Origin of the sequence: Streptomyces sp. FXJ1.172 (assembly GCF_001636945.3) — a bacterium.
Lineage (GTDB): Bacteria > Actinomycetota > Actinomycetes > Streptomycetales > Streptomycetaceae > Streptomyces.
Map to the genome: position 1 here is coordinate 4,865,839 of NZ_CP119133.2, position 114,547 is coordinate 4,980,385.

Sequence of the window (114,547 nt, forward strand, 5' to 3'; positions counted from 1 at the left end):
TGAACCGGGAGGATCCACAGACCACCGTCGCCCGTACACCGTCTGTGGAAATCTCCACCGGCCGGTTGGGCAGGGCGCGCGAGATGTCGGCGAGCAGACGGCCGGAGACGAGGACGGTGCCCTCCTCGTCGACCTCGGCGTCCACGGACACGCGCGCGGAGACCTCGTAGTCGAAGCTCGACAGGCTCAGCTGGCCGTCCTCGGCCTTGAGGAGGAGGCCGGCGAGGACAGGCGCCGGCGGACGGGCCGGGAGGCTGCGTGCCGCCCACGCCACTGCCTCCGCGAGTACGTCGCGTTCCACCCGGATCTTCACCGTAAGCCGCCTCCTGCTGCTGTTGCTTCTGAGTCCTCCGACTCGGTGTCACCGCCCACTGCGGAGGGAAGGACACCGGGGACCAGTCTGACGCACCGCACTGACAGTAGGTGCCCGTCGGGGTCAAGTCGGTCCGAGAGGCAGCCGGACGCGAGACAGCGAGTTGTGCACAGCCCCCGCTTCAAAGCGATTGCCGAACTCTCTCTAGTCGGGAGTAGTAGTAGGGCCTGTGGATACCGTGGATAACCGCGTTTGCCCAGCTCAGCGGGGAAATTTTGTCCACGGGGCCTGTGGGTGGAGCCGGTGGACAACCGGGGGTTTCTGTGGAGAACAGAAAGTTCTGCACACCTCGCCCACAGCCAGAGGGCAGTTCTCCCCAGCTGCGTCCCCAGGTTTACCCACGTTTCCCACACCCCAACCCGGCACCTTCGTGTGACGCCTTTCACTCGACGCGGTGACGGGGTGCGTCGCGTTGCCGAACAGTGGACAGCGATGTGGAGAAGCCGGGATTCGCTGGGGACAACAAGCCCCAGCCTGTGGGCTGCCGGTGGACAACTTCATGCACAGCCTGTGGATCTCCGTTTCGTCCACAGCCTGTGGAGATCGTTCGTCCACGATTCCACAGGCCACTGAGCTGCGCGAATCCCCTGGTGACAGGCTCCCTGTGGACACCGTTCGGGACAACTCCACAGTCCCCAGGATGTGGACGGAAGAAACTCAGCGAATCTGTGGAGAGTGGCCGTAACCCGGCACGTAATCGAACACCAGGTGCCAAACGGGAAACGCTCCACACCTCGTCCCGCCCCCGCTCCCGCCCTGCGAAAGGGCCGCCGGAATGCCGAAGGGCGCCCCCGGGACCGGATCCCGAAGGCGCCCTCAGCGTCGGTGTGCGAGCGGCGTGAGCCGTGTGCCGGCCGTACGTCAGCCGTTCTTGATGCGGTTCGTCAGCTCGGTGACCTGGTTGTAGATCGACCGCCGCTCGGCCATCAGCGCGCGGATCTTGCGGTCGGCGTGCATGACGGTGGTGTGGTCGCGCCCGCCGAACTGCGCACCGATCTTCGGCAGCGACAGATCCGTCAGCTCACGGCACAGATACATGGCGATCTGCCGGGCGGTGACCAGCGCGCGCCCGCGCGAGGTGCCGCACAGGTCCTCCACCGTCAGCCCGAAGTAGTCCGCGGTCGCCCCCATGATCGCCGTGGCCGTGATCTCCGGGGCGGAGTCCTCGCCGCCGGGGATCAGGTCCTTGAGGACGATCTCCGTCAGGCCCAGGTCCACCGGCTGCCGGTTGAGCGAGGCGAACGCCGTCACCCGGATCAGCGCACCCTCCAGCTCACGGATGTTCCGCGAGATCCGCGAGGCGATGAACTCCAGTACCTCCGGCGGGGCGTTGAGCTGCTCCTGCACCGCCTTCTTGCGCAGGATCGCGATCCGCGTCTCCAGCTCCGGCGGCTGGACATCGGTGATCAGACCCCACTCGAAACGGTTCCGCAGCCGGTCCTCCAGCGTGACCAACTGCTTGGGCGGCCGGTCGCTGGACAGCACGATCTGCTTGTTGGCGTTGTGGAGCGTGTTGAAGGTGTGGAAGAACTCCTCCTGCGTCGACTCCTTGTCCGCGAGGAACTGGATGTCGTCGACGAGCAGGATGTCCATCTCGCGGTAGCGCTTGCGGAAGCTGTCGCCCTTGCCGTCACGGATGGAGTTGATGAACTCGTTGGTGAACTCCTCCGAGCTGACGTACCGCACGCGCGTGCCCGGGTAGAGGCTGCGCGCGTAGTGCCCGATCGCGTGCAGCAGGTGCGTCTTGCCGAGCCCCGACTCCCCATAGATGAACAGGGGGTTGTACGCCTTCGCCGGCGCCTCGGCGACCGCCACCGCGGCCGCGTGCGCGAACCGGTTGGAGGCGCCGATGACGAACGTGTCGAAGAGGTACTTCGGGTTCAGCCGCGCCGTCGGCTCACCGGCACCGCTCGCCGGCGCCGGCTGCGCGGCCAGCGGGCCGGGGGCACCGGTGGCGGGCAGGTCCGGGCGGCCGGGGCCACCGCGGTGCGCGGGACCGCCGGCCGGCTGCTCGGGCAGCTCCCGGCGCACGGGGTCACGCTGGTCGTACTCGGCCCGGGAGGAGTCGTAGTCGGAACGTCCGGAGCCGTACTCGGAACGTCCGGAGCCGTACTCGGAGCGCCCGGAGTCGTAGTCGGAGCGCGGGGAGTCGTAGTCCGGGCGGGACGGTTCGTAGTCCCCGCGGGGGCCGTCGTAGTCGCCGCGCTCGCCGCGCTGCTGCTCGTACGACGGCCGGTCCATGCCCTGCGGGCGGTAGTCCGGGGACGGCGCGCCGTAGGAGTCCGGTCCGGAGCCGTAGGCGTCCTGGGACGACGGCGAGGCGTACGGGTCGCGCTCGGGGAAGCCGAGCCGCGGCTGCTGCCAGCTGTACTCGTCCTGCGCGGGCCGCGGCCAGGTGCCCGGCTCGCGGCGCTGGAACTCGGAGGGGTAGGCCGGGCGGACGACCGGGAGCTGGTCGGCGCGGGGCTGCGGCCCGTCGGCCGGCGGTTGCTCGGCGGCGCGGTGGCGGCCGTAGCCCTCGTACGGTCCGGACGGCAGCTCCGGCTCCTCGTAGCGCGGCTTGGGCGGCTGCTGCACGGGCGCGGGGGCCGGGGGCTCGCCCGCGGAGTCGTCCACGGTGATCGCGATGCGGATGGGCCGGCCGCACTCGCGGCTCAGCGTCTCGCTGACGATCGGCGCGAGACGGCCTTCCAGTACGCCCTTCGCGAATTCGTTCGGTACGGCGAGCAGAGCGGTGTCCGCCACCAGCGCGAGCGGCTGGCAGCGCCGGATCCAGTGCTCGTCCTTCGCCTCGACACCCTGTCCGCGGCCCTCCCCGAGGAGCTGCTCCAGTACTCGCGGCCACACTGCGGCAAGATCGGCAGGTACGTCAGCCACAGGGCACGCTCTCTCACAGGTCCCACGAACGTGTGACGCGGGACGGGTCGGGGTGTACTTCGGGTGTTCGGTGGGGCAAACCCGCCGGGGCGGGGGACAAAAGAACGAATGGGAGTTCAGCCACGGTAGTCAGCGCGGCGGGTGCGGTTCAAGTTGTTGTCCCCAGCCTGTGGATAGTGTCTCTCCGTGGCCCCCGGTTTGACCGGATGGCGCAGCCCCGCGTACCGTAACCAGGTCGAGTTGTCGATGGCTGCTGCCGCCTGCCTCCGATGGGCACAGATCACTCCAGGTGATCGGGAAGCGGTGCACTCGGGCGTGAAGCGAGCTACTCGTGGGCGCACGGTGACAGCCAGGACGGCACCCGCCACACCGATTTGATTTCTGGAGCCCCCGAGTGAGCAAGCGCACCTTCCAGCCGAACAACCGTCGTCGCGCGAAGACCCACGGCTTCCGGCTGCGTATGCGCACCCGTGCCGGCCGCGCGATTCTCGCGTCCCGCCGTAGCAAGGGTCGCGCCCGCCTGTCCGCCTGATCCCGGTCAGGTCATGACATCGTGCTGCCCACCGAGAACCGGCTGAGGCGGCGCGAGGACTTCGCGACCGCGGTCCGACGAGGACGCCGGGCAGGACGCCCGACTCTCGTCGTCCACCTTCGTAGCGGTGCCACGGACCCGCACGCGCCTGGGGAGAGCGCTCCCCCGACGCGTGCGGGTTTCGTCGTGAGCAAGGCCGTGGGTGGCGCGGTCGTGCGCAACAAAGTGAAGCGCAGACTGCGCCATCTGATGCGTGACCGAGTCGCCCTGTTTCCCCCCGGTAGCCTGGTAGTCGTACGAGCGCTGCCCGGAGCGGGCGACGCAGACCATGCACAGCTGGCCCGAGACCTGGACGCCGCCGTTCAGCGGCTGCTGGGAGGGGGCGCGCGATGAAGTACCCGCTGCTGGCTCTGATCAAGCTGTACCAGTGGACGATCAGTCCACTGCTGGGGCCGGTGTGCAAGTACTACCCGTCGTGCTCCCATTACGGCTACACGGCCATCGACCGGCACGGTGCGATCAAGGGAACGGCACTGACCGCCTGGCGCATCCTCCGGTGCAATCCGTGGTCGCTCGGCGGTGTGGACCATGTTCCGCCGCGCAAGCGTCCGCGGTGGCACGAAATGCTGCGCAACGCTTGGCGCGCACGCAAGGGCGGGCCCTCCGCCGCCGAACCGGCCACCGAAGTGGAGTCCTCTTCCGGGCTTCCTTCGAGCCCGGCCGCAGAGACCTCGTCCCATGCCCAAGGAGCATGATTAGTGGACACGATTGCCAGTCTGTTCAGCTTCATCACGACACCTGTTTCATGGGTCATCGTCCAGTTCCACAAGGTGTACGGCGCGATCTTCGGTGCTGACACCGGGTGGGCCTGGGGCCTGTCCATCGTGTCCCTGGTGATCCTGATCCGCATCTGCCTGATCCCGCTCTTCGTGAAGCAGATCAAGGCGACCCGGGCCATGCAGACGCTCCAGCCCGAGATGAAGAAGATCCAGGAGCGCTACAAGAACGACAAGCAGCGTCAGTCCGAAGAGATGATGAAGCTGTACAAGGAGTCGGGTACCAACCCGCTCTCCTCGTGCCTTCCCATCCTGGCGCAGTCCCCGTTCTTCTTCGCCCTGTACCACGTGCTCAACGGCATCGCGTCGGGCCACACCATCGGCGTCATCAACGAGTCGCTGCTGGCCAGCGCCCGTAAGGCGCACATCTTCGGTGCCCCGCTCGCCGCGAAGTTCAAGGACGGCTCCGCCACCGTCCACGCCCTGGGTGCCACGGTCACCGATGTGCGGGTCGTCACCGCGGTCATGATCATCCTGATGTCTGCGTCGCAGTTCTACACGCAGCGCCAGCTGATGACGAAGAACGTCGACACCACGGTGAAGACGCCGTTCATGCAGCAGCAGAAGATGCTGATGTACGTCTTCCCGGTGATGTTCGCCGTCTTCGGTATCAATTTCCCGGTCGGTGTCCTCGTCTACTGGCTGACCACCAACGTGTGGACCATGGGCCAGCAGATGTATGTCATCCGCAACAACCCGACCCCGGGTTCCAAGGCCCAGGCCGCTTACCTGGAGCGTCTGACCAAGCACGTCACGCACCACGGCAAGATCCGTCGCCGCAGCGAGAAGACCATCGTCAAGTCGATCGTCGCCAAGGGCCGCGACCGCAACGAGTTCGAGCGCAAGTTCATCAACGCCCTGAACAAGGCCGGTCTCGCCGCGCAGACCGACGGCACCGTGGTGAAGAGCGCGGCCCAGGCCGCGGCGCAGACCGAGGACGGCACGACCACCACGGCCGGAACTGCGACCGGCGCCGCCGCGCGGCGCCAGCAGCCCAAGCGCCAGTCCAAGGCCCAGCGTCAGTCCGGCGGGTCCAAGCAGGCCGATGACTCCACCTCGCCGGAGAAGTCCGACGAGCCGCAGGACGACAAGCCCTCCGCTGCTCAGCAGCCCTCGAAGCCCGGTTCCGGCACCCGCAGCAAGGCCCAGTCCGGCCAGCGCAAGGGTGGCCCGCAGCGGCCCAAGTCCCCGTCCAAGAAGTAAGAAGGAGCCCATCCCGTGACGGAAGGCACCACCTCCGCCGCTGCCGAGGGTGCAGACACCCTGACCCGCCTGGAGCAGGAGGGTGAGATCGCGGCGGACTACCTGGAGGGTCTGCTCGACATCGCCGACCTCGACGGCGACATCGACATGGACGTCGAGGCCGATCGCGCCTCCGTGTCGATCATCAGCGACGCCGGCGCCCGCGACCTGCAGAAGCTGGTCGGCCGGGACGGCGAGGTGCTGGAGGCGCTGCAGGAGCTGACGCGCCTGGCCGTGCACCGGGAGACCGGCGACCGCAGCCGACTCATGCTGGACATCGCGGGCTATCGGGCCAAGAAGCGGGCCGAGCTGTCCGAGCTGGGCGCCAAGGCCGCAGCCGAGGTGAAGAGCAGTGGCGAGCCCGTCAAGCTCAAGCCGATGACCCCGTTCGAGCGCAAGGTCGTGCACGACGCGGTCAAGGCCGCGGGACTGCGCAGCGAGTCCGAGGGCGAGGAGCCGCAGCGGTTCGTCGTCGTGCTGCCCGCCTGATCGGTCCCCACGTCTCACCGGCCCCGTCTGTAGAGCAGACGGGGCCGAACTTTGTCAGCCTGGTAGTTCTGGTGGCCGGTGCGTGAAGCGCCGGCGCTGTACGGAAGGACGGTCCCCGTGACGGAGGCAGCGGAGCTTCCCCCCGCGCCCGAGCAGGCGCGGGAAGTGTTTGGTGATCGCTTCGCCGATGCGGTCCGCTACGCGGAGCTGCTCGCCGAGGCGGGTGTGCAGCGTGGCCTGATCGGCCCGCGGGAAGTGCCCCGCCTGTGGGAGCGGCACATCCTCAACTGCGCGGTGCTCTCGGAGGCCGTGCCGGAGGGCGTGACGGTCTGCGACGTCGGCTCTGGTGCCGGGCTTCCGGGCATCCCCCTGGCCCTGGTCCGGGACGATCTGAACATCACCTTGTTGGAGCCGCTGCTGCGGCGCACCAACTTCCTCACCGAGGTCGTCGAGCTGCTCGGCCTGAACCATGTCACCGTCGTGCGGGGCCGCGCCGAAGAGGTCCTGGGCAAGCTCCCGCCGGTCCATGTGGTGACCGCCCGTGCCGTGGCTCCGCTGGACCGTCTGGCCGCCTGGGGCATTCCGCTGCTGCGACCCTACGGTGAGATGCTCGCGCTCAAGGGGGACACCGCTGAGGAGGAGCTGAAGGCCGCGGCCACAGCGCTCGGCAAGCTCGGTGCGGTGGCGACGTCGATCCTGCATGTGGGTGAGGGCGTGGTGGACCCGCTGTCCACCGTTGTGCGCGTCGAAGTCGGTGAGAGCCCCGGCGGTGTGAGGTTCGCGGCGAAGCGGGCGAAGGCGGCTCGGTCGGATCGGGCCCGTCGGCGCCGCTGATCCGTCCTGGCGAGGAGACGTACTCCACACAAGCTGCCAAACCTGTGCAGGACGGAGTGTCGCAGAGGTCCGGTCGCAGCCGCTGTGCATCGTGTTTCACGTGAAACGTCGCTCTCTGCTGCACGGCATCATCAGTCGTGGCCGCGCTGCGGCCGAACCCCGCGACCGCAAGCCTCTCGGTTCACTCGGAGGGGCAACGGAGTTGTCCACAGAGGTGGATTTCTCCACAGAACACCAGGCCTCACTGGTTCACGACCCCGAAGACATGGGAGGCTCTGTTCATTGCGAGCCTGAAGTCGAGGAGAGTGAATCCTTGCGGTCCGACGCCAACATCGCGGGACCGATGACCGATCCGGTCCCCGGTCCCCGTACCGAGTCGATGGGGGCGGATGTTTCACGTGAAACACCGCCTCCGATGGACGACACTCCGATCGGTCGTGCGGCCCAACTGGCGGTAGAGGCTCTGGGCCGCGCCGGCGAAGGTCTGCCGCGACCGGAGCAGACCCGAGTCATCGTGGTCGCCAACCAGAAGGGCGGCGTCGGCAAGACGACGACGACCGTCAATCTTGCTGCCTCGCTGGCACTGCATGGTGGCCGTGTCCTGGTCATCGATCTCGACCCCCAGGGCAATGCGTCTACCGCCCTCGGGATCGACCATCACGCCGAAGTTCCTTCCATCTACGACGTGTTGGTGGAGAGCAAGCCGCTCGCCGAGGTCGTCCAGCCGGTACCGGACGTCGAGGGCCTCTTCTGTGCTCCCGCCACCATCGATCTCGCCGGTGCGGAGATCGAATTGGTGTCCCTTGTGGCCCGGGAGAGCCGGCTTCAGCGGGCGATCCAGGCATACGAGCAGCCGCTGGACTACATCCTCATCGACTGCCCGCCCTCACTCGGTCTGTTGACGGTCAACGCGCTGGTGGCGGGCCAGGAGGTCCTGATCCCGATCCAGTGCGAGTACTACGCACTCGAGGGCCTGGGCCAGCTACTGCGCAACGTCGACCTGGTACGGGGGCACCTCAACCCCACCCTGCATGTGTCGACCATCCTGCTCACCATGTACGACGGCCGGACGCGTCTCGCCTCCCAGGTCGCGGAAGAGGTGCGCACCCACTTCGGCGACGAGGTGCTGCGGACGAGCATTCCCCGCTCGGTCCGTATCTCCGAGGCGCCGAGTTACGGACAGACGGTGCTGACCTACGATCCAGGATCGAGCGGCGCCCTCTCGTATCTTGAGGCGGCCCGAGAAATCGCGCTGAAGGGCATCGGCATCAGTTACGACGCGAGCCAGGCCCATATCGGCGTCCAGAACGACCCAAGCATGGTGGAGGGGATCCAGTGAGTGAGCGACGGAGGGGGTTGGGTCGTGGTCTCGGCGCACTGATCCCCGCTGCCCCGACCGAGAAGACCCCGGCCCCGGCCGCGCTGGGAGGCGGCTCCACCTCTCCCGCGGCCGTTCCGGTACTGACGACCGACCGCGGGGTGGCAGCGGCGAAGGTAGCCACGCTGCCGCCCGTGGCACAGGAAACCGAGGAACCCCCGGCCGCCCCGGCCGTGGAGACGCCGGCTCCTCCGATGGGCGCGCATTTCGCCGAGATCCCTCTCGACGCGATCTCGCCGAACCCGCGCCAGCCGCGTGATGTCTTCGACGAGGACGCGCTCCAGGAACTGGTGACCTCCATCAAGGAGGTCGGTCTCCTGCAGCCCGTCGTCGTGCGGCAGTTGGGACCGGCCCGCTATGAGCTGATCATGGGCGAGCGCCGCTGGCGAGCCTGCCGTGAGGCCGGCCTCGAGGCCATCCCGGCGATCGTCCGGGCCACGGAGGACGAGAAGCTCCTCCTGGACGCTCTGTTGGAGAACCTGCACCGTGCGCAGCTGAACCCGCTGGAAGAGGCAGCCGCTTACGACCAGTTGCTGAAGGACTTCAACTGCACGCACGACCAGCTGGCCGACCGGATCGGGCGTTCCCGTCCTCAGGTCTCCAACACGCTGCGTCTGCTGAAGCTCTCGCCGACGGTCCAGAAGCGGGTCGCAGCCGGGGTCCTTTCTGCCGGTCACGCCCGCGCGCTGCTGTCGGTGACGGACCCCGAGGAGCAGGACCGGCTGGCTCACCGCATCGTGGCCGAGGGACTGTCGGTGCGCGCCGTCGAGGAGATCGTGACCCTCATGGGTTCGCGGCCCCAGAAGCCTCAGCGGCCCAAGGGCCCGCGCGCCGGCTCCCGGCTCTCCCCGGCGCTGAACGAGCTGGCGACCCGCCTGTCGGACCGGTTCGAGACCCGGGTGAAGGTCGACCTCGGGCAGAAGAAGGGCAAGATCACCGTCGAGTTCGCCTCCGTGGACGACCTTCAGCGGATCCTCGGCACCCTCGCACCGGGCGAAGGGCCGGTGCTCCCGCATGAGCTGCAGGAGGACGCGGCCGAGGACCAGGACGACTGATCCTGTCCGACCCCTCGGTCGTAGAGGACAGCGGGCCGTGTCCGGTGTGTACCGGAACACGGCTCGCTCTTTGCTTTGAGGCAGTATCGAGTGAATCGCATCGTGGATACGATGCGAAAAGGTATGGCGCATCCACCGGACACCAGCTGCATCTCTGAATGGGGAGACGGGGGCCATGCGAACGATGAGCCGCACCGGACTGGTGAGCGCGGGTCTGGGCCTCGGAGTGGTCGGCGGCTTCGTCGGCAGCCTGCTCAGGGAACGGAGCGCTCTGACAGCCGCGCGCGATGCGGCGAGCCAAGGAAGCGAGGAACAGCCTTCATGGGGCGTCGGCTCGTGCCGCTCACGTTGGACAACCTTCAGGACCTTCCCCCACGCTGCCGCTCGTGTGTCTTCTGGGAACTCGACCCTGTCAGCGGAGAAGCGGCGGTAAAGGCGGGTACGTCCGCGCTGGAGAAGGAGTCCTGGATCTCCGCCGTCCTGCTGGACTGGGGGTCGTGCGGCCGGGTGGTGTATGTCGATGACGTGCCGGTGGGGTTTGTGCTCTACGCCCCTCCCGCTTATGTTCCGCGCTCGACGGCCTTTCCTACAAGCCCGGTCTCGCCGGACGCCGTGCAGTTGATGACGGCCTTCGTCATGCCCGGCTATCAGGGACAGGGGCTGGGCAGGGTGCTGGTGCAGACGGTCGCCAAGGATCTGCTGCGCCGGGGGTTCAAGGCCATAGAGGCCTTCGGCGACGCCCGCTGGAAGGAACCCGCCTGTCTGTTGCCGGCGGATCATCTTCTGGCCGTGGGCTTCAAGACGGTCCGGCAGCATCCGACACATCCCCGGCTGCGGCTGGAGCTGCGCTCAACGATCTCCTGGAAGGAAGACGTGGAGATGGCGCTCGACCGGCTGCTGGGAGCGGTCCAGAAGGAGCCGGCGCTACGGCCGCTGTAGCCACCGGGTCAGAGGCAGGACACAAACGAATGGGCCAACCCGCACGGGTTGGCCCATTCGTGTTTCACGTGAAACGTCACTCAGCGATGAAGTCCTCGAGGTCGCGCAGGATCGCGGCCTTGGGCTTGGCGCCGACGATCGTCTTGGCCACCTCGCCACTCTGGTAGACGTTCAGGGTCGGGATGGACATGACGCCGTACTTGGCGGCGGTAGCGGGGTTCTCGTCGATGTTGAGCTTGACGATCTCGATCTTGTCGCCGTGCTCCTTGGCGATCGCCTCCAGGGACGGGGCGATCTGGCGGCACGGACCGCACCAAGCGGCCCAGAAGTCCACCAGGACGGGCTTGTCGCTCTTGAGGACTTCCTCTTCGAAGGAAGCGTCGGTCACGTGCTTCAGGTCGGCCACAGCGGGCTCCTCAACTTGTTCGTGCGGTGGGGCGGGGGGAGGGAAAGGTCAGACGGTGGCGGGCTCGGACTCCGCGTCGTCCTCGTCCGCGAGGGCGGACAGGAAACGCTCGGCGTCCAGAGCGGCGGAACAGCCGGTGCCCGCTGCCGTGATCGCCTGGCGGTAGGTGTGGTCGACCACGTCACCGGCGGCGAAGACACCGGTCAGGTTGGTGCGGGTGGACGGCGAGGCCACCTTCAGGTAACCCTCCTCGTCCAGGTCCAGCTGGCCCTTGAACAGCTCGGTGCGCGGGTCGTGGCCGATCGCGATGAACAGACCGGTCACGGGCAGCTCGGACAGCTCGCCGGTCTTGACGTTGCGCAGCTTCAGACCGGAAAGCTTCTGCTCGCCCTGGACCTCGGCGACCTCACTGTCCCAGATGAACTTGATCTTCGGGTCGTTGAAGGCGCGCTCCTGCATCGCCTTGGAGGCGCGCAGGCTGTCCCTGCGGTGGACGATCGTCACGGACTTGGCGAAGCGCGAGAGGAAGGTGGCCTCCTCCATCGCGGTGTCGCCGCCACCGATCACGGCGATGTCGTGCTCCTTGAAGAAGAACCCGTCACAGGTGGCACACCAGGAGACACCACGGCCGGAGAGGGCGTCCTCGTTCGGCAGGCCGAGCTTGCGGTGCTGGGAGCCGGTGGTGACGATGACGGCCTTCGCCTTGTGGACCGTGCCCGCGGTGTCCGTGACGGTCTTGATCTCACCGGTCAGATCGACGGAGACGACGTCGTCGGGGATCAGCTCGGCGCCGAAGCGCTCGGCCTGCGCCCGCATGTTGTCCATCAGCTCGGGGCCCATGATGCCGTCGCGGAAGCCCGGGAAGTTCTCGACCTCGGTGGTGTTCATCAGCGCGCCACCGGCGGTGACGGCACCCTCGAACACCAGGGGCTTCAGCGACGCGCGCGCGGTGTAGAGCGCCGCCGTGTAGCCTGCCGGCCCGGAGCCGATGATGATCACGTTACGGACGTCGCTCACGGCTTGATTCCTCGTCTCTGGTCTGCGTCAGTCGACCGGTGGGAGTACCTTTCGGAACTCTCACCCCACCCAACGGATCCTACGGGGCGCGCATTCCCGGTGTGTCGGGGCACACGCATACCGGGAGGGGGTGGCTGACGGACCGCCCCAGCAGACTCAGTGCCGGGCGAAGGAGTGCTGCAGGAGCACGGTCCCGGCCGTGCCGGGCTGCCGACTGATGCAGGCCGCGTCGACGATGTAGGCCGTGACGCGTGTGCTGTCGTGAGGGTCCGGAAGAACGACCAGGTAGGCGCTCTTCCCGCCGTAGGTGCCGGTCTTCGCTGCCAGGGCCTGATCGCTCCGGGGGACCGCCCGCCTGACACAGTCGGGGACAGGGATCTCCGTCTGAAGCAGGGTGTTCGCGCTCTCGGTGCTCTTCGGGGTGCTCTGCTCGCCGGTGACCCCGGACTGCTGGTGCTGACTTTCGTAGCCCCGCTGCGGTGCCTTCCTCGAGGAGGCGAGCAGATCGTGCACCTGGTTCTGGACACTGGCGCCCGAGAAGGCGCTCATGGACGGGCTCGGCGTGCTGTGCGCTGTCGAGGAGGATGTTCCGCCGGTCAGCGACTGGATCACCAGGGAGCCCGCTCCCAGGACGGCGGCAGTCAGCACCGTCCCGAGGACCAAGGACCTGCGGCGCCGACCGCGCCCGCTCTTCTTCCGTCCCGGTCCGGTCGTCGCCTGCGGGCGTCCGGCAGGGCGATCGGCCGGGAGCGATGTTTCACGTGAAACATGCCCCTCGGTGTCTGCCCTGGAGGCGCTGAGCGTTCCGGGGGCGCTGAGGAGTGCCTCGGCGGCGAGGGCGGCGTCGATCCGGGCGGCCACATCGGCCGGCATGGGCTCCACTTCCGGCGTGGACTCCAGCAGCCCGCGGATCTCCTCCAGCGAGGCATGGACGTCCGCGCACGGCTCACACGTATCCAGATGGCGCCGTATGACGGCGCTGCGGTCCTGAGGGAGAAGGCCTTCGGTGAGGTCGGAGATCTCCGCGACGTCCGGGTGCCCGGCCGTGTCGGTCGTGGAAGTCACGCTCGCCCACCTCCGCCCTTCACTACGGCTGAATCGCTCGGTCCGGTGTCCGTGGGGCACTCGCTCTCAGGCCCCGTTGCCGGTGTGACGGATGTCCCCTGCACCCGGTTCCGTCCCGGCCCGGGTTCTTTCCCGCCCCTGTCCCCGCCTCCACCGCCTTCGGGCCGTAGATGGGTGAGCAACGGCAGGAGTCTTGCTCTGCCCCGGGCGCACCGGCTCTTCACGGTCCCCGTGGGCACGTCGAGGATCCGGGCGGCCTCGGCCACGGGATACCCCTGCATGTCCACCAGGACCAGGGCGGCCCGCTGATCATGCGGAAGGGTGCCGAGTGCCTCGAGCAACTGGCGGTGGACATCGTTCCGCTCGGCCGGCGCCGAGGCCGACTCGTGCGGCTCCAGCAGCTGCTCGAGCCGCTCGGTGTCGTCGACGGGAGCCGTCTTCCGGGAGGCGGCCTTGCGGGCACGGTCCAGGCAGGCGTTCACCGTGATCCGGTGCAGCCATGTCGTGACGGCCGACTGGCCCCGGAAGGTATGGGCAGCCCGGTAGGCCGACACCAAGGCGTCCTGAACCGCGTCGGCGGCCTCCTCGCGGTCCCCCAGCGTCCGCAGCGCGACCGCCCAGAGCCGATCCCGGTGCCGCCGCACGATCTCGCCGAAGGCCTCGTGGTCGCCTTCCACGTGGCGGGTGAGCAGGTCCTTGTCGCTCACCCCGTCGTATCCGGCGCCCTCCGCCATCTGCCCCCTCCGGTCCGAGTCAGGCGTCAGCCCGTGAACTGCACTTCGCCGATGGCCTGCTTGTAGCCGGCGCCCGAATACAGCTCGGAGTCATACCCCGAGTAGGGCACAGCCGTCAGCCAGACGAGGACGTAGCGCGTCTTCATCGACTTGGTGACCTTCACGGTAGCGGTCTTGTCCGTGGTGGTGACCTTGCCGATCTGCTGCAGGGAGTCCAGCGACCCCGGTGTCAGCGAGTCGGCCGCGTACAGCTCGACCGTCGTGTGGTCGCCGGCGTAGCGCATGTCGATGGTGGCCGTGCTGACACTCTTGGCCGAGCCGAGATCGTAGACGATCCCGACGCCCGGCTTGAACGGGGCGATCGGCGGGCCTTCGTTGAAGCTCTTGGTCCGCCAGTACGTGGAGGTGTTGCCGTCGTAGGTCTTGGGGACGTCGCCCGGGTGCTGGGCATCGCCCTTGGCGATGTACTCCTGGCCGCCCTGGATCTTTATCGGTGCCGACTTGGGCTTCGAGGCACCCTCGACGCCGTCGTCCGTCTGCTGGCTCTTGTTGGTGCCGCCGGACTTGCCGCCCTGGTCCATCAGAGCGTCCGCCAGCTGCCAGCTGCCCAGACCGAGGGCGGCGATGAGGAGTGCCGACACGCCCCACTTGAGGGCCTTGCCGGTGCGGCTCTGCAGCGGGGGCGGCGGGGGTGCGATCGGCTGGGTGGCGCCGGGACGCGGCGCCTGACGGCCGTAGGTGCCCTGCTGGTAGGTCGTGCGCTGGTACTCCGGCGGGGCCGTGAACGCCGGCTCCGGCGGGCGGATGCGAGGCATCTCGCCGATCGCCTTCACCAGCTCCTCGGGCGTGGTGCACGCAGACTCGTGACGGGACGCGGTGGCCCCGTCGTTGGCGAGCGCGCGCATGGCCAGCTCGGACAGGCCCCGGTGGACACCGGCGCGCACCTGGTCGGGCGCGATGAGGCCGACACCCTTGGGGAGGCCGGACAGGCCGTACGCGTCGCTCTCGTACGGCCAGCGCTGGGTCAGCGCCGCGTACAGCAGTGCTCCGATCGCCTCGGTGTCGGTGCGCTGCGGGGTGTCTGAGCTGATGCCGCGCAGCGCGGCGTTCACGGCGAGGCCCCGGATGCGCCACTGGCCGGTCGAGGTACGCAGGACGGCGTTGGGGTTCAGCCGCAGATGGGCGAGGCCTTCGCGGTGCGCGGCAGCCATGGCGGAGGCGACCTGACTGACCATCTGGTAGGCGTCGTGCGGCTCCAGCGGTGTGGCCGCGAGGAGCGCGGTCAGCTCGGTGGCGTCGGGCAGCCATTCGTGCACGACGTAGACGAGGTCGTTCTCCTCGACGGCGTCCAGCACCTGGACGAAGCGCGGGTCGCCGAGCAGTGCGGAGGAGCGGGCGGCAGCCAGTACGGATCGGGCGCGCGTATGGTCCGCGGGCAGGATGTGGACGCCGACAGCGCGGCGGAGTTTCTCGTCGACCGCACGCCAACTGCTGAATCCGTCCAGACGGGTGACGCACTCCTCCAGTCGGTAGCGTCTGGCGAGCTTGTGACCGCTGTGCAGTTCGGGAGGCGAGGTCTTCTCTCCGGGACCGTCGATTCCGCTGCTCCCCTGCGCCTTGTCGCTGTCCTTGTCCCGCTCCGGGTTCTTGGCCACCCCGTCGGCCGTGGACTGGTCCGCCTTGGCGGTCAGCGGCTGTTCACCGCTGTTGTCTGCCACGTCGACGGCAGCCGTGCTCCGTTCCGCCACCGTCGTCCCTGCCTCCCCATCTGTTGCACGCTGTCCGACGCCGAAACCAATTGTGCCCACAGTCCGGCGCTATGCACGACACACAGCGGCGGACGATGGTTGTGCGCCTACCCCCGCCTCAGCGGCCCAGACGTCCGCGGACCATGCCCACGAGCGAGTTGAGTTCCTCGATGCGCATCCGCCGGGCGGCGACGAAGAAAATGCCGAGCAGAACGGCACCACCGACGAGCAGCGCGGCGAAGGAGCCGATGACGCCCTGACCGAGACTGTGCCCGATGCCGTAGCAGGCCGCGCCGCTGAGCAGGGCCGCCGGTACGGAGGCGATGCACAGCCGCGCGTACGTCCGCAGCACCCGGGCACCGTCCAGGTCGCCGCCCAGGCGCTTGCGCAGCCTGCGCCAGGCGACGCCCACACCGATCGCGTAGGCGAGCCCGTACGCGGCGGCCATGCCGGCGACCGCCCAGCGGGCGGGCAGCGCGAAGTAGCAGAGCGCCGAGGCGCCCGCGTTGACGACGGCCACGATGACCGTGTTGTAGAAGGGGGTGCGGGTGTCCTCGTAGGCGTAGAAGGCGCGCAGGACGACGTACTGCACCGAGTACGGGATCAGGCCGAGGCCGAAGGCCATCAGCATGTAGCCCATGTTGGTGGCCTCGCCGGTGCCCGAGGAGCCGAAGATCAGCGTGCACATCGGGATGCCGAGCGAGAGGAAGCCGAAGGCGATCGGGACGATGGCGACGGCGGTGGTCCGCAGGCCCTGGGAGATGTCGTCGCGGACCGCGCCCACGTCGCCCTCGGCGGCCGAGCGCGAGATGCGCGGCAGCAGGGCGGCCATCAGGGACACCGTGATGATGGCCTGCGGCAGACCCCAGATCAGCTGCGCGTTGGCATAGGCGGCGAAACCGGTGCCGGCGACGTCGGAGTCCTTGCCGGCCGCCGTGGACAGCTGGGTGACGATCATGGCGCCGGCCTGGTTGGCCAGGACGAACAGGACCGTCCACTTGGCGAGCATCGCCGCCTTGCCGAGGCCGTGGCCCCGCCAGTCGAACCGCAGCCGGATCCGGAAACCCGTCTCGCGCAGGTACGGGATCATCGCCAGCGCCTGGACGACCAGACCGAGCAGCACGCCGATCCCGAGCAGGCGCTGACCCGCGGGCGGGATGTTCGTGACGGTCATGTGGGAGTTCGCGGCGGTGCCGTAGACCCAGATGAACATGCCGAGCGTCACGATGATGACGATGTTGTTCAGCACCGGGGTCCACATCATCGCGCCGAACTTGCCGCGCGCGTTGAGGATCTGGCCCATCACCACATGGATGCCCATGAAGAAGATCGAGGGCAGGAAGTAGCGGGTGAAGGTGACGGCGACGTCGTTGGCCGCCGGGTTGGAGGCGACCGGGTTGGACAGCAGGCGCACCAGCAGCGGTGCCGCGAACATCGCGAGTCCGGTCAGCGCGGCAAGCGCCACCATCACCAGGGTCAGCAGCCGGTTGGCGAAGGACTCGCCGCCGTCGTCGTCCTCCTTCATCGCCCGCACCAGCTGCGGCACGAAGACGGAGTTCAGACCGCCGCCGACGGTGAGGATGTAGATCATTGTCGGCAGCTGGTAGGCGACCTGGAAGGAGTCGCCGAGGAAGCCGAGGCCGAGCGCCGAGACGATCAGCGCGGAGCGGACGAAGCCGGTGAGGCGGGAGACCATCGTGCCCGCCGCCATCACGGCGCTGGACTGGAGCAGGTTGGCCGCCTTGCCGCCCTTCTTCGCGGGCGCGGCGGAGGGCGCGGCGGAGGTGGCGGGCGTGGCGGAAGCAGCGGGCGCGACAGGGGCTGCTGCTGCTTCGGGCCCCGCGGAGCCGTGCGGCACGGCGGGATCCGGCGCCACGGCCGGGGTGGGCACCGGCGACTGTGCCGGGTTGCCGGGCGCGCCCGGATACGCCCCGGGGTACGGGGTGCCCTGCTGCGGGCCCTGGCCGTATGCCGGCGGGTACTGCCCTGCCGGACCGTAGCCGCCCTGAGCGGCGGCCGGCCCGGGGAAGGACGAGGGATCCGCCGGAGCGTGCCCGCCGCCCTGCTGCTGGTCCTTGAAGAGGTGCGCGAAGGCGTCCGGCTCGTGGTACTCCTCGCCGGAGTGCGTGACCAGGTCGTCCACGCCCACGAACTGGGTCGTGCGCGGGTTGTCGCCGTAGGGCAGGTACGGGTTCGCGCCCTCCGGCTCCGGTGCCGGTGTCTGCGCCCACACCCGCGGGTCGGGGGCGTAGGGGGACTGGGCGGGCGGCGCGTACAGCGGCTGCTGCTGGTCGTAGCTGCCGGGAGGGGGCGGCGGGTGCGCGGCACGGTCGTAGAGCGCCTCGGCGACCGGGTCCTGGGCGGCGAGGTCGTGTGCCCGGTAGGGGTCCTGGTCGTAGGCGTCCTGGAGGTACATGTCCGCCGCGGGCTGCGGCGGTACCTGACCGGGCTCCGGCGGCGTCTCGGGGTAGCCCGAGCCGGCCGCGCCCTGGCCGCGATCACCGTCGTACGGCGCGTTCATGCTTACCCCACCTCATCGTCCCTGGCCCACCGGCCATGACATCGCTCAACGGTCCACTCTCTCACCCGTCCCGGACGGGTCGGCGTTTTCCGGTGCGGTGTCCGGCGCAGGGTCACTCGGCTGCTGCGGGTCGTCTGCCCCGGTGCGGGAATCGGATTCCTCCGGTTCCCGCGGGAGACGATCCGCGGGTGCGTCGGGGTTCCCGGGCTCGTCGGCGCCGTCCTCCCCCGCCGTGTCCGGGCCGTTCCCCTCGGCCTGACGGGCGGCCGCGCGCTTGCGCTGGGTGTACATCCGGAAGCCGGCGAGGACGAGGAGGAGCACGCCGCCGCCGATGACCAGCATCACGGTGGGCGTGACCTCGGTGACCTTCACATCGAAGCTGACGGCGTCGCCGTACTCCTGGCCGTCCTCGGTGTACAGCTGGGCGACGACCGTGACCCGGCCGTTGGCGTTGGCCGAGGTGGCGAACTTCACGGACTGGCTGTGCCCGCCGGAGACGGACACGGGCTGCTCGGAGTAGGCCTTGCCGCCGATCTTCAGACGGGTCGGCATGGTCGAGGTCAGGCGCAGGATCAGGTGGCCGGCGGGCTGGACGAGATTGTTCTGGACGGTCACCGGGATCGTGGCGCTGCGGCCGGAGAGCTTGGTCTCCGACTTGTCGATCAGCTTGACCTGGGCGGACAGCTCGTCGAGCCATGCCTCCACGCCGTTGCGATAGCTCTCCGCATCCCCGCTCCTGCCGCGCCAGGACGTGGACATCTCGCGGTTTATGGCCCGCCCGAACGGCGTGACCACACGGGAGCGGTCGGTGAGGATGACCTGGAAGTTGTCGAGCTTGTCCTGGGTGCGCGCGATCTGCTCGAACGCCGTCGTCGGCAGTTCCTGCCGGCGCAGCGAGGAGGGGTAAGCCTGCGACGACGGGATCTGCGTGGTGGCGTTCGGGTCGGGCTTGTCCTTGGCCGCCGAGGTGAGGTCCTGGGACTGGGACCAGTTCGCACCCTCGAGCGCCTTCAGCGCCGCGGCCATCGCCTGGGCCTGGCTCGCGGTGGGCATGCGCTGGGGGGCGATGACGATGCTGCGCTGCTTGTCCGTCTGCGCGTTCACCTCGAGGCTCTGCGCCAGGAACTCCTGCACGGCCAGCGTCGTCGAGTCCGCCTTGGTCAGATCGCCTTCGAAGGCCGTGGAGAGCCGGGCGTCGGAGACCACCGCCGTGGTGCCGCCGCCGACCGGCCGGGCGGCGGAGGGCGTGTACGGCAGCCCGGCGGTCTCCTGGAGGCTGTCGCTGCCGGCGATCACACGGTCGGCTCCGGCGGAGGTCGCGACCTTCATGATCGACGGGTCCACGGCGCCGTCCACCGGCCAGGCGAAGTCCGTGCTCGGTGTGACATGGAGCACGGTCTTGACGGTGGTGGCGGCGACGTCGGTGGCGTCCTTGAGGTGGCTGAGCGAGCCGGTGACGCTGGTGCCGTTGTGCGCGAGGGACGCCAGGTCCGGGTCGCCGAAGGGCAGCGCGACGACCTCCTTGCCCGCCACCGCGTCCTGCAGGTCCGCCAGCCACTGCTTGGCGATCGCCTGATGATCCTTGGGGCCGGGCGTGGTGGTGCCGTTGTCTCCCGGGAGCCGGTAGTTGCCGGTGGCCATCGCGTCCACCGAGGCCAGCAGGTCCGGGTCGATCACCCAGGTGACGTCCAGGTCCTTGCCCAGATCGACCATCTGCGCCAGCCGCCCGCCCGGCGCCAGCTCCTTGGCCAGGTCGTCGTTGTGGAACACCGGCGTCTGCAGCTCACCGGCTCCCGTCTTGGCCGTCATGTGGACCGTGGAGATCAGCGGCCACAGGAACGTCGTCTTCGTCTTGGTGTCGGCGTCCGACGGCTGATACGGCAGGAACGTCCGCTGGATGCCGAGCACCTGGTCCCAGGGCTGGGCCGAGGTCTGGCCGGACAGCGCGACCCCGAACTCGTAGACGCCTGCATCGCCGAGGTCGAGCTTGTCCATGGGGACCGAGATGCTGAAGTGCTCCGCGACGCCCGGGGCCAGCGTGGCGAACTTCTCGACGTACTTGCCGCCGACCTCGGTGCCGGAGTCGCCCTGCACATCGTCGGAGTGCTGGGCCACGGCGTCGATCGCCGAGCGGGTGTCCAGCGGGGGGCCCACTCGCAGGCCCACGTGGGCGCCGGTGACGGCCTGCTTGCCGTTGTTGGTCACCGTGCCGGACACGGTCAGCGTGTCGCCGTCAGTGGGGGCATTGGGGGTGAGGGAGTCCAGGGCCACGGACACCGGGTCGGAGGAGTCGGCCTGGGCGGGCGCCGCGGCGGGCAGCTGCAGCAGAGCAGCCAGCAGGGGCGCCCCGGCGAGCAGCGCTCCGGTGCGCCGCAGCCAGCGGCGGGCAGGGGAGGCACTGGTTGCCTGGAAGTCAGCCGCCTCGGCCACGCGCTCGCCCGTCCCTCGTCGTCAGTGGTCGTCGGAATGTGCGTCCACGCATGGTAACGAGGCGCGCTGAGGGTAAGTGCCGCGGTCTCCGTCACAAGATCGAAGAACTGCGGCGACCTGTCCTCTATATCCAGTATCGAGGGGAGAGCTCCGTACGCCGCAAGAGCAGTTCTTGCGTGGGTATGCCGATACCTGTCCACGACCTCTTTCACCGGCCCACCCGCGACCTTCACCGGGCCGCCCCTCGATGAAATGAAGGACACCCTGGCCGCCGGGGCACGTACCCTCTTCTGTTGTGCCGAACCCCAACGAAGACACTCCCTCTGCCCTGAGCCAGGCGCAGCAGCGCGCGGTCGCCGAGCTGCTGCGGGTGGCCCCGGTCGCCGACGATCTCGCCCGCCGATTCCAGGAGGCCGGGTTCTCCCTCGCCCTGGTCGGCGGATCGGTGCGCGACGCGCTGCTCGGCCGGCTCGGCAACGACCTGGACTTCACCACCGACGCTCGCCCCGAGGACGTACTGAAGATCGTCCGGACCTGGGCGGACGCGGTCTGGGAAGTGGGGATCGCCTTCGGCACCGTCGGCGCGCACAAGGATGGCTACCAGATCGAGATCACCACCTACCGGTCGGAGGCGTACGACCGCACCTCGCGCAAGCCCGAGGTGTCGTACGGCGACTCCATCGAGGAGGACCTGGTCCGCCGGGACTTCACGGTCAACGCGATGGCCGTGGCGCTGCCTCAGAAGGAGTTCATCGACCCGCACGGTGGTCTGGAGGACCTCGCGGCCCGGGTGCTGCGGACCCCGGGCACGCCGGAGGAGTCGTTCTCGGACGATCCGCTGCGGATGATGCGGGCCGCCCGGTTCGCGGCCCAGCTGGACTTCGTGGTCGCCCCCGAGGTCGTCACCGCGATGACGGACATGGCCGGGCGTATCGAGATCGTCTCGGCCGAGCGGGTCCGGGACGAGCTGAACAAGCTGATCCTCTCCGCGCACCCGCGCAAGGGGCTGTCCTTGCTCGTCGATACCGGGCTCGCCGACCATGTGCTGCCCGAGCTGCCGGCGCTGCGTCTGGAGCGGGACGAGCACCACCGGCACAAGGATGTCTACGAGCACACACTGATCGTCCTGGAGCAGGCGATCATGCTGGAGCAGGACGGTCCCGACCTCACGCTCCGGCTCGCCGCGCTGCTGCATGACATCGGCAAGCCGCGCACGCGCCGCTTCGAGAAGGACGGCCGGGTCTCGTTCCACCACCACGAGGTGGTCGGCGCCAAGATGACCAAGAAGCGCATGACCGCCCTGAAGTACTCCAATGAGCTGGTGAAGGACGTCTCGCGGCTGGTCGAGCTGCACTTGCGCTTCCACGGCTACGGCACCGGGGAGTGGACGGACTCAGCGGTCCGCCGCTACGTCCGTGATGGAGGTCCGCTGCTGGACCGCCTTCACAAGCTGACCCGCTCGGACTGCACCACCCGCAATAAGCGGAAGGCGGCCGCGCTGTCCCGGACCTATGACGGCCTGGAGCAGCGCATCGCCGAGCTTCAGAAGCAGGAGGAGCTGGACGCCATCCGCCCGGACCTGGACGGCAACCAGATCATGGAGATCCTGGGCCTCGGTCCCGGTCCGGCCGTCGGCAAGGCGTACAAGCACTTGCTGGAGCTGCGTCTGGACAACGGCCCGATGGAGCACGACGCGGCGGTGGCGGCGCTCAAGGAGTGGTGGGCCGAGCAGAGCTGATCTCTGGGGCGCCGGAACGGTGATGTTTCACGTGAAACATCCCGTCCAGGCCGTGGACGCCGAGGGGCGGTGTTTCACGTGAAACACCGCCCCGCCGCACATTCGAGTGCTACTTGTTGTCTCCCAGGCAGAGGACGAAGGAGTCGCTGCCTTCCTTCCACTCGATGGCCGCGGTCGTTCCCTGGACCGACTGGCAGGCGAGCTGGGACAGGCTGGTGCCGCCGTCCTTCTTGAGCACCTTGTAGTCCGCCTTCGGGTTGCTGCAGTCCAGCTGCTGGATGTCCGGGGAACTGCTACTCCCCTTGTTCGTCAGGCAGTCGCCGACAGCCAGCTTCGTGGTGTCGTCGCTGTTGTGGAAGTACCAGCCGCCCGCTATGACGATGAGGCCGACGACGATGCCGGCCTTGCGCAGGTGCTGCCTGAAGCCGCGCTTCGGCTGCTGAGGAGGCACCGGTGCATACGGTGCCGCGCCCGGCTGGGGGAACCCGGGCTGACCCGGCTGCTGCGGGTAGCCGCCCTGCGGAGGGTACGGGGCCTGGGGCTGGCCGTACGCCTGCTGGCCCTGTGCAAATGGGTTCTGGCCCTGGGGCGGCGGAGTCGTCACTTGAGGGTCCCCCTAGGAGAGTTGGTGAGCAGCGCACATAAGTGGCGCGTAAGACGCACGTAAGTTACCGGGCTCCACTGACACTCCTGTAGTCCAGGGGGACTCTGTGGCTCTGATGTGACACTCAGCGGAGTTCAAAGCGGCCCATAGCGCCAGCAACCGCTCCGTAGATCACAGCGACCGTGATGACCAGCGTCGCCGAGCGGCCGTCCGGTGGCAGCATCAGGGCGGCCACCGCGGCGGCACCGACGAAGGCGACGTTGAACAGGACGTCGTAGACGGAGAAGACGCGCCCGCGGAAGCCGTCGTCCACCGAGGACTGCACGACCGTGTCGGTCGCGATCTTCGCGCCCTGTGTGGTCAGGCCCAGCACGAAGGTCGCGACCAGCATGGGGCCGACGGCGAATGGGAGGCCGAGGGAGAGTTCCAGGACCGCGGCCGCCGCGGCGCACACGGCGATCCAGCGTCCTGGGCCGAGCCGTCCCGCAGCCCAGGGCGTCACCACGGCCGCCGCGAAGAAGCCGGCGGCCGACGTGCCCAATGCCAGCCCCAGCAGCCGCAGTCCGGCATCCGGGGTCGAGGCGAAGGCGTAGCGGCACAGCATCAGCAGCATGACCAGCAGGGCGCCGTAGCAGAACCGCAGCAGCGTCATCGCGGCGAGCGCCCAGGCTGCCTCCCGGCGTGGCGGTGCGGCGAGGTGACGTGCGGCCGCCACCAGGTCGCGGGCGGTGCCGGCGAGCGCCGTCGCCAGATGGGGCTGGACCAACTCGGGGTCCGGCCCCAGCTGCCCGGGCGCGAGGCTCAGGGACGCGAGCGCCGCGCACAGGTACAGCAGGGCTCCCAGCAGCACCACCGCGGCGTCGGAGTCCGCAACCACCAGTCGCACGACGAAGGCGAGGCCGCCGCCCGCCGTCGCGGCGAGCGTACCGGCGGTCGGCGAGAGGGAGTTGGCCATCACGAGGCGCTCATGGTCGACAACGCGCGGCAACGCGGCGGACAGGCCCGCGAGGACGAAACGGTTGACGGCGGTCACGCACAGCGCCGAGACGTAGAAGAGCCAGTCCGGGACGTGGGCGATGATCAGCACGGCCGTCGCCGACGCCATCAGAGCGCGCAGCAGGTTGCCGTAGAGGAAGACCTGCCGGCGCCGCCAGCGGTCCAGCAGGACGCCCGCGAAGGGGCCGACCACAGAGTAGGGGAGCAGCAGCACAGCCATCGCCGAGGCGATCGCCGTGGCCGAGGTCTGTTTCTCCGGGGAGAACACGACGTACGCGGCGAGCGCGATCTGGTAGACGCCGTCGGCGCCCTGGGACAACAGGCGGACGTACAGCAGACGTCGGAAGTACCGAAAACGCAGCAGGACGCGCAGGTCACGCACGACGGGCATGCTGCACAGCCTCACATATGCGGAAGGTCCCCGGGTCGGGAAACCCGGGGACCTTCACAGCCCTGGCAGGAGCGCTTGCGTGCGAGCCGGCGCGCCGCGCTGTGTCGAGCTAGCGCGCCGCGCTGTGTCGAGCTAGCGCTCGACCTCACCGCGGATGAACTTCTCGACGTTCTCGCGGGCCTCGTCGTCGAAGTACTGGACCGGCGGGGACTTCATGAAGTACGAGGACGCCGACAGGATCGGGCCGCCGATGCCGCGGTCCTTGGCGATCTTCGCGGCGCGCAGGGCGTCGATGATGACACCCGCGGAGTTCGGGGAGTCCCAGACCTCGAGCTTGTACTCCAGGTTCAGCGGGACGTCACCGAAGGCGCGGCCCTCGAGGCGGACGTAGGCCCACTTGCGGTCGTCCAGCCAGGCGACGTAGTCGGACGGGCCGATGTGGACGTTCTTCTCGCCGAGGTCCCGGTCGGGGATCTGGGAGGTGACGGCCTGCGTCTTCGAGATCTTCTTGGACTCCAGGCGCTCGCGCTCGAGCATGTTCTTGAAGTCCATGTTGCCGCCGACGTTCAGCTGCATCGTGCGGTCCAGGATGACACCGCGGTCCTCGAACAGCTTCGCCATGACGCGGTGCGTGATGGTGGCGCCGACCTGGGACTTGATGTCGTCACCGACGATCGGGACGCCCGCCTCGGTGAACTTGTCCGCCCACTCCTTGGTGCCGGCGATGAAGACCGGGAGGGCGTTGACGAAGGCGACCTTGGCGTCGATGGCGCACTGGGCGTAGAACTTCGCCGCGTCCTCGGAGCCCACGGGCAGGTAGCAGACCAGGACGTCGACCTGCTTGTCCTTCAGGACCTGGACGACGTCGACCGGCTCGGCCTCGGACTCCTCGATGGTCTGGCGGTAGTACTTGCCGAGGCCGTCGAGGGTGTGGCCGCGCTGGACGGTGACACCGGAGGTGGGCACGTCGCAGATCTTGATGGTGTTGTTCTCGGAGGCGCCGATCGCGTCCGCGAGGTCGAGGCCGACCTTCTTGGCGTCGACGTCGAAGGCGGCGACGAACTCGATGTCGCGCACGTGGTAGTCACCGAACTGCACGTGCATCAAGCCGGGGACCTTGGACGCCGCGTCGGCGTCCTTGTAGTACTCGACTCCCTGCACCAGCGACGCGGCGCAGTTGCCCACGCCGACGACGGCTACGCGAACCGAACCCATTCCGGTTGCTCCCTGTGTGTACGAGTGAGGCCCCGAGTGGGACTCACGTGGCGGTGTCGCCGGGCGTATCCGTCCGGGGGGTCTCCCCGGGACGGGGCAGGCCGCCCGTCGATCCAGTGGTGGTGTCCTGCTGAGCGGACTCCCCGGATGCGGTACCCCTCAGGTCCCGCCCGGCCCGCTCGCTCTCGATGAGCTCGTTCAGCCAGCGCACTTCGCGCTCCACGGACTCCATCCCGTGGCGCTGGAGCTCGAGTGTGTAGTCGTCGAGGCGCTCTCGCGTGCGCCCCAGAGAGGTGCGCATCTTCTCCAGGCGCTCCTCCAGGCGGCTGCGCCGGCCCTCCAGCACGCGCATACGTACATCGCGTGACGTCTGCCCGAAAAAGGCGAACCGCGCGGCGAAGTGCTCGTCCTCGTAGGCGTCGGGCCCGGTCTGCGAGAGCAGCTCCTCGAAGTGCTCCTTCCCCTCCGCCGTCAACCGATAGACGATCTTGGCGCGGCGGCCGGCGAGCGGAGCGGCGAGGGCGTCCTCATGGGTGTTGCCCGGTTCCTCGATCAACCAGCCGTTGGCGACCAGCGTCTTGAGGCAGGGATACAGGGTCCCGTAGCTGAACGCACGGAACACCCCCAGGGACGTGTTGAGGCGTTTGCGCAGCTCATAGCCGTGCATCGGGGACTCGCGCAGCAGGCCGAGCACGGCGAACTCGAGGATGCCGGAACGTCGGCTCATCGTCGCCTCCTCTCGGTCCCGCAGATGCTCCCGCGGGTCTCTACAGTGCCTCTCAGCGTATTTATCTCGCGCTGATGTATCGACTCGATACATCTCGACGATAGAACGGCCTACCCCTGGCGACAAGGGGGACGACGGTGAACGGGATCACATCGACGATTCGTACGATGCAAGTTGCCTGTTTTGGGGTGAACTTCAGGGCTCGGCGGGTTTTGGCGATGCGTAGTCTGTGCGGCATGCACATCACCGGGAACCGCGTGACGTCTGGGGAGCGTCATCGTCCCCGGTGCAGTACGGGTGAATGCAGGACCGACCACATCCGTACTCCGGGGGGACCGGAAACCAGCCGCCGTTCCAGGCGCGCACGGGTGCGCCTGCCCGAGGAGTAATCGTTCGATGAGCGAGCACCGTCGCAAACCGCCGCAGCCGCAGGAAGGCGGACGTGCCGCGGCCCGACGTGGTCAGTCCGGCTCGTCCTCCGGCCGCCGAGCGACACCGCGAGGCGACACCGGGTCCCCTGCCGACTCCTATGGGTCCAGTTCCTATGGGTCGGACAACGGTCCGGGAGGTGAGGAGCGCCCCTACGGCGGCCGTGCCGAGGCCCGCCGGGCGGCGCAGAGAGGCAGCCGCCGCAGAGGCGCCGACAACACAGGTCCGGGTGGCCGGCGCGGCGGCCCGGGTGGTCCGAGCGGTCCCGGGCGCGGCAGAGGCCGCGCGACGACCGCGCCTGGCAAGAAGAGGTTCATCGACTACCCCCGGTCCGGCAAATACGGCTGGCGCCGCTGGATGCCCTCCTGGAAGCTCGTCACCGGGCTGTTCCTCGGCTTCGTCGGCAGCCTGGTCGCGCTGGTCGGCGTCGGCTACGCGATGGTCTCGATCCCCAGCGAGAACGACGCGGCCAAGTCCCAGAACAACGTCTACTACTGGGCCGACGGCAGCCAGATGGTGGCCACGGGCACCGGCGTCAACCGCCAGAACGTCAGCATCGACCAGATCCCCGAGGCGATGCAGTGGGCCGTGATCTCGGCCGAGAACAAGAGCTTCTACCAGGACTCGGGTGTCGACCCCCAGGGGCTCCTGCGCGCCGTGGTCAACATGGCGCGGGGCGGCCAGACGCAGGGTGGTTCGACGATCACCCAGCAGTTCGTGAAGAACACCTACCTGAGCCAGCAGCAGACCCTCACCCGTAAGTTCAAGGAGATGTTCATCTCCATCAAGGTGGGGACGAAGCTCGACAAGAAGCAGATCCTCCAGGGTTACCTGAACACCTCGTACTTCGGTCGCGGTGCCTATGGCATCCAGGCGGCGGCGCAGACGTACTACGGCAAGAACGCGGTGGACCTCCAGCCGAGCCAGTGCGCGGTTCTCGCGGCGCTGCTCAAGGGCCCGACGTACTTCGACCCGGCCGGCAACGCGGACCTCGACCCGTCGGCGACCCAGAAGGCGAACACGGCACGGTCGCAGGCGCGGTGGAAGTGGATCCTCGGGCAGATGCACGACGACCATCACCTCACCGACGACCAGTACCGGACCGCCATCGCGAAGTACCCCGTGCCAGACGGCCGCAAGGCGACCCGGGGCATGACCGGCCAGATCAGCTACCTGGTGGACACGGCGAAGAAGTACGTCCTCGCGCACTCCGACATCACCGAGGCGCAGTTCGACCAGGGCGGCTACCAGATCAGGACGACCTTCAAGAAGGACAAGGTCAACGAGCTGGCCGCGGCCGTGAAGAAGGTCCAGAAGGAACGCCTCGATCCGAAACACCGTGAGCTGGACAAGTACGTCCAGTTCGGTGCGGCCTCGGTGGTGCCCAAGGACGGCGCGATCGTCGCTCTGTACGGCGGTGACGGATACGAGAACGGCCACTTCACGAACAACGCCGACACCTCTGGTGTCCCGGTCGGTTCGACGTGGAAGCCGTTCGTCCTCGCCGCGGCGATGGAGTACGGGACCTACAAGACCGAGCCGCAGGGCATCTCCCCGCTGAGCAAGTACAACGGCAACGATCACCTCAAGGTGACCAAGCCTGACGGGTCGTACTATCTCAACAAGGACAACTCGTACTTCTTCCAGAACAACGAGAGCAACTACAAGTGGGGCTACATCACCCTGCGCAAGGCGATGGAGCAGTCCATCAACACACCGTTCGTGCAGCTCGGTGTGGATGTGGGGCTGACGAAGGTCCGGGACGTCGCCAAGGCGTCCGGGATCCTCGACGACAGCTTCTCGACCCTGAACCCGTCCTTCGCCATCGGTACCTCGACCCCGAGCGCGATCCGTATGGCCGACGCGTACTCGACCTTCGCCGCGTCCGGTCAGCACACGGACCCGTACTCGGTGACCTCGGTGAAGAAGGACGGTCAGGAGCTGCCCGGCTTCACCAAGCCGAAGATCAGCTCGGCGATGCCCGACAACGTGGCGAACAACGTCACGGACGTGCTGCAGAACGTGATCCAGAACGGTACGGGTCAGAACGCCAAGGCCCTGGGCCGTACGGCGGCGGGCAAGACCGGTACCACCGACAGCAACAAGTCGGCCTGGTTCGTCGGCTACACCCAGCAGCTGTCCACCTCGGTGGCGATGTTCCGTGAGAACCCCAAGGACCACGAGCTGCTGTCCATGAACGGCACGGCCGGCGTGGAGTCGATCCACGGTGGTGACATCCCGACGTCGGTGTGGACCGAGTACATGAAGGCCGCACTGAAGAACGCCAACGACCCCGGCTTCCCGAGCGCCACAGAGATCGGCAAGATCCAGGACGAGGCGGGTGCTCCCACCCCCACCCCGACCCCGACCATCACGCCGAGCCAGACGGCGACCCAGTCGCCGAGCCCGACGCCGAGCGCGACGAACACGTCCCCGTCCCCGACGGCGAGCGACACCTGCCAGTGGAGCTGGGGCAACAACTGCAACGGCAACGGCAATGGCAACGGTGGTACGGACACGGGTGGCACCACCGGAGGAACCTCTCCGACACCGACTCCCACGGATACGACCGGTAACGGCAATTCGCGAGGGAACGGCAACGGAGGCATCTTCGCCGGGCCGACCGGCTAGCAGCCGGGCCTGCCGGTTGGTGGTCCTATCACCCACCGCGGGTGTTTCACGTGAAACATGGGCCGCCGCACCCAGGAGGTGTGGCGGCCCTCGGCTTTTTCCTAGACAGGTACGGCAGGATGTGCCCCATGCCCAGTGCAGAGAAGACGCCCGCGAGCGTGCACGAGCCCGAGCCCGTGCGGTCCGCGGTGGCAGAGCCGGTGCAGCCGACCAGGGAGGACGAGGTCGCCGCGGCCGGCAGTGAGCTGATCGGCGGTCCCCTGGGGCGGCGTGCCCTGCTCGGGACCTCCTGGTGGACCCCCGTACGGATCGTCGTGCTCGTGACGATCGGCATGTTCGCCCTCGGCCTGGTCCAGAAGGCGCCGTGCTACCACAGCGCCTGGTTCTTCGGCGCCAGCTCCCAGTACACCAAGGCCTGCTACTCGGACATCCCGCACCTCTACCAGGGGCGCGGTTTCGCCGACCATCTCGTGCCGTACTTCGACAAGCTCCCGGACGACATGTCCGGCGGCATGGGCTACCTCGAATACCCGGTGCTGACTGGCGTGTTCATGGAGGTGGCCTCCTGGCTGACTCCGCACAGCGGCACGATCCAGTACCAGGAGCAGTGGTACTGGTTCGTCAACGCGGCCATGCTGCTCGTGTGCGCGGTCATCATCGCCGTCTGCGTGGCCCGCACCCACCGCCGGCGCCCCTGGGACGGCCTACTCGTCGCTCTGGCGCCCGCCGTCATGCTGACCGCGACCGTCAACTGGGACCTGCTGGCCGTGGCGCTCATGGCGGCCGCCATGCTGATGTGGGCCCGGAGCCGTCCCATCGCCTTCGGTGTCCTCCTGGGCCTCGCCACGGCCGCCAAGCTCTATCCCGTGTTCCTGCTCGGCCCCCTGCTGGTGCTGTGCTGGCGGGCCGGAAAGTGGCGGGAGTTCGTCCAGGCCACGATCAGTACGGTGCTGGCCTGGGTCGTGGTCAACCTGCCGGTGATGATGTTCGCCTTCCAGGGCTGGTCGAAGTTCTATACGTTCAGCCACGACCGGGGCGTCGACTTCGGCTCCTTCTGGCTGATCTGGGCGCAGAACTCCAGCAACCCGCCGTCGACCGGCTTCGTGAACACCGCCGCCACGGTGCTGGTCCTGCTGTGCTGCCTCGGCATCGCCGCGCTGACGTTCATCGCCCCGCGCCGGCCCCGCTTCGCCCAACTGGCCTTCCTGGTGGTGGCGGCCTTCATCCTCACCAACAAGGTCTACTCCCCGCAGTACGTCCTGTGGCTGGTGCCGCTTGCGGTCCTCGCCCGGCCCAAGTGGCGCGACTTCCTGATCTGGCAGGCGTGCGAGCTGGCCTACTTCATGGGCATCTGGATGTACCTCGCGTACACGACCAGCGGAGACGCCCACAAGGGGCTGCCGACGACCGGCTATCACTGGTCGATCGTGATGCACCTGGCGGGCACGCTGTACCTGTGTGCCGTCGTCGTACGCGACATCCTCATGCCGGAGCGGGATGTGGTGCGCCGGTCCGGTGACGACGACCCCTCGGGCGGGGTGCTCGACGGCGCGGAGGACGTTTTCGTACTCGGTGCGGCGGCTCATCCGCCCCGGCACGCGGCCCACTTCGAGGGGCCTCAGGTGGACTGGGGCAGGCAGCTGCCGCCCTCCTCGGAGAGCCGTTCGCTCTGAGCGAACGACCGACCGCCCCTGGCGAAAGAGCAGGAAGAAGGCCGTACACGCACCTCGCGTGTACGGCCCTTTCGTTGTTCCGGGTCAGGCTCAGCGGTCCACGATCCGGTCGAACTGGGTGGTGGTGTGCCGCAGATGGGCCACCAGCTCGTCGCCGACCTTCGGCTCCGGGGCGTCCGAAGGCACGAACAGGATCGACACCTGCATGTGCGGCGGCTCGGCGAACCAGCGCTGCTTGCCGCCCCAGACGAACGGAGAAAGGTTCCGGTTGACCGTGGCGAGGCCGGCCCGTGCGACGCCCTTGGCACGCGGCATGACGCCGTGCAGGGCCTTCGGGGCCTCCAGGCCCACCCCGTGCGACGTTCCGCCCGCCACGACCACCAGGAAGCCGTCCGAGGCCGCCTTCTGCTGCCGGTAGCCGAACCGGTCGCCCTTGGCCACGCGCGTGACGTCCAGGACGGCACCGCGGTACTCGGTGGAGTCATGGTCCCCCAGCCACAGTCGCGTGCCGATGCGGGCGCGGAACCGGGTCTGCGGGAACTGCTGCTGGAGCCGGACGAGATCGTCGGCCTTGAGATGGCTGACGAACATCGTGTGCAGCGGCAGCCGGGCCGCGCGCAGCCGGTCCATCCAGCCGATGACCTCCTCGACGGCGTCCGAGCCGTCGGTGCGGTCCAGCGGCAGATGGATGGCGAAGCCCTCCAGCCGGACGTTCTCTATGGCCTGGTGCAGCTGCGGCAGGTCCTGCTCGCTGATGCCGTGCCGCTTCATCGACGACATCACCTCGATGACGACACGGGCGCCGACGAGGCCGTACACACCGTCGATCGACGACACCGAGCGCACCACCCGGTCGGGCAGCGGCACGGGCTCCTCACCCCGCCGGTACGGCGTCAGCACCAGCAGGTCGCCGCTGAAGAAGTCCTTGATGCGGGCGGCCTCGTAGGTCGTGCCGACGGCGAGCAGGTCCGAGCCCAGCCGCGTGGCCTCCTCGGAGAGCCGTTCGTGCCCGAAGCCGTAGCCGTTGCCCTTGCAGACCGGGACGAGTCCCGGGAACTGCTCCTGCACGTGCTTGTGGTGCGCCCGCCAGCGCGCGGTGTCGACGTAGAGCGTGAGCGCCATGGCCGGACCCGGAACCTTTCTCGTGGCTGCGGTGCAGCGGGGGTGTCAGAGCTGTGAAGGCTATGGAATCAAACGGCCATGGCTCAACGGCGGGACATGTAGATGTCGAGTGCCTTGTGGAGCAGCTTGTTCAGCGGGAAGTCCCACTCGCCGAGGTACTCGGCGGCCTGCCCGCCCGTGCCGACCTTGAACTGGATCAGGCCGAACAGGTGGTCCGTCTCGTCCAGCGAGTCGGAGATGCCGCGCAGGTCGTAGACAGTCGCGCCGAGCGCGTACGCGTCGCGCAGCATCCGCCACTGCATCGCGTTCGAGGGCCGGACCTCGCGGCCGATGTTGTCCGAGGCGCCGTAGGAGTACCAGACGTGCCCGCCGACGATCAGCATCGTCGCGGCCGAGAGGTTCACGCCGTTGTGCCGGGCGAAGTACAGCCGCATCCGGTTCGGGTCCTCGGTGTTGAGGGCCGTCCACATGCGCTGGAAGTACGACAGCGGGCGGGGCCGGAAGTGGTCGCGCACGGCCGTGATCTCGTACAGCCGCTGCCACTCGGCCAGGTCCTGGTAGCCACCCTGGACGACCTCGACGCCGGCCTTCTCGGCCTTCTTGATGTTGCGCCGCCACAGCTGGTTGAAGTTCTTGTGCACCTCTTCCAGGGAACGGTTCGCCAGCGGCACCTGGAAGACGTAGCGCGGCTGGACGTCGCCGAAGCCGGCGCCGCCGTCCTCGCCCTGCTGCCAGCCCATGCGACGCAGCTTGTCGGCCACCTCGAAGGCGCGCGGCTCGATGAAGTCGGCCTCCATGTCGCGCAGTCGCTTGACGTCCTGGTCCTGGATGCCCTTCTTGATGGTCTCCGCGTTCCAGCGGCGGATGATCACCGGCGGACCCATCTTCACCGAGAAGGCACCCTGCTGCTTCAGGTGCGCCAGCATCGGCTGGATCCAGTCGTCCAGATTCGGCGCGAACCAGTTGATGACCGGGCCCTCGGGCAGGTAGGCGAGGTAGCGCTTGATCTTGGGCAGCTGGCGGTAGAGGACCAGGCCCGCGCCGACCATTTCGCCGGTGCGGTCGTCGAACCAGCCCAGGTGCTCCGAACGCCACTCCGCCTTGACATCGGCCCAGGCCGGGACCTGCATGTGGCTCGCCGCCGGCAGGCTCTGGATGTAGGCCAGATGCTGCTCGCGGCTGATGGTCCTCAGGGTCAGGCTCATTCGGGGCGCTCCTCGGGCTGGTGTGTCCCCATGGGTACAGGGGCTCCGGCTCTCGCGCCGAAGCCTACTGCGCCTTGCGAGCGCCCCGACTGGGCGTACGGGCCTTAATCCCGGCCGGACGGGCGAGCGGGGTGGTTCGTGGGGCGGGAAAAGGTGCCGGACGGGCGTCCGTCCGACGGTCACCTGCCGATGAGTCCGCCGAACAGTCCGCCGTGTGCCATGCCGATCAGGAAACCGACCCCCGCGGCGCCGAGACCCAGGATCAGACCGAAGCGTTCCCGCGTGGTCACGGAGATCCACTGGCCGTAGATGCCGACGAGCAGGCCCACCAGGCCCGTCCACGACGTCAGCAGATGCAGGCTGTGGAAGAAGGACGTGACGAAGGACAGCACGCCGAGGACGAGCGTGACCCCCGTCAGAGCGTCCTGGAGCGGACGGCGCTTGCCGTCCGTGGCGAAGAGGGAACCGGCGACGTTGGGATGCATTACCTGTGCCATGGGCACCTCCTGCGGAAGGCGGCGCATAGTAGCGCCGCAGACACCCGACGTGTACAGGGTGACGGTCCACACGCCCGGATTTCAACCGGAAGCGGGTGTGCGGGTAGTCTGTACCGTCTGCACCGGTGTCTGCCCACCCCTGCCCAGGTCACACTGCGGGAGCCCTCACCGGCCCCCGATTGTCGGTGGTGGCCGATACCGTTGCGTACGCATCACAACCCTCCTGCCACGGAACGACCGTGGCCGCTGAGTCCAAAGGAGGTGGGTTCCACATGCGTCACTACGAGGTGATGGTCATCCTCGACCCCGATCTGGAGGAGCGCGCTGTCGCCCCTCTGATCGAGAACTTCCTCTCCGTCGTCCGTGAGGGCAACGGCAAGGTGGAGAAGGTCGACACCTGGGGCCGTCGTCGTCTCGCGTACGAGATCAAGAAGAAGCCCGAGGGCATCTACTCGGTCATCGACCTGCAGGCCGAGCCTGCGGTCGTCAAGGAGCTCGACCGCCAGATGAACCTGAACGAGTCGGTCCTCCGGACCAAGGTCCTCCGCCCCGAGACCCACTGAGCTTTTCCGCTCAGCTGATCTCGGGATTCGAGTAGCAGCAAGCAGCCAGAGCAGCAAACCCGCCGAGAGGTTCCCCCATGGCAGGCGAGACCGTCATCACGGTCATCGGCAATCTTGTCGACGACCCCGAGCTGCGCTTCACCCCGTCCGGTGCGGCGGTCGCGAAGTTCCGCGTCGCGTCCACTCCCCGCACCTTCGACCGCCAGACGAACGAGTGGAAGGACGGCGAGAGCCTCTTCCTCACCTGCTCGGTCTGGCGTCAGGCGGCGGAGAACGTCGCCGAGTCGCTCCAGCGAGGCATGCGCGTGATCGTGCAGGGCCGGCTGAAGCAGCGGTCCTACGAGGACCGTGAGGGCGTCAAGCGCACGGTCTACGAGCTGGACGTCGAGGAAGTCGGCCCCAGCCTGCGCAACGCCACGGCCAAGGTCACCAAGACCGCCGGTGGCGGCCGCGGTGGCCAGGGCGGTTACGGCGGCGGTGGCGGCCAGGGTGGCGGCGGCTGGGGCGGAGCCCCCGGCGGCGGCCAGCAGGGCGGCGGCGCTCCGGCCGACGACCCGTGGGCGACCGGCGCTCCCGCCGGCGGCCAGCAGGGCGGTGGCGGTGGCTGGGGTGGAAACTCCGGCGGTGGCGGCGGCTACTCGGACGAGCCCCCCTTCTAAGGGCTCGCATTCCCACTTCTTGATCACACAGGAGAATCACCATGGCGAAGCCGCCTGTGCGCAAGCCGAAGAAGAAGGTCTGCGCTTTCTGCAAGGACAAGGTCACGTACGTGGACTACAAGGACACGAACATGCTGCGGAAGTTCATTTCCGACCGCGGCAAGATCCGTGCCCGCCGCGTGACCGGCAACTGCACGCAGCACCAGCGTGACGTCGCCACGGCCGTCAAGAACAGCCGTGAGATGGCGCTGCTGCCCTACACGTCCACCGCGCGCTAAGGGAAGGGTGACCGACTCATGAAGATCATCCTCACCCACGAGGTCTCCGGCCTCGGTGCCGCCGGCGACGTTGTCGACGTCAAGGACGGTTACGCTCGCAACTACCTGATCCCGCGGAAGTTCGCTATCCGCTGGACCAAGGGTGGCGAGAAGGACGTCGAGCAGATCCGTCGCGCTCGCAAGATCCACGAGATCCAGACCATCGAGCAGGCCAACCAGGTCAAGGCCCAGCTCGAGGGCGTCAGGGTCCGCCTGGCCGTCCGCTCCGGCGACGCCGGTCGTCTCTTCGGTTCCGTTACCCCGGCCGACATCGCGTCCGCGATCAAGGCTTCCGGTGGCCCCGAGGTCGACAAGCGCCGCATCGAGCTGTCCGCTCCGATCAAGACCCTGGGCGCCCACGAGACGTCCGTGCGTCTGCACCCCGAGGTTGCCGCCAAGGTCAACATCGAGGTCGTCGCGGCCTGACGCTGCGTGATCGCTGCGCTCGCTTGAGCCAGTGAGAGGGGCCGCACCCTTGCGAGGGTGCGGCCCCTCTCTGCTGTCGGGAGTGGCCGCACCGAGCCATGTTTCACGTGAAACGGTGAACGGTCCGAGGCAGGGGCCGAGATCAGCGGACAGAGGACGCCGTCGGAGGTCAGCGGGTGGCGCCTGTCACGATCCAGCGTCCCGAACGGGTGCGCAGCCACAAGGTCAGCACGCGGACCGCCATCATCAGCGTCATCGCCGCCCACAACGCGGTGAGTCCACCGCCGAGCGTGGGGACCAGCAGGGCCGCCGGGACGAACACGACCAGGGTGATCACCATGGCCCCGGCCAGATACGGTCCGTCGCCCGCGCCCATCAGGACTCCGTCCAGGACGAAGACGATTCCGCAGACCGGCTGCGACAGCGCGACCATCAGCAGCGCGGGCAGCGCCGTGTCCTTGACGACGGAGTCGCTGGTGAACAGCGGGAGGAAGAGCGGACGGGCGGCCACTACGAGCAGACCGAGTACGACGCCGGTGGCGATGCCCCACTGCACCATGCGGCGGCAGGCCTCACGTGCGCCTTCGGTGTCGTCCGCGCCCAGATAACGGCCGATGATGGCCTGGCCAGCGATCGCGATCGCGTCGAGAGCGAAGGCCAGCAGGCTCCACAGGGACAGAATGATCTGGTGCGCGGCGATGTCGGCGTCGCCAAGGTGCGCCGCGACCGCTGTGGCGATCATGAGGATCGCACGCAGTGACAACGTGCGGACCAGGAGCGGAACGCCTGCCTGAGCCGAGGCCCGGATTCCGGCGGCATCCGGGCGGAGGGGGGCGCCGTGCCGGTGGGCCCCGCGGACGACAACGGTCAGATAGACGGCCGCCATCCCATACTGGGCGATGACCGTGCCCCAGGCCGAACCGGCTATGCCGAGTCCGGCGCCGTAGACGAGCCCTGCATTGAGGGCGCCGTTGGCGGCGAAGCCCGCGACGGCGACGTAGAGCGGGGTCCTGGTGTTCTGCAGCCCGCGAAGCACCCCCGTGGCGGCGAGGACGATGAGCATGGCCGGGATGCCCAGGGAGGAGATGCGCAGATAGGTCGTGGCGTAGGGGGACGCGGTCGTGGAGGCGCCGAAGAGGTCCACGATGCCCGGGGCGAGGGGAAGGACGACGGCGATGACGCCGGTGCCGAGCAGCAGCGCCAGCCAGATGCCGTCCATCCCCTGCCGGATGGCCGCCGGCAGATCTCCCGCGCCGACGCGCCGGGCCACGGCGGCCGTGGTGGCGTAGGCGAGGAAGACGAAGACGCTCACGGCGGTGGTGAGGAGAGCGGAGGCGACGCCGAGACCGGCGAGCTGCGCGGTTCCGAGATGGCCGACGATCGCGCTGTCCGCCATGACGAATAGAGGCTCGGCGACAAGTGCGCCGAAGGCCGGGACGGCCAGCGCGACGATCTCTCGGTCGTGCCGCCGGTGGGTGGCCCTGGGTATCGCGGGAGCCTGTGTCATGCGCGCTAATCTAATCGTCCACAGGTAAGTGATGCAACTGAATAGTGCCCCTTACCTCTGTGCGTGCGGCGTGTCCTTTCGTGCGGCGTTCGACGGGATCTTGGTCCGACCGGGGAAGTTTTTCTTCTGCACAGCCAGTGGACGGTAAACGTGCAGGTCAGCGGCTTCTGTGGGGTGAGATGGAGGGCTTGTTCACATGGCTGTCCACCGGGTCGTGCACAGGTTTCGGGGAGTTCTCCACAGCATCGGGGCTGTCGTCCACATGGCCTGTGGATAACCAGATTGGCTGACGGTGCCGGGGGGCCTACCGTGGTCCGGCGCCCGCTCCTTCCCTCGGCCCGGGGAACGTCCTTCCCTCGGGCCCTGGAATCGTCACAAATCCGACGCACCAGAACCGGAGTTGGGCCTCTCATTTGTCAGTGTCGTGCCGTACAAAAGAGGCCACGGCGAGGTCCGCCGTGCGGACGGAAGGGGGTGGCTCGGTGAGCATTTCCGAGCCCTTGGACGATCCATGGGCCGACAGCGGACCCAGTGATCGTCTGCCCGCCTCCCGTCGGCGTGACGACGGCGGCAGGGGTCGTGGCGAACAGCACGACCGGGGCCGGGAGAACGGCGAGTGGGACGGCGGCGGGTCCTCCTTCGAGCGGGTGCCGCCGCAGGACCTGGACGCCGAGCAGTCGGTGCTCGGCGGCATGCTGCTGTCCAAGGACGCCATCGCCGACGTCGTCGAGATCCTCAAGGGCCACGACTTCTACAAGCCCGCGCACGAGACGATCTACCAGGCGATCCTGGACGTCTATGCCAAGGGCGAGCCGGCCGACCCGATCACCATCGCCGCCGAACTCACCAAACGCGGTGAGATCAACAAGGTCGGCGGTGCCTCATATCTGCACACCCTGGTCCAGACCGTCCCGACGGCGGCGAACGCCGAGTACTACGCGGAGATCGTCCACGAGCGGGCAGTCCTGCGGCGCCTGGTCGAGGCCGGCACCCGCATCACCCAGATGGGATACGCGGCCGACGACGACGTCGACGAGATCGTCAACCGCGCCCAGGCCGAGATCTACGCCGTCACCGAGCAGCGCACCAGCGAGGACTACCTGCCGCTCGGCGACATCATGGAGGGTGCGCTCGACGAGATCGAGGCGATCGGCTCGCGCAGCGGCGAGATGACCGGTGTGCCGACCGGGTTCACCGACTTCGACTCGCTGACGAACGGCCTGCACCCCGGCCAGATGATCGTCATCGCGGCCCGGCCCGCCATGGGTAAGTCGACGCTCGCGCTGGACTTCGCGCGGGCCGCCTCGATCAAGCACAATCTGCCGAGCGTCATCTTCTCGCTGGAAATGGGCCGCAACGAGATCGCGATGCGTCTGCTGTCCGCCGAGGCACGGGTCGCGCTGCACCACATGCGGTCCGGCACGATGACCGACGAGGACTGGACCCGGCTCGCCCGGCGCATGCCGGACGTCTCGGCCGCCCCGCTCTACATCGACGACTCCCCGAACCTGTCGATGATGGAGATCCGCGCCAAATGCCGGCGTCTGAAGCAGCGCAACGACCTGAAGCTCGTCGTCATCGACTACCTCCAGCTGATGCAGTCCGGCGGTTCCAAGCGCGCCGAAAGCCGTCAGCAGGAGGTCTCGGACATGTCCCGAAACCTCAAGCTGCTCGCGAAGGAGCTGGAGATCCCGGTCATCGCGCTGTCGCAGCTGAACCGTGGCCCCGAGCAGCGCACCGACAAGAAGCCGATGGTCTCCGACCTGCGTGAGTCGGGCTCCATCGAGCAGGACGCCGACATGGTCATTCTGCTGCACCGTGAGGATGCGTACGAGAAGGAGTCCCCTCGCGCGGGCGAGGCCGACCTGATCGTGGCCAAGCACCGAAACGGCCCGACGGCGACGATCACGGTCGCCTTCCAGGGTCACTACTCGCGCTTCGTGGACATGGCCCAGACCTGATCCCGGAATGGGGAAATGGATTCGACGCCCGCTGTTCCAGCGAGTGGACTGGGCCCATGACGACATCTCAGGAAGAGCTGCTCCCCGCAACCCGACGGGCCCTGTTGCACCGCATCGCCGTGGGGCAGGCCGAAGGACGGTCACCGTCACTGGTCGCGGCCGTCGTGCGGGGCGGGCAGGCCGTGTGGCACGGGGCGAGGACCTCCGTGGACGGGCACGCTCCGGACGAGACCGTGCAGTACCGGATCGGGTCCATCACCAAGACCTTCACCGCCGTCCTGGTGATGCGGCTGCGCGACGAGGGCCGGCTCGACCTCGGTGATCCACTGGAGAAGCATCTGCCAGGCACCGGCGCGGGGGAGTCGACGATCGCCGAACTCCTCGCGCATACCGCCGGTCTGGCGGCCGAATCCCCCGCGCCCTGGTGGGAGCGGACGCCCGGCTCGCTGCGCCCCGAACTGAGCGATGTGCTCGGCGAGCAGCCCTTCCTGCACCCCGTCGGCCGCCGGCACCACTACTCGAACCCCGGCTACACCCTGCTCGGCGCGCTGGTGGAGGAGCTGCGCCGCGCCCCCTGGGAGGAAGTGCTGCGTCACGAGATCTTGGAGCCGCTCGGCCTGCACCGCACGAGCGCGCAGCCGCAGGCTCCGCACGCGGGCGGATGGGCCGTGCATCCGTGGGCGGATGCGCTGTTGCCCGAGCCGCTGGAGGACCTGGGCCGGATGGCCCCGGCCGGCCAGCTGTGGTCGACCACGGGGGACCTCGCGCGGTTCGCCGCGTTTCTGGCCGCGGGAGACGACCGGGTACTGAGCGCGGAGTCGGTGCGAGAGATGCGCGCCCCGGCGGCGCCCGCCGAGGCGGCCGACGTGCTGGACGGGGTCACGTACGGCCTCGGGATGCAGATCCAGCGCCGCGACGGCCGACTCCTTGTCGGGCACAGCGGCTCGCTCCCGGGATTCCTGGCGAATCTCGTCATCAGCGTGGAGGACGACGTGGCCGCAGTTGTCCTCGCGAACTGCACGAGTGGACCACTGGTGGGAGCGGTGGCCGCCGATCTCGTCGGCATCGTCGCCGAGGCGGAGCCGCGGATCCCGGAGCCCTGGCGACCGCTGCGGGAGGTCGATCCGACGGTCCTGGACCTGGCGGGGCAGTGGTACTGGGGAACCAACTCCTTCGGCCTGCGGGTGACCGCCGACGGCCTGCTCGCACTGGGCCCGCTGACCGGCCGCGGCCGACGATCCCGCTTCCGCTCCAACGGCGACGGCACCTGGACCGGCCTGGAGGGCTACTTCGCCGGCGAGCTGCTGCGTCCCGTACGACACCCCGACGGGGCCGTGAGCCACCTCGACCTCGGCTCGTTCGTGTTCACACGGCAGCCGTACGACACCGAGGCACCGGTGCCCGGCGGAGTTGACCCCGATGGGTGGCGAGGCATCGGCTAAGCCACAGACGACCGGGGGTGTGTTTCACGTGAAACACACCTCCGGTTCCGTTCCGGTCCTGTCGTGCCGTCAAAGCTTCAGCTTGAAACCCTCGTGCGATGCGGTGAAGCCCAGCCGCGTGTAGAAGCGGTGGGCGTCGGTGCGTGTCTTGTCCGACGTCAGCTGCACCATCGCGCACCCGAGCCGGCGGGAGGTGTCGATCGCCCACTGGATCAGCGTGCCGCCGAGCCCGCTGCCACGCTCGTCGGTGTGGATGCGCACGGCCTCGATGAGCCCACGGGTCGCTCCCTTGTGGGAGAGCCCCGGAATGATCGTGAGCTGGAGTGTTCCGATCACGCGGCCTTCGCGCACGGCGACGACAAGATGCTGGTTCGGATCGGCATCGAGGCGTTCCAGTGCGACCCGGTACGGGGTCAGCTCGTCGGGTGACTCACGCTGGGCGCCCAGCGGGTCGTCGGCGAGCATCGCGACGATCGCCGGAAGGTCGCCGGCCGTCGCGGGCCGTATCTCAAGATCTCCCATGCCCGCAGCCTACGCAGGGACCTTCAGGGACTCCACGACCCGTACCAGCGGCGCCAGTTCGGGGTTCCTGGAGGCCTCGTCCAGGGCCTCGCGCAGAGCGGCGTCGTTGGTGGGCCGTGCCTCTTCCAGCAGGCGCAGGCCCGCCGGGGTGACGTTCGTGTAGATGCCGCGCCGGTCGGTGGGGCACAGATAGCGCTCCAGCAGGCCGCGGTCCTCCAGGCGGGTCACCAGGCGGGTGGTGGCGCTCTGGCTGAGGACGACCGCATCGGCAACCTGCTTCATCTGCAGATGGCCGCCGTCACCGTCGTGTTGTCGGCTGAGCACGTCCAGCAGGGAGTACTCGCGCACGCTCAGATCGTGCTGCGCCTGCAGAGCACGCTCGATGTGCGCCTCGATCCTCCCGTGCAGTGCAGAGAGGGCACACCAGCCCTGGGCGAGGGCAGTGAGCGCGGGGTCCGTCGCTGTCATTGGCGTTTTTCCTCCGTCCCGGGGCGGCTGTTCCAGGGTAGAGCACCTCCGCAATAGCCCGCTGTTGCATATAGTCCGCGTCTGCAATTATTGTGAACGCATCCAAAGCGCTCCTGCAATCGTCTGGGAAGGTTCACCCCCTCATGCCTCTCGCGCTTCTGGCCCTCGCGATCGGGGCCTTCGGAATCGGAACGACCGAGTTCGTGATCATGGGCCTGCTGCCCGAGGTCGCGAACGATTTCGGGGTCTCCATCCCCGCGGCGGGCCTGCTCGTGACCGGCTACGCCCTCGACGTGGTCATCGGCGCCCCGCTGATGACCGTGCTCGGCACCAAGGTCCCGCGCAAGCGGATGCTGATGTTGCTGATGGGCCTGTTCATCGCCGGAAACCTGCTGTCCGCGGTGGCCCCTGCCTTCGTGGTCATGCTGATCGGGCGGGTGATCGCATCCCTCGCCCACGGTGCCTTCTTCGGCATCGGCTCGGTCGTCGCGGCCGAGCTGGTGGCACCCCACAAGAAGGCCGGCGCCATCGCCATGATGTTCACCGGCCTGACCGTCGCCAATGTCATCGGCGTCCCACTGGGGACCCTCATCGGCCAGCACGTCGGCTGGCGTGTCACGTTCGCCATCGTCGCCGCTCTTGGGGTTGTCGGCCTCGTCGGCATCGCCAAGCTGGTGCCCGAGCTGCCGAAGCCCGAAGGAGTGCACCTGCGGCACGAACTGGCCGCCTTCAAGAACGCCCAGGTCCTGCTCGCCATGGCGATGACCGTCCTCGGCTTCGGCGGAGTGTTCGCGGCCATCACTTACATTGCGCCGATGATGACCCACATCGCCGGCTTCGCCGACGGCTCGGTCACCTGGCTGCTCGTCCTGTTCGGTCTCGGCATGGTCGGCGGCAACCTCATCGGCGGAAAGTTCGCCGACCGCGCCCTGATGCTCATGCTGTACATCTCTCTGGGCGCCCTGGCGGTCGTTCTGGCCCTGTTCACGCTCACCGCCCACAACAAGATCGCGGCGGCCGTGACCATCACCCTGATCGGCGCCCTCGGATTCGCGACCGTCCCGCCGCTGCAGAAGCGCGTCCTCGACCAGGCACACGGCGCACCGACGCTCGCGTCGGCGGTGAACATCGGCGCCTTCAACCTGGGCAACGCCCTGTCCGCCTGGCTCGGCGGCGTGGTGATCTCGGCCGGCTTCGGCTACACGGCACCCAACTGGGTCGGCGCGGCCCTCGCCGTGGCTGCCCTGGTCCTCGCCGTCCTTTCGGCGGCCCTGGAGCGCCGCGGTGGCACACACAGCACGGTGATCGCCTCCAGCGCGCCCGCCGGACAGCAGACCCCGGCCCACCACTGAACCCTCGGACCACGGTTGCAGCGGCCCAGGCCCCTGCAACCCCCAGACCCAACAGCAACCCGGACCCCAGCACCACCCAAGACCTCGACGAACCCCCAGGTCTCAGTCTTAGCACCACCCAAGGAGAACGCTCCATGAGCACCACCGCCGTCGCCCCGCTGTCCATTGAGGACGCCGAACTGCTCGTCGACACGGCTCGCAGGGCGGCCGAGGACGCCGGAGTCACCATCAGCGTCACCGTCCTGGACGCAGGCGGCCACCTGCTCGCCTTCCGCCGTGACGACCGGGCCGTGCTGATCTCCGGCGAGACCAGCACCCGCAAGGCCTACACGGCGCTCCAGCTGAACGCGCCCACCGCCGACCTGGTCGACGCCGTCCAGCCGGGTGGACTCTTCCACACCCTGCCCACGGCCCTCGATCGCCCCCTGCTGTTCATCGCAGGCGGTGTGCCCGTCCACCGCGACGGCCGGCTGATCGGCGCCATCGGCGTCGGCGGCGGCGCACCGGAGCAGGACCACGGCTTCGCCACCGCGGCCGTCCGGGTACTCGTCTGACGACACGGTCCCGACGGACCGACGCCGGCCCCGCCACGTTCAGCGGCGGGGCCGGCGTTCTGCGTACGAGGGCTCAGCCCGCCGCCACCGTCAGCGGGGCGAACCGCCGGGTCCAGTCCCCCGGGAGGTCCGGGATGCCGTACGTCATCACGGAGTTGAAGGCCACGGAGGCCAGCCCCCGCGCCTTGGCCCAGGCCAGCAGTTCCTCGTGGCGCACGTCGATATCGGTGCGCAGCGGGCGGTCCGTATGGGCGGCCAGCGAGGCGATGAGTGCCTTGGCGGTGTCCGTGTCGCGGGCGATCAATGGGCCGACGACATGAGTGTCCATGTTGGGCCAGGCGGCCGTGTAGCCGGTGATCCGGCCGCCCTCCTCGGCTACCCGCAGCTGGTCGGCGAAGGCGGGCAGCCGGGTGATGACAGAGGTGCGGTCGGTGCCGAACACCTCCTCGTCGAGACGCAGAAGAGAAGGCAGGTCCTCCGCGGTGGCGGCACGGGTGCGTACGCCGGATTCCGGCCCGCCGGGAGTGAAGTGACCTGTCAGCATCTCCGCCCGGCCCGTCACCTTGAAGCCGAGTTCCTCGTACAGGGGGCGGCCGTTCTCCGTGGCGTGCAGGGTCAGCGGGGTGGTCCCCAAGAGCGACACGACATGACGCATCAGACGGCGCCCGACACCCTGGCGGGCATGGCGTCCTGCCACCAGAACCATGCCGATGGCGCCGAGATCCGGACGCCCCCATGAGCCGTACTCCGTGACGACGCAGGCAGCGACGAGACCACCCTGCGGGTCGTCGATGCCGTAGCCCTTTCCCGCCGTGAGAAGGAAACCCCACTTGTGTTCCTCGCGTGGCCACCCCCGGTCCTCGGACAAGTCGGCGCAGGCGGTGAGGTCGCGGAGCGTCAGACGGCGAATGGGCAGAGCGGCGAGGGAAGGAGTCGGCACGCAGGTCAGGCTGTCCGACGGGCACCCCTGGCGTCCACCCGTTTCGGAGGAGACGTACGTGCTTTTGGCCATGGCGTGAGCAAAAGCACTGCCCGTGGACGGCCCAGAAGTGTTTCACGTGAAACATCGGCGGCCCATTAGCCTCGGGCCATGGCGAGACTTCATCTCTTCGACCTCGACGGCACGTTGCTGCACGGCACCACTGCCCCGGTGGAGATCTCCCGCCAGCTGGGGCTGGAGGCGGAGACCGTGGCACTGGACCGGGCGATCGCCGAGGGGCGGATCGGTCCGCCCCAGTACGCGGCGCAGGTGTACGAGCTGTGGGCCGATCTGACCGAGGCGCATGTCAGTGCCGCGTTCGAGGCGGCGCCCTGGCTGGCCCGGATCCGTGAGGTCTGGGCGGAGATCAGAAACGCGGGCGAGTACTGCGCGGTGGTGTCGCTCTCGCCCTCCTTCTTCGTCGAACGCCTTCTCGACTGGGGCGCTCATGCGGCCCATGGGTCGCGCTTCCCTGCCGTTCCGTTCACCGAGCCGGTCGATCCGGCCGGGGTGCTCAGCGCGGCGGCCAAGGTCACCGTCGCGGACCGGCTCTGTGCGCAGTTCGGGGTGGCCCGGGCGGACTGCGTGGCGTACGGCGATTCGTCGTCGGACAAGGATCTGTTCGCCGCCGTGCCGGTCTCCGTGGCGGTCAACGCGGACGCTCACCTGGCCGGCCTTGCGACCCACTCCTACACAGGACGCGATCTGTGGGACGCCTATGAACTGGCCACCGCCCGGTAGTTGACGGACCTCTCGGCTCGTCCGCCGACCCGCTGTGTGCGCGGGGTGGGCGGGACTTGTGTGGACGGCCACGGCCGATAGGGTCGGGGAGGGTGCTACGGCTGGCCGCCCGCCGGGGGAAAGCACGCATCTTCCCTGGGGAGGTGCGCAGACCGACCGCAAGACGTTCGAGGCGAGGGCACACCATGGACGCTCCGACCACCACGCCGGGGGAGAACGGCATGCCGGACGGGGACGGCTGGTTCATGCCCCGCACGGTGCCATCGGTTCCGCTGCCGGACGGTGACCCGGAGCGGGCCACCGGCGGTGCCGGGGACGCACCCGTTTGGCGCTCAGTGGACACGACCGCCTCGTCTTCGACGGACGTACACCGTGTTCCGGTGCAGCGGCCGGCGGTGGCCCTCGGGCAGGGCTCCGCGGATGCCATGCTCATCCGCCGCACGATGGCCGAGATAGCCCCGATCGCCGACAAGGTCACCTCCTACTTCTACGCGCTGCTCTTCGTCCGTCATCCCGAACTGCGCGCGCTGTTCCCTGCCGCGATGGACATCCAGCGGGAGCGCCTGCTGAAGGCCCTGCTCACGGCGGCCGAGCATATGGACGACACCGCGGTCCTCGTCGGCTACCTGCAGGACCTGGGCCGGGGACACCGCAAGTACGGGACGCGTGCCGAGCACTACCCGGCTGTGGGGGAATGCCTGATTGGTGCATTGAGCGAGTACGCTGCCGCCGTCTGGAGCCCGGAGACCGAGGCCGCGTGGGTGCGGACGTACACGTTGATGTCCCAGACCATGATCGACGCCGCCGCGTTGGACGAACTGCGCTCGCCGACCTGGTGGCACGCCGAGGTGGTCACACATGAACTCAGGACCCCCGATGTAGCGGTCCTCACCGTCCGCCCGGACCAGCCCTATCCCTTTCTGGCAGGCCAGTACACAAGTGTGGAGACACCCTGGTGGCCGCGGGTGTGGCGGTACTACTCCTTCGCCTCGGCGCCCCGCTCGGACGGGCTGCTCACGTTCCATGTGAAGGCCGTTCCGGCCGGCTGGGTCTCCCGCGCGCTGGTGCATCGCGCCCGGCCCGGAGACGTCGTACGTCTCGGCCCGCCGGCCGGCTCGATGACCATCGACCACACGTCCGACAGCGGACTGCTGTGCCTCGGCGGCGGCACCGGCATAGCGCCCATCAAGGCTCTGGTCGAGGACGTCGCCGAACGCGGGGTGCGTCGGCCGGTCGAGGTGTTCTACGGCGCCCGCACCGAACCGGACCTGTACGACATCGACAGCATGCTCGGCCTTCGGCACGCCCACCCGTGGCTCTCGGTCCGTACGGTCGTCGACCAGCAGGCTCTTCGCCGGCTTCCCGATGCCGTGCGGGAGTACGGCCCCTGGGCCGGGTACGACGCCTATCTCTCGGGCCCGCCCGGATTGATCCGCAGCGGTGTCGACGCGCTGCGGGGCATCGGCATCCCGTCGCACCGCATACGTCATGACGCGGTGGAGGAAGCGCTTGTGGCGGACTGAGCGCGCTATCCGAGGTCGGGGGCGTGCATGGCCCGTACGCCTTCGATGTTGCCGTCCAGGTAGTGGCGCAGCGACAGCGGGACGAGGTGGACGGAGGCGATGCCGACGCGGGTGAACGGGACGCGCACGATCTCGTACTCACCGGCCGGCTCGTCCACTTCGGGCCCGTGGCGCAGGGACGGGTCCATGGACTCCAGGTGGCAGACGAAGAAGTGCTGCACTTTTACGCCGGTCGCGCCGCCGTCGTCACCGATGTGCTCCACCGTGTCCACGAAGCAGGGCACGACATCGGTGATCTTGGCGCCGAGTTCCTCGTACACCTCCCGGTGGAGGGCGTCCACGACGGTCGGATCCCCGGGCTCGACCCCGCCACCGGGAGTGACCCAGTAGGGATCGACACCGGGCTTGGTGCGCTTGATCAGGATCAGGTCGTCACCGTCCAGCAGAACGGCACGGGCGGTGCGCTTGACCACGGGTCGGACGGTCATGGGAGAAATGTGGCCCGGCTGGTTCCACGTGAAACATCACAGAGCGCCATCGTCCGGCGGCACCACGTGCACCCCCTGGAACGGGCAGGTCAGGCCCAGGCCGCGGCTGCCTGCTGGAGCCACTCATGAGCCCGTGCCACATGGGGCATGGCCAGGGTGCCGGTGCGCACCACCAGGTAATACGTGCGCAGTGGCGGAACCGCCGGTTCGTGCAGCGTCACGATCGTGCCGTGGCCCAGTGCCGAGGCGCACAGATAGCGGGGCAGCACCGCCAGTCCGGCACCGGCGATCGCACAGGCGAGCACGGCCCGTAGATCAGGGACGACGACGGTGCCCGAGGCGGCCGGGCGGGAGTCGAAGACGGAGGCCCAGTAGTGCGAGACCAGGGGCAGCGACTCGTGGACCTCGACGACGGGGAGGTTCTCGAGCGCAGGCGCCCCCTTCAGACGCAGCTCCTCCGCGCCGATCCGTTCCGCCCAGCGGGGGGCGGCGACGAGCACGTGTTCCTCGTCGCAGAGCGGGGTCGCGGTGAGCAGAGCACCGCGCGGCCGGGCCGTACTGATGGCCAGATCATGGTGGCCCGCGGCCAGGCCTTCCAGGGTCTCCTCCGCCGTGCCGAAGGAGGCGCGCAGGGCGAATCCCTGGCCGTCGTCGCCGGTCAGCTCCGTGAGGGCAGGCAGGGCGCGTTCGGCGGTGAACTCGGGCGGACCGGCCAGGTGCAGGGTTCTCAGCGAGCTGTCGTCGTCCAGGCCGCTTTCGGCTATCTCCACCAGGGCGTCGAGGTGGGGCGCGGCCTTGTGCGCGAGTTCGTCGCCGATGGTCGTCGGGGTCACCCCTCGTGCCTGCCGCAGGAAGAGCGGCTTGCCCAGCTGGCGTTCCAGTGTCCGGATCTGCGAGGTGACGGCAGGCTGGGAGAGGCCCAGCAGGGCGGCGGCGCGGGTGAAGGAGCCGGCCCGGTGCACGGTGACGAAGGTGCGCAGCAAGGCCAGATCCACGGTTCTTCCTCCCCTGTCCCTGCCTTCCTCCCGCGCCCAGGCAGGCACCAACTATAAATATGTCGATAGGTCGCTGTCGCTAGCGTGATTGGACACTGACAGAGAGTCAACTAGCCTTGTTCGCGCGGTTCTCAGCGCGCGGAACCGAAGACGGTCCGAGCCACGAGGGGGGAGGCTCGGACCGTCGCGCGAGGTCGGGGGACTGGCCGCGGGCGACTCAGTCGGCGGACTCGTCCAGGGCGCGCAGCACGTCCGCGATCAGGTCCTCGGGGTCCTCGGCACCGACGGACATCCGGATGAAGCCCTCCGGGACGGCGTCCCCGCCCCAGCGCCGGCGACGTTCGGCCGTCGAGCGCACTCCGCCGAAGCTCGTCGCGTCCTCCACCAGCCGCAGGGCCCCGAGAAAACGCTCGGCACGCGTGCGCGTGGGCAGCGTGAAGGAGACGACGGAGCCATAGCGGCGCATCTGCTGGGCGGCGATCCCGTGCGCGGGGTCGTCGGGCAGCCCGGGGTAGCGCAGGCCGGACACCTCGGGCCGCCGGCGCAGGGCCTCGGCGATCGCGAGCGCGGTGGCGTTCTGCCGGTCGACGCGGAGCTGGAGCGTGGCGATGGACCGGTGCGCGAGCCAGGCCTCCATGGGCCCGGAGATCGCCCCGACGATCTTGCGCCAGCGGCGTACGGCGGCCATCGCCTCGGCGTCGCGGCCGGCTACGTAGCCGAGAAGCACGTCTCCGTGCCCCGTGAGCTGCTTGGTGCCGCTGGCCACGGAGAAGTCGGCGCCCAGCTCCAGCGGACGCTGGCCGAGCGGGGTGGCGAGGGTGTTGTCGACGGCCACCAGGGCGCCCCGCTCGTGGGCCGCCGCCACCAGCCGCCGGATGTCGCACACGTCCAGCCCCGGATTCGACGGGGACTCGAGCCACAGCAGCCGGGCGCCGTCGAGGACCGCCAGCTGGCCGTCACCGCCGGTGGGCGCCGTACGCACCTCGATGCCGTACGCCTCCAGCTGGGCGCCGACCAGCGGCAGTACCTGGTAGCCGTCGGCGGGCAGTACGACCGCGTCCCCGGCGCGCAGCTGGGAGAACAGCACGGAGGAGATCGCCGCCATGCCGGAGGCGAAGACCAGCGTCTCGACGTCGTTCCGCCCGGGCGCCTCCAGCTCGCCGATGGCCCGCTCCAGCAGCGTCCAGGTCGGGTTCTCGTCACGGCCGTACAGATATGGACCGGCCGCCTCGCCGGGCAGGTGGAAGTGCGCGGCGAACACCGGTCCGGGCAGGGTCGGTTCGTGCTTGACCGGCTCGGGCAGTCCCGCGCGCACCGCGCGCGTGCCCTCGCCGGGCCGCCCCGCGTCCTTCGTGGCGTCGCTCATGCGGCCCGTCCTTCCAGGTGCTCCCGCACGGCGGCGAGCAGCCCCGTGCTCGCCGCCTCCACCATCTTCAGGCACTCCTCGAAGCCGTCGCGGTGTCCGTAGTACGGATCCGGTACGTCGAGGCCGTCGCCGGCGGATTCAGCAGGGCTGTGCGACGCACTTGCCGAGGAGCGGTGGCCGGGCGACGGGTGGGCGTAGGAGCGCAGCAGGTGCACCTTGCGGACGTCCTCCTCGGTGGGTGCGAGGCGGCGCAGGGCCTTGAGGTGGCCGGTGTCGAGGGCGATCACGAGGTCGAGGCGGGCGAACCACGACGGCTGGAACTGCCGCGCGACGTGCCCGCTGTCGTAACCGTGTTCCTCGAGCACCGAGACGGTGCGCGGGTCGGCGGGCTCGCCCTCGTGCCAGCCGCCGGTACCGGCGCTGTCGACCTCCACCCGGTCCTCGAGCCCAGCCTCCGCCACGCGCGCGCGGAAGACGGATTCGGCCATCGGGGAGCGGCAGATGTTGCCGGTGCACACGAAGCAGACGCGGTAGGTCATGGTGTGCTCAGTCCTCGTCCGGAAGGATCATGTGCAGGGCCCAGGAGACGACGGAGATGATCAGGCCGCCGACGACGGCCGTCCAGAAGCCGTGCACGTGGAAGCTCAAGGAGAGCTTGCCGCACACCCAGGAGGTCAACAGCAGCATCAGCGCGTTCACGACCAGGGTGATCAGGCCGAGGGTCAGAATGAACAGCGGGAAGGTGAGCACCTTCACGATCGGCTTGACCAGCCAGTTGACCAGACCGAAGATCAGCGCGACCACGATCAGAGTGCCGGCCTTCTTGGCCGTGTTGCCCCCGGTCAGGGTGATCTTGTCGAGCAGCCATACGGCGACGGCGAGGGCGCCCGCGTTGGCGATCGTCTTGACTACGAAATTCTTCATGTGTCTGATCGTGGCAGACCGGATCGGAACCGAGCAGTGAGGCGAGGGCGACAGCGACGATGAAGGCATTCCGGCTGGACGAACTGGAGGCGGAGCGCGCCGCCAACGAGGGGGCCTACCTTCAGTTCCTGCGGGAGCGGAACATGTCGGTCGGCCTGTACGCGCTCAACGCGGGTGAGCACGATCCGCAGAAGCCGCACAACCAGGACGAGGTGTACTTCGTGGTGAGCGGCCGGGCGTCGATCACGGTCGGCTCGGAGACGACCGAGGTGGGACGGGGCAGCGTCGTGTACGTACCGGCCGGGGTCGCCCACAAGTTCCACCACATCAGCGAGGATCTGAGGGTTCTCGTCGTCTTCTCTCCGCCCGAGGCGTGAGGCCGGACCCCGGGGTTCCCTAGGGGACGGGTCAGGGGAGGACAAGGGACGACGGGCCCCCGCGAGGCACCCTCGCGGCTCTAGCATCGAATGCGGAACATGAACGACGTACGAGAACGCAGACGTACGACTACGCATACGACAACGCAAAGGACAAAGGCGATGCGAGAGATCTTCGCGGGACTGCCGTGGTGGGTGAAGTGGGTCGCGGTGCCGGTCATCGCCCTGGCCGTGTTCGGCGGGCTGATAACGACCGTCGTCGGATTCGTGATCTGGGTGCTGTTCAAGGCGCTGATCTTCGTCGCGCTGGTCGGCGGACTGATTTACATCGTGCGCAAGTTCATGTCGAACTCCTCGTCGCGCAGCGACTGGTGACGGACGCGGGGACTGGTGAGCGAACAGCTCGGTCGCCGGTCCCGGCCAGGGATGCACCGGTTCCCTCGGGGGAGGGAAGTTTCCCCGCGAGGCGGTCTGCGTGCGGTGGCGGGCGGTTAGAGTCCGGAACTCCCCGCGGGATCCTGCCCCGTGGGCTGCGCAGACGCCTCCGTGCTCTTCCCCGGCACGGGCTGCCCTTCGCTCTCCGGGAGTGACCCTTGGCCACGGTTGACACCGCACCGGCAGAACCCCACGCACCCCCCACCCCGCCGCGCTGCTGCGCACCCCCCGCCCAGCGTCCGCCCGCCGTGGCGGTTCCCGGCCAACCGCAGCCGGCGGACCTGCCCGCGCACCCCCACGCCACGGACCTCTCCGGACATCCGCGCTCCATGGACGCCTCGGGCCGGCCGCATTCCCCGTCCGTGCCCGTCCAGCCACACCCTGCGGGCGCCCCGGAGCCACCGGCCGCAGCGACGCTCATCGGATCCGTCCAGCGCGCCATGCGCCTGCTGGAGACTGTCGCCGAGCATGCCTACGGCGCCCCCGCCAAGCAACTGGCCCGCGAGACCGGCCTCGCCCTGCCCACGACGTACCACCTGCTGCGCACCCTGGTCCACGAGGGCTACCTGCGCCGCGACAAAGGGCTGTTCTTCCTCGGAGACGCGGCCGAGCGGCTGGGCAGCAGCGGGGCGCAGCAGAAACGTCGCAGCGCCGTGGCGGACACGCTCGCGCACTGGCGCGATTCCATCGGTGTGCCGGTGTACTACGCCATGTACCGGAACGGCGAGATCGAGGTCATGTGCGTCTCCGACAGCCCCGAGGCCCCGGCGGTCGAGGAATGGGCCGACTTCCGGGCGACCGGCCACGCGCACGCCATCGGGCAGTGCCTGCTCTCCCAACTGGACGAGGACGCCCGCCGCGACCATCTCGCCCGCTATCCGGTGCAGTCCATCACGCCGTACACGGTGCGTGACAACGATGCCCTGCTGCGGCGGCTGGCCCGGATGCCGCGTATGGAGCCGGTGGTGGAGCGCCAGGAGTACGCGCTCGGGACGGTCTGTGCGGCGGTTCCGATCACGGTCGGCACCACCGTGGCCACGATGGCGATGTCGCTCCCCGTCCAGCAGGCCGACCGGCTGCTGCCCGCGGCCCGTCGGCTGCAGGCGGAGATCGGGCGCCACCTGGGAACCCTCACCCTCTCTATCAGTATCTGAAAACTTACTCCTTGTGATCTGCTGTGTACGTTCAGCAAGATTTGACCCACGCCGAGAAGGAACAAACCCAGCCAGTCGATGTCATATGACGGGGTAAAAATGCGCGAGTCCGTACAAGCAGAAGTCATGATGAGCTTTCTCGTGTCGGAGGAACTCTCCTTCCGCATTCCGGTGGAGTTGCGCTACGAGACCAGTGATCCCTATGCCGTGCGGCTCACTTTTCATCTGCCCGGAGATGCGCCGGTGACCTGGGCCTTCGGGCGGGAGCTGCTGATCGATGGCGTCGGCCGGCCGTGCGGGGAAGGGGATGTGCATATCGCCCCCGCCGATTCCGAGATGCTCGGTGAAGTGCTGATCCGGCTTCAGGTCGGCAGCGACCAGGCGCTGTTCCGCTCGTCGGCGCCGCCGCTCGTGGCCTTCCTGGACCGTACGGACAAGCTGGTGCCGCTCGGTCAGGAGGGCGCGCTGGCCGACTTCGACGCACATCTGGAAGAGGCCCTGGACCGCATCCTGGCCGAGGAACAGAGCGCCGGCTGAAGCGTTACGGCACGGGGCGCCAGGTGCCCACCACGCGGCGTGGGGTCATGCAGGAACGCTTCTGCCTCTGGCGGCGGGGCCGCTCCCACGCGTCAGCCGGACCCCGCCGGCCGGCGTCGGGCAGTCGGCGTGAGACGGCGGACAGTGGCCGCCCTCGGCTCCGCTCCCGTCCGTTGCCGGAGCCCTCGGCTCCCCCCGTCCGCTGCAGGCGGCGTCGGACTACCGCTTCCGGCGTCGGCCCCGGCCGCCGCGTCCCGGGACGGTCTGGGCGCCGGCGCGGGGCGGGGTGTCCGGTGCGGACCGGTCGGCCGAGACCACCAGCGCGGCGAGCGCGGTGGTGACCGGGACCGAGGCGACCAGACCGATCGAGCCCACCAGTGTGCGCACGATCTCCTCGGCCACCAGTTCGCTGTTGGCCACCGTCCCGACGCTGCTCTGCGCGATGGAGAACAGCAGCAGCAACGGCAGCGCCGCGCCGGCATAGGCGAGGACGAGGGTGTTGACCACGGATGCGATGTGGTCGCGGCCGATACGAATGCCCGCCCGGTACAGCTCGCGCCAGCCCATCGAGGGGCTGGCCTCGTGCAGTTCCCAGACGGCCGAAGTCTGCGTCACGGTCACGTCGTCCAGGACGCCGAGCGAGCCGATGATGACGCCGGCGAGCAGCAGACCGCTCATGTCGATCGACGGATACAGGCCGTGGATCAGGCCGGTGTTGTCATCCGTGTTGCCGGTCAGGGCGGCCCAGCCGATGAAGAGTGAACCGAGCACGCCGATCAGCGACAGCGAGACCAGCGTGCCGAGCACCGCCACCGAGGTGCGGGCCGACAGACCGTGGCACATGTACAGGGCGATCAGCATGATGGCGCTCGCCCCGACCACCGCCACGAGCAGCGGGTTCGAGCCCTGCAGGACGGCGGGCAGGATGAACAGGGTCAGCACCAGGAAGCTCACGGCCAGTGCGACGAGCGCCATGACCCCGCGCAGTCGGCCCACGACCACGACGGCGAGCGCGAAGATCCCGGCGAGCAGCGACATGGGGAACTGCCGGTTCACATCGGTCACCGAGTACTGCAGGTCCTTGGGCGCCGAGGGCTCGTAGGCGGCCACGACCTTCTCGCCCTGGTGCAGCTGCCGAGGCTGGTCCGGCTGCACGATCTCGGTGAACGTACGGCCCTTGTCCTTGCCGGTGTCGACCCGGACGGTCGCCTTCTTGCACGCCCCGTCCGCCTGCTGCTGTGCCGAGGTGCCCTCGGCGGTGGAGGTGTCGCCGGTGGGGGTCTCGCCGGAGGCGTTCACCGACTTGCAGCTCACCTCGAGGACCTGGGTGACCGTGGCCTGCTGCGTCTGCCGGTCGAAGCCGACACCGGTGCGCTTGTGGGGCGGGGCTCCCCCGGGCCACAGCACCACCAGACCGACCACGACCGCCGCCGTGAACGGGACCAGGATCGCGGCGATGACCTTGCGCAGGTGCTTGGAGACGGGGGCGGCGGGCCCGTGGCTGTGGCTGTGGCCGTGTGAGTGGCCGCTCCCATGGCCGTGCGTGTCTCCGCGCCCGTGTGCGTGTTCGTGGCCGTGCGAGTGTCCGGGCTCGCTGCCGTGAGGGTGGTCGCCGTCCCCGTCGGTGCCCCGCTCAGGGGCATGCCCGGGCCTCGGCACGGCGCCGGTGCGGCCGTAGCCGTAGCCCCGTTCCGAGCCGTCCCGGTGGCCCGGCTCGGGCGGCTGGTACGGGTACTGCTCCATCCTGGTCACCGCCAGATCATTGCAAGAACAGCCGGGGGCCCACTGTTCACTGCGCCACATATGACGCTAGCGTGGAGGCACCTTTGCACACGCGGGAGCTCGGAGCACCGGGCTGAGAGGGCGCTGACCTCCGTAGACGCGATGTTTCACGTGGAACGAAGAATGTTTCACAGGAGGCACCGGCAGACGGAAACCGCTGCGTCGACCGCCGAACCTGTTACCGGGTAATGCCGGCGTAGGGAGTAGGTCACATGACCAACAAGGACGTACGCACGCCTGTCTCCGTCCAGGACGAGAAGTCCCAGGAGGCCGGGAAGTCCATCGGCTGGCACAAGGCGTATGTCGAGGGTTCGCGCCCCGACCTGCAGGTGCCGGTCCGCCAGGTGCACCTCACCAACGGGCAGTCGGTCACGCTGTACGACACATCGGGCCCGTACACCGATCCACTCGTCGACACCGATGTCCGCAGGGGCCTGCCGCCGCTGCGGGAGAACTGGATCATCGCCCGCGGCGACACCGAGGAGTACGCGGGCCGACCCGTTCGTCCCGAGGACGACGGGATCAAGCACACCTCTCCCCGTGGTGGTCTGCGCAATCTGGACGCGGTCTTCCCCGGGCGGCCGCGCCAGCCGCGCCGGGGCCGCGGCGGCCAGGCGGTCACGCAGCTCGCGTATGCGCGCCGGGGTGAGATCACGCCGGAGATGGAGTACGTGGCTATCCGGGAGAACGTCTCCCCCGAGGTGGTCCGCGAGGAGATCGCGGCAGGTCGCGCGGTGCTGCCGGCCAACGTCAACCACCCGGAGATCGAGCCGATGATCATCGGCAAGCGGTTCCTGGTGAAGGTCAACGCCAACATCGGCAACTCCGCGGTGACCTCCTCCATCGAGGAGGAGGTGGAGAAGATGACCTGGGCGACCCGTTGGGGCGCCGACACGGTCATGGACCTGTCCACCGGCCGCAACATCCACACGACCCGCGAGTGGGTGCTGCGCAACTCCCCCGTCCCCATCGGCACGGTGCCGCTCTACCAGGCCCTGGAGAAGGTCGACGGCAGGGCCGAGGAGCTGACCTGGGAGATCTACAAGGACACGGTCATCGAGCAGGCCGAGCAGGGCGTGGACTACATGACCGTCCACGCGGGCGTCCGGCTGCCGTACGTGCCGCTCACCGCCAACCGCAAGACCGGCATCGTCTCGCGCGGCGGCTCGATCATGGCCGCGTGGTGCCTGGCGCACCACAAGGAGTCGTTCCTGTATGAGAACTTCGAGGAGCTGTGCGAGATCCTCGCCGCCTACGACGTCACGTACTCGCTGGGCGACGGCCTGCGGCCCGGTTCGATCGCGGACGCCAACGACGAGGCACAGTTCGCGGAATTGCGAACCCTTGGGGAACTCAACCAGATCGCCAAGCGTTTCAACGTACAGACCATGATCGAGGGCCCGGGACACGTCCCGATGCACAAGATCAAGGAGAACATCGACCTTCAGCAGGAGATCTGCGATGAAGCTCCGTTCTATACGCTCGGCCCGCTGACCACGGACATCGCGCCGGCGTACGACCACATCACCTCCGGCATCGGCGCCGCGATGATCGCCTGGTGGGGCACGGCGATGCTCTGCTACGTCACGCCCAAGGAGCATCTGGGCCTGCCCAACCGGGACGACGTCAAGACCGGCGTCATCACCTACAAGATCGCCGCCCACGCGGCCGATCTCGCCAAGGGACACCCGGGCGCGCAGGAGTGGGACGACGCGCTGTCCGACGCCCGTTTCGAGTTCCGCTGGGAGGACCAGTTCAACCTCGCCCTGGACCCGGACACGGCACGGGAGTTCCATGACGAGACGCTGCCCGCCGAGCCCGCCAAGACGGCCCACTTCTGCTCCATGTGCGGGCCGAAGTTCTGCAGCATGAAGATCAGCCAAAGCATCACAGAGCGGTTCGGTGGTGCGGCGGCTGAGGGGGCGTCACCCGAGGAGGTCGCCGAGGGGATGCTCCAGAAGTCGAAGGAGTTCGCCGAGGCGGGGAACCGGGTGTACCTGCCGATCGCGGACTGACGCCTCACCCCTGGGCGGTGCTCGCACGTGGGGAGGCATGAGCACTGCCCGGGGCCCCGCTCACAGGTGTTCCGACGCCTGTCGCCCAAAGCCCCGGCCCGTTGTCAGAGGGGGCCGTTACGGTTCGCCCCGGCGCAGCAATCTGTCAGGCGTGGAGGGGGACGGAGATGGTGGACGACGGACGCACCGCGCTGGTGTCGTACGCGAAGGGGTGGGACCTGTCCTCGTGCGACGCGCGGGAACCGCTCTCGCGTGCCGAGGCCGAGACACGGGACCTGGCGGAAGAGCCGTATGTGATGGTGCACCGGCTGCCGGGACGGGCCGTACCGGTCGAGGTGCACCTGGTGGCCTGGGCCGAGCACTACGTGGGCGTGTGGGCGTACGACGAGCAGGGCCGCCGTACGCAGGAGCTGGACTGGCGGCTGATCGAACCGGGGCGCCTGTTCCTGCGCCACCGGGCAGAGTGGCGTTACGGCTCGCCGGAGCAGACCGAGTTCGCGAAGGACGTCTGGCGCACGAAGACGTACCTCGAGCCCGACGGCAGGGGCACCACGGCGCTCGAGCCGCAGGGCGCCCTGGGTCCGTCGCGGCACAGGCGCGCGGACGTCCCTGAGGCGCACCGCTGGCGGGACCTGGCGGAGTTCGGCGTACGAGGCGTCTGAAGCCCGCTCCTTTCCGAGCTGTCGCTGCGCGGCCGGCACGGGAGCGACCCGGAGGCCACCGAGGCGGGAGCCGTCCCCGCGGCCGTGTCCCCCTGGCTGCCGCCGCGTCCGGCCGCGCCGCCGCATCTGAGCGAGTTGTTCCGGCCCGGCACGCGCGTGGCGACGGACGACGAGCCGGAGATGACGGTCGGCTCTGTGCGTGAGATCGGCGTGCTGCGGGTGCCCAGCGGCAGACTCGCCGTCGACTGTCCTGTGACGACGGACGACGGCAGTCGACGCGAGCTGCTGGAGCGGATTCCGCCGGGCGGGTATCCGCTGCAGGAGGCCGTCCTCAGCTACGAGTTGGAGTACGACGGCGAGGTCTTCCCGACGGAGGATTGTGCTGCTGTTCGGCTCCTGATCGACGTCGAGCCGGCGGTCACCTGGGAGCTGGCGCTCGCCGAGGGCGAGGACCCCAGGCTGCTGCGGGACCAGGAGTACTACGGCTTCACCACCGATGCCGCCCTGGGCAGCTTCGCCGACTCCGCCGCCTGGGGCGTACTCGCGGACAAGTACCGGCGTTACAGCACGGAGGGGGAGGAAGACGTCGCAGAGAGGATCGCCGACGGCAACTACGTACGCACCTCCGACAGTGCCACCGGCAGTGATCTCATTCACTTCGCCACCGGTGGAGACGGGACCTGGGACGTCTGGCTGGGCCGTTCTGCCTCCGGAAAGCTGGTCTCCGTCGCGGCCGTGTGCATGTATCTCCCCGGCTTGAGGATCCTGTGAGCCGGCGATGAGTCCGACGGGTGTGTGGGTGGTCGGTGCCGTACCCGACCGGACCGCGGAGTCACTGCCGGGGGCGTCGCCGCGTTCAGCCGCTGGTACTGACCGGCAGCGCGCCGGCCGGTCCGGCCGCCGTGAACGGCCGCGCCGGGCAGCCTGTTGAGGGCGCCGGTGCGGCGGTACACGGTGAGACCGCGGCCGACCGGGGTGGTGATACGAGGCCGGTGGCCGCCCGGTCGGGTCCGTGCCGCCCGGGGCGCGAGCCGTGTCCGGGCCGGCATGGGGTCACTCGGGCGACCGTTGCCGTGGGGTCACTCGGGCCGGTGATCCGGGCCGCCGAAGTCCGGGCTCGTGTAGTCCGGGCTGGTGAAGCTCGGGCGGCCGGACCCGGTGCCGTCGTCGGGGCTGCTGAAGCCGGGGCGGCCGTAGCCCAGGCGGGGCATACGGCCGGTCGGGGCGGTCGGGGTCGTGGGGAGCCGCGTCGGGGCGGATCCGGGCTCGGCGAGTGCCTCCCGCAGAAACGGCAGGATGCCGCGCTCCAGCAGGGCGTCCCGCCAGGCCTCTCTGGCCCTGTCCAGCTCCTGGTGCGCCGCGTCCAGCGCCTGGGCCTGTCCCGAGCCGCTGTTGCGCAGGGCGGTGAGGAGCAGTCCGACGGCGGCGACGAGGATCGCGGCCGCTGTCATGGCGCCGAACACCCAGCCGGCGGTGAGCATGGTCTGGGCGAAGGTCTGTCCGGGGTTCAGCGTCTTCAGGATGTAGCCGATGAGCAGGAAGATCACCGCAGCGGTGCCGGAGAGGACGGGCGCCAGCACGGCGACGACCGCGATGGCGCCCGCGCCGGTGTTCTCCGGTGCCTCGCCGAGGGCGGCGGTGAGCCCGGCCACCTCCGGATTCTGTTCCGGGTCCGCGGAGCCGGCGCCACCGCCGGCCGCAGGGGTCATCGCCGGGTGGCGCAGCTCCTCGCGGACCGTCACATAGTGCTGGTATTCGGCCGTCGCGGCCTCCGTGATCAGGGCGGTGGCGTTGAGCGCCATGGTGCGCAGTTGTTCGGAGTTGAGCCGCTGTCCGACAGCGGCCAGTTCCGGTCGGTGTGGTGCGGAGCGCAGCGCCTCATCGAGGAGCCGCTCGAATTCCTGGCGGTCCTCGCTCAGCAGGTGCTGCGGAACGCTGTTCATGTGCATCCCCCGATGCTCCGTAGGGCTTGGGGCTCGCACGCCGGCGAGCCGTCGGGCAGAAACGGAGGGGAGCCTGCTACGGATAAGCCGATGGTAGAGCCGTGACGGCGCGCGGTGACAGGGGGTTGCGGAAATTGCGTTCCGGCCTGCGCGTACGTCTCCGGGGGGACGTCTTCCCGGGGAACGTTCAGTTATCCAGGGGAAGTTGCCGGACCAGCAGCTTTCCGGCCATGGTCACCCCACCGTCCATGGCAATGGCGAGCCCGTCGGCATACACATGCGGTCCCTCCACGACCGGGCCGCTGCCCTCCTCGTCGTCCTCGGAGCCGACCTCGCCGAGGAGATAGGGAATGGGGCTGTGGCCGTGAACGATGCGGGTGCCGCCGTACGTATCGAGAAGCGAACGGACGGCGTCTGCACCACCCTCGTCACGGAAGGAGAAGCGCTTGGTGAACTTGCGGAACAGATCCCAGCACTCGTCCGCGTCGTTGCGGGTGAGGGTTTCGCGGACGGTGTCATTGACTGCCTCGATGGAGTCGCCGTAGTCGAGATAGGCGGTGGTGTCCGAGTGCACGAGCAGATAGCCGTCGACCTGCTCGACGGCGTCGAGGCGGGCCATCCACTGCAGGTGGTGGTCCTGGAGGCGGTCCATGTCGGTCTTCTGACCGCCGTTGAGCAGCCAGGCCGCCTGGAAGGTGGCGGTGCCCGCGCCGGAGTTGACGGGAGTGTCGCCGAACCGCTTGGCGCCGAGCAGCAGCAGTTCGTGGTTGCCCATGAGGGCCTTGCAGTACCCGCCGGCCGCGGCGGCCTCGGCGGACAGCCGCATCACCAGGTCGATGACGCCGATGCCGTCGGGCCCGCGGTCGGTGAAGTCGCCGAGGAACCACAGCCGGGCGGTGCCCGCGCACCACTGGCCCGAGGCGTCGATCAGTCCCTGCTCCTGCAGGGCGGTCACCAGTTCGTCGAGGTACCCGTGGACGTCTCCGACGACGAACAGCGGCCCGGGGCCGGTCGTGGGCTGCGGCAGCGGCGTCGCGGGCACCGGTTGGACCTGTACCTGGACCGTCTCGGTCCGGTCGGTGCGGCTGATGACCGGGAGGTCGCGCTGGGTGGGCGTGTAGCCCTCGGGATACGCCTCGTCGACGGGCGGCACGGTGTCGCCCGGGTGGGCGCTGTCGACGTACGGACCGGTCTCGTGGACGTACGCCGGTACCCGGAAATCGCGCAGCGTCGCCGTCCGCTCCGCCTCGGGTCCCTGACCGGCCCCCTGAGTCATCAGACCCCTCCACCATCGCGCCGCAGCTGCACCGCTTCGGACTGCCTGGTCGCAGCGGTCCGCGGTGTCGTGGGCCCATCATAGGAATGCGCGTCGCGCCGTGTGATGACCCAGGGGTGGTGAATCGGAACAGGACTCCAGTTCACCGCGGCTTTCGCCCCGTTTGTGCAGGTGTTCGGCCTGCTTCGGACCGGCCGGACCCCCAGCCGACCGGTCGCCGTCCCGCCGGGCCCCCGCCATCGGCCCCCGGGAGCACGGGGTGAGCACCCCGCTCTCTTCTCCGTTTGCGGCTTCCTCCTGCGGGGCTATGCCTCGTCCGGTGACCGCGGCGGGCTCACCGTCGTGCGCGGGGAGCGCCGCTGGGAGGAGGTGCGCACGATCAGCTCGGTCGGTATCACCTGCTCGACCGGAAGGTCCGCCTCGAGGCCCTCGATGGCGTCGATCAGCAGCTGGATCACCGCGGTGCCGATACGGCGGGGCTTCAGCGAGAGCGTGGTGATGGGCGGCTCGGTGCTGGCGTACACCGTGGACTCGCTGCAGCACACCAGCAGCAGGTCGTCGGGGACGCGCAGTCCGTAGCGGCGGGCGGCGGCGAGCAGGTCGGTGCCGTTGGGGTCGAACAGGCCGTAGACCGCGTCGGGCCGGTCGGGGCGGGCGAGCAGCCGGTCGGCGGCGACGGCGCCCGCGCACGGGTCGTGCGCCGGGTAGGCCTCGTAGACGGGGTCCTGGCCGACCCGCTCGCACCAGCGGAGGTAGGCGGTGGTCGACAGGTGGGTGTACGTGTCCGTCGTGGTGCCGGTGAGCAGGCCGATGCGGCGGGCGCCGGCGTCGGCGAGGTGGTCGAGGATGCCGAGGACGGCGGCCTCGTGGTCGTTGTCGACCCAGGCGGTGACGGGCAGCGCGCCGGCCGGGCGGCCGTCGGAGACGACCGGCAGCCCTTGCCGGACCAGCTCGCTGACCACCGGGTCCTGGTCGGAGGGGTCGATGACGACCGTGCCGTCCAGGGCGACGTTGGACCACACGTCGTGGCGGGAGGTCGCGGGCAGGATGACAAGGGCGTAGCCACGGGCGAGCGCGGCCGAGGTGGCGGCCCGTGCCATCTCCGCGAAGTACGCGAACTCCGTGAAGGTGAAAGGTTCATCCCCGTACGTCGTCACGGTCAGGCCGATCAGACCCGACTTGCCGGTACGGAGGGTGCGGGCGGCGGCCGAGGGGCGGTATCCCAGCCGGTCGGCGACCTCGCGGACATGGCGCCGGGTGGCATCCGGGAGCCGGCCCTTGCCGTTGAGGGCGTCGGAGACGGTCGTGATGGAGACCCCGGCGGCGGCGGCCACGTCTCTGATGCCCGCCCGGCCCGGCCGACTGCCTCGACGTGAGGTTTCCGCGCGGCTCACCTGGTGCTTCCCTGCTGCTGTCATGGCGAGCCGATAGTAGGGCTCATGCGGTGGGGTAGTGCGGACGCATATGCACGCGTTGACAGGCACGTTTCTGCATGGTCATGCAGGGTCAACTGCCTTAGAAAGAAAGACAGTTGAACGATCCAGTGGCAGGACGTGGCGTAGCGACGGGGATGGGCCTGCCAAGTGCCCGATGTTTCGAAGAGGTCTCAACTCACCTGCACGAGGGATGCGCGCCACGGCGCAAGCCACCGGCGCGTAGATATATGTACGGCGCGCCCCCTGAAACGTACGCCTTCGTGCGGGGATGCCCTTGATGCGGCGGGCCACCGTGTGGTGATGCCCACAATGCCGGTGGGGCTTCGTACGGTGATGGTCCTGATGGCGGCGGGATCGGCGAGGTTCTCGAGGTTCTCCTCCCGCCGTCCCGCACCTGTACGCACCGGGGCCGAATCCTCATAAGGTGAGGAGTATTGGAAGCCGGCGGCGTCGACGGTCCGCCGGTGGTCGCGAGGAGGACTGCGGTGAGCGAGACGAGCCCGAAGCTGCGCGCCGAGCTGGAGGGTATCCCCACCTACAAGCCGGGCAAGCCCGCCGCGGCGGGCGGGCCGGTTGCCTACAAACTGTCCTCCAACGAGAACCCGTACCCGCCGCTGCCCGGGGTGATGGAGAGCGTGACGGCGGCCGCCGGTGCCTTCAACCGTTACCCGGACATGGCCTGCACCGGGCTGATGGACGAGCTGGCCGAGCGCTTCGGTGTCCCGCACGCCCACCTGGCCACCGGCACCGGCTCCGTCGGTGTCGCTCAGCAGCTCATCCAGGCCACCAGCGGACCCGGCGACGAGGTGATCTATGCCTGGCGGTCCTTCGAGGCGTACCCGATCATCACGCAGATCAGCGGGGCCCGGTCGGTGCAGGTGCCGCTCACGCCCGGCGATGTGCACGACCTGGACGCGATGGCGGCCGCGATCACCGACCGGACGCGGCTGATCTTCGTCTGCAACCCCAACAACCCCACCGGCACGGTGGTACGGCGGGCCGAGCTGGAGCGGTTCCTCGACCGGGTGCCCGGTGATGTACTGGTGGTGCTGGACGAGGCCTACCGGGAGTTCATCCGCGACCCCGAGGTGCCCGACGGCGTCGAGCTGTACCGGAACCGGCCCAATGTCTGCGTCCTGCGTACGTTCTCGAAGGCCTACGGGCTCGCCGGGTTGCGCGTCGGTTTCGCGATCGCCCATGAGCCGGTCGCGGCGGCGCTGCGCAAGACGGCGGTGCCCTTCGGCGTCACCCAGCTCGCGCAGGATGCGGCGATCGCCTCGCTGCGGGCCGAGGACGAGCTGCTGGGCCGGGTCGGCTCGCTGGTCTGCGAGCGCACGCGCGTGGTCGACGCGCTGCGCGCCCAGGGCTGGACCGTGCCGGAGACGCAGGCCAACTTCGTCTGGCTGCGGCTGGGGGAGCAGACGGTCGCGTTCGCTCAGGCCTGTGAGCAGCACGGGGTGGTGGTCCGGCCGTTCCCGGGCGAGGGTGTGCGGGTGACGGTCGGCGAGACCGAGGCGAACGACATCTTCCTGAAGGTGGCGGAAGCGTTCCACAAGGAGCTGTAGCCCCTGGTGAAGGGGGTTCTGCAGCCCTGGTGCGAGCAGTCCCCTGGTAAGAGGGGTCAGTCCTGGTCGTCGGCCGGTTCCACGCGTTCCACGCGGACGGGGTCGCCGTCCCGTACGGTCGCCAGGGCCCGGGCGTCCGAGTCGAGGCGCCCCAGGATGTTGCACGGACTCGCGAGGCGGCACTCTCCCCCGAACTCCGTTCGGGGGAGCCCCCAGCCTCGCGAGATCGGTGTGGGGCCGTAGGGGAGGGCGAGCGCGTCGCCGTCCGTCCAGAAGGCCACGGTGCCCGGCTCCACGACCTGCCGGGCGTCCGTTTCACGTGAAACAGAGACACCTGTGTCGAAATAGACCTCCTCGCCCCAGGTGCGGGCGCTGGAGATGAGCGGCAGCGCCTTGGCGAGGGCCTGTGTGGTCGGTGTGTCGTCGAGGGTCGCGGTGATGTTGCCCGCGGGCCAGGAAATCCGTATCTGCATGAAACGCAATTCAACAAGATGTTGAAGTCGCCGCCAAGGTCTTGACTTCCTGACGCTAGGCCCACCCCGCCTCACCGGGCTGACAATCAGTGCGTCATAATGGCTTGTGAATGTGAACGCGTTCACAAGCGTGCCCGGTTGCTCCCATGATGTACGCGACAAACGGGACAAACTGTCGCTTGCCACGCCGAGGTAAGGAGCTGACGACGTGGAATTGGCTTTGGCGCCGGAGACACTGGCGCGCTGGCAGTTCGGCATCACCACCGTCTACCACTTCCTGTTCGTCCCGCTGACGATCTCCCTGGCCGCGCTCACGGCTGGGCTGCAGACCGCCTGGGTGCGCACGGAGAAGGAGAAGTACCTCAGGGCGACCAAGTTCTGGGGGAAGCTCTTCCTGATCAACATCGCCATGGGTGTGGTCACCGGCATCGTGCAGGAGTTCCAGTTCGGCATGAACTGGTCCGACTACTCGCGCTTCGTCGGTGACATCTTCGGTGCCCCGCTCGCCTTCGAGGCGTTGATCGCGTTCTTCTTCGAGTCCACCTTCATAGGCCTGTGGATCTTCGGCTGGGACAAACTGCCCAAGAAGATCCACCTGGCCTGCATCTGGATGGTCTCGATCGGCACGATCCTGTCGGCGTACTTCATCCTCGCCGCCAACTCCTGGATGCAGCACCCGGTCGGTTACAAGATCGACAAGGCCAGGCACCGCGCCGAACTGACCGACTTCTGGGCCGTGCTCACCCAGAACACCGCGGTCAGCCAGGCCTTCCACACTCTGTCGGCGGCCTTCCTGACAGGTGGCGCCTTCATGGTCGGTATCGCCGCCTACCACCTGGCCCGCAAGAAGCACATCCGTGAGATGAAGACCTCGCTGCGGCTTGGCCTGATCACCGTGGTCATCGCCGGTCTGCTCACCGCGATCAGCGGCGACACCCTCGGCAAGGTGATGTACAAGCAGCAGCCGATGAAGATGGCGTCGGCCGAGGCGCTGTGGGACGGCCAGAGGCCGGCTCCCTTCTCGATCTTCGCCTACGGCGATGTGGAGAAGGGACACAACACCGTCGCGATAGAGGTCCCGGGGCTGCTGTCCTTCCTGGCGAACGACAACTTCACCTCGTACGTCCCCGGCATCAACGACGTCAACAAGGCCGAGCAGAAGAAGTTCGGCCCGGGCGACTACCGGCCCAACATCCCGGTGGCCTTCTGGGGCTTCCGCTGGATGATCGGCTTCGGTATGAGTTCCTTCGCGATCGGTCTGGCCGGACTGTGGCTGACCCGCAAGAAGTTCATGCTGCCGGCGCACCTGCGGGTCGGCGAGGACGAGGTGCCGCATCTGGTGCTGTTCAAGAACAAGGCGCTCAGCCCGAAGCTCACCCCCTGGTACTGGCGCATCGCGACCTGGACCCTTGCCTTCCCGCTGATCGCCAATTCCTGGGGGTGGATCTTCACCGAGACGGGCCGTCAGCCGTGGGTCGTCTACGGCGTCCTCCAGACCCGCGACGCGGTCTCCCCCGGGGTCTCCCAGGCCGAGGTCCTCACCTCGATGATCGTCTTCACGTCGCTGTACGCGATCCTCGCCGTGGTCGAGGTCAAGCTGCTCGCGAAGTACATCAAGGCCGGCCCGCCCGAGCTGACCGAGGCCGACCTCCACCCGCCCACGAAGATCGGCGGCGACACCCGTGACGCCGACAAGCCGATGGCCTTCTCTTACTAGGCCGGGGGAACAGTCATGCATCTTCACGACGTCTGGTTCGTCCTGATCGCCGTCCTGTGGACCGGCTACTTCTTCCTGGAGGGCTTCGACTTCGGGGTCGGCATCCTCACCAAGCTGCTGGCCCGCAACCGGCCGGAGCGGCGGGTCCTGATCAACACCATCGGACCCGTCTGGGACGGCAACGAGGTGTGGCTGCTCACGGCCGGCGGCGCCACGTTCGCCGCCTTCCCGGAGTGGTACGCCACCCTCTTCTCCGGCTTCTATCTGCCCCTGCTGGTCATCCTGGTCTGCCTGATCGTCCGAGGTGTCGCCTTCGAGTACCGGGCGAAGCGGCCCGAGGAGAACTGGCAGCGCAACTGGGAGCACGCGATCTTCTGGACTTCGCTCATCCCGGCGTTCCTGTGGGGTGTGGCCTTCGGGAACATCGCGTGGGGCGTGAAGCTCGATCAGCACTTCGAGTACGTCGGCACCGTCTGGGACCTGCTCAACCCCTACGCCCTGCTCGGCGGTCTGGTCACGCTCACGCTCTTCACCTTCCACGGGGCGGTGTTCACCGCGCTCAAGACCATGGGAGACATCCGGGTGCGGGCACGGCAGCTGGCCCTGCGGGTCGGTCTCGTCGCGGCCGTCGTGGCGTTCGGCTTCCTGCTGTGGACGCAGGCCCACAGCGGCAACGGCAAGAGCCTGGTGGCCCTGATCGTGGCGGTCGCCGCCTTGGCCGCCGCGCTGGTGGCCAATCAGGCAGGCCGTGAGGGATGGTCGTTCGCCCTGTCCGGCATCACCATCGTGGCCGCCGTGGCGATGCTCTTCCTGTCGCTCTTCCCGAACGTCATGCCGTCCACCCTCAACGGCGACTGGAGCCTGACGGTCACCAACGCCTCGTCGAGTCCGTACACCCTGAGGATCATGACCTGGTGTGCGGCGATCGCCACCCCGCTCGTCATGCTCTACCAGGGCTGGACCTACTGGGTGTTCCGCAAGCGGATCGGTACGCAGCACATCGCCGCCGATATCGCGCACTGAGTCCGTCGAGGGTGTGTTTCACGTGAAACACACCCTCTGGACCGAAGGGCACGTTTCACGTGAAACCAATCGATCCACGTCTGCTGCGCTACGCCCACGCCACTCGGCTCTTCCTCGTGGCGGCCGTCGGCCTGGGAGCCGTCGGCGCGGGGCTCGTCATCGCCCAGGCGATGCTTGTCGCCGAGGTCGTCGTCGGCGCGTTCCAGCACGGGCAGTCCGTCGCTGAACTGCGCACTCCCCTGCTGCTGTTGGCGGCCGTCGCCGCCGGCCGGGCCCTGGTCTCCTGGCTCACGGAACTCGCCGCACACCGGGCGAGCGCCGCCGTGAAGTCCGAACTGCGCGGACGGCTCCTGGACCGGGCGGCAGCGCTTGGTCCCGGGTGGCTGAGCGGTCAGCGGACCGGCTCGCTGGTCACGCTGGCCACGCGCGGTGTGGACGCCCTGGACGACTACTTCTCGCGCTATCTGCCGCAGTTGGGGCTCGCCGTGGTCGTGCCGGTGGCGGTGCTGGCGCGGATCGTCACCGAGGACTGGGTGTCGGCGGCGATCATTGTCGGCACCCTGCCGCTCATCCCGCTCTTCATGGTGCTGATCGGCTGGGCCACCCAGTCCAGGACGGACCGCCAGTGGCGGCTGCTGTCCCGGCTGTCGGGCCACTTCCTGGACGTGGTCGCGGGCCTGCCCACGCTGAAGGTGTTCGGCCGGGCCAAGGCGCAGGCCGAGTCCATCCGCCGGATCACCGACGAGTACCGGCAGGCGACCATGCGGACCCTGCGGATCGCCTTCCTGTCCTCCTTCGCGCTGGAGCTGCTCGCCACACTGTCGGTGGCACTGGTCGCAGTGACGATCGGCATGCGGCTCGTCCACGGCGACATGGACCTGGACACCGGCTTGGTGATCCTGGTGCTGGCGCCCGAGGCCTACCTTCCGCTGCGCCAGGTCGGGGCGCAGTACCACGCGGCGGCCGAGGGGCTCGCTGCCGCGGAGGAGATCTTCGCGGTACTGGAGACGCCCGTCCCGGCGCCCGGCAGCGGTGCGGTGCCCGCGGGCGCGGTGGACTTCGACGGGGTCGCCGTCCGCTACCCCGGGCGTTCGGCGGATGCGGTGACCGATGTGTCGTTCACCGTCGAACCCGGCGAGACCGTGGCGCTGGTCGGGCCGAGCGGTGTGGGCAAGACGACACTGCTCAACGTGCTGCTGGGCTTTGTGGAGCCCGCCGCCGGCCGGGTGCGGATCGGCGGCGCGGATCTCGCCGGCCTCGATCTGCAGGAGTGGCGCTCGCGGATCGCCTGGGTGCCGCAGCGGCCGCATCTGTACGCCGGGACCATCGCGGAGAACGTACGGCTGGCGCGGCCCGACGCGGACGACGGCGCTGTACGGCAGGCCCTGCGGGACGCGGGCGCGCTGGAGTTCGTGGATGCGCTGCCCGAGGGTGCTGAGACCGTGCTCGGCGAGGACGGCGTCGGGCTGTCGGCGGGGCAGCGGCAGCGGCTCGCGTTGGCCCGGGCGTTTCTCGCCGACCGGCCTGTGCTGTTGCTGGACGAGCCGACGGCTGCACTGGACGGGGCGACCGAGGCGGAGGTGGTTGCGGCGGTGCGGCGGCTTGCTGTCGGCCGTACGGTGCTGCTCGTTGTGCATCGGCCGGCGCTGCTGGACGTGGCTGACCGGGTCGTGCGGCTGCCCGGCCGTGGTCCTGCCGAGGGGCCTCGCCCCCTGGACCCCCGCCTTGGCGCGCCCTCCTCCACGCCCGGCTTCCCTCGCGAGGGGGAATCCCCGTCCCGACTCGGTGGGCCGGAAGGCGGTCGCGTCGAGACCGTGACCGGCCCGGCAGAGCGGGCCTCGGCGCGGTCCCGGCGGGTGCTGGCCCGGGTCCGTGGGCTTGCCGGGCCCCGGCGGGGGCGGCTTGTGCTCGCGTTGCTGCTCGGCACGCTGGCCCTCGGCAGTGCCGTCGGGCTGATGGCGACGTCCGGTTGGCTCATCTCGCGAGCCTCGCAGCAGCCACCGGTGCTGTATCTGATGGTGGCCGTGACCGCGACGCGGGCCTTCGGGATCGGGCGGGCCGTCTTCCGATACGCCGAGCGGCTGGTGTCGCACGATGCCGTGCTGCGGATGCTGGCGGACACGCGGGTTGCCGTCTACCGGCGCCTGGAGCGCCTCGCCCCCGCCGGGCTGCGCACCGCGCGCAGTGGCGATCTGCTCACCCGGATGGTCGCGGACGTGGACGCCTTCCAGGACTACTGGCTGCGCTGGCTGCTGCCCGCGTCCGTCGCCGTCGCCGTCTCCGCCGCCTCCGTCGGTTTCACCGCCTGGCTGCTGCCGGAGGCCGGGGCCGCCCTCGCGGTGGGCCTGGTGGCGGCCGGTGCCGGTGTTCCGCTCGTCACCGCGGCCGTGGCCCGGCGTGCCGAGCGGCGGCTGGCGCCCGCGCGGGGCGTGCTCGCCACCCGCGTCGCCGATCTGCTGACCGGCACCGCGGAGCTGACCGTCGCCGGTGCGCTGCCCGCCCGTACGGAGGCGGCCCGGCGCGCCGACGGCACGCTCACCCGGATCGCCTCGCGGGCCGCCACGGCCACCGCGCTCGGCGACGGGCTCACGGCGCTGATCTGCGGCCTGACGGTCGCGGCCACCGCGCTGTTCGGCGCCCAGGCGGTGGCCGCGGGCCGGCTCGGCGGCGTGGCGATGGCCGTGGTCGTCCTCACCCCGCTGGCCGTGTTCGAGGCCGTCCTGGGCATGCCGCTGGCGGTGCGCCACCGGCAGCGGGTGCGGCAGAGCGCGGAGCGGGTGTACGAGGTCCTGGACGCCCCGGAGCCCGTACGCGAGCCGGAGCGGCCGCGGCAGGCGCCCGCCTCGCCGTTCCCATTGGTGGTCAAGGGGCTGACAGCGCGGTACGACGGGCAGCAGCGGGAGGCGCTGGCAGGGTTCGACCTCACGCTGGACGAGGGCCGCAGAATCGCCGTGGTCGGGGCCTCCGGTTCCGGCAAGACGACCCTCGCCCAGGTTCTGCTGCGCTTCCTCGACCCGGAAGAGGGCACGTACACGCTCGCCGGTGTGGATGCCTACGCGTCGGCCGGTGACGACGTACGGCGGCTCGTCGGGCTGTGTGCGCAGGATGCGCATCTCTTCGACAGCTCGGTGCGTGAGAACCTGCTGCTGGCCAGGAAGGACGCCGACGAGGCCGATCTGCGCCGGGCGCTTGCCCGGGCCCGGCTGCTGGACTGGGTGGACTCGCTGCCCGACGGCCTGGACACGCTCGTCGGTGAGCACGGGGCGCGGCTGTCCGGCGGTCAGCGGCAGCGGCTGGCCCTGGCCCGCGCGCTGCTGGCCGACTTTCCCGTCCTGGTCCTCGACGAGCCCGCCGAGCATCTGGACCTCCCGACGGCCGACGCGCTGACCGCCGATCTGCTGGCCGCCACCGAGGGCCGTACGACGCTGCTGATCACGCACCGGCTGGCCGGGCTGGACGCGGTGGACGAGGTGATCGTGCTCGACGCGGGCCGGGTGGTGCAGCGGGGTGCATACGCGCAACTCGTCGCGGTGAACGGGCCGCTGCGGGCGATGGCACAGCGGGAGGAGGAGGCGGAGTCGCTGGTGGCGGCCGGGTGAGGATCAGGGGCGCCGCATCCTCCCTTGATCCTTTGCGGTCCGTCGAACCTGCCGTGTGTGCCGCAGTTGCTGGAGGCGACTGGACCGACGGCTCCGCGGCGTCGGCCCCGTCGGCCGGCATGCCGGGGGCGATCGTCCCGTCGGAGAGCGGGATCGTGGCGAACTCCTCGTCGACCAGAAGCCCTCGTACTGGACGTACTTGGGCTTCCGGGCGGTGCGGCGAGTGGGGGTGCCCCCTCTGGGGGAGCGTGCCGGGCGTCGCGACGGGGCGAACGTTGCCTGTTGGGGCGCTAGAAACGTTCCGTCAGCAGTTGCTCGATCACGACCGCCACTCCGTCCTCGTTGTTGGCGACCGTGCGGCCCGACGCGGCGGCGAGGACGTCCGGGTGGGCGTTGCCCATCGCGTAGGACCGGCCGGCCCAGGTCAGCATCTCGAGGTCGTTGGGCATGTCACCGAAGGCGACGACCTCTTCGTGCGAGATGCCGCGCTCGGCGCAGCACAGGGCGAGCGTGCTGGCCTTGGACACGTCGGGGCCGCTCAGCTCCAGCAGGGCGCTGGGGCTGGAGCGGGTGACGTTGGCGCGGCCGCCGACCGCGATCCGGGCGAGGGTGAGGAAGGCGTCGGGGTCCAGGTCCGGGTGGTAGGCCAGGATCTTGAGCACGGGTTGGCCGGCGTCCGGGCCGTCAGGGGCGAGGAGTTGGTCGGCGGGCAGGAGATTGTCCGGTATCTCCATGTGCAGCTGGGGGTAGTCCGGCTCCTGGTGGAAGCCGTAGGTCTGCTCGACCGCGAACACGGTGCCGGGTGCCGCTTCGCGCAGCAGCCGTACGGCGTCCAGGGCGTTGGCCCGCGCCAGCTCGCGCACCTTCACGAACCGGTGGGTGCCCGGGCCGCCGTGCAGATCGACCACGGCGGCGCCGTTTCCGCAGATCGCCAGGCCGTGGCCGTGGACGTGGTCGCTGACGACATCCATCCAGCGGGCCGGGCGGCCGGTGACGAAGAAGACCTCGATGCCCGCCTCCTCGGCGGCGGCGAGCGCGGCGACGGTCCGTGGGGAGACCGACTTGTCGTCACGCAGCAGCGTGCCGTCGAGGTCGGTGGCGATCAGCCGCGGGGGCGTGGCGGCGGCAGGGGTCCCGGGCTGTCTGGTCGCTGAGGTCACCCGGCCATTCTCGCGCATATGCCCGCACGGCCGTGCGGCACTCCGCACAGATGAGACGCAGATGACGCTCAGCGGTACAGACGGTGTCCGGCGGGCCGGACGGTCTTCCGGGTCAGTCCAGTTGGGCGAGCGCCTCCATGGCGATCCGCTCGAAGACCTTCTCGTCCGCGGCGAAGTCGGAGTCCGGGATGGGCCAGTGGATCACGATCTCGGTGAAGCCCAGCTCACGGTGCCGGCCGGCGAAGTCCACGAAGGCGTCCACGGACTGCAGCGGCCGGGAGCGGTCCGGGGTGAAGCCGGTGAGCAGGATCTTGTCCAGCTCGGCCACGTCCCGTCCGGCGGCCGCGCAGGCCTCGGACAGCTTGCCGATCTGCCCGCGCAGCGCCTCGACGGACTGCTCCGGGGTGCCGGTCTCATACAGCTTCGGGTCGCCCGTGGTCACCCACGCCTGCCCGTGCCGGGCGGCGAGCTTGAGGCCGCGCGGGCCGGTGGCCGCCACTGCGAAGGGCAGCCGGGGTCGCTGGACACAGCCCGGTATGTTCCGCGCCTCGTCCGCCGAGTAGAACCTGCCCTCGTACGTCACCGTGTCCTCGGTGAGCAGCCTGTCGAGCAGCGGCACGAACTCGGCGAGCCGGTCGGCACGCTCGCGCGGGCTCCACGGCTCCTGGCCGAGCGCGGTGGCGTCGAAGCCGGTGCCGCCGGCGCCGATGCCGAGGGTGATCCGGCCGCCGGAGATGTCGTCGAGGGTGATCAGTTCCTTGGCGAGGGTCACCGGATGCCGGAAGTTCGGTGAGGTCACCAGCGTGCCGAGGCGCAGCCGCTCGGTCACGCCCGCGGCGGCGGTCAGCGTCGGTATCGCGCCGAACCACGGGCCGTCGCGGAAGCTGCGCCAGGACAGGTGGTCGTAGGTGTACGCGGTGTGGAAGCCGAGCTGCTCGGCCCGCATCCAGGCCGAGCGGGCGCCTTCGCTCCAGCGGCGGTAGGGCAGGATCACGGTGCTCAGACGCAGACTCATGCGTTCGAGAGTAAGCGGCCTCACTGACAACGGAAGTAAGCGGCCCCACTGACAACGGACGAAACGCTCACCGAACGTTCCTGCTCAGCCACGGACTGAGCAGGATCATCGGGACATACTCCGTGTGCGCGCGGTCACCGGGCAGTGGGACGACCAGGCGGTAGCCGGGCGGGAAGCGGCGCGCCCTGACGTGGGCGAGGCCCTCGAAGACGGAGCGCAGGAAGGCGGGCACGTCGTCGCGCGCGATGTCGGGGCACTCGATGCCCTCGACGGTGATCAGCGCGTCGTCGTCGGGGTGGAGCCGCACGCTCACCCGGGGCACGCCGCCGAACTCCACGTACGCCTCGTGCGGCAGCGAGCCGTCCGGATCCGTGGTCACCCCGAAGCCCGCGGAGCTGCGGCGGGAGGTCTGGTCGGCGCCGATGTCGTCGCTCACCTCGATCTCGCGCGCGTAGCGGGCGGCGAGGGCGGTGAGGGCCGTGACGGCGGCCTGGGTGGTCGGCAGATGCTCGGGCAAGTGGTCCATACCACTGATGACGGCCGCACGCGCGTGAAGGTTCACAGCTGCGGAACGCGCAGGTCAAGAAGGTTCAGCGGGGGCCGGGGAACCGCAGATAGCGCGGCGGTACGGCCTTCGTCAGCCAGACCCCGTTGGCGCTGACGCGGAAGACATGGCCGTCGCGGTGCATGGCACCCGCGTCCACGGCGAGCACGACAGGGCGGCCGCGGCGGGCGCCGACCCGGGTGGCGGTCTCGCGGTCGGCGGACAGGTGGACGTCGTGCCGGTTCATGGGTCTGAGCCCCTGCGCGCGGATCGCGTCCAGCGTGCGGGCGACGGTCCCGTGGTAGAGGTACGGCGGCGGGGCCACCGGGGGCAGGCCGAGGTCGACCTCGATGCTGTGGCCCTGGCTGGCGCGGATCCTCGTGCCCTCGATCGCGAAGCGCCGCTTGTCGTTGGCGGCCACCACGTGATCCAGCTCCGCGCGCGTGAACGGGAACCCGTGGGCGGCGGCCGCGGCGAGCAGTACGTCGGTCTCCACCCAGCCGGCGGGGTCCGGGGCGAGCCCGATCCGCTCCGGCTGGTGGCGCAGGTGCCTGGAGAGGTACTTCGACACCTTCACCGTGCGTCGTTCGTCGGGGGGTATCGCGTCATGTCTTTCGTTCATGTGTCCAGCGTGCGGGAGAGACGCGGATCACGCAGGTTTTTTTGTCCCCAGGTTTGATCCACAACCAACTGTGGTTATCCACAGGCGAATTGGCGAAGCTGTGGATAACTTGCGTACCGATTAGGGTGATTCGCGAAGTTCACTGTCCTCGGCGGAAACTGACGCCAGCCGGTCCAAGTTCCTTGCCCTCACCTCACGTTCGGCAGCGAGCGCGATGAACGCGGACACGTGGTTCGTCCCAACGAGCTTTTCCACGGCGGAGATCGTGCCGGCGGGCAGGTCCACGGCCCGGGTGGCGCAAGGCTGCTCCACCGGACTCTCGGCCACCAGGTGTCTGCGCAGGTGTCTGCTCGCCAAGGTGCGCATGGCGCGGGCCAGTTCGGCCTCCACCGTCTGCTGGGCCAGCGGGCGCAGGCGGCGTACGAGTGAGGCCGCCTGAGCCGCGTGGGCGTCCGTGCGGCGCCCGGGATCCTCCAGGTAGTCCACGAAGACGTGCTCGATGGTGAACTCCAGAAAACGGGCGGCGATGTGCTCGACCTGCCCCCTCAACTCCCGCAGGTGACCGGAGATCGCCGACAGCGGCACCCCGGCCGCGTACAACTCGACGGCCACGGACAGTTCTTGGGGGCTGGGCACCAGGAACGTGCCGGGGTCGCCGTCGATCCGCTCCAGCACGCCCAGCTCGACCGCCTCCGCCACGGCGTCGTCGTCGGGGGTGCCGCCGAAGCGGGCGTCCAGTTCGGCACGGGTGACGCGGTCGGGGCGCTCGTCCGTCCAGGGTCCCTCCACCTCGGTGACCAGACCGAGCACCCCGCCGAGGCCCCGGCCGCTGTCCCAGGCCTCCAGCAACTCCTTGATGGAGGCCAGGGTGTAGCCGCGGTCGAGGAGGTGGGCGATCTGGTGGAGCCGGGTGACGTGCGCCTCGGAGTAGAGGTTGGCGCGGCCCCGGCGCTCGGGCCGGGGGAGCAGACCGCGGTCCTGGTAGGCGCGGATGGTCCGGACCGTCGTGGCGGTGTGGTGCGCGAGGTCCTCGATGCGGTACGTCCGCGCGGGCGCCGGTCCGGTCATCTCACAGCCTCGGCTCCACGCGCGCGAGGCGCCGCAACGCCCCCGGCAGGAAGCGGGACATGAGGTGGGCGCCGCGGGCCTCCGGGGTCACCGGAACCACCGCCTTGTCGCGGGCCACCGCGTCCAGGATCGCCTCGGCCACCTTGTCCGGCGGGTAGTTGCGCATGCCGTACAGCCGGGCCGAGTTCCTCCGGCGTCGGCGCTCCTCCGCCTCGTCGACCCCGGTGAAACGGGTCGTGGAGGTGATGTTGGTGTTCACGAAGCCGGGACAGATTGCGCTCACCCCGATGCCCTGCCCGGCGAGTTCGGCACGCAGGCACTCGGAGAGCATCAGCACCGCCGCCTTGGAGGTGCTGTAGGCGGGCAGGGCGCGAGAGGGCTGATAGGCCGCCGCCGAGGCGACGTTGACGATGTGCCCGCCCTGACCGCGTTCGCTCATCCGGGCGCCGAAGAGCCGGCAGCCGTGGATCACGCCCCACAGGTTCACGTCCAGGACCTTGCGCCAGTCGTCGGCCGTCGTGGCGAAGAAGGAGCCCGACAGGCCGATGCCCGCGTTGTTGACCAGCACGTCCAGCACGCCGTACTCGCGGTGCACCTTCTCGGCGAGCTTCTCCATCGCCTGCTCGTCGGAGACGTCGGCGGTCTCCGCCCAGGCCTCGGGCGCGCCGATCAGCCGGGACAGCTCGGCGGTGCGGGCCGCGGCCTCGGCGTCGCGGTCGACGGCGACCACGCGCGCGCCGGCCTCCGCGAAGGCGAACGCCGTGGCCCGCCCAATGCCGCTGCCCGCCCCGGTGACCAGCACCAGCTGTCCGCCGAACCGGTCGGCGTGGCGGCCGGTGGCCTTCGGCTCGGGGCGGCCGCCGTCCACGGACATGATGAACTCCTCGATCCAGGAGGCGAGTTGGTCGGGCCGGGTGCGCGGGACCCAGTGCCGGGCCGGGAGCGTACGGCGGGTCAGCTGCGGTACCCACTGCTCCAGGTCGTCGTAGAGCCGCTCGGACAGGAACGCGTCCTGCTGGGGCGTGATCAGCTGCACGGGTGCGTGTGCGCGGGCGTCCGGGCGGGGCCTGGTCAGCCGGGCGCGGACATTGTCCCGGTACAGCCAGGCACCGTGCGCCGCGTCCGAGGGCAGGGAGGCCGTCGGGTAGCCCCCGCCGGGGACTTGCTCGACCCGCTCCAGGATCTTCGGCCAGCGCTTGCCGAGCGGTCCGCGCCAGGCCAGCTCGGGCAGGGCGGGTGTGTGCAGCAGATAGACGTACCAGGACTTGGCGCCCTGGCCGAGGAGCTGGCCCACGCGGCGGGGCGTCGGACGCTTCACGCGCGCGTTGATCCAGTGCCCGAAGTGGTCCAGGGACGGTCCGGAGATCGAGGTGAAGGAGGCGATACGGCCCTGCGTGCGGCCCACCGTGACGAACTCCCACGACTGGACCGAGCCCCAGTCGTGCCCGACCAGGTGCACCGGCCGGTCCGGGCTGACCGCGTCCACCACCGCCAGGAAGTCGTCGGTGAGCTTGGCCAGCGTGAAACCGCCGCGCAGCGGCTGGGGTGCCGTGGAGCGGCCGTGGCCCCGGACGTCGTACAGCACCACGTGGAAGCGGCCGGCGAGGCGGCCTGCCACCTCCGACCAGACCTCCTTGCTGTCCGGATAGCCGTGCACCAGCACCACCGTCGGCCGCTGCGGATCGCCCAGCTCGGCCACGCACAGCTCGACCCCGCCGGTCGCCACCCGGCGCTCCCGCGCACCTTTCAGCGTCACTTCTCCTCCGCCCAGCGCCGCACGTGCGGCAGATCGTCGTCCAGCCAGAACGCGCTCTGTCCGGGGTCCTTGGAGTCGGTGACCACGAGGATCTCCTCGAACTTCGCGCCCGTACCCCTGAAGCCGAGGTGCGGTTCGACCGCCCACAGGCCCGGCTGCGGCGGGTGGTCGGAGAAGCGGTACGGCGACCACAGGGGCGACCAGCCCTCGCGGTGGCCGTGCAGCGCGTCGGCGGCCAGGCCCTTCAGGGACTGGGTGCCGAACCCGAAGAGGTGGGGCGAGAAGCGGCGCTGCCTCACCCGGTCCACCTTGTGGGCGATCACACCGAACGGGTACGCGCGATGCCGGTTGGCGTAGCCCTGGCGGACCATGAGCCGGTCCACGTCCTCGTAGATCTCGCGCAGCGGGCGCCGCTCGCGCACCTCGCGCAGGATCAGCTCCCGGTGCGCCTCCAGGTCGGCCATCAGCCGGTCCTGCACCGGGTTGGCGCCCAGCGAGCCCGAGTAGCCGATGTCCGCCGTGTATCCCTCGTAGACCGGCGCCATGTCCAGGATGAACGGCATCCCGGGCTCCAGGGCACGGTCGGTCGGGAAGAACTGCAGGGGGATGCGGAAGTTCACGAACGCCGTGCGGTCGCCGAACCAGGCGAACGGCAGATGGAACCAGTCCCGCACCCCGCGCTCGCGCAGCCACTCGCGCTGCATCCGGGCCGCCTCACGCTCGGTCACGCCCGGCTCGAGGCGTGCCGCGACCGCCTCCGCGCACTCGTAGGCGAGGCGCTGCACCCGCCTGAACCCCCGCAGCTCCACGGAGAGTTCGCTGCTCACTGCCGTCGTCATGCCGCCTCGTCCCGTCGTGCCGCCGACCCGCCCGCCGGCTGCGGTACTCGTCCGTAACTTGACACTGGTGAATGTGACAGTTGTTAGAGGTGGCGTCAATAGGAGGCGCGGCAGGCTGTGGAAAACCCGCGGTAACCCTTAGGCAGGGCATCCCTTAGGGACCCGTAATACCTGGGTCTGACGCCAAGACGGCTCTGAGGTCTGACGACCGGCGTGGCCCGCATCACTACGGTCGTATGCGTGACTGTGATCGCGACCGAAAGCCTGAGCAAGCGGTTCCCCCGGGTGACCGCTCTCGACCGGCTGTCCATGGACATCGGACCCGGTGTGACCGGACTCGTCGGAGCCAACGGCGCCGGCAAGTCCACCCTGATCAAGATCCTGCTGGGTCTGTCCCCCGCCACGGAGGGCCGTGCCGAGGTGCTCGGCCTCGACGTCGCCACCAAGGGCGGCGCCATCCGCGAGCGCGTCGGATACATGCCGGAGCACGACTGCCTGCCGCCCGACGTCTCGGCCACCGAGTTCGTCGTCCACATGGCGCGCATGTCCGGCCTGCCGCCGACCGCCGCCCGCGAGCGCACCGCGGACACCCTGCGCCACGTAGGCCTGTACGAGGAGCGCTACCGCCCCATCGGCGGCTACTCCACGGGCATGAAGCAGCGGGTGAAGCTCGCCCAGGCGCTGGTGCACGACCCGCAGCTGGTGTTCCTGGACGAGCCGACCAACGGCCTCGACCCGGTCGGCCGGGACGAGATGCTCGGCCTGATCCGCCGTATCCACACCGACTTCGGCATCTCGGTCCTGGTCACCTCCCACCTGCTGGGCGAGCTGGAGCGCACCTGCGACCACGTCGTCGTCATCGACGGCGGCAAGCTCCTGCGCTCCAGCTCCACCACCGACTTCACGCAGACCACGACCACCCTCGCGATCGAGGTCACCGACAGCGAGAGGCACCCCGACGGTACCCGCGCGGTCCGCGAGGCGCTCCACGCGCGCGGGGTCGACACGCAGAACGAAGGCGCCGGACTGCCCGGCGCGGGACACATCCTGCTGCTGACCGCCGAGGGCGAGGAGACCTACGACCTCGTCCGGGACGTCGTCGCCGACCTCGGCCTCGGCCTGGTCCGCATGGAGCAGCGCCGCCACCACATCTCCGAGGTGTTCACCGGCGACGACGGGCACAGCAGCGGCGAGCAGCGGAAGGAGGCCGTCGGACATGGCGGTTGAGCACCCCCCGGCGGCCCCGGCCGGCGACCAGACCCGCATCCACGACATCGGCTACCGCGGCTACGACGGCCCCCGCCTCGGCCGCGCCTACGCCCGCCGCTCGCTGTACGCGCAGTCCCTGCGCGGCTCCTACGGCCTCGGCCGCTCGGCCAAGTCCAAGGTGCTGCCGATGCTGCTGTTCGCGGTGATGTGCGTGCCCGCCGCCATCATGGTGGCCGTCGCGGTCTTCACGAAGGCGCACGAACTGCCGGTGGCCTACACCCGCTACGCGATCATGCTGCAGGCCGTGATCAGCCTGTACGTCGCCGCGCAGGCACCCCAGTCCGTCTCGCGCGACCTGCGCTTCAAGACCGTACCGCTGTACTTCTCGCGGCCCATCGAGACCGCCGACTACGTCCGCGCCAAGTTCGCGGCGCTCGCGTCGGCGATCTTCATCCTGACCGCCGCTCCCCTGCTCGTGATGTACGTGGGCGCGCTGCTGGCCAAGCTGGGCTTCGCCCACCAGACGAAGGAATTCGCCGAGGGACTGGTCTCCGTGGCGCTGCTCTCGCTGCTGTTCGCCGGCATCGGCCTGGTCATCGCCGCCGTCACCCCGCGCCGGGGCTTCGGCATCGCCGCCGTGATCGCTGTGATGATCATCTCCTACGGCGCGGTCTCCACGCTGCAGGCCATCGCCAACGTGCAGAACCACACCTCGGCCATCCCGTGGATCGGCCTGTTCTCGCCCGTCACGCTCATCGACGGCGTCCAGTCGGCCTTCCTCGGCGCCACCGCCCGCAACCCCGGAGCCGTGAACCCGTCCGCCGGACAGGGCGTGGTCTACGTCCTGGTCGTGCTCGCCCTCATCGCCGGCAGCTACGGCCTGCTGATGCGCCGCTACAAGAAGGTGGGACTGTGACCACGCTCAGCATCGACCACGTCTCCCGCTGGTTCGGCAACGTGGTCGCCGTCAACGACGTCACCATGACGATCGGTCCCGGCGTCACCGGTCTGCTCGGCCCCAACGGCGCCGGAAAGTCCACCCTGATCAACATGATGGGCGGCTTCCTCGCTCCCTCCACCGGCACGGTCACCCTCGACGGACAGCCGGTGTGGCGCAACGAGGCCATCTACCAGCACATCGGCATCGTCCCCGAGCGCGAGGCGATGTACGACTTCCTCACCGGCCGCGAGTTCGTCGTCGCCAACGCCGAGTTGCACGGCCTCGGCGCCAAGGCGGCTCAAAAGGCCCTGGCCACGGTCGAGATGGAGTACGCGCAGGACCGGAAGATCTCGACGTACTCCAAGGGCATGCGCCAGCGCGTGAAGATGGCGAGCGCGCTGGTCCACGAGCCGTCGCTGCTCCTGCTGGACGAGCCGTTCAACGGCATGGACCCGCGTCAGCGCATGCAACTGATGGACCTGCTGCGGAAGATGGGCGACGAGGGCCGCACGGTGCTGTTCTCCTCGCACATCCTCGAAGAGGTCGAGCAGCTCGCCCGGCACATCGAGGTCGTCGTCGCGGGCAGGCACGCGGCCAGTGGCGACTTCCGCAAGATCCGCCGGCTGATGACCGACCGCCCGCACCGCTACCTGGTCCGCTCCAGCGACGACCGCGCCCTCGCGGCCGCGCTGATCGCCGACCCCTCGACGGCCGGCATCGAGGTCGATCACAGCGAGGGCGCGCTGCGCGTCCAGGCCGTCGACTTCGGCCGTTTCACCACTCTGCTGCCGAAGGTCGCCCGGGACCACGGCATCCGGCTCCTCACGGTCTCGCCGTCCGACGAGTCCCTCGAGTCCGTCTTCTCTTACCTGGTCGCGGCGTAGGAGGCCGAAGATGTACGACCCCACTGTCGCCCGGCTCACCTACCGGGCCCTGCTCGGCCGTCGCCGGGCCCTCATCCTCGGCGCGCTGCCGCTGCTGCTGATCGTGCTCTCCGTGGCCGTCCGGGCTCTGACCGGAGCCGACGACCAGACCGCGGCCGATGTCCTCGGCGGCTTCGCGATCGCCACGATGGTGCCGATCGTCGGCGTCATCGCGGGCACCGGCGCGATCGGGCCGGAGATCGACGACGGCTCCGTCGTCTACCTGCTGTCCAAGCCGCTGAAGCGGCCCGCGATCATCTTCACCAAACTGATCGTCGCCATCGCCGTGACCATGGTCTTCTCGGCGGTTCCGACCCTGATCGCCGGCCTGATCCTCAACGGCAACGGCCAGCAGATCGCCGTCGCCTACACGATCGCCGCGCTGGTCTCCTCCATCGCGTACTCGGCGCTGTTCCTGCTGCTCGGCACGGTCTCCCGGCATGCCGTGGTCTTCGGGCTCGTCTACGCGCTGGTCTGGGAGGCGCTGTTCGGCTCCCTGGTGCCCGGCGCGCGCACGCTCAGCGTCCAGCAGTGGTCGCTGGCCGTCGCCCACAAGGTCGCCGGCGGGGACCTCGTGACCTCCACCGTGGGCCTGCCGACGGCCACCGTGCTGCTGGTGGCGGTCACCGTGCTGGCGACCTGGTACGCCGGCCAGAAGCTGCGGGCGCTGAAGCTGACGGGCGAGGAGTAGGCCTCCGGCGGCCTGACGGGGGCTTCACGTCGGCCTGGGCACACTGGACAAAGCGGATGACCGGCTAGGAGGCCGCTGATGGCAGAGGAGACACCGGGAACCGAGGGCCGCGGGCGGTCCGGGGACGAGGTCTGGGACGGTCTGGACGGCCTGGTCCTGGACGAGGCCTTCATACGCGGCGCCGAGACCTCCGAGCCGTCCGCACGGGCCCGTATGCTCGCCGCCCGCTGGCGCGCCGAGGAACCCGAGCCCCAGCCGTGGCGATCCGACGAGCCGCCGGCGGGCTGGTTCTTCAGCAGGGCGCGGCGCCGCAGGTGGCGCCGCCGGTAATTCGGTGGCACGCAACTCGGCGGCGGGGCACAGTGGTTGTGCCCCATCCGCCGGGAGTGTCCCGGCGCTGTGATCCGGGAGTGGAGGCGGGCGATGCCCATGCACGGCAGTACGCCCGGCTCCCGACAGGGCGGTCCGAGGCCGGCTCCGGTGTAGTTACCCCGCCGTGGAGCCACAGGAACCGTCCGGGGCGGCCGCTTCGAGCACGCGATGTGTCTCTCGCGTGGGCCGCCTTCCCTGTGGCCCCCTCTTGCCAGGGGGCACCCTCCGCTGGGGTGGCCGGGTGAGTCGCGCGACCCGGCGCCGCGAGGCGCCGCTGCGCCCACCTGTGCCGCCCCAGCGGCACGACCGCGCCCGCGGCTACGCCGGCTGCGCCAGCAACCGCTCCAGCACCACCGCGATGCCGTCCTCCTCGTTGGAGGCCGTCACCTCGTCGGCCACCTCGCGGAGCGCCTCGTGCGCGTTGGCCATGGCCACCGACCGGGATGCCCAGGCGAACATCGGGATGTCGTTGGGCATGTCGCCGAAGGCGATCGTGTCCGCGGCCTTCAGGCCGAGGCGGCGGGCCGCCAGGGACAGGCCCGTGGCCTTGGACAGGCCGAGCGGGAGCAGTTCCACTATGCCCTCGCCCGCCATGGCCACGGTGACGAAGCCGCCCGCCGCGCGCCGGGCCGCCTCCGCCAGGTCGTCGTCGGACAGCGTGGGGTGCTGTATGTAGATCTTGTTCAGCGGTGCCGTCCAGAGGTCGGAGGCATCCGTGAAGGGGATCGCGGGGAGCCTGCCCGTGACCGCGTAACCCGGACCCACCAGCACCTCGCCGTCCAGGCCGTCCCGGCTGGCCGCCAGGTACAGCGGGCCCACCTCCGCCTCGATCTTGGCCAGAGCCACGCCCGCCAGCTGCCGGTCCAGGGTGACGGAGGTCAGCAGGCGGTGCGCGCCGGCGTCGTAGACCTGTGCGCCCTGGCCGCAGACGGCGAGGCCGTCGTAGCCGAGGTCGTCCAGGATGTGCCGGGTCCAGGGGACCGCGCGGCCGGTGACGACGATGTGGGCCGCGCCCGCCGCGGTGGCCGCGGCGAGCGCGTCACGGGTGCGCTGCGAGACCGACTCGTCGGAGCGCAGGAGCGTTCCGTCGAGGTCGGTGGCGATCAGCCGGTACGGGAAGCCGGTCACTTGGCGACCGGCTCAAGGACCTCTCGGCCGCCCAGGTACGGGCGCAGCACCTCGGGGACCCGGACGGAGCCGTCGGCCTGCTGGTGGTTCTCCAGGATCGCCACGATGGTGCGCGGTACGGCGCACAGTGTGCCGTTGAGCGTGGCCAGCGGCTTGACCTGCTTGCCGTCACGCATCCGGATCGACAGGCGGCGGGACTGGAACTCGGTGCAGTCCGAGGTCGAGGTCAGCTCGCGGTACTTGCCCTGGGTGGGGATCCACGCCTCACAGTCGAACTTGCGGGCGGCCGAGGCGCCGAGGTCGGCGGTGGCGACGTCGATCACGCGGAACGGCAGCTCCAGCGAGGTCAGCCACTGCTTCTCCCACTCCAGCAGGCGCTGGTGCTCGGCCTGGGAGTCCTCGGGCGTGACGTACGAGAACATCTCGACCTTGTCGAACTGGTGCACCCGGAAGATGCCCCGGGTGTCCTTGCCGTGCGAGCCGGCCTCGCGGCGGAAGCAGGGCGAGAAGCCCGCGTACCGCATCGGCAGCTTGTCGGCGTCGATGATCTCGTCCATGTGGTAGGCCGCCAGCGGGACCTCGGACGTGCCGACCAGGTACAGGTCGTCCTTGTCGAGGTGGTAGACGTCCTGGGCCGCCTGGCCGAGGAAGCCGGTGCCCGCCATGGACTGCGGGCGCACCAGCGCCGGGGTGAGCATCGGCGTGAAGCCGGCAGCGGTCGCCTGGGCGAGCGCCGCGTTGACCAGGGCCAGTTCCAGCAGGGCGCCGACGCCGGTGAGGAAGTAGAAGCGGGAGCCGGAGACCTTGGCGCCGCGCTCGACGTCGATCGCGCCGAGCAGCTGGCCCAGCTCCAGGTGGTCCTTGGGCTCGAAGCCCTCGGCACCGAAGTCACGGATCGTGCCGTGCGTCTCCAGCGTGACGAAGTCCTCCTCGCCGCCGACGGGCACGTCGGGGTGGACGAGGTTGCCGAGCCGGAGCAGCAGCTCCTGGGTCTCGGTGTCGGCCGCGTCGCGCTCGGCGTCTGCGGCCTTGACGTCGGCTTTCAGCTGCTCGGCGCGCCCCAGCAGCTCGGCCTTCTCGTCGCCGGTGGCCTTGGGGATGAGCTTGCCGAGCTGCTTCTGCTCGGCGCGCAGCTCGTCGAAGCGGACGCCGGAGGACCTGCGCCGCTCGTCGGCAGACAGGAGAGAGTCGACGAGCGCGACGTCCTCTCCACGGGCGCGCTGGGACGCGCGCACACGGTCGGGGTCCTCACGAAGCAGGCGAAGGTCAATCACGGGGCCAAGGCTACCGGTGCGGGGTTGCCGCTCACGAATCACTATTCCGTGGAGTTCTGATTCGCAGTGTTCGCCCGCTTACGTTCCGTTATGCGTAAATTGCGGTACGTGTCAGAACTCGTCAAGGGAAAGTGTCTCACTCCCTGGGACGAGGCACCCTCCGTATGCCGGGTTGACCGGATTCCCTTGTGGGGAACGGGACTTCGCGGCCTCGCTGTCCACAGGAATCCACACCCTTCGAAGAGTTATCCACAGGCTGTGTGGAAGGTCTGTGGATTTCGGAATTGATCACTCCGGAACTTCGCCGCGGACTGAAGAATTCCCAGGGCAAACCCGGGTGACACCCACTTTCGGGTGGAAAGCAGTCGCTCCAAAAGATGAATCAACGGAAACGGCTGGACGAAGGGTGAGGTGCCGGGTGGTGGCCGGGGCGAGGCCGCGAGGGGCGATTTGTCGACTGGCTCACGCACCCTTGTCGACTTGTCCCCAGGTCGAGAAGCGGACCTGTGGATAACTTCTGTGGATAACGATGATCTGCAGGTAGGACTGGCTAGAACCGGCCGTCCTGGCAGCGCGCCACCCAGTCCGACGCCGCCATGAACTCCTCGTCCGAGGTCCACGCCGGCGTCGGCCGGGCCTCGGACGGCGTGATGTCCGCGCGCGGGTAGGAGCCGAGGAAGCGCACCTGGAGACAGATCCGCTTCAGGCCCATCAGGGCCTCCGCCATCCGCCGGTCGGAGATATGACCCTCGGCGTCGATGCAGAAGCAGTAGTTGCCGATCCCGGCGCCGGTCGGCCGGGACTGCAGCAGCATGAGGTTGATGCCTCGCGAGGCGAACTCGCCGAGCAGGTCGCGCAGGCCGCCGGGGTGGTCGTCGCGCTGCCACAGCACCACCGAGGTCTTGTCGGCGCCGGTCGGCGCGGCGGGCCGGGCCGGGCGGCCGACCAGCACGAACCGGGTCTGCGCGTTCTCCGCGTCGTGGATCTCGGTCTCCAGGGCCTCCAGGCCGTACTTGGCGGCGGCGAACTCGCCCGCGAAGGCGGCGTCGTAGCGGCCCTCCTGGACCAGGCGGGCGGCGTCCGCGTTCGAGGCGGCCGACTCCCAGACCGCGTCCGGGAGGTGAGCCCGCAGCCAGTTGCGCACCTGCGGCTGGGCCGCCGGGTGGGCGGAGACCGTCTTGATGTCCGTGAGCTTCGTGCCCGGCCGGACCAGCAGGGCGAAGGTGATCGAGAGCAGTACCTCGCGGTAGATGGTCAGCGATTCGCCCGCGACCAGCTCGTCCAGGGTGGTGGTGATGCCGCCCTCGACGGAGTTCTCGATCGGCACGAACGCGGCCTCGGCCTCGCCCGTCCGCACCGCGTCCAGCGCGGACTGCACCGACACGTACGGGACGAGTTCCCGGGTGGCCGCTTCCGGGAGCGTCCGCAGGGCGACTTCGGTGAAGGTGCCCTCGGGGCCGAGATACGCATAGCTCGCTGGCATGTCCCTCACCCTAATGGCCGCAGACCGCCGCGGCTCGGGTGTCTCACAAGAGCCACTCGACCGGGTGGTTTCAACGCAGAAAGCCCAGTAAAATCGGTAAACCCCGTAATCCGCCGGATTCGGGCTAACCCTCCAGCAGCCGCTGCCCCACGTACTCGCCCTCGGCCGCCCCGCCCGGCACCGCGAACAGCCCGCTCGCCTCGTGCCGGATGAACTGCGACAGCGCGTCGCCCCGGTCGAGCTTGCGCTGCACGGGTACGAAGCCGCGCAGCGGGTCCGCCTGCCAGCACACGAAGAGCAGACCGGCGTCGGGCGTGCCGTCGGCGTCGAAGCCGTCGTGGTAGGAGAACGGGCGCCGCAGCATGGCCGCGCCGCCGTTCTTGTCGGGCCGGGTGATCCGGGCGTGCGCGTTGAGAGGGACGACGTACTCGCCCTTGGCGTCCGTCTTCTCGAGGTCCATCGGGGTCGTCTCGTCGCCCCCGGACAGCGGCGCGCCATTGGACTTGCGGCGCCCGATGACCGCCTCCTGGGCCGCGACCGACAGCTTCTCCCAGTCGTCCAGGAGCATCCGGATACGGCGTACGACGGCGTAGGAGCCGTTCGCCATCCAGGCGGGCTCGCCCGTGGCGGGCACGAAGACGCGCCGGTCGAAGTCGGGATCGGCGGGCTTCGGATTGCGGGTGCCGTCCAGCTGGCCCATGAGGTTGCGGGCCGTCATGGGGTGCGCGGTGGCGCCCGGGGTGCGGTTGAAGCCGTTCATCTGCCAGCGCAGCCGGGCCGCACCGCCCGCGTCCTTCTGGATCGCGCGCAGGGCGTGGAAGGCGACCAGGGCGTCGTTCGCGCCGATCTGCACCCACAGGTCGCCCTCGCCGCGTGCCTTGTCCAGGTGGTCGGAGGAGAAGTCCGGCAGCGGGTCCAGTGCGCTCGGCCGCTGCTGCTCCAGGCCCGTCCTGCCGAAGAAGCCGTGCCCGAAGCCGAAGGTGATCGTCAGTGAGGAGGGGCCGGCGTCACGGGCCACGTCGGTGTCGTCGTGGGGCGCGGCCTCGCCGGCCATCAGCCGCTCCGCCGTCGTCGACCAGCGGCGCAGCAGGGCCGCCGCCTCCTTGCGGCCGGCGCCCGCCGTCAGGTCGAAGGCGACGAGGTGGCCGCGTGCCTGGAGTCCCTCGGTGATGCCGGGCTGATGTTTCCCGTGAAACATCGCGCGGTCGGAGCCCACCGAGGTCAGCGGGGTGGCCTCGGCGGGCGCGGTGGCGTGGCCCACGGCCCCGCCGGCCGCGCCGAGCACGATCCCGGTGGCGCCGGCGGTGCCGAGCAGCGCGCGCCGGGAGATGCCGTGACCGCCCTCGGGGCCGGGCGCCGGAGCAGCCTGGGTGGATGTACGGGCCGACGGAATGGACTGGTCGGGCATGGTGTCGTTCAGCCGATCTGCGCGTTCTTGGAGACGGTCACCTGGTCGATGTCGGAGGTGCGCACGGTGACGGCGATCTTCCAGTCGCCGGCCATGGGGATCTGTACTCCGCTCGCCGACCAGTGGCCGGTCGTGATGTGGTCGGGGGTCACGGGCAGCGGGCCGATCTTCTTGGCCTCGAGGGTGAATTCCACCTTCACCTCCGGGATGTCGAAGGGCTGACCGCCTGGCTTCTGGACGTAGATGTGCATCTCGTTGGCGCCCACGCCCGCGGGATCGAGGTCGACGCTGACCACGCCCTTGCCGTTGGTGCCGCCGGTGTCGAAGGGCATGTCCAGGGTCAGCGCGCCGTTCGTGGGCGCCGTGGCCGCACTGGAGGACGAGGTGGCGGCCTTGGCGTCGAGTTCGGTGCGGCCCGGCTCGGTCTGGGTCAGCGCGGTGGTGACGGCGAGGAGGACGACCGCGACACCTGCCTCGGCGAAGACCGAGCGGCGCAGCCCGAAGCGGTGGGGGTCGCCGTCGCGCAGCCGCCTCTGCCGTGCGGCGTCCATCGCGGCCCGCTGCCGGGCGAGCTGCGCGGCTCGCATAGGGGCACCGGTGCCGGCCGCCTTTCCGGCTTCGGCCGCCTTCGAGGCGGAACCGGACGCCCTGGACGCAGAGACCGATGCCTTCTCGGCCTCCCCGGCAGCCTCCTCCCCGGTCTCCCCGGTCTCCCCGGCCTTCTCGGCTGCTTCGGACCTCCCGGCCACCGCACCCGTGCCGGCGACGTCGGCGAGCCGGCGCGTCCAGCGCCGCGACACCGACGCGATGCCGACCATGACCGCCACCAGGCCGATCTTGACCAGCAGCAGCTGCCCGTAGCGGGTGTCGGTGAACGCCGACCAGGAGCCGAGCTGGCGCCAGGACTGGTAGGCGCCGGTCGCGGCGAGAGTGAGGACGGAGCCGAAGGCCAGCCGGGAGAAGCGGCGGACGGCGGCGGCCTCCACCGGGGTCTCGGCGGGTGCCCGGTACAGGGCGACCAGCAGGGCGGTGAGCCCGCCCAGCCAGGCGGCGACGGCGAGCAGGTGGACGACGTCGACGGGCATGGCGATCCCCGGCTGGAGCCCCACCGAGGCGTGCTCGGCCATGGCCCAGCTGGTCGCGAGCCCGGCCGCGACGACCACGCCGCCGATCGCCAGCCCGAAGGTCAGGTCGCGCTTCTCCTCGCCCTCTTCCCGCTTGGTGTAGGCGCCGAAGAGGACGGCGATGAACAGCGCGGCGGCGGCGAGCAGCAGCAGCCGCGAGACCAGGGCCGCGCCGGTCTTGGTCTGCAGCACCTGGCCCAGCAGCCCGAGGTCGAAGACGTCGGCGAACTTCCCCGAGGTCGTGTACGAGCCGCGCAGGAGCAGCAGCCACAGGGTGGCCGCGGTGAGGGTGAGCCAGCCGCCGACGACCAGCCGCTGCAGGGCCCGTACGCCCGCCCCGCGCTGCCAGCAGGCGAGTACGAAGGCCGCGCCGCCCGCGAGCACGATGAAGCCGGCGTACGACGCGTACCGCCCGATCGTGTAGAGCGTGCCCACGGCTCCGCCGCCCGCGGTGGGCCCGGCGCCGGAGACGACCGTCGGCGAGGGCGCCCCGATGGAGAAGGTGTAGGCGCCGGAGACGGGGTGGCTGTCGGCCGAGACGACCTGGTAGGTGACCGTGTAGGTGCCCTTGCCCAGGCCGCCCTTGAGCCTGACGGCGTACGTCGTCCCGCTCAGGTTGCCGGGCTTGCCGGTCTGGACCGCCTTGCCGCGGGGGTCGAGGACGCGCAGGGAGTTGTCGTTCATCGCCACCTTCTCGGAGAAGGTGAGCGCCACCTGGCTGGGCGCCTGCTTGACCACCACCCCCTGCGCGGGGTCGCTGCCGGTCAGCGCGGCGTGCGCGGAGGCCGGGGCGGCCCCCGCGAGCAGCACGCCGGCGACGGCGAACAGCAGCAGTACCAGGCTGCGCAGGCTGCCGTTCCTCCCCTTGGGGGTGATGGTCCGGGTCAAGGTGGTCCCTCCCTCAGTGGCCGGTCGACGGGTTGTACGTCGCGGACTTCACCGGCATCTCGACGGTGAGGGGCCCGGACTTGGCGAACGTGAGCTTCACGGTGACCGTCCGGCCCTGCTTCGGCTGTCGCTTCAGCTTCTCGAACATCAGATGGTTGCCACCGCTTTTGAACACGAGTTGACCGTGGGCGGGTATGGCGAAGGAGGTCTGCTCCTGCATGGCGCCGCCCATGGTGCTGTGCATGGTGACCTGGCCGGCGATGTCGCTGGACACCGAGGTCAGCTCGTCCTCGGCGGCGCCCTTGTTGGTGATCGTCAGGAAGCCGGCGGCCATGTCGGCGGAGACGGGCTGCGGCATGTACGGCCCGCTCACCGACAGTTCGGCCTTCGAGGAGCCGGAGCCCGACGCCGACCCCGACCCCGAGTCGGAGCAGCCCGCGAGGGCCAGCGCACCGGCGAGGGCGGCGGCCGTGGTCACAACGGTGGTACGGCGCCTCACGGGTTGGCTCCCTTGACGAGCTTGGGCAGGTCCTTGGTGTAGTCGTCGACCGTGGCGTCCTCGCCGTAGAGGACGTAACCGCCGTTCGTCTTCGGCGAGAACGCGATGACCTGCGTGCCGTGCACCGAGACGAGCTTGCCGTTCTTGTCCTTCGTCGTCGGCTCCACCGAGATGCCGAGCGAGCGGGCGCCGGCCTGGATGGTGGCGAAGTCGCCGGTCAGGCCGATGAACTGCGGGTCGATGCCCTTGAGCCACTTGCCCAGCTCGGCGGGGGTGTCGCGGCCGGGGTCGGTGGTGACGAAGACGACCCTCAGATCGTCCTGCTCGGCCTTGGGCAGCGCCTTCTTGGCGACGGCGATGTTGCTCATCGTCGTCGGGCAGATGTCGGGGCAGTGCGTGTAGCCGAAGTAGACCAGGGTCGGATGGCCCTGGGTCTCCTTGCGGAGGTCGTACTTCTTGCTGTGCGTGTCGGTGAGGACCAGGTCCGGCTTGGCGAAGGGCTGGTCGAGGACGGTGGCGGCCTTGCCCGAGCCGGACTCCTGCGAGACCACGGCGACCGGCGACTTGGTGTGGTCGCCGCTGCCGCAGGCGGAGAGGGCCAGGGTGGCGGCGGCGAGCAGCGTGGCCGCGGCGAACGTCTTCTTGCGCATAGAAAAATGTCCCAGATGTGATGACTCCGGTGCGCACCGGGGTCGTACGGCCCCGGTGCGCGGTCCGGAAGGAAGGGGGCTAGGCGGTCCGGCGGCGGCCGGCGAGGACGCCGTAGGCGACGCCCGCGACGCCGACGACGATGCCGATGATGCCGAGCACGCGCGCGGTGGTGTCGGTGTCGTGGGAGCCGGGGTCCGTGGCGGCGGCCGTGCTCCCGGTCTCGTCGGAGGCGTCCTGGGCGTTCGCCGCGCCGTGGCCGTCGGCCGCGGCGGACAGCGTCAGCACGGGGGCCGGGTTCTCCGGCTCGTCCTGGCCCGCCTGTGGTACCTCGATCCAGCGGACGACCTCCTTGTCGGAGTACGTCTGCAGCGCCTTGAAGACGAGCTGGTCGGTGTTCCCGGGCAGCGCGCCGATGGAGAGCGGGAACTTCTGGAAGTAGCCGGGCTGGACGCCCTTGCCGTCGGCGGCGGTCCAGGTGACCTTGGTGACGGCCTCGTCGATCTTCTGGCCGTGCATGGTCAGCGGCTTGTCCAGCTTGGACTTGGTGACCTTCACGTTCCAGCCGGCCAGCGGCTCGGGCATGACCGAGGCGAGCGGGTGGTCGGCCGGGAAGTCGACCTCGAGCCGGGTGGTCGAGGCGTTGTCGCGCTCATTGGGGACCTTGAAGTCGACGACCGCGTAGCCGCCCTTGGCCGCGGCGCCCTCCGGCTGCACACTGACGTGCGCGAAGGCGGGGACGGACAGGGCGAGGACGGCCGTGCCGGCGACGGCAGCGGCGGCGGTGACCCGAGAGGCGATACGAGAAGCCTGCATGGCAGGAGCACTCCACTCTGAGAGTTTCCGGTGACGTAGAGAGGTACGCGTGCGCGTGCGCGTACCGGTGCCGCTCGGGGCGGACCGGCGGCGGACCCCGCTCGGTCGGAGCCGGGAGCCGGGGAGGTGGCGCACGCGCGCGTGCCGCGCGACGGCGGCCTCTGCACCGGGGGCGGAGTGCGCGCGTCGCGTCAGGCGGCGAGGAGGAGGCCGGCGGCGGGCGGGCCGCGCCGGATCACCGTGTGCTGAAGTGCGGTGGTGTGCGGGGCGGGTGCCTCGTCCCGAGCGCCGTGACGGCCTCGCGGGGCGGGCTCGGCGGCGGGCAGCAGCCCGGCGCACAAGGCGCACACCAGCGCGAGCGCGGCGCGCAGGGATCGTACGAGCGCCCCCTCCGTGACTCCGTGCGCCGACAGCTCGATCAGCCGCAACAGGGCCAGATCACCGCGGCGCAGCAGCCAGCCGGCGGCGACGGCCGCGAGGACGTGACCGAGCAGCATCGGCAGCGAGGGCAGCAGCCCCGCGGAGGAACCGGTGACGTCGTAGGCGTGGGACAGCGTGCCCGGGCCCGCGACGGGCCGGCCCGAACGGTCGACGAGGTGCGCGGCCAGCAGCACGTGGAAGGCGCGCCCCGGGGTGAGCGCGGCGGGGCTCGATCCGCACAGCAGCCGCGCGGCCTGCTCGACGAGCGCGGAGTCGCTCAGCGAGGAACCCGCCGCGCCGGTCGCGCCGGTGCCGTTCACCGGCCCCGGCGCCATGCCGCCGACCATCGCGGCACCGTGCTGGCCCAGGCCGAACAGCGTGTGCAGTGCGGTCTGGCCGAGCGCGAGGAGCGCGGCGATGCCCGGCAGCGAGCGGGCCCGGCCGGCGAGCGGCACCACGACCAGCAGACAGCCGAGGAAGCCCGCGCCGAGCGTCCACAGCGGGACGCGCGCGCAGGAGGCCAGGGTGTGCCCGCCCGCGGCCAGCACGACGCAGACCGCGGCGAACACCGCGGCCCGCAGGATCCGGAGCCCGGCTCCGGGGTGCGCCGTGCGCGTGTGGGGGGCAGACATGGCGGCCTCATCATCGCACTGCCCTTACCGGCTCCCTACGGCAGGGCGCCGGAGCCGCCCCACATACACCGATTCCTCCCCGGGCACATCGGCCATATGGGCGGCGTCACGTCAACGGTGTGCTTACGGCCCCCTTTGGGCGGCAATACGTAACGGTATGTCGAGCCGCGGCCAGGAGGCTGGAGCATGAGCATCTGGTGGTCACTCCATCTGCGCCGCGAGGCAGCGAGCGTCCCGCTCGCCCGGCGGTTGCTGATCGGCACCATGGAGACGGCGGGTGTCGACCCCGAGATCTCCTACGACCTGTCCGTCGCCCTGACCGAGGCCTGCGCGAACGCAGTCGAGCACGGCGGGGGCCCGGCCCGCGGCGGCAGGTCGGAGGCGTACCGGGTGACGGCCTACCTCGACGGCGAGAAGTGCCGTATCGAAGTGGCCGATTCGGGACCGGGGTTCACCTCCGTGCCCGTCCTCGCCCAGGACATCCGCACCGCCCGCCCGGACGCCGAGCACGGCCGCGGCCTGTGTCTGATCCGGGAGCTGGCCGATCACGTCCACATTGGCGCCAAGCCCGGCCGGGGTGGGACGGTGGTCAGCTTCGACAAGATCCTCAAGTGGAAGAAGGACCCTTCCCTGCTGACGGCGTGACGGCGTGACGGCGTGACGGCGTGAGGGCGTGAGGGCGTGACGGCCACGCCGCCCTGCGGTTTCGGCCGTCGCTTGCCGCGTCAGCCGTCCAGCACCTTCGCCAGCGCCTCCAACGCCTCCGGATAGGCCCGCTCGCGCGGGGTGCCGTAGCCGACGACCAGGCCCTGGGGGCGGTCGGGCCCGGGGGTGTGCCAGTGGTCGCCCAGGGTGCCGAGGGCGAGGCCCTCGGCCTTCGCGCGGGCCAGGGCCGCGGCCTCGTCGGGCACGTCGATCAGGGCGTGCAGTCCGGCCGCGATACCGCGCACGTTCCGGTGCGTCCCCAGCCGGTCCAGCAGTTGGTCGCGGCGGCGCCGGTACCGCAGGCGGCACGCGCGTACGTGCCGGTCGTAGGCGTGGCTGTCGATCAGTTCGGCGAGGGCGAGCTGGCCGATGGTCTCGGTGTGGTGGTCGCTGTGCAGCTTGGCGTCGGCGACCGCCCCGACCAGGTGCGGCGGGAGCACCATCCAGCCGAGGCGCAGCCCCGGGCCGAGCGTCTTGGAGGCGGTGCCCAGGTAGATCACCTGGCCCGGTGCCATGCCCTGCAGCGCGCCCACCGGCTGGCGGTCGTAGCGGAACTCGCCGTCGTAGTCGTCCTCGATGATCAGTGACCCGTGCGCGCGTGCCCAGTCGCCGAGCGCCCGGCGCCGCTCGGGGTGCAGGGTGACACCCGTCGGGTACTGGTGCGCGGGGGTGACCACCACCGCGGCCGCCTCGCCCAGCTCCTCGGGGCGCGCCCCGTGCGCGTCGACCGGGACCGGCATCACCGTGCCGCCGTTGCGCCGCACCACCTCGCGGTGGAACGGCAGCCCGGGGTCCTCCATGGCGACGGTGGCGCCGTCCAGCACGCGCGTGAGGAGCGCGAGTCCCTGGACGTACCCGGAGGTGATGACGATCCGCTCCGGGGGCGCGATGACCCCGCGGGCCCGGCCCAGGTAGCCCGACAGGGCCGTGCGCAGTTCGATGCGGCCGCGCGGGTCGCCGTAGTCGTACGCCAGGGAGGGTGCCGTCGCGATGGCGCGGCGCAGCGCGCGCAGCCAGGCCGCTGCCGGGAACGCGCCGACGTCCGGGCTGCCGGGGCGCAGGTCGAAACGCGGCGCACGCGCGTGTGCGGGTGCCTGCGGCGCCTCGGCGGCCGGCGCGGGCAGCGCGGCGACCCGGGTGCCCGAGCCCTGCCGGGCCGTCAGGTAGCCCTCCGCCACCAGCTGGTCGTACGCCGCCTTCGCCGTGCCCCGTGAGACGCCGAGATCGGCCGCGAGGCGCCGGGTGGCCGGCAGCCGGGTCCCGGGCGTGAGCCGCCCGTCCCGGATGGCGTCCCTGAGCGCCCGCTCCAGCCCGATCCGGCGGCCGTCCCCCGCATCGGGCTCGAGATGCAGATCCACACCCGCACCGGACCAGAAAACCTCCACGAATACCCTCCCCCTAGGCATGCCAATGGCCGGGCACCTCCCCGGCACCCGGCCATTGAAACGCAGATCAGCCCTTCAGCGAGGCCATCCACGCCTCGACCTCGTCGGACCGGCGCGGCAGCCCGGCCGAAAGGTTTCGGTTGCCGTCCTGCGTCACCAGGATGTCGTCCTCGATCCGGACGCCGATGCCGCGGTACTCCTCGGGCACCGTCAGGTCGTCGGCCTGGAAGTACAGGCCCGGCTCGACGGTGAGGACCATGCCGGGCTCCAGCGTGCCGTCGACGTAGGTCTCGGTGCGCGCGGCGGCGCAGTCGTGGACGTCCATGCCGAGCATGTGACCGGTGCCGTGCAGGGTCCAGCGGCGCTGCAGGCCCAGCTCCAGGACGCGCTCGACCGGGCCCTCGACCAGGCCCCACTCGACGAGCCGCGCGGCGAGCACGTGCTGGGCGGCGTCGTGGAAGTCGCGGTACTTGGCGCCCGGCTTCACGGCCGCGATACCGGCTTCCTGGGCCTCGTACACGGCGTCGTAGATCTTCTTCTGGATCTCCGTGTACGCACCGTTGACCGGCAGCGTGCGCGTGACGTCGGCGGTGTAGAGGGTGTGGGTCTCCACGCCCGCGTCGAGCAGCAGCAGGTCGCCGGAGCGGACCGGGCCGTCGTTGCGGACCCAGTGCAGGGTGCAGGCGTGCGGGCCGGCGGCGCAGATGGAGCCGTAGCCGACGTCGTTGCCCTCCACGCGCGCGCGAAGGAAGAACGTGCCCTCGATGTAGCGCTCACTCGTCGCCTCGGCCTTGTCGAGGACCTTCACCACGTCCTCGAAGCCGCGCACCGTCGAGTCGACGGCCTTCTGCAGCTCGCCGATCTCGAAGTCGTCCTTGACCAGCCGGGCCTCGGAGAGGAAGACGCGCAGCTCCTCGTCGCGCTCGGCGGTGACCTTGTCCCTCAGCGCCGCCTCGATGCCGGCGTCGTGGCCGCGCACGACGCGCACCGGTCCGGTGGCCTCGCGCAGCTGGTCGGCCAGCTCGCGCACGTCGGCGGCCGGGATGCCGTACAGCGCCTCGGACTCGGCGAGGGAGTGGCGGCGGCCGACCCACAGCTCGCCCTGGCCGGAGAGCCAGAACTCGCCGTTCTCGCGGTTCGAGCGGGGCAGGAGGTAGATCGTCGACTCGTGGCCGCCGTCCTTGGGCTCCAGGACCAGGACGCCGTCCTCGGTCTGGTTGCCGGTGAGGTAGGCGTACTCGACGGAGGAGCGGAAGGGGTACTCGGTGTCGTTCGAGCGGGTCTTCAGGTTGCCCGCGGGAACGACCAGGCGCTCGCCCGGGAAGCGGGCGGAGAGCGCGGCGCGGCGGCGCGCGGTCTCGGCGGCCTGCGCGATCGGCTTGAGGTCACGCAGCTCGGTGTCGGCCCAGCCGGACTGCATGTTCTCGGCCAGCTCGTCGGAGACGCCCGGGTACAGGCCGTTCTTCCGCTGCTTGATGGGCTCCTCGGACTCGGTCTCGGGGCCCTCCGCGGTAGCGGAGTCGGGCACAGCCGGGTTGAGCTCGTCGGACACGGATCCTCCTCGATACGCCTTGTGATCTCCCCCGGGGCCCGCGCGCTCCTGCTTGTGGCCGAGCGGGGACCTCCATCATCGTACGGTCGTACCGGGAGCGGACCGGGCTCGGACGTCCTGTTATGCCCGGTCATTACAGGTGGGCTCAGTCGAAGCGGGCCGCCAGCAGCACCACGTCCTCCTCGCTGTCGGCCGCGTCCGGACCGTCCGGCAGGGCTGTGCGCAGGACGTGGTCGGCGATGGCGCCGGGGTCGTGGCGCAGCGCGCGCGGGACGCTCGCGGCGGCCGTGTGCAGCCGGGCGAAGGCGCGGTCCATGGGGTCGCCGGTACGGTGCAGCAGCCCGTCGGTGTAGAGCAGGACCGTGTCTCCGGCCTCGGCCTGGATCTCCACGCTGGGCGCCTCCCAGCAGGCGAGCATGCCGAGCGGTGCGGAGACGGAGGTCTCGGCGAACTCGGTGCGCCGCTCGCCGATCAGCAGGGGCGGGCTGTGTCCGGCGCCGGCCAGGGTGACCTTGCGCAGGGCGGGCTCGCAGTAGGCGAAGAGGGCGGTGGCCGAGCGGGCGGGCTCGGTCAGCCGCAGCAGCAGCTCCAGGTCGGACAGGACGGCGACCGGGTCCTCGCCCTCCATCACGGCGTACGCGCGCAGGGAGGCGCGCAGCCGACCCATGGCGGCGACGGCGCTCGGCCCGGAGCCGGTGACCGAGCCGACGGACAGGCCGAGGGCGGCGTCGGGCAGGGGCAGCGCGTCGTACCAGTCGCCGCCGCCGCGCGGGCCGGTGCGGTGCCGGGCGGCGAGGTGGACGCCGGGCACGCGGGGCAGCCGGGAGGGCAGCAGCTCCTCGGTGATGGTCGCCACGCGTGCGCGTGCGTGTTCCACCTCCAGCAGCCGGGCCAGGTGCTCGGTGGCGTGGCGGACGTAGAGGCCGGCCAGATGGCGCCGGCGTTCGTCGGGCGAGGCCGGCTCGTCGTAGAGCCAGACGGCGGAGCCGAGGCGGCCGGCGGAGTCGGAGGCGAGGGGCAGGGCGTAGCTGGCGGCGTAGCCGAGGCGGGCGGCGACCTCGCGGTGGCGGGGGTCGAGGCCGTCCTCGGCGAGCAGGTCGGGGTGGGCGACCTCGGTGCCGGCGCCGGTGTCGTAGGGCAGGGCACCGCGCGGCACGGTCTCGATGTGGCCGAGGTCCGCGTGGCCGAGGCCGAGGCCGAGGGTGGTGCGGGGCCCGAGTCCGTCGGCGGGCTCCAGGACGACGAGGCCGCGGCGGGCGCCGACGAGGGCGGCCCCGGCACGCAGCAGCTCGTGCAGGGCGGGATCCAGCGCGCCCGTGCGGGAGAGGCGTTCGGTGAGTTCGTGCAGGGTCGTGAGGTCCGAGACCCAGCCGGCCAGCCGGTCCTGGAGGAGGGTGCCGGGCGCGGGGGTGTTCGGGGCGGGGACGGGCGCGGGGTCCGGGGAGGACGGGGCGCCGGGGGCGGGAGGTGTGGGCGCGACAGTGTGTGCGGGCGTCGGAACCGTTGGATCGATTCCGGCCACTTTCGGAGGGTGCGGGGCGTTCATGGCGTCCGGCCTTCAGACCGGTGCGTATTGCTGAAAAGCATCGCAAACCCCCATGTCATTCTGCGCCGCTAGCAGTGTCTCCACATGTACACGCACTCGTGAGGGGATGTCCAGCATTGTCCTGCAGGGATTCCTGGTGTCCATGGGGCGGACGAGGGTTTCTTCCGAACCCCTTGCCTTACCGCCAAGTTGGCCTAAAACTGCCTCGGGTATCGGTTCATTGCGGTCGACTGGCCTTGCTCCACAGAGCGTCACAGCGGTCGTGATGGGTACGTACTCGGAGAAGGCCAGGGGTGGTTGGGGACCACCCGGAACCTGGCGACGGACCCGGGCGTCATAGCCACCGACGGCCGAGCCCCATCCTCCCTGGCGGAGGCGGAGAGAAATACGCGCGACGGCAAAACGCCATACTTCGCCACCCCCACGCCGCAACCGTGCTTTTGTCGGACGCACCAGGAACGCGGAAGCGGCCCCTGCTCGACCCTTTGGGGAACCCCCTGCCGTGCACGGGGTGTGATGCGCCAATAGGTACGCACAGTGAAGTGATCGACACATGGTGTGATGTGGACCACGGTGTTGCCAGCGGTGCAACGGAAAGGAACGAGCGCTCATGCGCGAGATCCTCGGAAGGCGACGCAGGCTCCTGTCCAGGCGGAACGACGGGAGGCCTGAGCTGATCAGCGCGGCCCTGACCTTCGCGACCCAATGGCAGTGGCCGGTACTCCCGGGTGTGGCCCCGGACCCGCAGGGACGGGCCCGCTGCGGCTGCCCCGACCCGGAGTGCACGGTGCCCGGAGCACACCCCTTCGACCCCGGCCTGCTCGCGGCCACCACCGACGCGCGCATGGTGCGCTGGTGGTGGACCAACCGGCCGAGCGCGCCGATCGTCCTCGCCACCGGGGGCAAGGCCCCCTGTGCGGTCAGCCTGCCGGCACTCGCCGCCTCCCGTGCCCTTTCCCTGCTCGACCGCCGGGGCATGCGCCTCGGCCCGGTGATCGCCTCGCCGACCTGCTGGGCGTTGCTCGTCAAGCCGTACTCCATGGAGCAGTTGGGCGAGCTGCTCTACGCCAAGGACTTCGTCCCGGGCTCGCTGCGCTTTCACGGCGAGGGCGGCTACCTCGCCCTGCCCCCGTCCGAGACCGGCCAGGGCGCCGTCCGCTGGGAGCGGGCCCCGCTGCCGGGCTCGGCCGCGCCCTGGGTGCCCGATGTGGAGGCCGTGGTTGACGCCGTGGTTGACGCCCTCACTCGTACGGGTGTGAGCGCGCCCGAGTTGTAGGAGTGTCGGCGCGGGCGCGAGGAGCGTGCGCCGCCCGCTCGCTACTTTGCGCTCATGCTGCATATTCCTGGGGGACAGGACCGTCGACATCCGGGGCGCCACGGTCGTCGCCCGTCGCCGCGGGGCGGGCCGGACCCCCGAACGATCCGCCTGCTCGCGCTGGTCGGCGTCGTGACGGCCGCGGTCGTGCTGCCGCTGGCCGTGGCCTTCGCCGGGCAGGTGGGTGAGCCGTCCCGGGACACGGCCGAGCGGCCGCGGGACGCCGTACGCGACTCCTGGCGCGAGGACGCCAAGATTCCCCCCGCCAGTGCCTCTCCCCGGCTGCTCGGGCTGGGACTCGCCACCGCCGCCCGCTGCGGCCCCGAACTGACCTCACCCGAGGGCCTCGAGGCGCAGACCTGTGTGCTGACCCAGGGCGCGGACACCTGGGCGCGCACCTACTACCGCAACGCCACCGGTGAGTCGCTGGACTCCGTGCTGAGCCTGCTGGGGCCGGACGGCCGCAGTGTGCAGATGCGCTGCGTCACCAGCGCCGACGACGAGCCCGCCACCTGCGAGACGCCCCGCGAGCCCAACCGGGGCCTGCCGGAGGCCTACACGGCCGTCGACGAGTTCGCCAGGCGCGGGGCCGACGGCGCCCTGCTGCTGCGGTCGGGCAGCAGTCAGGCGGACGCCGGGAGCAACTCCTGGGTGCCGAAGAGGAGTTGACGCCGCGCCGCGGATCCCGAGCGGTACGCGGGCATGGAAAGACCCGGTTGCTGGCGACGGGGGATGCACCAGCAACCGGGCTACAGGAACCGTAACAAGAGATCGGCGGTTCGCAAATTCCGACCGGGGCATTCGGCCACCGATTTCCCCGTGACGACGGGGAGTTGTGACAGGAGTCACCTGCTTCGCCGGTCGTCGTCACGGCTGACCGACCGTTCAGCCGTGACACACGCGCGCGGAGGCCTCAGCTGAGGGTGACCTGCCGGTTGGTCAGGCCGCCGCGGGAGCGGCGCTCGTCCGCCGTGAGGGGCTCGGTGGCGGCGAGGGCGGCGGCGAGGCGCTCGGCGAACTCGGCGGCCGGCTTCTCCACGTCGTCGGCCGACATACCGCTCGGCAGGTCCCAGACCGGCACCGTGAGCCCGTGAGCACGGAAGGAGCCCACGAGGCGGGTGCCCTCGCCCAGGCTCGAGCGGCCCGCGGCGTGCAGCCGCGCGAGAGCGTCCAGAAGCTGCTCCTCGGGATGCGGCATCACCCAGCGCAGGTGGTTCTTCTCCGAGGTCTCGCACCAGTACGCCGCGTCCACGCCGGCCAGCCTCGCGGTCGGGATGGCGGCCGCGTTGGCCCGCTCCAGGGAGGCGGTCACCTCCGGCGAGGCGTTCTCCGCGTCCGGCACCCAGAACTCGAAACCGCTGTGCACGACCGGCTCGAACGGCGCGCCGGCCGCCAGCAGGTCCTGGAGCCGGGGGCCGTCGGCGGGGGCGCGGCGGCCCTGCACGGGCGTGCCCGGCTGCGCCTCGAGCGCGCGCAGGAGCGTGTCGGCGAGGTCGCGGCTGATGTCGCCGGACGCCGTGTCGTTCTGCAGGCCGAGCAGGACCGAGCCGTCGTCGCGGCGCAGCGCCGGCCAGGCCATCGGCAGCACCGTGGCGAGCGTGACCGACGGGACGCCCTCGGGCAGGCCGTCCTTCAGGGTCAGTTCGGCCGTCGCGGCCGGCACCAGCTCGCGCAGCGCCACCCAGTCGCACTCGCCGGTGATGCCCTCGAACGGGCGGTGCACCAGCTCGGTCACCGCGTGCGCGGCGGCCCGGCCGTGGCAGGCCTTGTAGCGCCGGCCGCTGCCGCAGGGGCAGGGTTCGCGGGCGCCGACAACCGGGATCTCTCCGTCCGTGATCTGTGGCTTGGCCTTCGTCTGGGGTCGCTTCTTGGCCATCGTGGGTGTCTCCCGGTTACGGCGCTTCTCGTACGGGCGGGAGCCTAGCCGCTTTGGCCATCACCGACGGGAACCTGTGGACAACGCACGCGCGCTCGACGCCACTGGTGTGAACCTGTGGGCATTCCGGGGGAGTCGGGCCTCGGTTCAGTCCAGGTCTTCGAAGGCGTCCGCGAAGTCCAGGCGGGCCATGTCCATGTCCGCGAGCGCGGGGGCCGTGACGCGCGTAGCGAAACCGTCGCGGCGGCACCCGGCATCGGGATCGTGGACGTCCTCGTGGACCACCACCCAGACGGTCACCTCGCCCCGGACGTCGTCCCGCACGCCCCAGTCGTCGGCGAGTGCCGTGATGATGTTGAGCCCGCGGCCGCCGTGCGCGGTCACCGACGGGGTGGCCGGCGCCGGGCGGGTCGGACCGCCGCCGTCCGTCACCTCGACGATGAGCCGCCCCCGTGGATCGACCCGCCACGCGGCGCGCACATCGCCGTCACCGGCCAGTGAGCCGCCCAGGGGCCGCCCGTGTTTGCAGGCGTTGCTCAGCAGTTCCGAAAGGATCAGTACGGCATCGTCGATGACCGATTCCGAGACGCCACCGCTGCGCAGCTGTGCGCGCATCCGGTGCCTCGCCTTCCCCACGCCCGCAGGGCCATGGGGTACGGCCATGCTCGACGACGTGGGCACCTCCTGTGCCACCACCAACGCCACCCCCGAGACCTCCTTTGCCCCACGCCACGGTGTGAATGCCCCTTGGACCTGTACCGGAAACCGGCCAATCCCCTTCCGGTGACGCATTCGTAACGCCTCTGCACGGAGCGAACGCGCCGGAGCACTCCCTGTGACGATCGGCTTCTTCGTCTGGTCGTCGTGTGGCTGAATTCCATCGGTGCGGCTGACAAGGGAGGATTCAGCAGCCGCACAGCCGGGTCAAGGGATGCGTACGGCTCTTTACCGGCCTCTTGAGGTCACATGAGGTCACATACGGCCCAGCTGGCGCAGTACCGCGCGCGGGCGGTTGGTGATGATCGCCTCGATGCCCATGTCCACGCAGAGGTCGACGTCCTCGGGCTCGTTCACGGTCCACACGTGCACCTGGTGACCGGCCCGTTTCAGCCGTTCCACGTATCCGGGGTGGTTGCGCACGATGCGGATCGAGGGGCCCGCGATCCGCACGCCCGCGGGCAGCCGTCCGTCGCGCAGCCGCGGTGTGAGGAACTGCACCAGGTAGACGGTCGGCAGGGTCGGCGCGGCGGCACGCACGCGGTGCAGCGAACGCGCCGAGAAGCTCATGATCCGCACCGGGGACTCGGCGGCGGAGTCCGGCGCGTCGAGGGCGAATCGCTTCAGCAGCGTCAGCAGCCGCTCCTCGACCTGGCCGGCCCAGCGCGTGGGGTGCTTGGTCTCGATGGCCAGCTCCACCCGACGCCCGGCGTCCGCGACCAGTTCCAGCAGCCGTTCCAGGGTGAGCACGGAGGTCTCCTCGCGGTCCTCCGGGCGGTGCTCCCAGTCGGGCTCCTCGTTGTCGGAGGCGCGCCCGCGCCAGGTCTCGCGCGTCTTCCAGGAGCCGAAGTCGAGCGCGGCGAGATCGGCCAGCTCCAGTGCGGAGACGGCGCCGCGGCCGTTGGAGGTACGGTTCACCCGCCGGTCGTGGACGCAGACCAGATGGCCGTCCGCGGTCAGCCGTACGTCACACTCGAGGGCGTCGGCGCCGTCCTCGATCGCCTTCCGGTAGGCGGCCAGGGTGTGCTCGGGCGCGTCTTCGGAGGCGCCCCGGTGGGCGACGACCTGGATGGAGCGCTGTGGTGCGTGGGTCACCGCGTCATGGTGCCACCGTCCGGGCGTGCGCGGGGCGGCTCGGCCGCACCCAAGTGCCCGGTTATGTAACTTTTGCCGAAAAGACCCTATGTAAAGACTGGCCGTGGACCCACAGCCACGGCTTATGGTGCTCTGACGGCTGGTGAGAAAAGCTGACCGCATACATACGGAACAGTGAAGACTGACACAGCACCATGCACAGCTGCCGAGCGTGACCGAGTGCGACCGAGAACAACAGCCGTGGCAACAACAGCCGTGGATCGAGGAGAAGAGCTGTGAGCACCGAGAACGAGGGCAACGAGGTACCCCCGGCCCCGTCCGCACCTCCCGTGCCGGTGGGCTCTCCCGCAGTTTCCCCGCAGGGCGCAGCGCCCGAGGGGAACGCACCGACCGCTCCCCTTCCGCCGGTCCCCGAGGACGCTCCCGCCGCCGGGGCGCCCGCGGGCCCGGCCGGCGCCCCGCATGCCTCCGGCCCGGCTCCCGACGCCTCCTGGCCGCCCCCGCCCCCGGCCACCCCGCCCCACGGCGAGGGCCAGACCCACGGCGAGGGTCCGGCGTACGGCGAGGGTCCGGCGTACGGCGAGGGTCCGGCGTACGGCGAGGGTCCGGCGTACGGCGAGGGTCCGGCCTATGGTGCGGGCGGCGCGGGCGGCGCCGGTGGCTTCGGCGGCGGTGCTGGCGGTGGCGCGTGGGGGGCCTCGTACCAGCAGCCCGCCCCCAAGCCGCGCGGGCGCGGCGGACTGGTCGCGGCCGTCCTGGTGGCCGCGCTGGTCGCGGGCGGCCTGGGCGGCGGCCTCGGCTACACCCTGGCCAAGAACCACGACGACAGCGGTTCCACGACCGTCTCCGCCTCCGACAGCGGCGCCACGCAGGTCAAGCGCGCGCCCGGCACGATCGCCAGCGTGGCCGCCAAGTCACTGCCCAGCACGGTCACCATTGAGGCCCAGGGCACCAACGGCGACGGCGGCACCGGCACGGGCTTCGTGTTCGACACCCAGGGCCACATCATCACCAACAACCACGTGGTGGCGGACGCGCTGGGCGGCGGCAAGCTGACCGCGACGTTCCCGAACGGCAAGAAGTACGACGCCGAGGTCGTCGGCCACGCGCAGGGCTACGACGTGGCGGTCATCAAGCTCAAGAACCCCCCGTCGGACCTCAAACCCCTCCCGCTCGGTGACTCCGACAAGGTGGTCGTCGGCGACGAGACGATCGCCATCGGTGCCCCCTTCGGCCTGTCCAACACGGTCACGACGGGCATCATCAGCGCCAAGAACCGACCGGTGGCATCCAGTGACGGCAGCTCCACCAGCAAGGCGTCGTACATGAGCGCCCTGCAGACCGACGCGCCGATCAACCCGGGCAACTCCGGCGGCCCGCTGCTGGACGGCTCCGGCGCGGTCATCGGCATCAACTCGGCGATCCAGTCGACCAACAGCGGTGGCATCGGCGGCTCCGGCCAGTCCGGCTCGATCGGCCTGGGCTTCGCCATCCCGATCGACCAGGCCAAGTACGTCGCTCAGCAGCTGATCAAGAACGGCAAGCCGGTGTACGCCAAGATCGGCGCCTCCGTCTCGCTGGAGGAGTCCACCGACGGCGCGAAGATCACCGACCAGGGCACGGCCGGGTCCGCCGCGGTCGAGTCGGGCGGCCCCGCCGACAAGGCCGGCCTCAAGCCCGGTGACGTGATCACCAAGCTGGACGACATGGTGATCGACAGCGGCCCGACCCTGATCGGCGAGATCTGGACCCACAAGCCCGGCGACAAGGTGACGGTCACCTACAAGCGGGGCGGCCAGGAGCACACGGCGGACCTGATCCTGGGTGCGCGGGTGGGCGACAACTGACCCGCTGCCGGCCGGCACACGCGCGTGGGGGCGCCTCTCGACACGGGGGCGCCCCTCTCCCGGGCCCGGTACCGACCACGGCGCCCGCCGAACGCCCGGTCCCGGTACGCTGTTACCCGCTCCGTCCCAGGTGGACGGCGCGAGGAGGCGTGCCCGAGCGGCCGAAGGGAACGGTCTTGAAAACCGTCGTGGCAGCGATGTCACCGTGGGTTCAAATCCCACCGCCTCCGCACAGGTCGTAGATGTGCAGGTCAGAAGGGGTGCCCCAGGACGAGGGGCACCCCTTCTGCATGGGTCCTGTCTCACCCTGATCCAGCTCTGTCGCGTTGTGGATCGCTGCGTGTGGACCAGGCGTGGACCAGGAACCGGCGGGCCATGTCTGGGAATCCTGCTGGTCAGTGACGCTGCCTGAGCTGAGCCGTGGACCGTCCCCGAGATGCTGGGGCCCGCGCGCCATCACCCCGGGGACGCATCGGAGCATCTACGGCCCCCGGTCCGCCCAACCCTGCCGCTGGCATGGCCGGTTTCATGCGCTACTCTGCGCCCACTATTCGAACATCCGATGCATCGGGTAACAGAAAACGGGGGTCGTGCCATGCGTGGCATGCGATTCCGTACGGTTCTGGCGGTCGCGGCCGCCACGGCGACTCTGGGCACGATCTCCGCCTGTGGCGGAAAGTCCACCTCTGCGACCGACCGACACGCCTCCGCCAAGCCGACAGCGATCGCTGTCTCACCGGTCGCCTACCTGCTCAAGGTGGAGGACGCCACGGCCAAGGTCCACTCGGCCAGGATCGACCAGACCGTCACGGCGGGCACGCTGAGCCAGATGCACCTCGTCGGAGACCACGACTGGGCACATGGTCTGCAGGGCAACGTCACCGTGTCGGTGAAGGCCGCCACTCCGACGCCGGTCCCGGCGATGCAGATGAAGCTCCGCAGCGACGCCATGTACGTGAAGGTGCCCGCCCAGAAGGTTGCCAGGATGGGCGGCAAGCACTGGGTCAGGGAGCCGCTCGCCCTTCTCGCCGCGCAAGGTGCCGCGGGCAAGGCCAGCACCGACCAGCTGAAGCAGGCGAACCCCGCCCTGGCCGTACGGATGTTGATCTCCAGCGGGGATCTGCGCAAGATCGGCCGAGAGACGGTGCGCGGGGTGAGCGCCACCCACTACACCGGCACGCTGGACGTGGCCAAGCTGATCGCAAGCAAGCAGGGCCTGACGCCCGACGACGTGAAATTCCTCAAGAAGCGGCTCGCGGCATCAGGTGCTCCGGAAGACCATGTCGACGTCTGGGTCAACGGCGATAACCTGCCGGTGCAGACGCAGGAGCGGATGCAGACGGACGCCGCCGAGGTCACCTCGACCAGCTATTTCTCCCACTATGGTGTCACGGTCGATCTGTCCGTCCCCGATCCTTCGGACACCTTCACCCTCCACTCGGTGACTGGCGGCAGCCCGACCGGCGCGGCCTGAGCCGGAAGGTTCCAGCAAACCCCTGGTTCCGTAGCGCAGGATCCCAACCTTGACGTAGTGCATCGGGGCTCCGAGAGGACAAAAGGCGCTACCCCCACCTCGGCATGGGTGGGAGTAGCGCCTGTCGTTGGACGGACCGCGCGTCTAGTCCCTGTCAGTAGCGTCCAAGGCTCGTTCTATCTGCTGATTCGCCCGCTGCTGGTTGCGGTGAATCGCCTTGGCGTAGAAGCGGAACAGGACGGCGATGCTGTGACCTGCCCGGCGTGCGACTTCGGCCGGAGAGACGCCAGACTCAAGCCAGAGGGAGACACCCGCGTGGCGCAGGGAGTACGGCACGCCAGCCAGCGGCGAGGCTGCTTCGGATTCCGTGAGCGCTACGAGCCGGGCAGCCTTCCAGACGGCCCCGTATTCCCTGGACAGTAGGCCGCCGCCCTGGGCGGCACGGAACAGCCGGCCGTCTTCGGAGGTCCCGAACTCCTTCAGGTGCTCGCGGACCAGGCGTACGAGGACAGGGGGAATCGGGACGGGCCGGGTTGTCTTGCGTGCTCGCTTCTTCAGGCCGCGCGTGTCGAACGACTCGCCGGTGTCGGTCCAGCCGGAGCCGACGCGGGACGTGCTCGTCGACAGCAGGACTTCACCCCAGCCTTCTTCCGGAAGGGTGAAGTCATCCTCACGGAGATTGGCAGCCTCACCAGGGCGATTGGCCGCGTAGCAGAGGCAGCCGAAGAACGCCATCAGGTGTCGTCCACGTTCGCCCTGGTCACCGACAGCATCGATCAGCGCCTTTGCCAGCTTCGGACCGGGGACGAACCGGAAGTCGATCTCGTCGTCCGTTTCGGGCGGAGTCCAGTCGACCTTGTCGAGAGGCAGAGCTGTCAGCGACCCCCGTTCCACCGCGTACCGGAGACAGTTGCTGAAGACCGTACGCTTGCGCTTCACCGTGTTCTCGGCAGCGGCCGTGCCGTCCTGCTTCAGCTTCAGAGCGTCGAGTGCTGTGCGCACCACCGAGGGCGTGTTGAGGCCGGTCATGTCCACGGACTTCCGGCTGACCCAGTCCAACGCGGCCACGATGTCGGCAGGCGGCTCTTCGACGTCGAGACGGGAGTTCAACGTCCCGTCGTCGCCGAGGACGAACTGATAGACCCATGAGTAGAGCGCAGTCCGGAGCATCTTGCGATCCGGGGCCCCACGGCCGTCCTTGACCAGCTTCGGCGTGATGGTGGCCAGAGAGTCAGCGATGCTCGCGCGGTGCTCGGCTGAAGCGCCAGGCCACTTCATAGCCGCGTACGCGCGGGTGTGGGCGTACCAAGTAGTGGAGTTGAGCGCCTGCACTTCCGAGGCGGGCAGCCCGGTTTCCGTGTCGAACTGCTCGCGGTTGCGCAGCGCGGTCATCAGCTCTGAGCGCCGACCGTCGGCCTGAGCCTTGATCTTGTAGCTCTTGGAGAAGGGCCGGGGCCCGACTCGCCACCGGAGCTGGTAGGCCGCAGCGCGGTTGGGCCGTTTGCGGATACTCCAGATCTGCGCGTCGTAGGTCAGCACGCTTCCTGCACCTCGCAGGCGTCGAACCAGGCGTCGAGGTCGGCCCGCCGTATTCGGATCTGACCGTTGGGGAGCTTCAGGTGCTTGGGGGCTTGGCCCCGCGCGCGCATGCGGTAGAAGGCGGCACGGGACACCCCGATCTCGGCGAGAGCCTCCCCCAGCTTCAGCGTCTGCCTGTTGGCCTTGGTCGGAGTGGTCACAGCCAGGGATCTCCTTCGGACTTGACGCGTTGGGTGTGGGCTATGTCGTGGCGGACTTGGGCAGCGAGGAGTTCTTCGCCGGGGCGGTAGCCGCTGCTGAGGTAGGTCCAGGAGGAGGCGGTGACGAGGGTGGTGTTCTCGTCGGTGGTGGGGAGGCCGGCGTGGGCGCGGGCGGCTTCGGCCTGGGCGAGGCGCCAGGCGCGGCGTACGTCGCGGAGGGCGCCGAGGGTGGTGGAGTAGGCGCGGGATTTGCTGGAGAAGTGGCCGCGGAAGCCGAGCATGTGGGCCCACTTCCAGAGCTTGAGTTCGGCGAACTCCGGCAGGTGACCGAGGGACCAGGCTGTGCGGATCATCTGCCGTACGTGGTGCTGGACGGGCAGGGCCTTGATGGGTTCGGCCTGTCCGGTGCCGCCGCAGTCGGCGCACCGGTCGTGGAAGTGGTCGGGGCCGCGTACGTAGCCGCGTCCGGCGCAGGGGCGGCACATCAGGGTGCGGTCGACGGTGCCCGTGCCTTCGGCGTTCTTGGTGGCGTACTTGGCGATGTATCCGGCGACCTTGGCGTCTGTGTACTCGGCAACCCTGGCGTCGGTGAGTTCGCCGTCGCCCAGGGCGGAGATGGGGTCGATTTTGAACCGGCGGCCCCAGGCGATGACTCGTTCGCCGATTGCGTCCGACTCGACGGTGAGCCGGGCTCGCTTCCGAGCCAGGCCCACGGCGGTTTTCAGGGCGTCGAAGGTGGCCTGGAGCACCGTGACCGGCCGTATCTCGGCTGATCGAACCTGCGACACCCGCTTTAGGAGCGAGGTTGGGTGACCACTGGCGTGACCTGCGGATTCCCTGCCTGAGGCGCTGGCCGGCGGCATCGCTCTGGCGAACCCTGGTTCCCCGTGAGTCCCCGTACGTTCTGGCACGAGAGTGGCACGGCCCAGACTGCGCCGTGCCCTCTCGATGCGAACTATGGGCGTGAGGGTCGCTGAGGTCTCCTGGGCTGGTACGGCGGATGGCTGGGGGCACCGGCGGTCGGCACTGGCCGATGGGGTTGCTGTACTTCGCTGCTGTACTGCACAGCCCCGGGCGTCGTCGTATAGGTATCCGCCCCGCTCGTGCCGCTTGGATGTGACGACACGTCTGACCAACGCGGGGAGGCGGGTGGTCGGCCCCTCGAACATTCACGTCCGGCCCGCCGCCGGACGCCACATCAGAGTCTGAGGGCCGCGAAAGGCCATCAACACTCGGGATCGACACCACAGCCGGTGTGGCCCGCCTGTCTTCACCCGTTTGGCTCGTCTGCGGGTTCGTGCGCGTGCGGCGCGATACGGCGGCGCCTACTGTCGCCGATACGGGGCAAATCGCCACGAATCATGAGCATGGGAGGTCGCTATGAACTGGGACCCGAAGAAGGAGTACAGGGACGGCCAAACCGTCTTCCACAACGGCCAGAAGTGGGTTGCCATCCAAGATGTCCCGCCCGGTCAGACGCCGGGTGAGGACAACGGCAACTTCTGGGAACGGGGCTAGTAGTGCTCTGAAGTCCTGCGCACGCTGCGAGTCGGCGCCAGCCGGTGCCACCGTTCCGCACCGACGGCAACCCTGACGGCAACGACAGCACACAGAGGCCGTTGATCACGACCCTCGGCGATCAGCCGGACGGAAGGCGCAGCCCCCGCCCAACACCCTGGCCGGTCCTACGGATCAGAAGGTCATAGTCCGTGGGTTGAGCAGTGCCGGGGGCGGACAACGCGGTGCTGTCGGCGGCTGGAGAAGAGCCACTGGACCCCGTGTGGACCACGCCCCTGCAAGGCGGCGAATCCCGGTGTGCGGTTACCCGCTCCGTCCCAGGTGGACGGAGCGGGGAGGCGTGCCCGAGCGGCCGAAGGGAACGGTCTTGAAAACCGTCGTGGCAGCGATGTCACCGTGGGTTCAAATCCCACCGCCTCCGCACAGGTCATAAAAGACGCAGGTCAGAAGGGGTGCCCCCGCTTTGGGGCACCCCTTTTTTTCACGCCTGTCCGCCTGTCCGCCTGTCCGCCTGTCCGCCTGTCCGCCTGTCCGGCAGTCCGTGCCGGCCGTCCGGGGCGGGACCTCACCGCCTGTGCCCCGACATCCGGGCCGCCGAGGCGATCGTCGCGCGGGCCTCGCGTTCCGTCAGGCCGGTGTTGAGGGCCGCCTCGGTCAGGGCGTCGGTCAGGGCGGGGCCGAGGCCGTTCTCGTAGGCGCGGCAGGCGGCCCAGAACAGGCGGGTGTTGCGCTGGCCCTCGTGTGCGGACAGGACGAACTGGACCAGGCCGCGGCCGTGGTCGCCCGGGGTGGAGGGGCCAGGATGCGGGCCGCGGGGCGGGGGCAGCAGGAGGCGCAGGAGGGACGGCGGGCAGGGGGCGGGGGCGAGGTGGGTGGTGCCGGGTGCGGTGGTGTAGACGCCGTGGTCGGTGCGCGAGCCGGGGCCCACGAGGTAGCCGCCGGCGCCCCGGATGTCGATGCCGGGGGCGAGGCGGCCGGCCGAGTTCGGTACGACGACGTCCGGCGGGCCGGTGAGCCAGAGATGGCGCCCGCCGCTCGGCGTCCGGACGACGACGGTCTCGGGGATGGTGAACAGGTGGCGCAGGGCCAGTTCGCGCAGGGCGGCCGAGGAGTCCGTACCGGTCTTGGTGTCCAGGTCGACGCCGATCAGGTGGTACGGGGGCAGCCCGCAGGCGATGCCGTAACCGGTGGCCCAGGGGGCGGCGGTGAACATCTCGCGGATGCGGACGGGGTCGGTCGAGGCGTCGTACACGCCGTGGCCGAAGCGGCCGCACGCCCCGTGGCAGCGTGGGCCGGCCGGGTCGGGGTCGTCGTGGTGGGGGGAGCGCAGGGCCGGGAGCTTCGTCCGGGACAGGGGGATGACGGCCAGGCCGCGTTCGGCGGCTGACAGCGCGTGTGCGAGGGCCAGGGTCGTGGCCTGCCGGTCGGTGGTGGCCATGGATCCATGTTCGTACACGCGTTCGAAAAAGGAAAGGGGGGCGCGCGGGGCGTGCCCGGGGGTGAGGGGTGCGCGGAGCGTGTGCCGGAACGGTTCACCCCTTGTGCCCCTTGGGGGGTGAAAGGGCCGACGCGCGCCTCCTGGGTGGAGACAGGGCAAAAGGAGGCGATAAGGGTTTATCGACTTGTCATCACGCTTGCGTGCTAATCGAGGCTTCCGGGGTGGTTCGCCGTGGATTCGGTGGGTAACTCTTGATTCGCGACGTCGTCCAGACAGTCGAGGCGGTCGGCCAACTGCCTTGATACAAGCCACAGTTCACGTACTTCTGGCCCACGGGCCGCTTTCTGGAGGAACAAGATGGCAAGCATCCGTACCGCCCGCGTCGTCGCCGTCGTCGCCGCTCTCCCGCTCGCAGCAGCCCTGTTCGGCGGGGTCGCTGCCGCGGACAACGGCGCCATCGCGGGCCACGGATCGAACGCCGGCGTGGCGAGCGTCGTCGGCAGCGGTGTCGGCCACGACAACTTCGGCAACTCGTCCACCACCCAGCAGAGCGCGGTCGGCGCCGGTGCCAGGAATCAGAGCAACACCGCTCAGGTCAACGGCTCCGCCTTCACGGCCATCCAGCAGGGCAACGAGAACGTGTCCGTCAACTTCGCCGACCTCTGGTGAGCGCGGGGCGAGGTCCCTCCCGGTGAGGGCCCTCGTGGGGTGTGCTTCGGGGTCGCAACACGTCGCGCGGCGGCACTTCGGTGCCGCCGTGCCGGCGTTTTACCGCGCGGCCCGGACGGTCCCCGCGGTCTGGGCCGTCGGCGCGGTCCGGTCCGTCCGGCCGGGAGTGGCCGGTCTTGACACCCGACGAGATCTGACGGACAGTCAGAAACCTTCCCGGGAAGGCCGCGCACGGAACGGTGAAGCGGGCGGAGAGGGCGGAGAGGGGGCTTCAATGAGCGGGAGGAGTGCGGAGCCCGACGCACTGGGCGCACGGCTCAAGGCGTACGAGGGGCGGGCCGCCGCTGCCGCGGGGGCGGGCAGGGACCCGGTGAACAGGCCGATGATCCGGCACTGGTGCGAGGCCATGGGCGACACCAACCCGGCCTACAGCGGCCCGGACGCCATCGCCCCGCCCACCATGCTCCAGGCCTGGACGATGGGCGGCCTGTCCGGACACCAAGGCCGCTCCGGAGCCTACGACGAACTGCTGGGCCTGCTCGACGCGTCGGGCTGTACGTCGGTGGTCGCCACCGACTGCGAGCAGGAGTACCTCCGGCCGCTGCGTCCGGGCGACGAGGTCACCTTCGACGCGGTGATCGAGTCCGTCTCCGGCCGCAAGACCACGAAGCTGGGCACGGGGTACTTCGTGACGACCCGCATGGACGTACGAGTCGCGGACGAGCTGGTGGGCACGCACCGCTTCCGCATCCTCAAGTACGCCCCCGTGCCCCGCACACCGCCGCCCGCGCGCCCCCGGCGGCCCCGGCCGGTGGTCAACCGGGACAACGCCGCCTTCTGGCAGGGCGTGGCCGAGCACCGGCTGCTGATCCAGCGGTGCACCGGCTGCGGCACCCTCCGGCACCCCTGGCTGCCGGGCTGCAACGCCTGCGGCTGCCTGGAGTGGGACACGGCCGAGGCGAGCGGCGCGGGCACGGTCTACTCGTACGTGGTCATGCACCACCCGCCCTTCCCGGCCTTCACCGAATCCGGTGCCGCCGGTGCGGCGGGCCCGTACGCGGTCGGGCTCATCGAACTCGCCGAGGGCGTGCGGATGGTGAGCAACGTGGTCGGGGTGCCGTACGACAAGGTGCGCATCGGGCTGCCGGTCCAGGTGGAGTTCCGACACTACGACGACGGCGCGGGCGGCGCGGGCGGCGAGGGCGGCGAGGACGGCGAGGGTGCGCTGGTCCTGCCGGTCTTCCGGGTCGTCGAGGGCGAGGGCTGCCGAAGTGCTCCGGGAACCGGGGGAGTTGAGCGCGAGTGGGGAGTGGGACATGACGACGGCGTTCACGGGGGCGATGACGGCGGGCGCCGAGCTGCCGCCGCTGGAGATCCCGGTCACGCGGACGCTGATCGTGGCAGGGGCGATCGCGTCCCGGGACTACCAGGACGTGCACCATGACGCGGAGCTGGCCCGGCAGAAGGGCTCGCCGGACGTCTTCATGAACATCCTGACGACGAACGGCCTGGTCGGCAGGTACATCACGGATTACTTCGGGCCCACGGCGGTGCTCCGCAAGGTGGCCATCAGGCTGGGGGCGCCCAACTACCCGGGGGACACGATGGTGTTGACGGGCGCGGTCGAGTCGGTCGACGGCGACACCGCCACCGTGCGCGTCGTCGGCGCCAACGGCATCGGCCGGCATGTGACGGGCACGGTGACGGTCACGGTCCCGGCCCGGCAGCCCCGGGAAGGTGGGTCATGAGCGGACGGGCACGCGACACCCTGGGCGGGCGGGCCGCGGTCGTCGGGATCGGGGCCACCGAGTTCTCCAAGGACTCGGGGCGCAGCGAGCTGCGGCTGGCCGTGGAGGCGGTGCGGGCCGCGCTGGACGACGCGGGGCTGGCGCCCGCCGACGTGGACGGGATGGTGACGTTCACGATGGACACCAACCCCGAGATCACCGTGGCCCAGGCGTGCGGGATGGGCGAGCTGTCCTTCTTCTCGAGGGTCCACTACGGCGGCGGCGCGGCCTGCGCGACCGTCCTCCAGGCGGCACTCGCGGTGGCGGCGGGCGTGGCGGAGGTGGTGGTCTGCTACCGCGCCTTCAACGAACGCTCGGGCCGCAGATTCGGCGCGGGCGTGCAGCACCGGGAGCCGTCGGCGGAGGGCGCGGCGCTCGGCTGGGTGCTGCCGTTCGGGCTGCTCACCCCGGCCTCCTGGGTGGCGATGGCGGCCCAGCGGTACCTGCACGCGTACGGGCTGGCGCCGGAGGTGTTCGGGCACGTGGCCGTGGTCGGCCGGAAATACGCGGCGACCAACCCGGCGGCGTACTTCCACGGCCGCCCCCTGACGCAGGCCGAGCACGCCGCGTCCCGCTGGATCGTGGAGCCGCTGAGGCTGCTGGACTGCTGTCAGGAGACCGACGGAGGGCAGGCCGTCGTCGTCACCTCCCTGGAGCGGGCCCGGGACCTGCCGCATCCCCCGGCCGTGATCGCGGCGGCCGCGCAGGGCGCCGGCCGGGCGCAGGAGCAGATGACCAGCTTCTACCGCGACGATCTGACCGGCCTGCCGGAGATGGACGTCGTCGCCCGCCGGCTGTGGCGCACCTCCGGCCTCGGCCCGGCCGACATCGACGTGGGGATCCTGTACGACCACTTCACGCCGTTCGTGCTGATGCAGCTGGAGGAGTTCGGGTTCTGCGGGCGGGGCGAGGCGGCCGGTTTCGTGGCCGAGGAGCGGCTGCCGCTCAACACGCACGGTGGCCAGCTGGGGGAGGCGTACCTGCACGGGATGAACGGCATCGCGGAGGCGGTGCGCCAGCTGCGGGGCACGGCGGTGAACCAGATACCGGGAGCGTCCCGGACCCTGGTGACGGCCGGCACCGGGGTGCCGACGTCGGGACTGATCCTGACGGCGGACGGCTGAGGCCACGGGCCCGGGCCCGCACCGGAGCCGGGCCCCGCGCCGGCCGGACTCAGGGTCGAACCCGCAGACGGGGCGTACCCGCACTCCACCTTCAGGAGGTGGAGCCTGCCCCACCCCTACAACCTGAGGGGGACTCCGCTTCGGGACCTGCGGGCGATCCGCCGGGGCGGGTCCCGCTCCTAGCGTGGAGCCATGACCACACCCGTCTGCACCAGCGCCTCGGCCGCCGCCGCACCAGCGGGACAGACCCTCCCCCACGCCCGCCGCCGGCCGAGCGGCGCGACCCCCGCGTACCCGTCGTTCGCGTCGTACGTCAGGGCCCGCCAGCCGGTACTGCTGCGCACCGCGCGCTCGCTGACCGCGAACCCGAGCGACGCCGAGGACCTGCTGCAGACCGCGCTCGCCAAGACCTATGTGGCCTGGGACCGGATCGAGGACCAGCGGGCGCTGGACGGCTATGTGCGCCGCGCGCTGCTGAACACCCGGACCTCGCAGTGGCGCAAGCGCAGGGTGGACGAGTTCTCCTGCGACGAGCTGCCGGAGCCGGAGCCGGTGCCCGGCGACGACGACCCGGCCGAGCGCCAGGCGCTGCACGACGCCATGTGGCGGGCGATCTCGAGGCTGCCGGCGCGGCAGCGGGCGATGGTCGTCCTCAGGTACTACGAGGACCTCAGCGAGGCCCAGACCGCCGAGGTGCTCGGGGTGTCGGTGGGCACGGTGAAGTCGGCGGTGTCGCGGGCGCTCGGCAAGCTGCGTGAGGATCCCGAACTGGGACTCGTGCGCTAGTGCCCCGCCTGTTGGGGCACTAGCTTCCGT

103 protein-coding genes, 2 tRNA genes and 1 pseudogene (1 of these 106 cut by a window edge) are annotated in these 114,547 nt (G+C 69.9%); 50 read left to right on the plus strand and 56 right to left on the minus strand.

Features of this window, described 5'->3' with window-relative positions:
* Together dnaN and dnaA are read right to left on the minus strand one after the other, a co-directional pair.
* On the minus strand, positions 1-313 hold the beginning of the coding sequence (gene dnaN, locus A6P39_RS21645) for a DNA polymerase III subunit beta (RefSeq protein ID WP_067056838.1). The gene continues 818 nt to the left of window position 1, outside the view; only the first 313 of its 1,131 coding nucleotides appear in the window; it begins with the start codon at positions 311-313; the stop codon falls past the left edge of the window.
* Between the two features lie 921 nt (positions 314-1,234).
* On the minus strand, positions 1,235-3,250 hold the full coding sequence (dnaA, locus tag A6P39_RS21650; protein WP_079133855.1) for a chromosomal replication initiator protein DnaA: 2,016 nt from the start codon (positions 3,248-3,250) through the stop codon (positions 1,235-1,237).
* 394 nt (positions 3,251-3,644) lie between these two features.
* Here dnaA and rpmH point away from each other — a divergent pair, with 394 nt between their 5' ends.
* The 9 genes from rpmH to A6P39_RS21695 all read left to right on the plus strand — a co-directional run bounded on the left by rpmH (position 3,645) and on the right by A6P39_RS21695 (position 10,555).
* Positions 3,645-3,782: a 50S ribosomal protein L34 gene (gene rpmH, locus A6P39_RS21655; RefSeq protein WP_003956500.1), complete on the plus strand. Its 138-nt coding sequence runs from the start codon at positions 3,645-3,647 to the stop codon at positions 3,780-3,782.
* A 21-nt stretch (positions 3,783-3,803) separates the two neighbouring features.
* Positions 3,804-4,175 (plus strand): ribonuclease P protein component, encoded by a 372-nt coding sequence (gene rnpA / locus A6P39_RS21660; protein WP_079048889.1) that lies wholly within the window; start codon positions 3,804-3,806, stop codon positions 4,173-4,175.
* Positions 4,172-4,537 (plus strand): membrane protein insertion efficiency factor YidD, encoded by a 366-nt coding sequence (gene yidD, locus A6P39_RS21665; RefSeq protein WP_067056828.1) that lies wholly within the window; start codon positions 4,172-4,174, stop codon positions 4,535-4,537. Before rnpA ends, yidD begins: the two co-directional genes overlap by 4 nt.
* A gap of 3 nt (positions 4,538-4,540) precedes the next feature.
* On the plus strand, positions 4,541-5,821 hold the full coding sequence (yidC, locus tag A6P39_RS21670) for a membrane protein insertase YidC (protein WP_067056825.1): 1,281 nt from the start codon (positions 4,541-4,543) through the stop codon (positions 5,819-5,821).
* Positions 5,822-5,836: 15 nt separating this feature from the next.
* Positions 5,837-6,349: a Jag family protein gene (locus A6P39_RS21675; protein WP_067056822.1), complete on the plus strand. Its 513-nt coding sequence runs from the start codon at positions 5,837-5,839 to the stop codon at positions 6,347-6,349.
* Positions 6,350-6,466: 117 nt separating this feature from the next.
* Positions 6,467-7,183, plus strand: a complete 717-nt coding sequence (rsmG, locus tag A6P39_RS21680) for a 16S rRNA (guanine(527)-N(7))-methyltransferase RsmG (protein ID WP_067056819.1) — start codon at positions 6,467-6,469, stop codon at positions 7,181-7,183.
* Between the two features lie 265 nt (positions 7,184-7,448).
* Complete coding sequence (locus A6P39_RS21685; protein ID WP_079133866.1) at positions 7,449-8,522, plus strand: ParA family protein; 1,074 nt, start codon at positions 7,449-7,451, stop codon at positions 8,520-8,522.
* Positions 8,519-9,616, plus strand: coding sequence for a ParB/RepB/Spo0J family partition protein (locus tag A6P39_RS21690; RefSeq protein ID WP_067056813.1), 1,098 nt, complete (start codon positions 8,519-8,521; stop codon positions 9,614-9,616). Before A6P39_RS21685 ends, A6P39_RS21690 begins: the two co-directional genes overlap by 4 nt.
* 321 nt (positions 9,617-9,937) lie before the next feature.
* On the plus strand, positions 9,938-10,555 hold the full coding sequence (locus tag A6P39_RS21695; RefSeq protein ID WP_067056810.1) for a GNAT family N-acetyltransferase: 618 nt from the start codon (positions 9,938-9,940) through the stop codon (positions 10,553-10,555).
* A 76-nt stretch (positions 10,556-10,631) separates the two neighbouring features.
* Here A6P39_RS21695 and trxA read toward each other — a convergent pair whose 3' ends face one another.
* The 7 genes from trxA to A6P39_RS21730 form a co-directional block, all read right to left on the minus strand.
* The gene (gene trxA / locus A6P39_RS21700) at positions 10,632-10,961 is read right to left on the minus strand and encodes a thioredoxin (RefSeq protein WP_067056807.1); all 330 of its coding nucleotides are present in this window, start codon (positions 10,959-10,961) and stop codon (positions 10,632-10,634) included.
* Positions 10,962-11,009: 48 nt separating this feature from the next.
* Positions 11,010-11,978, minus strand: a complete 969-nt coding sequence (trxB, locus tag A6P39_RS21705; RefSeq protein WP_067056804.1) for a thioredoxin-disulfide reductase — start codon at positions 11,976-11,978, stop codon at positions 11,010-11,012.
* A gap of 156 nt (positions 11,979-12,134) precedes the next feature.
* Entirely contained in the window at positions 12,135-13,043 is a 909-nt protein-coding gene (locus A6P39_RS21710) for an anti-sigma factor family protein (protein ID WP_067056801.1), read from the minus strand.
* Entirely contained in the window at positions 13,040-13,777 is a 738-nt protein-coding gene (gene sigM, locus A6P39_RS21715; protein WP_067056798.1) for an RNA polymerase sigma factor SigM, read from the minus strand. Before sigM ends, A6P39_RS21710 begins: the two co-directional genes overlap by 4 nt.
* Positions 13,778-13,803: 26 nt before the next feature.
* Positions 13,804-15,525, minus strand: a complete 1,722-nt coding sequence (locus tag A6P39_RS21720) for a protein kinase family protein (protein ID WP_067056795.1) — start codon at positions 15,523-15,525, stop codon at positions 13,804-13,806.
* A gap of 118 nt (positions 15,526-15,643) precedes the next feature.
* Positions 15,644-18,046, minus strand: a complete 2,403-nt coding sequence (gene murJ, locus A6P39_RS21725; protein WP_067056792.1) for a murein biosynthesis integral membrane protein MurJ — start codon at positions 18,044-18,046, stop codon at positions 15,644-15,646.
* Between the two features lie 45 nt (positions 18,047-18,091).
* Positions 18,092-20,476 (minus strand): DUF6049 family protein, encoded by a 2,385-nt coding sequence (locus tag A6P39_RS21730; protein WP_067056789.1) that lies wholly within the window; start codon positions 20,474-20,476, stop codon positions 18,092-18,094.
* A gap of 295 nt (positions 20,477-20,771) precedes the next feature.
* Here A6P39_RS21730 and A6P39_RS21735 point away from each other — a divergent pair, with 295 nt between their 5' ends.
* Positions 20,772-22,214, plus strand: a complete 1,443-nt coding sequence (locus A6P39_RS21735; protein ID WP_067056786.1) for a CCA tRNA nucleotidyltransferase — start codon at positions 20,772-20,774, stop codon at positions 22,212-22,214.
* A 109-nt stretch (positions 22,215-22,323) separates the two neighbouring features.
* Here A6P39_RS21735 and A6P39_RS21740 read toward each other — a convergent pair whose 3' ends face one another.
* The 4 genes from A6P39_RS21740 to A6P39_RS21755 form a co-directional block, all read right to left on the minus strand.
* Complete coding sequence (locus tag A6P39_RS21740) at positions 22,324-22,818, minus strand: LppU/SCO3897 family protein (RefSeq protein ID WP_067056784.1); 495 nt, start codon at positions 22,816-22,818, stop codon at positions 22,324-22,326.
* 124 nt (positions 22,819-22,942) lie between these two features.
* A complete protein-coding gene (locus A6P39_RS21745; RefSeq protein ID WP_067056781.1) occupies positions 22,943-24,205 on the minus strand; it encodes an MFS transporter in 1,263 nt (420 codons plus the stop codon).
* A 132-nt stretch (positions 24,206-24,337) separates the two neighbouring features.
* Complete coding sequence (locus A6P39_RS21750; RefSeq protein ID WP_067056778.1) at positions 24,338-25,420, minus strand: inositol-3-phosphate synthase; 1,083 nt, start codon at positions 25,418-25,420, stop codon at positions 24,338-24,340.
* A gap of 43 nt (positions 25,421-25,463) precedes the next feature.
* Positions 25,464-26,147: a PadR family transcriptional regulator gene (locus A6P39_RS21755; protein WP_067056775.1), complete on the minus strand. Its 684-nt coding sequence runs from the start codon at positions 26,145-26,147 to the stop codon at positions 25,464-25,466.
* Positions 26,148-26,933: 786 nt separating this feature from the next.
* Between A6P39_RS21755 and A6P39_RS21760 the strand changes: the two genes are divergently transcribed.
* Together A6P39_RS21760 and A6P39_RS21765 are read left to right on the plus strand one after the other, a co-directional pair.
* Positions 26,934-29,207, plus strand: coding sequence for a transglycosylase domain-containing protein (locus A6P39_RS21760; RefSeq protein ID WP_067056771.1), 2,274 nt, complete (start codon positions 26,934-26,936; stop codon positions 29,205-29,207).
* A gap of 128 nt (positions 29,208-29,335) precedes the next feature.
* Positions 29,336-30,880, plus strand: coding sequence for a glycosyltransferase family 87 protein (locus A6P39_RS21765; protein WP_199841057.1), 1,545 nt, complete (start codon positions 29,336-29,338; stop codon positions 30,878-30,880).
* A 90-nt stretch (positions 30,881-30,970) separates the two neighbouring features.
* Here the strand turns inward: A6P39_RS21765 and A6P39_RS21770 are convergent, their stop codons facing one another.
* The 3 genes from A6P39_RS21770 to A6P39_RS21780 form a co-directional block, all read right to left on the minus strand.
* Positions 30,971-32,002 carry an alanine racemase gene (locus A6P39_RS21770; RefSeq protein ID WP_067056768.1) on the minus strand — a complete coding sequence of 344 codons (1,032 nt, stop codon included), beginning with the start codon at positions 32,000-32,002 and terminating at the stop codon, positions 30,971-30,973.
* An 83-nt stretch (positions 32,003-32,085) separates the two neighbouring features.
* Positions 32,086-33,207, minus strand: coding sequence for a peptidoglycan bridge formation glycyltransferase FemX (gene femX / locus A6P39_RS21775; RefSeq protein WP_067056765.1), 1,122 nt, complete (start codon positions 33,205-33,207; stop codon positions 32,086-32,088).
* A gap of 179 nt (positions 33,208-33,386) precedes the next feature.
* Complete coding sequence (locus tag A6P39_RS21780; protein WP_067056762.1) at positions 33,387-33,704, minus strand: hypothetical protein; 318 nt, start codon at positions 33,702-33,704, stop codon at positions 33,387-33,389.
* 272 nt (positions 33,705-33,976) lie between these two features.
* On the opposite strand from A6P39_RS21780, the gene rpsF reads away from it, so the two are divergent.
* From rpsF to rplI, 4 genes are all read left to right on the plus strand, one after another.
* Positions 33,977-34,267, plus strand: coding sequence for a 30S ribosomal protein S6 (rpsF, locus tag A6P39_RS21785; protein WP_003956532.1), 291 nt, complete (start codon positions 33,977-33,979; stop codon positions 34,265-34,267).
* A 77-nt stretch (positions 34,268-34,344) separates the two neighbouring features.
* Positions 34,345-34,926 carry a single-stranded DNA-binding protein gene (locus tag A6P39_RS21790; RefSeq protein ID WP_067056759.1) on the plus strand — a complete coding sequence of 194 codons (582 nt, stop codon included), beginning with the start codon at positions 34,345-34,347 and terminating at the stop codon, positions 34,924-34,926.
* Between the two features lie 41 nt (positions 34,927-34,967).
* The gene (gene rpsR / locus A6P39_RS21795; RefSeq protein WP_003949403.1) at positions 34,968-35,204 is read left to right on the plus strand and encodes a 30S ribosomal protein S18; all 237 of its coding nucleotides are present in this window, start codon (positions 34,968-34,970) and stop codon (positions 35,202-35,204) included.
* Positions 35,205-35,222: 18 nt separating this feature from the next.
* Positions 35,223-35,669, plus strand: coding sequence for a 50S ribosomal protein L9 (rplI, locus tag A6P39_RS21800; RefSeq protein WP_067056756.1), 447 nt, complete (start codon positions 35,223-35,225; stop codon positions 35,667-35,669).
* A 169-nt stretch (positions 35,670-35,838) separates the two neighbouring features.
* Here the strand turns inward: rplI and A6P39_RS21805 are convergent, their stop codons facing one another.
* Positions 35,839-37,176 carry an MATE family efflux transporter gene (locus A6P39_RS21805; RefSeq protein ID WP_067056754.1) on the minus strand — a complete coding sequence of 446 codons (1,338 nt, stop codon included), beginning with the start codon at positions 37,174-37,176 and terminating at the stop codon, positions 35,839-35,841.
* 482 nt (positions 37,177-37,658) lie between these two features.
* On the opposite strand from A6P39_RS21805, the gene dnaB reads away from it, so the two are divergent.
* Together dnaB and A6P39_RS21815 are read left to right on the plus strand one after the other, a co-directional pair.
* Positions 37,659-39,137, plus strand: a complete 1,479-nt coding sequence (gene dnaB, locus A6P39_RS21810; RefSeq protein WP_067056751.1) for a replicative DNA helicase — start codon at positions 37,659-37,661, stop codon at positions 39,135-39,137.
* Between the two features lie 56 nt (positions 39,138-39,193).
* Positions 39,194-40,579, plus strand: a complete 1,386-nt coding sequence (locus tag A6P39_RS21815) for a serine hydrolase domain-containing protein (protein ID WP_067056749.1) — start codon at positions 39,194-39,196, stop codon at positions 40,577-40,579.
* A gap of 69 nt (positions 40,580-40,648) precedes the next feature.
* Here A6P39_RS21815 and A6P39_RS21820 read toward each other — a convergent pair whose 3' ends face one another.
* On the minus strand, positions 40,649-41,101 hold the full coding sequence (locus A6P39_RS21820; protein ID WP_067056747.1) for a GNAT family N-acetyltransferase: 453 nt from the start codon (positions 41,099-41,101) through the stop codon (positions 40,649-40,651).
* Between the two features lie 9 nt (positions 41,102-41,110).
* Positions 41,111-41,569 (minus strand): MarR family winged helix-turn-helix transcriptional regulator, encoded by a 459-nt coding sequence (locus A6P39_RS21825; protein ID WP_067056744.1) that lies wholly within the window; start codon positions 41,567-41,569, stop codon positions 41,111-41,113.
* Positions 41,570-41,712: 143 nt separating this feature from the next.
* Here A6P39_RS21825 and A6P39_RS21830 point away from each other — a divergent pair, with 143 nt between their 5' ends.
* Both A6P39_RS21830 and A6P39_RS21835 read left to right on the plus strand, forming a co-directional pair.
* The gene (locus tag A6P39_RS21830; RefSeq protein ID WP_067056741.1) at positions 41,713-42,921 is read left to right on the plus strand and encodes an MFS transporter; all 1,209 of its coding nucleotides are present in this window, start codon (positions 41,713-41,715) and stop codon (positions 42,919-42,921) included.
* Positions 42,922-43,055: 134 nt separating this feature from the next.
* Positions 43,056-43,475: a GlcG/HbpS family heme-binding protein gene (locus A6P39_RS21835; RefSeq protein ID WP_067056738.1), complete on the plus strand. Its 420-nt coding sequence runs from the start codon at positions 43,056-43,058 to the stop codon at positions 43,473-43,475.
* A gap of 73 nt (positions 43,476-43,548) precedes the next feature.
* Here A6P39_RS21835 and A6P39_RS21840 read toward each other — a convergent pair whose 3' ends face one another.
* Positions 43,549-44,415 carry a GNAT family N-acetyltransferase gene (locus A6P39_RS21840; RefSeq protein ID WP_067056735.1) on the minus strand — a complete coding sequence of 289 codons (867 nt, stop codon included), beginning with the start codon at positions 44,413-44,415 and terminating at the stop codon, positions 43,549-43,551.
* A 150-nt stretch (positions 44,416-44,565) separates the two neighbouring features.
* Here A6P39_RS21840 and A6P39_RS21845 point away from each other — a divergent pair, with 150 nt between their 5' ends.
* Entirely contained in the window at positions 44,566-45,195 is a 630-nt protein-coding gene (locus A6P39_RS21845) for an HAD family hydrolase (protein ID WP_079133854.1), read from the plus strand.
* A 185-nt stretch (positions 45,196-45,380) separates the two neighbouring features.
* Positions 45,381-46,718, plus strand: a complete 1,338-nt coding sequence (locus A6P39_RS21850; protein WP_234379305.1) for a globin domain-containing protein — start codon at positions 45,381-45,383, stop codon at positions 46,716-46,718.
* A 5-nt stretch (positions 46,719-46,723) separates the two neighbouring features.
* On the opposite strand, the gene A6P39_RS21855 is transcribed toward A6P39_RS21850, so the two are convergent.
* From A6P39_RS21855 to A6P39_RS21875, 5 genes are all read right to left on the minus strand, one after another.
* Entirely contained in the window at positions 46,724-47,206 is a 483-nt protein-coding gene (locus A6P39_RS21855; protein WP_067056732.1) for an NUDIX domain-containing protein, read from the minus strand.
* Between the two features lie 89 nt (positions 47,207-47,295).
* On the minus strand, positions 47,296-48,201 hold the full coding sequence (locus A6P39_RS21860; protein WP_067056729.1) for a LysR family transcriptional regulator: 906 nt from the start codon (positions 48,199-48,201) through the stop codon (positions 47,296-47,298).
* Between the two features lie 217 nt (positions 48,202-48,418).
* A complete protein-coding gene (locus A6P39_RS21865) occupies positions 48,419-49,567 on the minus strand; it encodes a cystathionine gamma-lyase (protein WP_067056727.1) in 1,149 nt (382 codons plus the stop codon).
* Positions 49,564-50,106: a low molecular weight protein-tyrosine-phosphatase gene (locus A6P39_RS21870; protein ID WP_067056724.1), complete on the minus strand. Its 543-nt coding sequence runs from the start codon at positions 50,104-50,106 to the stop codon at positions 49,564-49,566. Before A6P39_RS21870 ends, A6P39_RS21865 begins: the two co-directional genes overlap by 4 nt.
* A 7-nt stretch (positions 50,107-50,113) precedes the next feature.
* Positions 50,114-50,491 (minus strand): phage holin family protein, encoded by a 378-nt coding sequence (locus A6P39_RS21875; RefSeq protein WP_067056721.1) that lies wholly within the window; start codon positions 50,489-50,491, stop codon positions 50,114-50,116.
* A gap of 59 nt (positions 50,492-50,550) precedes the next feature.
* On the opposite strand from A6P39_RS21875, the gene A6P39_RS21880 reads away from it, so the two are divergent.
* From A6P39_RS21880 to A6P39_RS21895, 4 genes are all read left to right on the plus strand, one after another.
* Positions 50,551-50,868, plus strand: a complete 318-nt coding sequence (locus tag A6P39_RS21880; RefSeq protein ID WP_067056718.1) for a cupin domain-containing protein — start codon at positions 50,551-50,553, stop codon at positions 50,866-50,868.
* A 162-nt stretch (positions 50,869-51,030) separates the two neighbouring features.
* Positions 51,031-51,243, plus strand: coding sequence for a DUF5326 family protein (locus tag A6P39_RS21885; RefSeq protein ID WP_067056714.1), 213 nt, complete (start codon positions 51,031-51,033; stop codon positions 51,241-51,243).
* Between the two features lie 218 nt (positions 51,244-51,461).
* The gene (locus A6P39_RS21890) at positions 51,462-52,457 is read left to right on the plus strand and encodes a helix-turn-helix domain-containing protein (protein WP_443052909.1); all 996 of its coding nucleotides are present in this window, start codon (positions 51,462-51,464) and stop codon (positions 52,455-52,457) included.
* Between the two features lie 99 nt (positions 52,458-52,556).
* Positions 52,557-52,994, plus strand: coding sequence for an SsgA family sporulation/cell division regulator (locus tag A6P39_RS21895; protein WP_067056708.1), 438 nt, complete (start codon positions 52,557-52,559; stop codon positions 52,992-52,994).
* Positions 52,995-53,213: 219 nt separating this feature from the next.
* Here the strand turns inward: A6P39_RS21895 and A6P39_RS21900 are convergent, their stop codons facing one another.
* On the minus strand, positions 53,214-54,746 hold the full coding sequence (locus tag A6P39_RS21900; RefSeq protein ID WP_199841056.1) for a YibE/F family protein: 1,533 nt from the start codon (positions 54,744-54,746) through the stop codon (positions 53,214-53,216).
* A gap of 242 nt (positions 54,747-54,988) precedes the next feature.
* Here A6P39_RS21900 and thiC point away from each other — a divergent pair, with 242 nt between their 5' ends.
* The 3 genes from thiC to A6P39_RS21915 all read left to right on the plus strand — a co-directional run bounded on the left by thiC (position 54,989) and on the right by A6P39_RS21915 (position 58,224).
* Positions 54,989-56,791 carry a phosphomethylpyrimidine synthase ThiC gene (gene thiC / locus A6P39_RS21905; RefSeq protein WP_067056705.1) on the plus strand — a complete coding sequence of 601 codons (1,803 nt, stop codon included), beginning with the start codon at positions 54,989-54,991 and terminating at the stop codon, positions 56,789-56,791.
* 167 nt (positions 56,792-56,958) lie between these two features.
* A complete protein-coding gene (locus A6P39_RS21910; RefSeq protein WP_067056702.1) occupies positions 56,959-57,453 on the plus strand; it encodes a hypothetical protein in 495 nt (164 codons plus the stop codon).
* Between the two features lie 84 nt (positions 57,454-57,537).
* Positions 57,538-58,224, plus strand: coding sequence for a DUF4241 domain-containing protein (locus A6P39_RS21915; RefSeq protein WP_067056700.1), 687 nt, complete (start codon positions 57,538-57,540; stop codon positions 58,222-58,224).
* Between the two features lie 308 nt (positions 58,225-58,532).
* Here the strand turns inward: A6P39_RS21915 and A6P39_RS21920 are convergent, their stop codons facing one another.
* From A6P39_RS21920 to A6P39_RS21930, 3 genes are all read right to left on the minus strand, one after another.
* Positions 58,533-59,402 carry a hypothetical protein gene (locus A6P39_RS21920; RefSeq protein ID WP_067056698.1) on the minus strand — a complete coding sequence of 290 codons (870 nt, stop codon included), beginning with the start codon at positions 59,400-59,402 and terminating at the stop codon, positions 58,533-58,535.
* Positions 59,403-59,583: 181 nt separating this feature from the next.
* The gene (locus A6P39_RS21925) at positions 59,584-60,672 is read right to left on the minus strand and encodes a metallophosphoesterase (RefSeq protein WP_067056695.1); all 1,089 of its coding nucleotides are present in this window, start codon (positions 60,670-60,672) and stop codon (positions 59,584-59,586) included.
* A 305-nt stretch (positions 60,673-60,977) separates the two neighbouring features.
* Complete coding sequence (locus A6P39_RS21930) at positions 60,978-62,090, minus strand: LacI family DNA-binding transcriptional regulator (RefSeq protein WP_079133853.1); 1,113 nt, start codon at positions 62,088-62,090, stop codon at positions 60,978-60,980.
* Positions 62,091-62,593: 503 nt separating this feature from the next.
* Here A6P39_RS21930 and hisC point away from each other — a divergent pair.
* Complete coding sequence (hisC, locus tag A6P39_RS21935) at positions 62,594-63,673, plus strand: histidinol-phosphate transaminase (RefSeq protein ID WP_067056689.1); 1,080 nt, start codon at positions 62,594-62,596, stop codon at positions 63,671-63,673.
* A 56-nt stretch (positions 63,674-63,729) separates the two neighbouring features.
* On the opposite strand, the gene A6P39_RS21940 is transcribed toward hisC, so the two are convergent.
* Positions 63,730-64,146 carry a cyclophilin-like fold protein gene (locus A6P39_RS21940; protein WP_067056686.1) on the minus strand — a complete coding sequence of 139 codons (417 nt, stop codon included), beginning with the start codon at positions 64,144-64,146 and terminating at the stop codon, positions 63,730-63,732.
* A 208-nt stretch (positions 64,147-64,354) separates the two neighbouring features.
* Between A6P39_RS21940 and A6P39_RS21945 the strand changes: the two genes are divergently transcribed.
* From A6P39_RS21945 to cydD, 3 genes are read left to right on the plus strand one after another with little or no spacing between them, the layout of a single operon-like run.
* Positions 64,355-65,863 carry a cytochrome ubiquinol oxidase subunit I gene (locus A6P39_RS21945; RefSeq protein WP_067056683.1) on the plus strand — a complete coding sequence of 503 codons (1,509 nt, stop codon included), beginning with the start codon at positions 64,355-64,357 and terminating at the stop codon, positions 65,861-65,863.
* 15 nt (positions 65,864-65,878) lie between these two features.
* A complete protein-coding gene (gene cydB, locus A6P39_RS21950; RefSeq protein WP_067056680.1) occupies positions 65,879-66,886 on the plus strand; it encodes a cytochrome d ubiquinol oxidase subunit II in 1,008 nt (335 codons plus the stop codon).
* A gap of 59 nt (positions 66,887-66,945) precedes the next feature.
* Positions 66,946-70,485 (plus strand): thiol reductant ABC exporter subunit CydD, encoded by a 3,540-nt coding sequence (gene cydD, locus A6P39_RS21955; RefSeq protein WP_067056676.1) that lies wholly within the window; start codon positions 66,946-66,948, stop codon positions 70,483-70,485.
* Between the two features lie 290 nt (positions 70,486-70,775).
* Here the strand turns inward: cydD and A6P39_RS21960 are convergent, their stop codons facing one another.
* The 7 genes from A6P39_RS21960 to A6P39_RS21990 all read right to left on the minus strand — a co-directional run bounded on the left by A6P39_RS21960 (position 70,776) and on the right by A6P39_RS21990 (position 77,489).
* Entirely contained in the window at positions 70,776-71,663 is an 888-nt protein-coding gene (locus tag A6P39_RS21960) for an HAD-IIB family hydrolase (RefSeq protein ID WP_199841055.1), read from the minus strand.
* Between the two features lie 94 nt (positions 71,664-71,757).
* Positions 71,758-72,660, minus strand: a complete 903-nt coding sequence (locus tag A6P39_RS21965; protein WP_067056673.1) for an LLM class flavin-dependent oxidoreductase — start codon at positions 72,658-72,660, stop codon at positions 71,758-71,760.
* A 67-nt stretch (positions 72,661-72,727) separates the two neighbouring features.
* Positions 72,728-73,186 carry a hypothetical protein gene (locus A6P39_RS21970; RefSeq protein ID WP_067056670.1) on the minus strand — a complete coding sequence of 153 codons (459 nt, stop codon included), beginning with the start codon at positions 73,184-73,186 and terminating at the stop codon, positions 72,728-72,730.
* A gap of 64 nt (positions 73,187-73,250) precedes the next feature.
* Positions 73,251-73,826: an RNA 2'-phosphotransferase gene (locus A6P39_RS21975; RefSeq protein WP_067056668.1), complete on the minus strand. Its 576-nt coding sequence runs from the start codon at positions 73,824-73,826 to the stop codon at positions 73,251-73,253.
* A 120-nt stretch (positions 73,827-73,946) separates the two neighbouring features.
* A complete protein-coding gene (locus A6P39_RS21980; protein ID WP_067056665.1) occupies positions 73,947-74,894 on the minus strand; it encodes a MerR family transcriptional regulator in 948 nt (315 codons plus the stop codon).
* Between the two features lies 1 nt (position 74,895).
* Positions 74,896-76,650, minus strand: a complete 1,755-nt coding sequence (locus tag A6P39_RS21985; RefSeq protein WP_199841054.1) for an SDR family oxidoreductase — start codon at positions 76,648-76,650, stop codon at positions 74,896-74,898.
* Positions 76,647-77,489, minus strand: a complete 843-nt coding sequence (locus A6P39_RS21990) for a M24 family metallopeptidase (protein ID WP_067056662.1) — start codon at positions 77,487-77,489, stop codon at positions 76,647-76,649. Before A6P39_RS21990 ends, A6P39_RS21985 begins: the two co-directional genes overlap by 4 nt.
* 246 nt (positions 77,490-77,735) lie before the next feature.
* Between A6P39_RS21990 and A6P39_RS21995 the strand changes: the two genes are divergently transcribed.
* From A6P39_RS21995 to A6P39_RS22015, 5 genes are all read left to right on the plus strand, one after another.
* Positions 77,736-78,716, plus strand: coding sequence for an ABC transporter ATP-binding protein (locus A6P39_RS21995; RefSeq protein ID WP_067056659.1), 981 nt, complete (start codon positions 77,736-77,738; stop codon positions 78,714-78,716).
* The gene (locus A6P39_RS22000; RefSeq protein WP_067056657.1) at positions 78,706-79,614 is read left to right on the plus strand and encodes an ABC transporter permease; all 909 of its coding nucleotides are present in this window, start codon (positions 78,706-78,708) and stop codon (positions 79,612-79,614) included. Before A6P39_RS21995 ends, A6P39_RS22000 begins: the two co-directional genes overlap by 11 nt.
* Positions 79,611-80,522 (plus strand): ABC transporter ATP-binding protein, encoded by a 912-nt coding sequence (locus A6P39_RS22005; RefSeq protein ID WP_067056654.1) that lies wholly within the window; start codon positions 79,611-79,613, stop codon positions 80,520-80,522. The genes A6P39_RS22000 and A6P39_RS22005 overlap by 4 nt, the downstream gene beginning before the upstream one ends.
* A 10-nt stretch (positions 80,523-80,532) precedes the next feature.
* A complete protein-coding gene (locus tag A6P39_RS22010; protein ID WP_067056652.1) occupies positions 80,533-81,252 on the plus strand; it encodes an ABC transporter permease in 720 nt (239 codons plus the stop codon).
* 78 nt (positions 81,253-81,330) lie between these two features.
* Entirely contained in the window at positions 81,331-81,582 is a 252-nt protein-coding gene (locus A6P39_RS22015; protein ID WP_067056649.1) for an SGM_3592 family protein, read from the plus strand.
* 360 nt (positions 81,583-81,942) lie between these two features.
* Here A6P39_RS22015 and A6P39_RS22020 read toward each other — a convergent pair whose 3' ends face one another.
* The 9 genes from A6P39_RS22020 to A6P39_RS22060 form a co-directional block, all read right to left on the minus strand.
* The gene (locus tag A6P39_RS22020; RefSeq protein ID WP_067056646.1) at positions 81,943-82,752 is read right to left on the minus strand and encodes an HAD family hydrolase; all 810 of its coding nucleotides are present in this window, start codon (positions 82,750-82,752) and stop codon (positions 81,943-81,945) included.
* Entirely contained in the window at positions 82,749-84,026 is a 1,278-nt protein-coding gene (gene serS, locus A6P39_RS22025) for a serine--tRNA ligase (RefSeq protein ID WP_067056644.1), read from the minus strand. Before serS ends, A6P39_RS22020 begins: the two co-directional genes overlap by 4 nt.
* A 550-nt stretch (positions 84,027-84,576) precedes the next feature.
* On the minus strand, positions 84,577-85,509 hold the full coding sequence (gene pheA / locus A6P39_RS22030; RefSeq protein ID WP_067056641.1) for a prephenate dehydratase: 933 nt from the start codon (positions 85,507-85,509) through the stop codon (positions 84,577-84,579).
* 124 nt (positions 85,510-85,633) lie between these two features.
* Positions 85,634-86,917 carry an iron uptake transporter deferrochelatase/peroxidase subunit gene (gene efeB / locus A6P39_RS22035; RefSeq protein WP_067056637.1) on the minus strand — a complete coding sequence of 428 codons (1,284 nt, stop codon included), beginning with the start codon at positions 86,915-86,917 and terminating at the stop codon, positions 85,634-85,636.
* Between the two features lie 8 nt (positions 86,918-86,925).
* The gene (locus A6P39_RS22040; RefSeq protein ID WP_067056635.1) at positions 86,926-88,929 is read right to left on the minus strand and encodes a copper resistance CopC/CopD family protein; all 2,004 of its coding nucleotides are present in this window, start codon (positions 88,927-88,929) and stop codon (positions 86,926-86,928) included.
* Between the two features lie 13 nt (positions 88,930-88,942).
* Positions 88,943-89,428, minus strand: a complete 486-nt coding sequence (locus tag A6P39_RS22045) for a copper chaperone PCu(A)C (RefSeq protein WP_067056632.1) — start codon at positions 89,426-89,428, stop codon at positions 88,943-88,945.
* On the minus strand, positions 89,425-90,078 hold the full coding sequence (locus A6P39_RS22050; RefSeq protein ID WP_067056630.1) for an SCO family protein: 654 nt from the start codon (positions 90,076-90,078) through the stop codon (positions 89,425-89,427). Before A6P39_RS22050 ends, A6P39_RS22045 begins: the two co-directional genes overlap by 4 nt.
* 79 nt (positions 90,079-90,157) lie before the next feature.
* Positions 90,158-90,892 carry a YcnI family copper-binding membrane protein gene (locus A6P39_RS22055; RefSeq protein WP_067056627.1) on the minus strand — a complete coding sequence of 245 codons (735 nt, stop codon included), beginning with the start codon at positions 90,890-90,892 and terminating at the stop codon, positions 90,158-90,160.
* 191 nt (positions 90,893-91,083) lie between these two features.
* On the minus strand, positions 91,084-91,944 hold the full coding sequence (locus A6P39_RS22060) for a hypothetical protein (RefSeq protein ID WP_067056624.1): 861 nt from the start codon (positions 91,942-91,944) through the stop codon (positions 91,084-91,086).
* A 186-nt stretch (positions 91,945-92,130) separates the two neighbouring features.
* Here A6P39_RS22060 and A6P39_RS22065 point away from each other — a divergent pair, with 186 nt between their 5' ends.
* A complete protein-coding gene (locus A6P39_RS22065; RefSeq protein ID WP_067056620.1) occupies positions 92,131-92,589 on the plus strand; it encodes an ATP-binding protein in 459 nt (152 codons plus the stop codon).
* Between the two features lie 80 nt (positions 92,590-92,669).
* Here A6P39_RS22065 and pdxR read toward each other — a convergent pair whose 3' ends face one another.
* The 3 genes from pdxR to A6P39_RS22080 form a co-directional block, all read right to left on the minus strand.
* Positions 92,670-94,034 carry a MocR-like pyridoxine biosynthesis transcription factor PdxR gene (gene pdxR / locus A6P39_RS22070; protein WP_067056617.1) on the minus strand — a complete coding sequence of 455 codons (1,365 nt, stop codon included), beginning with the start codon at positions 94,032-94,034 and terminating at the stop codon, positions 92,670-92,672.
* Positions 94,035-94,101: 67 nt separating this feature from the next.
* On the minus strand, positions 94,102-95,586 hold the full coding sequence (locus A6P39_RS22075; protein WP_067056614.1) for an aminopeptidase P family protein: 1,485 nt from the start codon (positions 95,584-95,586) through the stop codon (positions 94,102-94,104).
* 145 nt (positions 95,587-95,731) lie between these two features.
* Entirely contained in the window at positions 95,732-97,132 is a 1,401-nt protein-coding gene (locus A6P39_RS22080; protein WP_067056611.1) for a PP2C family protein-serine/threonine phosphatase, read from the minus strand.
* Positions 97,133-97,742: 610 nt separating this feature from the next.
* Here A6P39_RS22080 and A6P39_RS22085 point away from each other — a divergent pair.
* A complete protein-coding gene (locus tag A6P39_RS22085; RefSeq protein ID WP_067056608.1) occupies positions 97,743-98,408 on the plus strand; it encodes a bifunctional DNA primase/polymerase in 666 nt (221 codons plus the stop codon).
* 171 nt (positions 98,409-98,579) lie between these two features.
* Positions 98,580-99,116 carry a hypothetical protein gene (locus tag A6P39_RS22090; protein WP_067056605.1) on the plus strand — a complete coding sequence of 179 codons (537 nt, stop codon included), beginning with the start codon at positions 98,580-98,582 and terminating at the stop codon, positions 99,114-99,116.
* Between the two features lie 244 nt (positions 99,117-99,360).
* Here A6P39_RS22090 and A6P39_RS22095 read toward each other — a convergent pair whose 3' ends face one another.
* The 3 genes from A6P39_RS22095 to A6P39_RS22105 all read right to left on the minus strand — a co-directional run bounded on the left by A6P39_RS22095 (position 99,361) and on the right by A6P39_RS22105 (position 102,135).
* Positions 99,361-100,323 carry a DUF5926 family protein gene (locus A6P39_RS22095; protein ID WP_067056602.1) on the minus strand — a complete coding sequence of 321 codons (963 nt, stop codon included), beginning with the start codon at positions 100,321-100,323 and terminating at the stop codon, positions 99,361-99,363.
* Between the two features lie 147 nt (positions 100,324-100,470).
* Positions 100,471-101,115: an ATP-binding protein gene (locus A6P39_RS22100; RefSeq protein WP_079133852.1), complete on the minus strand. Its 645-nt coding sequence runs from the start codon at positions 101,113-101,115 to the stop codon at positions 100,471-100,473.
* Positions 101,116-101,295: 180 nt separating this feature from the next.
* Entirely contained in the window at positions 101,296-102,135 is an 840-nt protein-coding gene (locus A6P39_RS22105; protein ID WP_067056597.1) for a glycerophosphodiester phosphodiesterase, read from the minus strand.
* Between the two features lie 275 nt (positions 102,136-102,410).
* On the opposite strand from A6P39_RS22105, the gene A6P39_RS22110 reads away from it, so the two are divergent.
* The 3 genes from A6P39_RS22110 to A6P39_RS22120 all read left to right on the plus strand — a co-directional run bounded on the left by A6P39_RS22110 (position 102,411) and on the right by A6P39_RS22120 (position 105,456).
* Positions 102,411-103,982, plus strand: coding sequence for a S1C family serine protease (locus A6P39_RS22110; protein WP_067056594.1), 1,572 nt, complete (start codon positions 102,411-102,413; stop codon positions 103,980-103,982).
* Between the two features lie 143 nt (positions 103,983-104,125).
* Positions 104,126-104,212: transfer RNA gene (locus A6P39_RS22115), tRNA-Ser, on the plus strand.
* Between the two features lie 374 nt (positions 104,213-104,586).
* Positions 104,587-105,456 carry a hypothetical protein gene (locus A6P39_RS22120; RefSeq protein ID WP_067056591.1) on the plus strand — a complete coding sequence of 290 codons (870 nt, stop codon included), beginning with the start codon at positions 104,587-104,589 and terminating at the stop codon, positions 105,454-105,456.
* A 144-nt stretch (positions 105,457-105,600) separates the two neighbouring features.
* Here the strand turns inward: A6P39_RS22120 and A6P39_RS22125 are convergent, their stop codons facing one another.
* The 3 genes from A6P39_RS22125 to A6P39_RS22135 are packed head-to-tail and all read right to left on the minus strand — an operon-like array spanning position 105,601 to position 107,983.
* A complete protein-coding gene (locus A6P39_RS22125; RefSeq protein WP_067056588.1) occupies positions 105,601-106,995 on the minus strand; it encodes a tyrosine-type recombinase/integrase in 1,395 nt (464 codons plus the stop codon).
* Positions 106,989-107,201, minus strand: coding sequence for a helix-turn-helix transcriptional regulator (locus A6P39_RS22130; protein ID WP_443053068.1), 213 nt, complete (start codon positions 107,199-107,201; stop codon positions 106,989-106,991). The genes A6P39_RS22125 and A6P39_RS22130 overlap by 7 nt, the downstream gene beginning before the upstream one ends.
* Positions 107,192-107,983 (minus strand): replication initiator, encoded by a 792-nt coding sequence (locus A6P39_RS22135; RefSeq protein WP_443052913.1) that lies wholly within the window; start codon positions 107,981-107,983, stop codon positions 107,192-107,194. The genes A6P39_RS22130 and A6P39_RS22135 overlap by 10 nt, the downstream gene beginning before the upstream one ends.
* Before the next feature lie 1,064 nt (positions 107,984-109,047).
* On the opposite strand from A6P39_RS22135, the gene A6P39_RS22140 reads away from it, so the two are divergent.
* Positions 109,048-109,134: transfer RNA gene (locus A6P39_RS22140), tRNA-Ser, on the plus strand.
* A 144-nt stretch (positions 109,135-109,278) separates the two neighbouring features.
* Here the strand turns inward: A6P39_RS22140 and A6P39_RS22145 are convergent.
* A complete protein-coding gene (locus tag A6P39_RS22145) occupies positions 109,279-110,151 on the minus strand; it encodes a bifunctional DNA primase/polymerase (protein ID WP_067056582.1) in 873 nt (290 codons plus the stop codon).
* Between the two features lie 357 nt (positions 110,152-110,508).
* On the opposite strand from A6P39_RS22145, the gene A6P39_RS22150 reads away from it, so the two are divergent.
* The 5 genes and pseudogenes from A6P39_RS22150 (at position 110,509) to A6P39_RS22170 (ending at position 114,517) form a co-directional block, all read left to right on the plus strand.
* Entirely contained in the window at positions 110,509-110,820 is a 312-nt protein-coding gene (locus A6P39_RS22150; protein WP_067056579.1) for a hypothetical protein, read from the plus strand.
* Positions 110,821-111,094: 274 nt separating this feature from the next.
* Positions 111,095-112,075 (plus strand): annotated as a pseudogene (locus A6P39_RS22155) (bifunctional MaoC family dehydratase N-terminal/OB-fold nucleic acid binding domain-containing protein); the annotation flags it as partial.
* A gap of 85 nt (positions 112,076-112,160) precedes the next feature.
* Positions 112,161-112,568 (plus strand): MaoC family dehydratase, encoded by a 408-nt coding sequence (locus tag A6P39_RS22160; RefSeq protein WP_067056576.1) that lies wholly within the window; start codon positions 112,161-112,163, stop codon positions 112,566-112,568.
* On the plus strand, positions 112,565-113,731 hold the full coding sequence (locus A6P39_RS22165) for a lipid-transfer protein (RefSeq protein ID WP_067056573.1): 1,167 nt from the start codon (positions 112,565-112,567) through the stop codon (positions 113,729-113,731). The genes A6P39_RS22160 and A6P39_RS22165 overlap by 4 nt, the downstream gene beginning before the upstream one ends.
* Positions 113,732-113,923: 192 nt before the next feature.
* Positions 113,924-114,517, plus strand: coding sequence for a SigE family RNA polymerase sigma factor (locus A6P39_RS22170; RefSeq protein WP_067056570.1), 594 nt, complete (start codon positions 113,924-113,926; stop codon positions 114,515-114,517).
* Positions 114,518-114,547 lie beyond the last annotated feature (30 nt).

Excerpts from the sequence above, each read along its gene's own strand:
- yidD (WP_067056828.1), top strand. The coding sequence starts at position 4,172 with ATGAAGTACCCGCTGCTGGCTCTGATCAAGCTGTACCAGTGGACGATC.
- A6P39_RS21685 (WP_079133866.1), top strand. The coding sequence starts at position 7,449 with ATGGGAGGCTCTGTTCATTGCGAGCCTGAAGTCGAGGAGAGTGAATCC.
- A6P39_RS21695 (WP_067056810.1), top strand. The coding sequence starts at position 9,938 with ATGGGGCGTCGGCTCGTGCCGCTCACGTTGGACAACCTTCAGGACCTT.
- sigM (WP_067056798.1), bottom strand. The coding sequence starts at position 13,777 with ATGGCGGAGGGCGCCGGATACGACGGGGTGAGCGACAAGGACCTGCTC.
- murJ (WP_067056792.1), bottom strand. The coding sequence starts at position 18,046 with ATGAACGCGCCGTACGACGGTGATCGCGGCCAGGGCGCGGCCGGCTCG.
- A6P39_RS21745 (WP_067056781.1), bottom strand. The coding sequence starts at position 24,205 with ATGCCCGTCGTGCGTGACCTGCGCGTCCTGCTGCGTTTTCGGTACTTC.
- A6P39_RS21750 (WP_067056778.1), bottom strand. The coding sequence starts at position 25,420 with ATGGGTTCGGTTCGCGTAGCCGTCGTCGGCGTGGGCAACTGCGCCGCG.
- A6P39_RS21755 (WP_067056775.1), bottom strand. The coding sequence starts at position 26,147 with ATGAGCCGACGTTCCGGCATCCTCGAGTTCGCCGTGCTCGGCCTGCTG.
- A6P39_RS21760 (WP_067056771.1), top strand. The coding sequence starts at position 26,934 with ATGCCCTCCTGGAAGCTCGTCACCGGGCTGTTCCTCGGCTTCGTCGGC.
- A6P39_RS21765 (WP_199841057.1), top strand. The coding sequence starts at position 29,336 with ATGCCCAGTGCAGAGAAGACGCCCGCGAGCGTGCACGAGCCCGAGCCC.
- A6P39_RS21770 (WP_067056768.1), bottom strand. The coding sequence starts at position 32,002 with ATGGCGCTCACGCTCTACGTCGACACCGCGCGCTGGCGGGCGCACCAC.
- femX (WP_067056765.1), bottom strand. The coding sequence starts at position 33,207 with ATGAGCCTGACCCTGAGGACCATCAGCCGCGAGCAGCATCTGGCCTAC.
- A6P39_RS21780 (WP_067056762.1), bottom strand. The coding sequence starts at position 33,704 with ATGGCACAGGTAATGCATCCCAACGTCGCCGGTTCCCTCTTCGCCACG.
- rpsF (WP_003956532.1), top strand. The coding sequence starts at position 33,977 with ATGCGTCACTACGAGGTGATGGTCATCCTCGACCCCGATCTGGAGGAG.
- A6P39_RS21790 (WP_067056759.1), top strand. The coding sequence starts at position 34,345 with ATGGCAGGCGAGACCGTCATCACGGTCATCGGCAATCTTGTCGACGAC.
- rpsR (WP_003949403.1), top strand. The coding sequence starts at position 34,968 with ATGGCGAAGCCGCCTGTGCGCAAGCCGAAGAAGAAGGTCTGCGCTTTC.
- rplI (WP_067056756.1), top strand. The coding sequence starts at position 35,223 with ATGAAGATCATCCTCACCCACGAGGTCTCCGGCCTCGGTGCCGCCGGC.
- A6P39_RS21805 (WP_067056754.1), bottom strand. The coding sequence starts at position 37,176 with ATGACACAGGCTCCCGCGATACCCAGGGCCACCCACCGGCGGCACGAC.
- A6P39_RS21815 (WP_067056749.1), top strand. The coding sequence starts at position 39,194 with ATGACGACATCTCAGGAAGAGCTGCTCCCCGCAACCCGACGGGCCCTG.
- A6P39_RS21820 (WP_067056747.1), bottom strand. The coding sequence starts at position 41,101 with ATGGGAGATCTTGAGATACGGCCCGCGACGGCCGGCGACCTTCCGGCG.
- A6P39_RS21825 (WP_067056744.1), bottom strand. The coding sequence starts at position 41,569 with ATGACAGCGACGGACCCCGCGCTCACTGCCCTCGCCCAGGGCTGGTGT.
- A6P39_RS21830 (WP_067056741.1), top strand. The coding sequence starts at position 41,713 with ATGCCTCTCGCGCTTCTGGCCCTCGCGATCGGGGCCTTCGGAATCGGA.
- A6P39_RS21835 (WP_067056738.1), top strand. The coding sequence starts at position 43,056 with ATGAGCACCACCGCCGTCGCCCCGCTGTCCATTGAGGACGCCGAACTG.
- A6P39_RS21845 (WP_079133854.1), top strand. The coding sequence starts at position 44,566 with ATGGCGAGACTTCATCTCTTCGACCTCGACGGCACGTTGCTGCACGGC.
- A6P39_RS21850 (WP_234379305.1), top strand. The coding sequence starts at position 45,381 with ATGGACGCTCCGACCACCACGCCGGGGGAGAACGGCATGCCGGACGGG.
- A6P39_RS21855 (WP_067056732.1), bottom strand. The coding sequence starts at position 47,206 with ATGACCGTCCGACCCGTGGTCAAGCGCACCGCCCGTGCCGTTCTGCTG.
- A6P39_RS21865 (WP_067056727.1), bottom strand. The coding sequence starts at position 49,567 with ATGAGCGACGCCACGAAGGACGCGGGGCGGCCCGGCGAGGGCACGCGC.
- A6P39_RS21870 (WP_067056724.1), bottom strand. The coding sequence starts at position 50,106 with ATGACCTACCGCGTCTGCTTCGTGTGCACCGGCAACATCTGCCGCTCC.
- A6P39_RS21875 (WP_067056721.1), bottom strand. The coding sequence starts at position 50,491 with ATGAAGAATTTCGTAGTCAAGACGATCGCCAACGCGGGCGCCCTCGCC.
- A6P39_RS21880 (WP_067056718.1), top strand. The coding sequence starts at position 50,551 with ATGAAGGCATTCCGGCTGGACGAACTGGAGGCGGAGCGCGCCGCCAAC.
- A6P39_RS21885 (WP_067056714.1), top strand. The coding sequence starts at position 51,031 with ATGCGAGAGATCTTCGCGGGACTGCCGTGGTGGGTGAAGTGGGTCGCG.
- A6P39_RS21895 (WP_067056708.1), top strand. The coding sequence starts at position 52,557 with ATGCGCGAGTCCGTACAAGCAGAAGTCATGATGAGCTTTCTCGTGTCG.
- thiC (WP_067056705.1), top strand. The coding sequence starts at position 54,989 with ATGACCAACAAGGACGTACGCACGCCTGTCTCCGTCCAGGACGAGAAG.
- A6P39_RS21910 (WP_067056702.1), top strand. The coding sequence starts at position 56,959 with ATGGTGGACGACGGACGCACCGCGCTGGTGTCGTACGCGAAGGGGTGG.
- A6P39_RS21920 (WP_067056698.1), bottom strand. The coding sequence starts at position 59,402 with ATGCACATGAACAGCGTTCCGCAGCACCTGCTGAGCGAGGACCGCCAG.
- A6P39_RS21925 (WP_067056695.1), bottom strand. The coding sequence starts at position 60,672 with ATGACTCAGGGGGCCGGTCAGGGACCCGAGGCGGAGCGGACGGCGACG.
- A6P39_RS21930 (WP_079133853.1), bottom strand. The coding sequence starts at position 62,090 with ATGACAGCAGCAGGGAAGCACCAGGTGAGCCGCGCGGAAACCTCACGT.
- A6P39_RS21940 (WP_067056686.1), bottom strand. The coding sequence starts at position 64,146 with ATGCAGATACGGATTTCCTGGCCCGCGGGCAACATCACCGCGACCCTC.
- cydB (WP_067056680.1), top strand. The coding sequence starts at position 65,879 with ATGCATCTTCACGACGTCTGGTTCGTCCTGATCGCCGTCCTGTGGACC.
- A6P39_RS21960 (WP_199841055.1), bottom strand. The coding sequence starts at position 71,663 with ATGCGCGAGAATGGCCGGGTGACCTCAGCGACCAGACAGCCCGGGACC.
- A6P39_RS21965 (WP_067056673.1), bottom strand. The coding sequence starts at position 72,660 with ATGAGTCTGCGTCTGAGCACCGTGATCCTGCCCTACCGCCGCTGGAGC.
- A6P39_RS21970 (WP_067056670.1), bottom strand. The coding sequence starts at position 73,186 with ATGGACCACTTGCCCGAGCATCTGCCGACCACCCAGGCCGCCGTCACG.
- A6P39_RS21975 (WP_067056668.1), bottom strand. The coding sequence starts at position 73,826 with ATGAACGAAAGACATGACGCGATACCCCCCGACGAACGACGCACGGTG.
- A6P39_RS21980 (WP_067056665.1), bottom strand. The coding sequence starts at position 74,894 with ATGACCGGACCGGCGCCCGCGCGGACGTACCGCATCGAGGACCTCGCG.
- A6P39_RS21990 (WP_067056662.1), bottom strand. The coding sequence starts at position 77,489 with ATGACGACGGCAGTGAGCAGCGAACTCTCCGTGGAGCTGCGGGGGTTC.
- A6P39_RS22000 (WP_067056657.1), top strand. The coding sequence starts at position 78,706 with ATGGCGGTTGAGCACCCCCCGGCGGCCCCGGCCGGCGACCAGACCCGC.
- A6P39_RS22010 (WP_067056652.1), top strand. The coding sequence starts at position 80,533 with ATGTACGACCCCACTGTCGCCCGGCTCACCTACCGGGCCCTGCTCGGC.
- A6P39_RS22015 (WP_067056649.1), top strand. The coding sequence starts at position 81,331 with ATGGCAGAGGAGACACCGGGAACCGAGGGCCGCGGGCGGTCCGGGGAC.
- pheA (WP_067056641.1), bottom strand. The coding sequence starts at position 85,509 with ATGCCAGCGAGCTATGCGTATCTCGGCCCCGAGGGCACCTTCACCGAA.
- efeB (WP_067056637.1), bottom strand. The coding sequence starts at position 86,917 with ATGCCCGACCAGTCCATTCCGTCGGCCCGTACATCCACCCAGGCTGCT.
- A6P39_RS22050 (WP_067056630.1), bottom strand. The coding sequence starts at position 90,078 with ATGCGCAAGAAGACGTTCGCCGCGGCCACGCTGCTCGCCGCCGCCACC.
- A6P39_RS22055 (WP_067056627.1), bottom strand. The coding sequence starts at position 90,892 with ATGCAGGCTTCTCGTATCGCCTCTCGGGTCACCGCCGCCGCTGCCGTC.
- A6P39_RS22060 (WP_067056624.1), bottom strand. The coding sequence starts at position 91,944 with ATGTCTGCCCCCCACACGCGCACGGCGCACCCCGGAGCCGGGCTCCGG.
- A6P39_RS22065 (WP_067056620.1), top strand. The coding sequence starts at position 92,131 with ATGAGCATCTGGTGGTCACTCCATCTGCGCCGCGAGGCAGCGAGCGTC.
- A6P39_RS22080 (WP_067056611.1), bottom strand. The coding sequence starts at position 97,132 with ATGAACGCCCCGCACCCTCCGAAAGTGGCCGGAATCGATCCAACGGTT.
- A6P39_RS22085 (WP_067056608.1), top strand. The coding sequence starts at position 97,743 with ATGCGCGAGATCCTCGGAAGGCGACGCAGGCTCCTGTCCAGGCGGAAC.
- A6P39_RS22095 (WP_067056602.1), bottom strand. The coding sequence starts at position 100,323 with ATGGCCAAGAAGCGACCCCAGACGAAGGCCAAGCCACAGATCACGGAC.
- A6P39_RS22100 (WP_079133852.1), bottom strand. The coding sequence starts at position 101,115 with ATGCGTCACCGGAAGGGGATTGGCCGGTTTCCGGTACAGGTCCAAGGG.
- A6P39_RS22120 (WP_067056591.1), top strand. The coding sequence starts at position 104,587 with ATGCGATTCCGTACGGTTCTGGCGGTCGCGGCCGCCACGGCGACTCTG.
- A6P39_RS22145 (WP_067056582.1), bottom strand. The coding sequence starts at position 110,151 with ATGGCCACCACCGACCGGCAGGCCACGACCCTGGCCCTCGCACACGCG.
- A6P39_RS22150 (WP_067056579.1), top strand. The coding sequence starts at position 110,509 with ATGGCAAGCATCCGTACCGCCCGCGTCGTCGCCGTCGTCGCCGCTCTC.
- A6P39_RS22160 (WP_067056576.1), top strand. The coding sequence starts at position 112,161 with ATGACGGCGGGCGCCGAGCTGCCGCCGCTGGAGATCCCGGTCACGCGG.
- A6P39_RS22165 (WP_067056573.1), top strand. The coding sequence starts at position 112,565 with ATGAGCGGACGGGCACGCGACACCCTGGGCGGGCGGGCCGCGGTCGTC.
- A6P39_RS22170 (WP_067056570.1), top strand. The coding sequence starts at position 113,924 with ATGACCACACCCGTCTGCACCAGCGCCTCGGCCGCCGCCGCACCAGCG.